At 68.5% G+C, this 112,075-nt stretch carries 106 protein-coding genes, 3 tRNA genes and 1 pseudogene (2 of these 110 only partly in view); 52 read left to right on the top strand and 58 right to left on the bottom strand.

Annotation, left to right across the window (positions count from 1 at the left end; translation table 11 throughout):
• The 4 genes from AL072_RS05610 to AL072_RS05595 form a co-directional block, all read right to left on the bottom strand.
• Positions 1-642 carry the 5' portion of a phosphoribosylanthranilate isomerase gene (locus AL072_RS05610; RefSeq protein ID WP_045581168.1) on the bottom strand. Its footprint begins 3 nt before the window's first position, so the window shows 642 of its 645 coding nt (coding positions 1-642); its start codon is at positions 640-642; its stop codon lies off the left edge, out of view.
• On the bottom strand, positions 639-1,364 hold the full coding sequence (pyrF, locus tag AL072_RS05605; RefSeq protein WP_045581169.1) for an orotidine-5'-phosphate decarboxylase: 726 nt from the start codon (positions 1,362-1,364) through the stop codon (positions 639-641). Before pyrF ends, AL072_RS05610 begins: the two co-directional genes overlap by 4 nt.
• A gap of 72 nt (positions 1,365-1,436) precedes the next feature.
• Entirely contained in the window at positions 1,437-2,057 is a 621-nt protein-coding gene (locus tag AL072_RS05600; protein ID WP_045581170.1) for a biliverdin-producing heme oxygenase, read from the bottom strand.
• A gap of 21 nt (positions 2,058-2,078) precedes the next feature.
• Positions 2,079-3,947 (bottom strand): ABCB family ABC transporter ATP-binding protein/permease, encoded by a 1,869-nt coding sequence (locus tag AL072_RS05595; protein ID WP_045581171.1) that lies wholly within the window; start codon positions 3,945-3,947, stop codon positions 2,079-2,081.
• 270 nt (positions 3,948-4,217) lie between these two features.
• Here AL072_RS05595 and AL072_RS05590 point away from each other — a divergent pair, with 270 nt between their 5' ends.
• Positions 4,218-6,734, top strand: a complete 2,517-nt coding sequence (locus tag AL072_RS05590) for a methyl-accepting chemotaxis protein (RefSeq protein WP_045582463.1) — start codon at positions 4,218-4,220, stop codon at positions 6,732-6,734.
• Positions 6,735-6,839: 105 nt separating this feature from the next.
• Positions 6,840-7,019 carry a hypothetical protein gene (locus AL072_RS05585; RefSeq protein WP_045581172.1) on the top strand — a complete coding sequence of 60 codons (180 nt, stop codon included), beginning with the start codon at positions 6,840-6,842 and terminating at the stop codon, positions 7,017-7,019.
• A gap of 26 nt (positions 7,020-7,045) precedes the next feature.
• On the opposite strand, the gene AL072_RS05580 is transcribed toward AL072_RS05585, so the two are convergent.
• Both AL072_RS05580 and AL072_RS05575 read right to left on the bottom strand, forming a co-directional pair.
• Positions 7,046-7,624, bottom strand: a complete 579-nt coding sequence (locus AL072_RS05580; RefSeq protein WP_045581173.1) for a tyrosine phosphatase family protein — start codon at positions 7,622-7,624, stop codon at positions 7,046-7,048.
• 341 nt (positions 7,625-7,965) lie between these two features.
• Positions 7,966-8,673 carry a tRNA-uridine aminocarboxypropyltransferase gene (locus AL072_RS05575; RefSeq protein WP_045581174.1) on the bottom strand — a complete coding sequence of 236 codons (708 nt, stop codon included), beginning with the start codon at positions 8,671-8,673 and terminating at the stop codon, positions 7,966-7,968.
• Positions 8,674-9,021: 348 nt separating this feature from the next.
• Between AL072_RS05575 and AL072_RS35155 the strand changes: the two genes are divergently transcribed.
• Positions 9,022-9,192 carry a hypothetical protein gene (locus AL072_RS35155; RefSeq protein ID WP_167543365.1) on the top strand — a complete coding sequence of 57 codons (171 nt, stop codon included), beginning with the start codon at positions 9,022-9,024 and terminating at the stop codon, positions 9,190-9,192.
• A 7-nt stretch (positions 9,193-9,199) separates the two neighbouring features.
• On the opposite strand, the gene AL072_RS34165 is transcribed toward AL072_RS35155, so the two are convergent.
• Together AL072_RS34165 and AL072_RS05565 are read right to left on the bottom strand one after the other, a co-directional pair.
• Entirely contained in the window at positions 9,200-10,105 is a 906-nt protein-coding gene (locus AL072_RS34165; RefSeq protein ID WP_245636774.1) for an ImuA family protein, read from the bottom strand.
• A gap of 123 nt (positions 10,106-10,228) precedes the next feature.
• Complete coding sequence (locus AL072_RS05565) at positions 10,229-10,669, bottom strand: SH3 domain-containing protein (protein WP_245636773.1); 441 nt, start codon at positions 10,667-10,669, stop codon at positions 10,229-10,231.
• Positions 10,670-11,014: 345 nt separating this feature from the next.
• Between AL072_RS05565 and AL072_RS05560 the strand changes: the two genes are divergently transcribed.
• Positions 11,015-11,851, top strand: a complete 837-nt coding sequence (locus tag AL072_RS05560) for an EF-hand domain-containing protein (protein WP_052709931.1) — start codon at positions 11,015-11,017, stop codon at positions 11,849-11,851.
• Between the two features lie 114 nt (positions 11,852-11,965).
• On the opposite strand, the gene hemN is transcribed toward AL072_RS05560, so the two are convergent.
• The 3 genes from hemN to nhaA form a co-directional block, all read right to left on the bottom strand.
• Positions 11,966-13,393, bottom strand: coding sequence for an oxygen-independent coproporphyrinogen III oxidase (gene hemN / locus AL072_RS05555; RefSeq protein ID WP_082108845.1), 1,428 nt, complete (start codon positions 13,391-13,393; stop codon positions 11,966-11,968).
• A 68-nt stretch (positions 13,394-13,461) separates the two neighbouring features.
• Positions 13,462-13,899 (bottom strand): DUF4112 domain-containing protein, encoded by a 438-nt coding sequence (locus tag AL072_RS05550; RefSeq protein WP_082108968.1) that lies wholly within the window; start codon positions 13,897-13,899, stop codon positions 13,462-13,464.
• 140 nt (positions 13,900-14,039) lie between these two features.
• A complete protein-coding gene (nhaA, locus tag AL072_RS05545) occupies positions 14,040-15,248 on the bottom strand; it encodes a Na+/H+ antiporter NhaA (RefSeq protein ID WP_045581176.1) in 1,209 nt (402 codons plus the stop codon).
• Between the two features lie 307 nt (positions 15,249-15,555).
• Between nhaA and AL072_RS33260 the strand changes: the two genes are divergently transcribed.
• Both AL072_RS33260 and AL072_RS05540 read left to right on the top strand, forming a co-directional pair.
• Entirely contained in the window at positions 15,556-15,771 is a 216-nt protein-coding gene (locus AL072_RS33260) for a hypothetical protein (RefSeq protein WP_082108846.1), read from the top strand.
• Positions 15,772-15,962: 191 nt separating this feature from the next.
• Positions 15,963-16,682 (top strand): TerC family protein, encoded by a 720-nt coding sequence (locus tag AL072_RS05540; RefSeq protein WP_045581177.1) that lies wholly within the window; start codon positions 15,963-15,965, stop codon positions 16,680-16,682.
• Positions 16,683-16,742: 60 nt separating this feature from the next.
• Here AL072_RS05540 and AL072_RS05535 read toward each other — a convergent pair whose 3' ends face one another.
• A complete protein-coding gene (locus tag AL072_RS05535; RefSeq protein WP_045581178.1) occupies positions 16,743-17,153 on the bottom strand; it encodes a CBS domain-containing protein in 411 nt (136 codons plus the stop codon).
• Positions 17,154-17,289: 136 nt separating this feature from the next.
• Positions 17,290-18,519: a YbfB/YjiJ family MFS transporter gene (locus AL072_RS05530; protein ID WP_045581179.1), complete on the bottom strand. Its 1,230-nt coding sequence runs from the start codon at positions 18,517-18,519 to the stop codon at positions 17,290-17,292.
• 180 nt (positions 18,520-18,699) lie between these two features.
• On the opposite strand from AL072_RS05530, the gene AL072_RS05525 reads away from it, so the two are divergent.
• From AL072_RS05525 to AL072_RS05505, 5 genes are all read left to right on the top strand, one after another.
• Complete coding sequence (locus tag AL072_RS05525) at positions 18,700-19,653, top strand: LysR family transcriptional regulator (RefSeq protein ID WP_045581180.1); 954 nt, start codon at positions 18,700-18,702, stop codon at positions 19,651-19,653.
• A 127-nt stretch (positions 19,654-19,780) separates the two neighbouring features.
• Entirely contained in the window at positions 19,781-20,119 is a 339-nt protein-coding gene (gene fdxA / locus AL072_RS05520; RefSeq protein ID WP_045581181.1) for a ferredoxin FdxA, read from the top strand.
• A 368-nt stretch (positions 20,120-20,487) separates the two neighbouring features.
• Entirely contained in the window at positions 20,488-20,988 is a 501-nt protein-coding gene (locus tag AL072_RS05515) for a CarD family transcriptional regulator (protein WP_014248912.1), read from the top strand.
• 187 nt (positions 20,989-21,175) lie between these two features.
• Positions 21,176-22,102, top strand: a complete 927-nt coding sequence (locus tag AL072_RS05510) for a hypothetical protein (protein WP_045581182.1) — start codon at positions 21,176-21,178, stop codon at positions 22,100-22,102.
• 299 nt (positions 22,103-22,401) lie between these two features.
• On the top strand, positions 22,402-23,298 hold the full coding sequence (locus tag AL072_RS05505; protein WP_045581183.1) for an RNA polymerase factor sigma-32: 897 nt from the start codon (positions 22,402-22,404) through the stop codon (positions 23,296-23,298).
• Positions 23,299-23,494: 196 nt separating this feature from the next.
• Here AL072_RS05505 and purH read toward each other — a convergent pair whose 3' ends face one another.
• From purH to AL072_RS05485, 4 genes are all read right to left on the bottom strand, one after another.
• On the bottom strand, positions 23,495-25,099 hold the full coding sequence (gene purH, locus AL072_RS05500) for a bifunctional phosphoribosylaminoimidazolecarboxamide formyltransferase/IMP cyclohydrolase (RefSeq protein ID WP_045581184.1): 1,605 nt from the start codon (positions 25,097-25,099) through the stop codon (positions 23,495-23,497).
• 272 nt (positions 25,100-25,371) lie between these two features.
• Positions 25,372-27,024: a heparinase II/III family protein gene (locus tag AL072_RS05495; protein ID WP_045581185.1), complete on the bottom strand. Its 1,653-nt coding sequence runs from the start codon at positions 27,022-27,024 to the stop codon at positions 25,372-25,374.
• Between the two features lie 200 nt (positions 27,025-27,224).
• Positions 27,225-28,520, bottom strand: coding sequence for a 16S rRNA (cytosine(967)-C(5))-methyltransferase RsmB (gene rsmB, locus AL072_RS05490; protein ID WP_045581186.1), 1,296 nt, complete (start codon positions 28,518-28,520; stop codon positions 27,225-27,227).
• A gap of 174 nt (positions 28,521-28,694) precedes the next feature.
• Positions 28,695-28,769 (bottom strand) — tRNA-Gly (locus AL072_RS05485).
• A gap of 187 nt (positions 28,770-28,956) precedes the next feature.
• On the opposite strand from AL072_RS05485, the gene AL072_RS05480 reads away from it, so the two are divergent.
• From AL072_RS05480 to AL072_RS05470, 3 genes are all read left to right on the top strand, one after another.
• Complete coding sequence (locus AL072_RS05480) at positions 28,957-29,760, top strand: enoyl-CoA hydratase/isomerase family protein (protein ID WP_045581187.1); 804 nt, start codon at positions 28,957-28,959, stop codon at positions 29,758-29,760.
• Positions 29,761-29,945: 185 nt separating this feature from the next.
• Entirely contained in the window at positions 29,946-31,403 is a 1,458-nt protein-coding gene (locus AL072_RS05475; protein ID WP_045581188.1) for a DHA2 family efflux MFS transporter permease subunit, read from the top strand.
• A gap of 269 nt (positions 31,404-31,672) precedes the next feature.
• A complete protein-coding gene (locus AL072_RS05470; RefSeq protein WP_045581189.1) occupies positions 31,673-32,563 on the top strand; it encodes a LysR family transcriptional regulator in 891 nt (296 codons plus the stop codon).
• A 334-nt stretch (positions 32,564-32,897) separates the two neighbouring features.
• Here the strand turns inward: AL072_RS05470 and AL072_RS05465 are convergent, their stop codons facing one another.
• A complete protein-coding gene (locus AL072_RS05465; RefSeq protein WP_045581190.1) occupies positions 32,898-33,086 on the bottom strand; it encodes a hypothetical protein in 189 nt (62 codons plus the stop codon).
• A 106-nt stretch (positions 33,087-33,192) separates the two neighbouring features.
• On the opposite strand from AL072_RS05465, the gene AL072_RS05460 reads away from it, so the two are divergent.
• The 4 genes from AL072_RS05460 to AL072_RS05445 all read left to right on the top strand — a co-directional run bounded on the left by AL072_RS05460 (position 33,193) and on the right by AL072_RS05445 (position 36,503).
• Positions 33,193-33,459 carry a ribbon-helix-helix domain-containing protein gene (locus AL072_RS05460; protein ID WP_045581191.1) on the top strand — a complete coding sequence of 89 codons (267 nt, stop codon included), beginning with the start codon at positions 33,193-33,195 and terminating at the stop codon, positions 33,457-33,459.
• A gap of 120 nt (positions 33,460-33,579) precedes the next feature.
• The gene (gene trhA, locus AL072_RS05455) at positions 33,580-34,227 is read left to right on the top strand and encodes a PAQR family membrane homeostasis protein TrhA (protein WP_045581192.1); all 648 of its coding nucleotides are present in this window, start codon (positions 33,580-33,582) and stop codon (positions 34,225-34,227) included.
• Between the two features lie 87 nt (positions 34,228-34,314).
• Positions 34,315-35,850 carry a lysozyme inhibitor LprI family protein gene (locus AL072_RS05450; protein ID WP_045581193.1) on the top strand — a complete coding sequence of 512 codons (1,536 nt, stop codon included), beginning with the start codon at positions 34,315-34,317 and terminating at the stop codon, positions 35,848-35,850.
• A 167-nt stretch (positions 35,851-36,017) separates the two neighbouring features.
• Positions 36,018-36,503 (top strand): MarR family transcriptional regulator, encoded by a 486-nt coding sequence (locus tag AL072_RS05445; protein WP_342669594.1) that lies wholly within the window; start codon positions 36,018-36,020, stop codon positions 36,501-36,503.
• 69 nt (positions 36,504-36,572) lie between these two features.
• Here AL072_RS05445 and AL072_RS05440 read toward each other — a convergent pair whose 3' ends face one another.
• Positions 36,573-37,562, bottom strand: a complete 990-nt coding sequence (locus AL072_RS05440; protein ID WP_045581194.1) for a 2-hydroxyacid dehydrogenase — start codon at positions 37,560-37,562, stop codon at positions 36,573-36,575.
• 251 nt (positions 37,563-37,813) lie between these two features.
• Here AL072_RS05440 and AL072_RS05435 point away from each other — a divergent pair, with 251 nt between their 5' ends.
• Both AL072_RS05435 and AL072_RS05430 read left to right on the top strand, forming a co-directional pair.
• Positions 37,814-38,341 carry an SH3 domain-containing protein gene (locus AL072_RS05435; RefSeq protein ID WP_045581195.1) on the top strand — a complete coding sequence of 176 codons (528 nt, stop codon included), beginning with the start codon at positions 37,814-37,816 and terminating at the stop codon, positions 38,339-38,341.
• 94 nt (positions 38,342-38,435) lie between these two features.
• Entirely contained in the window at positions 38,436-39,671 is a 1,236-nt protein-coding gene (locus tag AL072_RS05430; RefSeq protein ID WP_045581196.1) for an argininosuccinate synthase, read from the top strand.
• A gap of 81 nt (positions 39,672-39,752) precedes the next feature.
• On the opposite strand, the gene AL072_RS05425 is transcribed toward AL072_RS05430, so the two are convergent.
• Positions 39,753-40,307, bottom strand: coding sequence for an NADPH-dependent FMN reductase (locus AL072_RS05425; protein ID WP_045581197.1), 555 nt, complete (start codon positions 40,305-40,307; stop codon positions 39,753-39,755).
• Between the two features lie 298 nt (positions 40,308-40,605).
• Between AL072_RS05425 and AL072_RS05420 the strand changes: the two genes are divergently transcribed.
• Positions 40,606-40,803 carry a hypothetical protein gene (locus AL072_RS05420; protein WP_045581198.1) on the top strand — a complete coding sequence of 66 codons (198 nt, stop codon included), beginning with the start codon at positions 40,606-40,608 and terminating at the stop codon, positions 40,801-40,803.
• Between the two features lie 71 nt (positions 40,804-40,874).
• Here AL072_RS05420 and AL072_RS05415 read toward each other — a convergent pair whose 3' ends face one another.
• Positions 40,875-41,636 (bottom strand): SDR family NAD(P)-dependent oxidoreductase, encoded by a 762-nt coding sequence (locus tag AL072_RS05415; protein WP_045581199.1) that lies wholly within the window; start codon positions 41,634-41,636, stop codon positions 40,875-40,877.
• A gap of 195 nt (positions 41,637-41,831) precedes the next feature.
• On the opposite strand from AL072_RS05415, the gene AL072_RS05410 reads away from it, so the two are divergent.
• Positions 41,832-42,278 (top strand): YkvA family protein, encoded by a 447-nt coding sequence (locus AL072_RS05410; RefSeq protein ID WP_082108847.1) that lies wholly within the window; start codon positions 41,832-41,834, stop codon positions 42,276-42,278.
• On the opposite strand, the gene AL072_RS05405 is transcribed toward AL072_RS05410, so the two are convergent.
• The 7 genes from AL072_RS05405 to AL072_RS05375 form a co-directional block, all read right to left on the bottom strand.
• On the bottom strand, positions 42,275-43,228 hold the full coding sequence (locus tag AL072_RS05405; protein WP_245636772.1) for a DMT family transporter: 954 nt from the start codon (positions 43,226-43,228) through the stop codon (positions 42,275-42,277). The two genes, AL072_RS05410 and AL072_RS05405, sit on opposite strands and share 4 nt — an antisense overlap.
• A 167-nt stretch (positions 43,229-43,395) precedes the next feature.
• A complete protein-coding gene (locus tag AL072_RS05400) occupies positions 43,396-45,177 on the bottom strand; it encodes a sensor histidine kinase (RefSeq protein WP_144428152.1) in 1,782 nt (593 codons plus the stop codon).
• A gap of 170 nt (positions 45,178-45,347) precedes the next feature.
• Positions 45,348-46,307: a bifunctional Delta(1)-pyrroline-2-carboxylate/Delta(1)-piperideine-2-carboxylate reductase gene (gene lhpI / locus AL072_RS05395; protein WP_045581201.1), complete on the bottom strand. Its 960-nt coding sequence runs from the start codon at positions 46,305-46,307 to the stop codon at positions 45,348-45,350.
• A gap of 55 nt (positions 46,308-46,362) precedes the next feature.
• A complete protein-coding gene (locus AL072_RS05390; RefSeq protein ID WP_045581202.1) occupies positions 46,363-46,758 on the bottom strand; it encodes a lipopolysaccharide assembly protein LapA domain-containing protein in 396 nt (131 codons plus the stop codon).
• A gap of 70 nt (positions 46,759-46,828) precedes the next feature.
• Positions 46,829-47,110, bottom strand: a complete 282-nt coding sequence (gene ihfB, locus AL072_RS05385) for an integration host factor subunit beta (RefSeq protein ID WP_012972825.1) — start codon at positions 47,108-47,110, stop codon at positions 46,829-46,831.
• Positions 47,111-47,398: 288 nt separating this feature from the next.
• Positions 47,399-48,667 carry a pentapeptide repeat-containing protein gene (locus AL072_RS05380; RefSeq protein ID WP_045581203.1) on the bottom strand — a complete coding sequence of 423 codons (1,269 nt, stop codon included), beginning with the start codon at positions 48,665-48,667 and terminating at the stop codon, positions 47,399-47,401.
• Positions 48,634-49,635 carry a hypothetical protein gene (locus AL072_RS05375; RefSeq protein ID WP_245636771.1) on the bottom strand — a complete coding sequence of 334 codons (1,002 nt, stop codon included), beginning with the start codon at positions 49,633-49,635 and terminating at the stop codon, positions 48,634-48,636. Before AL072_RS05375 ends, AL072_RS05380 begins: the two co-directional genes overlap by 34 nt.
• Before the next feature lie 257 nt (positions 49,636-49,892).
• Here AL072_RS05375 and AL072_RS05370 point away from each other — a divergent pair, with 257 nt between their 5' ends.
• Together AL072_RS05370 and AL072_RS05365 are read left to right on the top strand one after the other, a co-directional pair.
• Positions 49,893-51,011, top strand: a complete 1,119-nt coding sequence (locus AL072_RS05370; protein ID WP_052709933.1) for a Do family serine endopeptidase — start codon at positions 49,893-49,895, stop codon at positions 51,009-51,011.
• Positions 51,012-51,072: 61 nt separating this feature from the next.
• A complete protein-coding gene (locus AL072_RS05365; protein WP_045581204.1) occupies positions 51,073-51,834 on the top strand; it encodes a hypothetical protein in 762 nt (253 codons plus the stop codon).
• A gap of 18 nt (positions 51,835-51,852) precedes the next feature.
• On the opposite strand, the gene AL072_RS05360 is transcribed toward AL072_RS05365, so the two are convergent.
• Positions 51,853-52,104, bottom strand: a complete 252-nt coding sequence (locus AL072_RS05360; RefSeq protein WP_082108848.1) for a hypothetical protein — start codon at positions 52,102-52,104, stop codon at positions 51,853-51,855.
• A 173-nt stretch (positions 52,105-52,277) separates the two neighbouring features.
• On the bottom strand, positions 52,278-52,511 hold the full coding sequence (locus tag AL072_RS05355; protein ID WP_045581205.1) for a hypothetical protein: 234 nt from the start codon (positions 52,509-52,511) through the stop codon (positions 52,278-52,280).
• A gap of 341 nt (positions 52,512-52,852) precedes the next feature.
• On the opposite strand from AL072_RS05355, the gene AL072_RS34160 reads away from it, so the two are divergent.
• Positions 52,853-53,143, top strand: coding sequence for a hypothetical protein (locus tag AL072_RS34160; RefSeq protein ID WP_144428151.1), 291 nt, complete (start codon positions 52,853-52,855; stop codon positions 53,141-53,143).
• 138 nt (positions 53,144-53,281) lie between these two features.
• On the top strand, positions 53,282-53,488 hold the full coding sequence (locus tag AL072_RS05350; protein WP_045581206.1) for a hypothetical protein: 207 nt from the start codon (positions 53,282-53,284) through the stop codon (positions 53,486-53,488).
• 16 nt (positions 53,489-53,504) lie between these two features.
• Here AL072_RS05350 and mtnA read toward each other — a convergent pair whose 3' ends face one another.
• Positions 53,505-54,596: an S-methyl-5-thioribose-1-phosphate isomerase gene (mtnA, locus tag AL072_RS05345; RefSeq protein ID WP_045581207.1), complete on the bottom strand. Its 1,092-nt coding sequence runs from the start codon at positions 54,594-54,596 to the stop codon at positions 53,505-53,507.
• Positions 54,597-54,756: 160 nt separating this feature from the next.
• Here mtnA and AL072_RS05340 point away from each other — a divergent pair, with 160 nt between their 5' ends.
• Positions 54,757-56,415: a sensor histidine kinase gene (locus AL072_RS05340; RefSeq protein WP_045581208.1), complete on the top strand. Its 1,659-nt coding sequence runs from the start codon at positions 54,757-54,759 to the stop codon at positions 56,413-56,415.
• Between the two features lie 93 nt (positions 56,416-56,508).
• Here AL072_RS05340 and AL072_RS05335 read toward each other — a convergent pair whose 3' ends face one another.
• The 3 genes from AL072_RS05335 to AL072_RS05325 all read right to left on the bottom strand — a co-directional run bounded on the left by AL072_RS05335 (position 56,509) and on the right by AL072_RS05325 (position 59,426).
• Positions 56,509-56,976, bottom strand: coding sequence for a Dps family protein (locus AL072_RS05335; RefSeq protein WP_045581209.1), 468 nt, complete (start codon positions 56,974-56,976; stop codon positions 56,509-56,511).
• A gap of 175 nt (positions 56,977-57,151) precedes the next feature.
• Positions 57,152-58,864, bottom strand: a complete 1,713-nt coding sequence (locus AL072_RS05330; RefSeq protein WP_045581210.1) for a methyl-accepting chemotaxis protein — start codon at positions 58,862-58,864, stop codon at positions 57,152-57,154.
• A gap of 79 nt (positions 58,865-58,943) precedes the next feature.
• Positions 58,944-59,426, bottom strand: a complete 483-nt coding sequence (locus tag AL072_RS05325; protein WP_045581211.1) for a cache domain-containing protein — start codon at positions 59,424-59,426, stop codon at positions 58,944-58,946.
• A gap of 654 nt (positions 59,427-60,080) precedes the next feature.
• On the opposite strand from AL072_RS05325, the gene AL072_RS05320 reads away from it, so the two are divergent.
• Both AL072_RS05320 and AL072_RS05315 read left to right on the top strand, forming a co-directional pair.
• Complete coding sequence (locus AL072_RS05320) at positions 60,081-62,120, top strand: elongation factor G (RefSeq protein ID WP_045581212.1); 2,040 nt, start codon at positions 60,081-60,083, stop codon at positions 62,118-62,120.
• A gap of 145 nt (positions 62,121-62,265) precedes the next feature.
• On the top strand, positions 62,266-62,472 hold the full coding sequence (locus AL072_RS05315) for a TOBE domain-containing protein (RefSeq protein ID WP_045581213.1): 207 nt from the start codon (positions 62,266-62,268) through the stop codon (positions 62,470-62,472).
• 86 nt (positions 62,473-62,558) lie between these two features.
• Here the strand turns inward: AL072_RS05315 and AL072_RS05310 are convergent, their stop codons facing one another.
• The gene (locus tag AL072_RS05310; protein ID WP_045581214.1) at positions 62,559-63,764 is read right to left on the bottom strand and encodes an aspartate transaminase; all 1,206 of its coding nucleotides are present in this window, start codon (positions 63,762-63,764) and stop codon (positions 62,559-62,561) included.
• Between the two features lie 389 nt (positions 63,765-64,153).
• Between AL072_RS05310 and AL072_RS05305 the strand changes: the two genes are divergently transcribed.
• The gene (locus AL072_RS05305; RefSeq protein WP_045581215.1) at positions 64,154-64,591 is read left to right on the top strand and encodes a c-type cytochrome; all 438 of its coding nucleotides are present in this window, start codon (positions 64,154-64,156) and stop codon (positions 64,589-64,591) included.
• A gap of 66 nt (positions 64,592-64,657) precedes the next feature.
• Here AL072_RS05305 and AL072_RS05300 read toward each other — a convergent pair whose 3' ends face one another.
• Together AL072_RS05300 and AL072_RS05295 are read right to left on the bottom strand one after the other, a co-directional pair.
• The gene (locus AL072_RS05300; protein WP_045581216.1) at positions 64,658-65,758 is read right to left on the bottom strand and encodes a cytochrome-c peroxidase; all 1,101 of its coding nucleotides are present in this window, start codon (positions 65,756-65,758) and stop codon (positions 64,658-64,660) included.
• 220 nt (positions 65,759-65,978) lie between these two features.
• Positions 65,979-66,689, bottom strand: a complete 711-nt coding sequence (locus AL072_RS05295) for a cytochrome b/b6 domain-containing protein (RefSeq protein WP_045581217.1) — start codon at positions 66,687-66,689, stop codon at positions 65,979-65,981.
• A gap of 237 nt (positions 66,690-66,926) precedes the next feature.
• On the opposite strand from AL072_RS05295, the gene AL072_RS05290 reads away from it, so the two are divergent.
• Positions 66,927-67,163, top strand: coding sequence for a DUF4170 domain-containing protein (locus AL072_RS05290; protein WP_045581218.1), 237 nt, complete (start codon positions 66,927-66,929; stop codon positions 67,161-67,163).
• A 154-nt stretch (positions 67,164-67,317) separates the two neighbouring features.
• Here the strand turns inward: AL072_RS05290 and AL072_RS05285 are convergent, their stop codons facing one another.
• From AL072_RS05285 to AL072_RS05255, 7 genes are all read right to left on the bottom strand, one after another.
• On the bottom strand, positions 67,318-68,340 hold the full coding sequence (locus AL072_RS05285; protein WP_158511042.1) for a glycosyltransferase family 9 protein: 1,023 nt from the start codon (positions 68,338-68,340) through the stop codon (positions 67,318-67,320).
• Positions 68,341-68,556: 216 nt separating this feature from the next.
• Entirely contained in the window at positions 68,557-70,887 is a 2,331-nt protein-coding gene (locus AL072_RS05280; RefSeq protein WP_045581219.1) for a putative bifunctional diguanylate cyclase/phosphodiesterase, read from the bottom strand.
• A 240-nt stretch (positions 70,888-71,127) separates the two neighbouring features.
• Complete coding sequence (locus tag AL072_RS05275; protein WP_045581220.1) at positions 71,128-71,922, bottom strand: capsid assembly protein; 795 nt, start codon at positions 71,920-71,922, stop codon at positions 71,128-71,130.
• A gap of 44 nt (positions 71,923-71,966) precedes the next feature.
• Positions 71,967-72,245: a Bbp19 family protein gene (locus AL072_RS05270; RefSeq protein WP_052709935.1), complete on the bottom strand. Its 279-nt coding sequence runs from the start codon at positions 72,243-72,245 to the stop codon at positions 71,967-71,969.
• Positions 72,238-73,806, bottom strand: a complete 1,569-nt coding sequence (locus tag AL072_RS05265; protein ID WP_045581221.1) for a portal protein — start codon at positions 73,804-73,806, stop codon at positions 72,238-72,240. Before AL072_RS05265 ends, AL072_RS05270 begins: the two co-directional genes overlap by 8 nt.
• 14 nt (positions 73,807-73,820) lie before the next feature.
• A complete protein-coding gene (locus AL072_RS05260) occupies positions 73,821-74,228 on the bottom strand; it encodes a hypothetical protein (protein ID WP_045581222.1) in 408 nt (135 codons plus the stop codon).
• A complete protein-coding gene (locus AL072_RS05255; protein WP_245636770.1) occupies positions 74,225-74,554 on the bottom strand; it encodes a hypothetical protein in 330 nt (109 codons plus the stop codon). The genes AL072_RS05260 and AL072_RS05255 overlap by 4 nt, the downstream gene beginning before the upstream one ends.
• A 257-nt stretch (positions 74,555-74,811) precedes the next feature.
• Here AL072_RS05255 and AL072_RS05250 point away from each other — a divergent pair, with 257 nt between their 5' ends.
• Both AL072_RS05250 and AL072_RS05245 read left to right on the top strand, forming a co-directional pair.
• Positions 74,812-75,444, top strand: a complete 633-nt coding sequence (locus AL072_RS05250; RefSeq protein ID WP_045581224.1) for a S24 family peptidase — start codon at positions 74,812-74,814, stop codon at positions 75,442-75,444.
• A 139-nt stretch (positions 75,445-75,583) separates the two neighbouring features.
• Positions 75,584-75,889, top strand: coding sequence for a hypothetical protein (locus AL072_RS05245; RefSeq protein WP_045581225.1), 306 nt, complete (start codon positions 75,584-75,586; stop codon positions 75,887-75,889).
• Here AL072_RS05245 and AL072_RS05240 read toward each other — a convergent pair.
• Positions 75,865-76,713: a branched-chain amino acid aminotransferase gene (locus AL072_RS05240; protein WP_045581226.1), complete on the bottom strand. Its 849-nt coding sequence runs from the start codon at positions 76,711-76,713 to the stop codon at positions 75,865-75,867. The genes AL072_RS05245 and AL072_RS05240 overlap by 25 nt on opposite strands.
• Before the next feature lie 213 nt (positions 76,714-76,926).
• Here AL072_RS05240 and AL072_RS05235 point away from each other — a divergent pair, with 213 nt between their 5' ends.
• A complete protein-coding gene (locus AL072_RS05235) occupies positions 76,927-77,145 on the top strand; it encodes a hypothetical protein (RefSeq protein ID WP_045581227.1) in 219 nt (72 codons plus the stop codon).
• Positions 77,146-77,273: 128 nt separating this feature from the next.
• Here the strand turns inward: AL072_RS05235 and AL072_RS05230 are convergent.
• Positions 77,274-77,350: transfer RNA gene (locus AL072_RS05230), tRNA-Arg, on the bottom strand.
• Positions 77,351-77,553: 203 nt separating this feature from the next.
• Positions 77,554-77,630: transfer RNA gene (locus tag AL072_RS05225), tRNA-Arg, on the bottom strand.
• A gap of 221 nt (positions 77,631-77,851) precedes the next feature.
• On the opposite strand from AL072_RS05225, the gene gpt reads away from it, so the two are divergent.
• Together gpt and AL072_RS05215 are read left to right on the top strand one after the other, a co-directional pair.
• A complete protein-coding gene (gpt, locus tag AL072_RS05220) occupies positions 77,852-78,346 on the top strand; it encodes a xanthine phosphoribosyltransferase (RefSeq protein ID WP_045581228.1) in 495 nt (164 codons plus the stop codon).
• A gap of 189 nt (positions 78,347-78,535) precedes the next feature.
• On the top strand, positions 78,536-80,188 hold the full coding sequence (locus tag AL072_RS05215) for a hypothetical protein (protein ID WP_045581229.1): 1,653 nt from the start codon (positions 78,536-78,538) through the stop codon (positions 80,186-80,188).
• 9 nt (positions 80,189-80,197) lie between these two features.
• On the opposite strand, the gene AL072_RS05210 is transcribed toward AL072_RS05215, so the two are convergent.
• The 4 genes from AL072_RS05210 to AL072_RS05195 all read right to left on the bottom strand — a co-directional run bounded on the left by AL072_RS05210 (position 80,198) and on the right by AL072_RS05195 (position 84,680).
• Entirely contained in the window at positions 80,198-81,025 is an 828-nt protein-coding gene (locus AL072_RS05210; protein WP_052709936.1) for an ABC transporter permease, read from the bottom strand.
• Complete coding sequence (locus AL072_RS05205; RefSeq protein WP_045581231.1) at positions 81,022-81,972, bottom strand: ABC transporter permease; 951 nt, start codon at positions 81,970-81,972, stop codon at positions 81,022-81,024. The genes AL072_RS05210 and AL072_RS05205 overlap by 4 nt, the downstream gene beginning before the upstream one ends.
• A 56-nt stretch (positions 81,973-82,028) precedes the next feature.
• Positions 82,029-83,528 carry an ABC transporter substrate-binding protein gene (locus tag AL072_RS05200; RefSeq protein WP_045581232.1) on the bottom strand — a complete coding sequence of 500 codons (1,500 nt, stop codon included), beginning with the start codon at positions 83,526-83,528 and terminating at the stop codon, positions 82,029-82,031.
• 114 nt (positions 83,529-83,642) lie between these two features.
• Entirely contained in the window at positions 83,643-84,680 is a 1,038-nt protein-coding gene (locus AL072_RS05195; protein ID WP_045581233.1) for an NAD(P)/FAD-dependent oxidoreductase, read from the bottom strand.
• 270 nt (positions 84,681-84,950) lie between these two features.
• Between AL072_RS05195 and AL072_RS05190 the strand changes: the two genes are divergently transcribed.
• The 7 genes from AL072_RS05190 (at position 84,951) to trxA (ending at position 94,917) form a co-directional block, all read left to right on the top strand.
• The gene (locus tag AL072_RS05190; RefSeq protein WP_045581234.1) at positions 84,951-85,382 is read left to right on the top strand and encodes a hypothetical protein; all 432 of its coding nucleotides are present in this window, start codon (positions 84,951-84,953) and stop codon (positions 85,380-85,382) included.
• Positions 85,383-85,437: 55 nt separating this feature from the next.
• The gene (gene tsaE, locus AL072_RS05185; RefSeq protein WP_082108849.1) at positions 85,438-85,950 is read left to right on the top strand and encodes a tRNA (adenosine(37)-N6)-threonylcarbamoyltransferase complex ATPase subunit type 1 TsaE; all 513 of its coding nucleotides are present in this window, start codon (positions 85,438-85,440) and stop codon (positions 85,948-85,950) included.
• Positions 85,950-86,978, top strand: a complete 1,029-nt coding sequence (locus AL072_RS05180; protein WP_045581235.1) for an aminoglycoside phosphotransferase family protein — start codon at positions 85,950-85,952, stop codon at positions 86,976-86,978. The genes tsaE and AL072_RS05180 overlap by 1 nt, the downstream gene beginning before the upstream one ends.
• Before the next feature lie 2 nt (positions 86,979-86,980).
• The gene (locus AL072_RS05175; RefSeq protein ID WP_045581236.1) at positions 86,981-87,736 is read left to right on the top strand and encodes a nucleotidyltransferase family protein; all 756 of its coding nucleotides are present in this window, start codon (positions 86,981-86,983) and stop codon (positions 87,734-87,736) included.
• Positions 87,737-87,928: 192 nt separating this feature from the next.
• Positions 87,929-90,892: a double-strand break repair protein AddB gene (addB, locus tag AL072_RS05170; protein WP_045581237.1), complete on the top strand. Its 2,964-nt coding sequence runs from the start codon at positions 87,929-87,931 to the stop codon at positions 90,890-90,892.
• A 2-nt stretch (positions 90,893-90,894) separates the two neighbouring features.
• A complete protein-coding gene (gene addA, locus AL072_RS05165) occupies positions 90,895-94,437 on the top strand; it encodes a double-strand break repair helicase AddA (RefSeq protein ID WP_045581238.1) in 3,543 nt (1,180 codons plus the stop codon).
• 156 nt (positions 94,438-94,593) lie between these two features.
• Positions 94,594-94,917, top strand: coding sequence for a thioredoxin TrxA (gene trxA, locus AL072_RS05160; RefSeq protein ID WP_045581239.1), 324 nt, complete (start codon positions 94,594-94,596; stop codon positions 94,915-94,917).
• Positions 94,918-95,009: 92 nt separating this feature from the next.
• Here trxA and AL072_RS05155 read toward each other — a convergent pair whose 3' ends face one another.
• On the bottom strand, positions 95,010-95,810 hold the full coding sequence (locus AL072_RS05155; protein ID WP_245636769.1) for a tetratricopeptide repeat protein: 801 nt from the start codon (positions 95,808-95,810) through the stop codon (positions 95,010-95,012).
• Positions 95,811-95,968: 158 nt separating this feature from the next.
• Between AL072_RS05155 and AL072_RS05150 the strand changes: the two genes are divergently transcribed.
• The 5 genes from AL072_RS05150 (at position 95,969) to gyrB (ending at position 103,901) form a co-directional block, all read left to right on the top strand.
• Positions 95,969-96,844 (top strand): SDR family oxidoreductase, encoded by an 876-nt coding sequence (locus tag AL072_RS05150; RefSeq protein WP_045581241.1) that lies wholly within the window; start codon positions 95,969-95,971, stop codon positions 96,842-96,844.
• A 169-nt stretch (positions 96,845-97,013) separates the two neighbouring features.
• Positions 97,014-98,753 carry a hypothetical protein gene (locus tag AL072_RS05145; protein ID WP_045581242.1) on the top strand — a complete coding sequence of 580 codons (1,740 nt, stop codon included), beginning with the start codon at positions 97,014-97,016 and terminating at the stop codon, positions 98,751-98,753.
• Positions 98,754-98,931: 178 nt separating this feature from the next.
• On the top strand, positions 98,932-100,062 hold the full coding sequence (gene dnaN, locus AL072_RS05140; RefSeq protein ID WP_045581243.1) for a DNA polymerase III subunit beta: 1,131 nt from the start codon (positions 98,932-98,934) through the stop codon (positions 100,060-100,062).
• A 139-nt stretch (positions 100,063-100,201) separates the two neighbouring features.
• Positions 100,202-101,320 carry a DNA replication/repair protein RecF gene (recF, locus tag AL072_RS05135; protein WP_245636768.1) on the top strand — a complete coding sequence of 373 codons (1,119 nt, stop codon included), beginning with the start codon at positions 100,202-100,204 and terminating at the stop codon, positions 101,318-101,320.
• A gap of 91 nt (positions 101,321-101,411) precedes the next feature.
• A complete protein-coding gene (gene gyrB / locus AL072_RS05130; RefSeq protein WP_045581245.1) occupies positions 101,412-103,901 on the top strand; it encodes a DNA topoisomerase (ATP-hydrolyzing) subunit B in 2,490 nt (829 codons plus the stop codon).
• Between the two features lie 246 nt (positions 103,902-104,147).
• Here the strand turns inward: gyrB and maiA are convergent, their stop codons facing one another.
• Positions 104,148-104,807, bottom strand: a complete 660-nt coding sequence (gene maiA, locus AL072_RS05125; RefSeq protein ID WP_045581246.1) for a maleylacetoacetate isomerase — start codon at positions 104,805-104,807, stop codon at positions 104,148-104,150.
• Positions 104,808-104,817: 10 nt separating this feature from the next.
• The gene (locus tag AL072_RS34155; protein WP_144428149.1) at positions 104,818-105,009 is read right to left on the bottom strand and encodes a hypothetical protein; all 192 of its coding nucleotides are present in this window, start codon (positions 105,007-105,009) and stop codon (positions 104,818-104,820) included.
• Between the two features lie 119 nt (positions 105,010-105,128).
• Here AL072_RS34155 and AL072_RS05120 point away from each other — a divergent pair, with 119 nt between their 5' ends.
• Positions 105,129-105,635 carry a MarR family winged helix-turn-helix transcriptional regulator gene (locus tag AL072_RS05120; RefSeq protein WP_045581247.1) on the top strand — a complete coding sequence of 169 codons (507 nt, stop codon included), beginning with the start codon at positions 105,129-105,131 and terminating at the stop codon, positions 105,633-105,635.
• A 42-nt stretch (positions 105,636-105,677) separates the two neighbouring features.
• Here AL072_RS05120 and AL072_RS05115 read toward each other — a convergent pair whose 3' ends face one another.
• Both AL072_RS05115 and AL072_RS05110 read right to left on the bottom strand, forming a co-directional pair.
• Entirely contained in the window at positions 105,678-107,447 is a 1,770-nt protein-coding gene (locus tag AL072_RS05115) for a cytochrome c biogenesis protein DipZ (protein ID WP_045581248.1), read from the bottom strand.
• Between the two features lie 62 nt (positions 107,448-107,509).
• Positions 107,510-108,280, bottom strand: a complete 771-nt coding sequence (locus AL072_RS05110; protein ID WP_052709937.1) for an alpha/beta fold hydrolase — start codon at positions 108,278-108,280, stop codon at positions 107,510-107,512.
• Between the two features lie 224 nt (positions 108,281-108,504).
• Here AL072_RS05110 and AL072_RS05105 point away from each other — a divergent pair, with 224 nt between their 5' ends.
• Entirely contained in the window at positions 108,505-109,245 is a 741-nt protein-coding gene (locus AL072_RS05105) for a response regulator (protein ID WP_045581249.1), read from the top strand.
• Positions 109,242-110,579, top strand: a complete 1,338-nt coding sequence (locus AL072_RS05100) for a sensor histidine kinase (RefSeq protein ID WP_245636767.1) — start codon at positions 109,242-109,244, stop codon at positions 110,577-110,579. Before AL072_RS05105 ends, AL072_RS05100 begins: the two co-directional genes overlap by 4 nt.
• A gap of 9 nt (positions 110,580-110,588) precedes the next feature.
• Here the strand turns inward: AL072_RS05100 and AL072_RS05095 are convergent, their stop codons facing one another.
• Positions 110,589-111,080: a TetR/AcrR family transcriptional regulator gene (locus tag AL072_RS05095; protein WP_245636766.1), complete on the bottom strand. Its 492-nt coding sequence runs from the start codon at positions 111,078-111,080 to the stop codon at positions 110,589-110,591.
• Positions 111,081-111,230 (bottom strand): annotated as a pseudogene (locus AL072_RS36220) (hypothetical protein); the annotation flags it as partial.
• Positions 111,231-111,351: 121 nt separating this feature from the next.
• Between AL072_RS36220 and AL072_RS05090 the strand changes: the two are divergent.
• A protein-coding gene (locus tag AL072_RS05090) for an ABC-F family ATP-binding cassette domain-containing protein (RefSeq protein ID WP_045581250.1) crosses the window boundary here: on the top strand, positions 111,352-112,075 show its 5' portion. Its footprint extends 875 nt past the window's final position; 724 of the gene's 1,599 nt are visible here — the first part of the coding sequence; the start codon lies at positions 111,352-111,354; the stop codon falls past the right edge of the window.

The following is a 112,075-nucleotide window of genomic DNA, read 5'->3' as shown; positions in this document are numbered from 1 at the left end:
CAGCCCGACCACCGTCGACAGGAAGGCGCGGACCAACGCCGGATCCTTGTGGCCGGGGCGGTCCTCCACCCCCGACGAGACGTCGACCTCGGTGGCGCCGGTGACGCGCACCGCCTCCGCGACATTGTCCGCCGTCAGGCCGCCCGACAGCATCCAGGGGCGCGGCCAGCTGCGGCCGGCCAGGATGGTCCAGTCGAAGGCGATGCCGTTGCCGCCGGGCAGCGCCGACACCTTGGCCGGCGGCTTGGCGTCGAACAGCAGCCGGTCGGAAACCTCCGCCGCCTCCAGCGCGGCGGTCAGGTCCTCCGGCCCGCCGACCCTGATCGCCTTCATCACCGGCAGGCCGTAACGGCCCTTGATCTCGGCGATGCGGCGCGGCGTCTCGCCGCCATGCAGCTGGATCAGGTCGAGCGGGACCTGTCCGGTCACATGCTCCAGGAACTCGTCGTCGGGATCGACGAACAGCCCGACGGAGCGCACCCCGGTCGGCAGCAGCCGCGCCAGCTCCGCCGCCATCGGCGGGGCGATGGCGCGCGGGCTGCGCGGATAGAAGACGAAGCCGACATAGCGCGCCCCGCCGGCAACGGCGGCGCGCAGGCTTTCCGGCTCGGTCAGTCCGCAGATCTTGGCGGCTACGGTCATGCGGTTCCCCCTGAATCGGCTTCGATCTCGGCGACGATGCGGCGGGCGGCGGCGGCCGGATCGGGCTCGGCGGTGATCGGGCGGCCGATGACCAGATGATCGGCACCGGCGGCCAGCGCCTCCGCCGGGGTCATGAAACGCTTCTGGTCGTTGGTGGCGGCCCAGGCCGGGCGGATGCCGGGCACCATCAGGATGAAGTCGGGACCGCAGGCCGCACGCACCAGCGCCACCTCGGCCGGCGAGCAGACGACGCCGTCCACCCCGGATTCCTTGGCGAGCCTGGCCAGCCGGACGACCTGTTCGGCCACCGGAACCGACTGCCCGACGGCGCCCAGATCGCCCTCGTCCAAGCTGGTCAGCACGGTCACGGCCAGGATCTTCGGCCGGCTTTCACCGGCGGTCGCCGCCGTCTCGGCCGCCGCGCGCATCATCGCCGGCCCGCCGGAGCTGTGGATGGTCATGAAGGCCGGCTTCAGAGGCAGCGCTGCGCGCACGCCGCCCGCCACCGTGTTGGGGATATCGTGCAGCTTGAGATCGAGGAACAGCGGCGGCCCGTCCTCCCCCACCACCGCACGGACGCCGGCCGGTCCCTGGGCGATGAAGAACTCCAGCCCCAGCTTGATGCCGCCGACGGCCCCGGCCACCTGCCCGGCGATGCGGCGGGCGGCGTCGATCTCGGTGGTGTCGACGGAGCAATAGATGCGCGAGGCTGGCGCGGTCATGGGAAGGCGGTCTCCAGAATCCGGATATGAGTGGTCCGGCACCCTATCAAGGGACGCGGCGGCACGCCAGATTCAAGCCCCGCGCTCCGACGGACGATTCTCCCCCGGTCCTATCCAGGGGTCCATTCCGGGGGTCCATTCCAGGATCCAGCGCTCCAGCGCCGCGAACAGGGCGGCCGCGGCGGCGCAGGCGGTCGCCAGGTCCGCCGGGTCGGCCAGTTCCACCTCCAGCCGGACCATCAGTGCCTTCCAGTCCGCTGCCATGTCCAGCCCGTCCGATGCGAGGAAGCGTGCGCCGCGCCGGCCGTCGAACCCGAGGGCACGGGTGATCCCCGGCAGCATCGCCCGCCCGCCATGGGCAGAGCCGTCCAGCACGTAACGCGCCGCCAGCCGGGCCGGCGGGCTGTCCAGCGTCGGCAGACCGTTCGGCCCGGTCTCCGTCATCTCCGGCAGCGCGTCCGGATCGGCGCCCAGCACGCGCAGGTCGTCGCGCAGCAGGTCCAGCCGGGCAGCGCCGTCATTGCCGAGCGCCCGTTCCGCCGGCGCGTTGAAGCCGTGGAGCACGGCCAGCGCGCGGGCGTACTGCTCCCTGGTGATGTCCGGCCGGACCAGCGGCTGCAGCACCGCCGCCTTGTCCAGCCGGTCGTGGCTCTCTTGCGTCGCGGCGCGCAGCGCCTGCCGTGCCGGTCCCATGACGTGCCCTCCCCGCCCCGGTCAGGTCGGCGCCAGCACGCCGGGCAGCGGCGTCGGCCCCTGGCTCGATTCCTGCTGCCGCGCCCACAGCGCCGCATAGGCGCCGCGGGCGACCAACAGGTCGGCATGGCGGCCGCGTTCGATCACCCGGCCGGCCTCCAGCACCAGGATCTCGTCGGCGTCGATCACGGTGGACAGCCGGTGCGCGATCACCAGCGTGGTCCGGCCGCGGCTGACCTCGCGCAGGTTGGCCTGGATTTCCCGTTCGGTGTGGGTGTCGAGCGCACTGGTCGCCTCGTCGAACAGCAGGATCGCCGGATCCTTCAGGATGGTGCGGGCGATGGCGACTCGCTGCTTCTCGCCGCCGGACAGCTTCAGCCCGCGTTCCCCCACCGTGGTCTGATAGCCGTCGGGCAGAGCCATGATGAAGTCGTGGATGTGGGCCAGCCTCGCGGCCCGCTCCACCTCCGCCGGGCTGGCACCGGTGCGGCCATAGGCGATGTTGTAGAAGACGGTGTCGTTGAACAGCACGGTGTCCTGCGGGACGATGCCGATGGAGGCGCGCAGCGACGCCTGGGTGACGTCGCGGATGTCCTGCCCGTCGATCAGCACCCGGCCGCCATTGACGTCGTAGAAACGGAACAGCAGCCGGCTGATGGTCGACTTGCCGGCGCCCGACGGGCCGACGATGGCCACGGTCCGGCCGGCCGGCACGGTGAAGCCGACGCCCTTCAGGATCGGCCGGCGCGGGTCGTAGCCAAACTCGACATCCTCGAAGCGCAGCTCCGCCCCCTCGACGGCCAGCGGCCGGGCATGGGGGGCGTCGGCCACCTCGCGGTCCACCGCCAGCAGCGTCACCATCGATTCGATGTCGATCAGCGACTGCTTGATCTCGCGGTAGACGACGCCGAAGAAGTTCAGCGGCTGGTAGAGCTGCAGCAGGTAGGTGTTCACCAGGACGAAGTCGCCCAGCGACATGGTGCCGTCGACGATGCCCTTCGCCGCCATGCCCATCACCACCGCCAGCCCCAGCGAGATGATCGCCGACTGCCCGACATTCAGCAGCGACAGGCTCTGCTGGCTGCGCACCGCCGCCTTCTCGTAACCCTGGAGCGCGCCGTCGTAACGCCGGGCCTCATGCTCCTCGTTGCCGAAATACTTGACGGTCTCGTAGTTCAGCAGGCTGTCGATCGCCTTGGTGTTCGCCTTGCTGTCGGTGTCGTTCATCTGGCGGCGGAACTGGATGCGCCATTCCGACACGAAGAAGGTGTAGAGGATGTAGCCGACCACCGTGACGAAGGTGGCGAGAGCGAACCAGACGCTGAACAGCTTCCACAGCACGGCGCAGACCAGCGCGATCTCCACCAGCGTCGGCACGATCGAGAACAGGGTGTAGCGCAGCAGGGCCTCGATGGCCCGCGTGCCGCGTTCCAGCGAACGGGTCAGGCCGCCGGTCTGGCGCTCCAGATGGAAACGCAGCGACAGCGCATGCAGGTGCCGGAACACCGACAGCGCCACCTTGCGGATGGTCCGCTGCGCCACCGCGGCGAAGACCGCGTCGCGCAGTTCGGCGAAGATCAGCGAAGTGACGCGGGCAAGGCCGTATGCGACGATTAGCCCCAGGGGGATCGCGATGGCCGCATCGGGGATGGAGCCCACTGCGGATGCGGGGGTCAACGCGTCCACCGCATGCTTGTAGAAGATCGGCACATAGACGTTGGCGATCTTCGACCCGATCAGCAGGATCATGGCGAGCACCACCCGCACCCGCGTTTCGGTCGAATCCCGCGGCCAGATATAAGGGCCGAGCGAGCGGATCGCCGCGCTCAACTCTCCGGTCGGGCGGGTGAAGGCGCGGTCATCGGGACTGGGCGGAAGGCTGCGGCGCATCGGTCTCTATCGTTCGCGGGGGGCGCGGGGTGGGCGGCTGCATCGGCGAACCGGCCCGAATTGGCGGAAGTCCGCCGGTCAGGCGACGTAACCTAGGGATCCATGCAGCGCCGTCAAAGGGGCCCGTCACGACATTGGCCCGATTTTGGCGCGGCTCTGGCAAGCCTTTGGCGCATTTCCCGACATTCTGGCAACGGACTGGAAACCATCTTCCACTACCCTCCCGGGCGTATCGCGTTCGATCCGCACCGCAGACCAAGGCATTTGACCATGCAGAACGCCAGCTTCGCCGGCCGTTTCAAGGTGGGCACCCGCATCCAGGTGGGCTTCCTGCTGATTCTCGCCCTCCTTGTCCTGGTGGCCGCGTTGGGCATCCGGTCGCTGTCGACGGTGGAAGGGGGCTTCGCCCGCTACGCGTCGATTTCCGACAATTCGCTGAGCCTCGCCGATATCGACGGCACGGTGTCGGACGTGCGCCGCAACGCGGTCAACTACTCCTTTTCCGGCAACAACGCCCTGATCGAGCCGGTCCGGGCGCAGCTGAAGACGCTGGGCGAGGGGCTGCGCACCGTTCGCGACGCCACCCAGGATCCCGGCCGCCGCAGCAACCTCGACCGCATGATCCAGCAGTTGGACGGCTATGGCGCCAATTTCGGCAAGCTGATCACGCTGCGCGAACAGCGCGACCGGCTGGTAGCGGACGAATTGGTTCCGCTGGGCCTGAAGGCGCGCGAGGGGTTGGGGCAGGTGATCGCCGCCGCCATCGCCGCCGGCGATTTCGAATCCGCCGCCCATGCCGGCCAGTCGCTGGAACTGCTGGTCCTCGCCCGTCTCAGCGCCCAGCGCTTCCTGACCGATCCGACGCCGAAAGCCATCGAGGAGGTCCGCACCCGCATCGACGGCTTCATCAAGTCGGCCGCCGCACTCGCCGCGCGCCTGGCCGACCCGGTGCAGAAGCGCTCCGCCGAGGAGTCGGTGCAGACCGCCACCCGCTATCTGGAAGGTTTCAACCGGCTGGTCACGGCGGTCGCCGATGCCCAGGCGCTGGCCTTCGTCACCATGGTCACCCAGGCGGAGGAGTTCGCCGATCTGGTGGCCAAGACCATCGCCTCGCAGGCCGACGTGCGCAATGCGACGCTGACCAACGCGCAGACCGACATGGAAAACACCTCCACCCTGCTGATCGGCATGGCGGTGGGGGCCTTCGCCATCGGCATCCTGATCGCGCTCGTCACCGCGCGCTCCATCGTCCGCCCGGTGGTCGACATGACCGGGACCATGACCGACCTGGCCGCCGGCAACCTGAGCGTCGACGTCCCGGCGCTGGAGAACCGCGACGAGATCGGCCGGATGGCCAGGGCGGTGTTGGTGTTCAAGGAGAACGCCGTCGAGAAGAAGCGGATGGACGAGGCGGAACGCGAGCGGCTGGAGGCCGAACGCCGCGCCGCCGAGGCCCAGCGCGCCCGCGAACAGGCCATCGGCGAGGAAATCGCCACGCTGATCGACGCGGTGTCGAAGGGCAATCTGGAGCGCCGCATCGATCTCGGCGGCAAGGACGGCTTCTACCGGACGATGTCGGAGGGCATCAACCGCCTGACCGACACGGTGGAGTCTGTCATCGCCGATCTGGGCGAGGTGCTGAGCGCGCTGGCCCAGGGCGACCTGAACCGCCGCGTCAGCCGCGACTACCAGGGCGCCTTCGAGCGGGTGAAGACCGACGTCAACGCCACCTCCACCCGGCTGGCCGACATCGTCGGCCAGATCACCCAGGCGGCGGAGACCATTGCCGCCGCCGCCGCGGAGGTGTCGCTGGGCTCCTCCGACCTCGCAGACCGGACCGAGCAGCAGGCCTCCTCGCTGGAGGAGACCGCGGCCAGCATGGAACAGCTGGGGGCGACGGTGCGCTCCAACGCCGACAACGCCCAGCGCGCCAACGTGATGGCGACCCAGGCCCGCAGCTCCGCCGAATCCGGCGGCGGCGTCGCCGATTCCGCCATCGAGGCGATGCGCCGCATCGAGGAATCGAGCCGCAAGATCACCGACATCATCGGCGTCATCGACGAGATCGCCTTCCAGACCAACCTGCTGGCGCTGAACGCGGCGGTCGAGGCGGCACGCGCCGGCGACGCCGGCCGCGGCTTCGCCGTGGTGGCGCAGGAGGTGCGGCAGCTCGCCCAGCGCTCCGCCCAGGCGTCGAAGGAGATCAAGGGCCTGATCCTGGACAGCGACGCCCAGGTCAAGGACGGGGTCGAGCTGGTCAGCAAGGCCGGCCAGGCGCTGGACGGCATCGTGTCGGGCGTGCAGCAGGTGGCGACCCTGATCGCCGAGATGGCGTCCGCCTCGGCCGAGCAGGCGACCGCGCTGGACGAGATCAACTCGACCGTCGCCAACATGGACGAGATGACGCAGAAGAACGCCGCCCTGGTGGAGGAAACCACCGCCGCCGCCCAGGCGATGAGCGGGCAGGCTGGTGACCTGAAGTCGCTGGTCGGCTTCTTCAAGTTCGATCAGGCGGCGGGTGCCGGCTATGCCGCCCCGCGCCCGATGATGGCTGCGGCAACCGCTTATCAACAGGCCGCCCCGGCTCGCCGCGCCCCGGCCCCGGTCCGCGGCACGGCCGCCAAGCCTGCGGCGAAGCCCGCCGCCCGCGGCGGCACCGCACATACTGCCCACACCACCGCCGCCAAGCCGGCCGGACGCCCGGACGCCGCGGCGCGCGGCGGTGCGGCGGCGGTCCCGGTGCTGAAGCACAGCGTCAGCGACGACGACGATTGGAAGGAGTTCTGAGCGGACGCCCGGCGAAGCCGGCCTTTTCGCTAAAAGCCTGAATTAACGAATCGGTGGGAATTGCGTGCTGCAATTCCCACCGATTTCGTTTCAGGAGCACGTTCCATGTCCCGCCGGTCCCCGTTGCGCCACCTTCTTCCCTGCCTTTCCCTGCTGCTGCTGGGCGGCTGCGGCGCCGTTACCGGCGTGGCCAGCGGCGTCGCCAGCCTCGCCGGCACCGCGGTGGATGTCGCCGGCACGGTTGCCGAAACCTCGGTCGACGTGGTGACCGCGCCGCTGCGCTGAGTCGAAGAAAAATCGACGGAGGATTTTCAGTCGATCAGATCCTCGACTTCGCGGATGCGGCCGTTGTCGATCATGAACTGGACCAGCTCCGGCCGCTGCTTGCCCAGCGTGAAATGGCGGCGGCGCACGGCGGCGACCAGTTCGCCGCGGCGCCCGAGGATGTCGTCGGCGAATTCGATCATGCGCAGGTTGGGCCAGGTCTTGTCGCGGATGGCGACCACGGCGGCCACCGCGTCGGCTGCCGGGCGCTCGGGCCGGGCCTGGGCCAGGATCATGGTCAGCGCGGCGGTGGAACGCGACACCCCGGCATGGCAATGGACCAGCAGGTGGCGGCAGTCCACCGGGTCGGCCAGCAGGTCGCGGCCGAAGGCCAGGATGCGTTCGACGTCGGCCCGCTCCGGCGCGATCTGACCGCGGGTCGGCTCGATCACGTCATGGAAACGCAGCTCCAGCCGCTCATGCTCGCCGTAATCGCCGAAGTCGCTCGGCTCCGCGATCTCGGGGTCGAGGATGGACAGCACATGGCTGACCTTGCCGCCGCCGAAATTGCAGAGCTCGCTGAGACCGCAGACGGTCAGGCCGAAGGGAACGAAATCGCTGGCCATCTCTACTCTCGTCCGGTTGCAGGGGGGGGAAGCGCGGGGGATCGGGCCGCATTTGGCACCCCGCGCCGCGCCCCCGTCAACCCGGCAACCGTTCGCAGACGATCATTCGCCGGCAATCATTCACCAGCAGCCGCGATCAGAAGACGTTGAACAGGTACAGCAGGATGATGATGGGGATCGGGATACCGACCAGCCACAGCAGAATGCCTCGCATGGCGCGTCTCCTTCCATGTTGCGCGGTGTTTCGGCCGGTTCGGCACCGGCCTCTCACCCACATCAACGGCGCCGCCACCGGTTGGTTGCAGCCGCGCCGCCGATCGAAGGAGGTGCGCCGAAGGGGGTCAGCCCTCGCCGCCGCCGGCCTCCTCGCCGTCCCCCTCGCCCCCGGTGGAGTCGCCCGTCGGCACCGGGCGCGGGCGGGGCTGGCGCAGCTTCTTCAGCAGCAGCGAGAAGGGCTTCAGCGCGGTGTCGAGGATCGTCTTGTCGCTCTCCAGCCGCGACAGCAGGAAGGCCCCGGCCTCCAGGGTGGAGACGCTGTCGCGCCGCGGCTCCTTGCGCGCTTGCCCATAGAGCGAGCGGAACTGCGGGTTCAGCACGATGCGGCGGCATTTCAGCAGCCACGCATTGCGCCACCACAGGGTCTTGGCCTGGCTCCAGGTGCCGTCCAGGACGATGACGCCCTCCAGGTCGTCCAGGATCTGGGCGCTGTCGCGCAGCGGCACGCCATCCCGGTCGACCGCGGCCACCTCCGGCCGCGGGCCGCCGCCCTCCTTGACCGGGCCGAGATAGAGCACGCCCCAGCGCTTGGGATCGACCTCCCGCCCCAGGATGCGCTTCAGGCCCGGCCAGCTCAGCCCGACCTTCACCATCGAATTGGCGAACTGCAGATGGGCGATCTGGGCGGTGCCCAGATTCTCCCGCTTTTCCTGCGGGTGCTGCAGGATCAGCAGGAAAACGCCGTTGTCGATGGGCTGAACTGCCTCGCAAATGCACAGGTGATCAGGTTTCAGGCAGTTCGGGCAGAGGTCGGGTGCGGGGGCACTGTGCATGGGAGGTACGTATTCCTTGAAGGGGATTGGCCGCGAATATGGGTTGGAACGGCGCGGAAGGAAACACATCTCATACTGATGGCGACGATCGCGGATCGGAATGCGGTCGCCGCCACGGCGCGTACGACAGATCCCCCCGTGTCATCCGAGTTCATGTGGGTTCAAGTGTGTTCGTATAAACCGTTTGTAGAGAGTTAGTCGTGTGTCATGGACCTCGTGTGACGCGTTTAACAGCTGGCCTGGAACTTGCGTATCCATAATCCAGGCAAACAGGACGACGGGTGGGCTCGGGAACGGCCTTGTCAGGCTGCCCCACGGTGCCATCCGGCGCTCAGAAGGAGACCTGCCATGCTGCCCGCCCACCTTGCCGACCGCCTGCTGAAGCAGCGCCGCGATGCCGACAGCGCGGAATTCGCCCGCCAGCTGCCGCTTCACGCGGACGATCCGCGCTGGATGACCGACCCGGAGGGGTCGGAACAGCCGGCCCGCCGCGAACCCGACTGGGCCGCCAGCTACTGACCTGCCCCTAGCGGCCGGCAGCCGCCGGGCGAAGATCCGACACAGGATCATGTCGCTTGTCGGACGTCGGCCAAAGGATCCGCCGGTCTTCGCCGCTCCGTACGAGGTCGTCTTCGGCCTCGTGCCAGCCCTCTCCATCCCAGGAGAGGGTCCAGCGGCCCGGCCGCCCGCCCCGGCAGCGCTCCAGCGCGACGGTCCAGCGCGGCTCCCCCAACCCCGGCAGGCCGCCTCCGGCCGGGCGCGGGAACGTAACATTCTCTTCATCCAGGCTGGGTGCGGTGTCCAGACGCCAGCGGGTGACCGCGGCGCTCAGTTCTTCCGGCCGCCGGCCATCCGCTCGGCCACCCCCCCGTCTGCCCGATAGCGCCCCTGCCTCCAAATCCAGCAGGAGGCCGGTCACGCCCGACGACTCGGCGGCGAGTTGCAGCCGACGGCTCGCGGTCAGGCTCAGCCCCGACACTTCGCCCAGCACCGCCGACAGGGCGGAGCAGCGCAGCGCCTCCTCCATCGCCCACAGCGCGTCGGCCGTCCGCACCGCCCGCACCGCCAGCAACCGGTCCGGCGTCAGCCCATAGGCCGCCAGACCGGGGGCATAGAGGTCGCGCCCACGCAGGATCCACAGGGCCGGGGCCTTCGGCGTCGCCAGCCGGGCCAGCAGAACCGCGGCGAAGCCGGTGCCCGCCCCCGGTTCCTCCGACGCCACCGCATGCAGGCAGCCCAGCGGCAGGCCGCCGTCGGGCAGATGGGCGTCGATCGGCCCGATTCCGAACGGCAGGGTCCGCCCCCCCTCCCCGCCCGCTCCCTCCATCCGCCGGATGCGCGCCCGCAGATCGGCCAGCACGCCGGCGCGGTCGCGCGGCGCAACCTCCGCGGGGATGGAAGAAGGCGGCAGGGCAGGCATGACCAGGCTCATGACCCGGCTCCTCTCGACAGGCATATGTTCCTGATATGTTCTATCACGAAGCCTTGTCGAGGGGGAGTCTGAGACTCCTGTCCCGTCGGATGCCCGGAAGCGGCCGGATCGGTTGGCGCCCGATCAATTGGCGATCGGGGTGGCGCCGATCTTGCCGCGTGGGGCGGCCTTGATGGTCGGGCCGGCATTGTCGGCCGGCTTCGCCAGGGTGGTGGAGGTGCCGCGGCTGCCGCGCGGCGTGCTGCCCTTCAAGCTCAGCAGATGCAGCCGGACATAGGCGGTGGAGCCGCCGGCCTTCACCGCGACCCAGTCGCTGTTGCGCACCCTGCCCAGCGTGCTCACCGCCTGCCCGGTCCCCAGCGTGGCGACGACAGCCGATCCGGCGGAAGGCTGTGCACGGAGCGGGGTCGGCTTGTCCACCTGCCATTCCCCATAGATCGGCTCGAGCCCGGTCCCGGTGTCGGGTGCGGTGCGCACGGCCGGCGGATTGGGGATGCGCTGATACGGCATGCAGCCGGGGACCGCCAGCACGGTCAGGGCCACCATCAGCGGAAGGGTACGCACACGCCGGATCATCGCTCACCTTGAAGGGATCGGTGCTTGGCAGAAGGCCGAAGGGGGCCGGGGAAAGGCCGTGGACCTTCGGCGCGACCATACAGGAGGCGGGGACCTCTTCGCCACCGCAGCGCAACCAGGGTCGCCATGCGCTTTTTGGGACGGACGGCCCGGGTCTGGAAATTTGTCGGAAACCCGATCTTTTCCACATCCGCCCCGCGCAGGACTCCGCCCCGGCTCCGCGTATCTTGACCATCGAGACGCCCGAGACGAGCCCCCCAGGCCTCCAGTCGCAGGACGTCCGCGCCAGACGGCAGTCCATAACGACCGCGCACCTCATGGGGACATCCGGCCATGATTTCCTCCCTCGGCAGTTCCAGCAGCGCAGCGACGCTTCAGAAATTCTTCTCCAAGGCGGATGCCAACAGCGATTCGTCGCTGTCCAAGGACGAGCTGCTGAGTTCGCTCGAGGGCACCTCGGCCTCGTCCGACAGTTCCAAGCTCTCCTCGGCGGTCGACAGTCTGGTCAGCAGCCTGGACAGCGACAAGGACGGATCGCTCAACGCGACGGAGTTCAGCTCCTTCTCCAGCCAGTTCGACTATGCCAGCGGCAGCACCCTGCTGGCGGCGCAGGAGCAGGCGAGCACCATGCAGCAGCAGTCCACCCAAAACCTCTATTCCAGCCTGGACAGTGACAGCAGCGGCGGTATCAGCGAGGATGAGTTGACCTCGGCCCTGACCTCCTCCGGGCAGACCGACACCGATGCCTCGTCGCTGTTCAGCAGCCTCGACAGCGACGAGGACGGATCGGTCTCGGAAGACGAGTTGACCAGCGCGCTGAAGGAGGCCGAGGCCAACCGTCCGCCGCCCCCGCCGCCGCCCGCCAACGACAGCAGCACCGCCGACAGTTCGGACAGCACTTCCGGCAGCACGGCCAGCACGTCGACCGCATCCTCTTCGGCCTCTTCCTCCTCTTCGTCGTCGTCGGCCTCGGGCGGCACGGCGGCTGCGGGCGGCACGACCAGCTACGACCCGCTGGACACCAACCAGGACGGCTATGTCTCGGAGGAGGAGAAGAAGGCCGCCTATGGCGGTGGCACGCAGCAGCAGACGGGCGGCGTGACCTCCAACCGCCTCAGCGGCGACATGCTGCGGACATTGATGCAGGGCATCAACGAGGTTGCCGCGTAGCCTTGTGGGTTCGGATGCGCGGCACGGGAAAAGGCGGTCGGCGGGTGGCGCCGGCCGCCTTTTCTTTTCAGGGATACCGGCGGAGAGGCCCCGCCGCCTTCAAATCAACCGGCCTCAAATCGCCCGGCTATGCCGTCCGGCGCCCTTGGACAGGTGGGTATCGAAGCGGGCGGCGACGATGCGCATCAGGGGGCGGGCGCTTTCCGGCACATGGACGCGCCGGCCCTCCACCACCGCGACGCCGTCGGCGACCAGATCGGCCATGCCGGCCAGCTCCGGCTCGAAGGCGTCCTCGCTCAGCCCATGGGCGCGGGCGACGGCGGCGGTGTCGACCGACAGGTCACACATCAGCCGCATGATCAGGTCGCGGCGCAGCCGGTCGTCGTCGGTCAGCGCGATGCCCTTGCCGGTGGGCAGGCGTCCTTCCTCGACGACGGTGGCGTACTGGTCGAAGGGGACGGCGTTCTGGACATAGCCCTGCGGCAGCGCGCCGATGGAGGATGCGCCGAAGCCCAGCAGCACCTCGGCATCGTCGGTGGTGTAGCCCTGGAAGTTGCGGCCCAGCCGCCCTTCCTCCTGCTGCACCGCCAGCTCGTCGCCGGGACGGGCGAAATGGTCGAGGCCGATGGCGCTGTAGCCGGCGGCCGACAGCGTGTCGGCGATGGCGGCGAACTGTTCCCAGCGGCCGAGCGAGTCGGCCAGCACCGACTCGTCGATCTTCTTCTGGTGGGTCTTCATCCACGGCACATGGGCATAGCCGAAGACCGACAGCCGGTCGGGCGCCATCTCCAGCGCGATTTCGGCGGAGCGGGTGACGCTCTCCACCGACTGGTGCGGCAGGCCGTACATCAGGTCGAGGTTGACGCTGGCGATGCCAGCCTCCTGCAACCAGGTCAGTGCCTGCTCGGTCACGGCGCGCGGCTGGACGCGGTTGATCGCCTCCTGAACGGTGCCGTCGAAATCCTGCACGCCCAGCGAGGCGCGGTTGACCCCGGCGCGGCCCAGCGCCGCCGCCATCTCCGCCGTCAGGGTCCGGGGGTCAATCTCCACCGCCAGCTCGGCATCGGCGGCGACGTCGAAGCGCGAGCGCAGCAGCGCGATCATCGCCTCGAAATCGTCGGGCGCCATCATGGTCGGGGTGCCGCCGCCGAAATGGATGTGGCGCACCGCCAGCCGGCCGGGAATGCGGTCGGCCACCATGGCGATCTCGCGCCGCATATGGCCGAGATACTCGGCGATCGGGGCATAGCGCGCGACAATCTTGGTGTGGCAGCCGCAGTACCAGCACATCTTCTGGCAGAAGGGGACATGCAGGTAGAGCGAGCCGGACCGCGTCGGCTCGACCGCCTCCAGCCAGCCGCCATAGACCTCGCCGGTCACCTCGGGCGTGAAGTGCGGCGCGGTCGGGTAGCTGGTGTAACGCGGCACCCGCAGCCCGTCATACTTGGCGAGCAGCGCGGCATCGACACCATGGATACGGGACGGGGCGGCGGGGGCCGGCGAAACGGCCGCGCGAGCCAGGGGGGCGGAGATGGCGTTCATGAGCGACAGAGTGCCGCAGCCTTCCCGCCCCTGCCTTGATCCACGTCAAGACCGCAGATGCCGCGGCCTTACCGCCTCGCCGCGGCGCCGGCAAGACGCTGCTCCAGATGCTCGTGCAGCAGGTCTAGGTTCATCCGGTTGGCCTTGAAGGCGACGTCGAACACCGTGCCGATCACCGGGACGGAACCGAGCGCCCAATCCACCGCGACGTTGAAGGCCATGCGGGCCAGAAGCGTCTTGGGCAGGTCGAAGCGGGCGGCTTCCAGGATGATGTAGGCGGACACCACCGCGGTCGCCGTGTCGCCCGCCACCGGCACCAGGCTGGCGATACCGTCCAGGCCGACCGGTATGCGGGTGAAGGGAATGCGCCAACGGCTGTCCATCAGGCGAGACAGGCGGCGCAGCCGCTCCAGCCGCTGGAAGTCGATGGGAACCGAGTCGCGGGCCTCGCCCGGCGGGGGAGGTTCCGTGACGCTGCGTCGGCGTGTGCGGATGGCGTCGATCATCGCATGTCCCCCGATCTGTCGGTCCCGCGCCGGCCGCGCGAATTCCCGCAAGGGGAGAACCCGCCACGGCCGCGCGGGTTCCACAGTCCCAAGCAGGTTTTCGGACTCCGCCCACAGATGGGCGGGCTGGGGAAACCTGCTCAGCGCACAGCCACCGCCACCCGCCTCGTGCCGGCGACATACAGCAGCGCGTACCCGACCACCGCCGACGCCAGCGAGCCGGTGAGCACGCCCAGCCGCACCGCGACCGCATGCTGGGGATCGGCGAAGGCGAGCGTGCCGATGAACAGGCTCATGGTGAAGCCGATGCCGGTCAGCACGGCGACCCCATAGACCTGGCTCCAACTGGCGCGGGCCGGCCGCTCGACCACCCCGACATGCACGGCGATCCAGACCGCCAGGAACACCCCCGCCTGCTTGCCCAGGAACAGGCCCAGCGCGATGCCCAACGGCACCGGCTCCAGCAGGCTGGCCGGGGTGATGCCGTCCAGCGGCACGCCGGCATTGGCCAGCGCGAAGACCGGCATGATGAGAAAGGCGACCCAGGGATGCAGCGCATGCTCCAGGCGATGAAGCGGCGCCTCCTCCTCCGCCCGCCCGGCCTCCCTCTGTTCGCCGGCGGCACCGCGGAGCGGGATGGCGAAGGCCAGCACCACGCCGGCCAGCGTGGCATGGATGCCCGATTTCAACACGCACACCCACAGCACCAGCCCCAGCACCAGATAGGGCGCCAAGGACCGCACACCCGCCCGGTTCAGCAGCCAGAGCCCCAGCGCGGAGGCCGCCGCCAGGGCGAGCGCCAGCGGCACCAGCCCGTGGCTGTAGAAGATGGCGATGATCACGATGGCGCCCAGATCGTCCATGATCGCCAGCGCCAGCAGGAAGACCCTCAGGCTGCCCGGCACCCGGTTGCCCAGCAGGGCCAGCACGCCGAGCGCGAAGGCGATGTCGGTCGCCGCCGGAATGGCCCAGCCCTGCAGGGCACCCGGCTCCGCCTGCGCGAACAGGCAATAGACCAGGGCGGGGACCGCCATACCGCCCAAGGCCGCGATGCCCGGAAGCATCGCCTTGGCCGGGCTCGACAGTTCGCCGTCCAGAACCTCCCGCTTGATCTCCAGCCCGACCAGCAGGAAGAAGATCGCCATCAGCCCGTCGTTGATCCACAGGATCAGCGGCTTGTCCAAACCGACGCCGCCGGCCGTCACCGCAACCTTCATCGCCAGGATCGCGTCATACAGCGGGGCCGCCGGCGAATTCGCCCACAACAGGGCGAGGAGCGCCGCAATCATCAGAACCACGCCGCTGGCGCTTTCGGTCTTCAGGAAGGTGGCGAGGCGTCTCAGCGTCATCGCGTCTCGTCTTTCCGGATTATGGATCAAGCGGAAGAGATAGGCCCGCGACGCCACCTTTGAAAGACGCCAGCCCCGCCGCCAGCGTCGAATTGACGCGTTTTCGTCGCTAAACGATTGCATCCGCAACGGTTTCGCGGCCACTGCAGGCCCGCTGCCCGCCAATCATGTCTTTTTACCGGTGGCGGGGGCCGGGCATGGCCGACACAATGAAACCAACAGCGACAAAGCCGCGGGGCCGGTTCCACCCCGCGGCTTGGGGGGCAAGGCCGGATCGAACGGCCGCCCTTTTGCGGAGGAAACGCCCATGACCACCCTCTATTGCGCCTGCTGCGGCCGGCCATTCATCCGCACATCCACGCGCGGCCCGGCGCCGCGCTATTGCTCACAGGATTGCCGGCTGCAGATGGCCGTGCGACGCCGGGCCTGGAGTGCGCGGGACGGCACCGGCCGGGGCGCCTTCGGCCGGACGCCCGCCACGGCAGACGGGCGGAGCGGTCGCGTCTTGCTTGATCTGAGCTGATCAGGCCTGCGACCTGACCGGCCCGGACCCGGCCGAACCGCCTATGACTTGATTTCCGGCGGCAGCGAACCTTTTCCCCTCTTGCAGCGGGGCGGCTTCGATCTCATGTGGTCGCGATCAAGCTGGTGCCCTGCGGCGCCGGCACCATTTCCCTTTGACTGCGTCCACAGACCGCCGGAGTTCCGCCCTTCATGCTCGACCTGCTTGCCGACCCAAATATTTGGGCCAGCCTCCTGACGTTGACCGCGTTGGAGATCGTGCTGGGCATCGACAACATCATCTTCATTTCGATCATGGCGTCGAAGCTGCCACCCGAACGGCAGCACAGCGCCCGCCGCATCGGCCTGGCGCTGGCCTTGCTGACCCGGCTGATGCTGCTGGCTTCCATCGCCTGGGTGGCGCAGCTGACGCAGCCGCTGTTCACCGCCTTCGGCTGGGAGGTGTCGGGCCGCGATCTGATCCTGATCCTGGGCGGCCTGTTCCTGCTGGCCAAGGGCACGCTGGAGATCCACCACACCGTGGAAGGCCATGAGGAGACGGGGACGGCGCCCAAGCACGCCACCTTCACCTCGGTCGTCGTCCAAATCATGTTTCTGGACATCGTCTTCTCGCTCGACAGCGTCATCACCGCCGTCGGCATGTCCGACCACCTGCCGGTGATGATCGCCGCCGTAGTCATCGCCATGGCGGTGATGCTGTTCGCCTCCGGCCCGGTCGGCGACTTCGTCAACCGTCACACCACGGTGAAGATGCTGGCGCTGTCCTTCCTGCTGCTGGTCGGCGTGGCACTGGTCGCGGACGGCCTGGGCTTCCACATTCCCAAGGGCTACCTGTACTTCGCCATCGCCTTCTCCGCCCTGGTCGAGGCGCTGAACCTGATGGCAAGGCGCAAGCAGACCGTCGGACACTGAGGAAGGCGGCTCCGAACAGGAGGGGGGCGCAGCGCCGACACGCGGCGCCCCCCTTTCCGCTCACGCCCCGGCGCGTTCGGTCATCATGTGTTCGTAGGCGACCTTGAACAGGTCGCGGATCGACACGATGCCGACCGCGCGCTTGCCCTGGGTGACGGGCAGGTGGCGGTAATGCTTATCATGCATCAGCTTCAGCGCGTCGACCGCGTCGGCATCGGGCGGCAGGCTGTCGGGGTTGCGGGTCATCACCGCACCGACCTCGACCGACGACGGGTCGATATCCTTCGACAGCACCTTGTTGTTCAGGTCGCGTTCGGTGACGATGCCGATCAGGGCGCCGTGGTTCACCACCAGCACCGCCCCGATGTTCTTCTCGGCCATCATCTTCGACACGGTGGCGACGGAGGTGTCCTCCGGCACCAGGATCAGTTCCTGCGACCTCACCACGTCCGGAACCAGCTTGCGTTTCATGACTCCCCCGATCTGCTTGTTGTGGCAAGACTGTAGCCAAAGCGGACGATCAGGGAAAACAGCAGTATCCGCAGCGGCGGGGCGCCGATTGTCGCAGGTATCTGCAACGTCCGGCGCGGCCAATCCCTATGAATACCTACGAAACATTTGGCGAGGCCAGCGCCGCGTCAGCCGAGGCCTGCCGTCCGGCGATCACCATGCCGAACGCCAGCAGCACCGCGCCCAGCACCACCGCGGCGGCGGCGCCCAGCAGGGCGGCGTTGAAGCTGCCGGTCTGCGTCACCACCAGCCCGGCCGGCAACGGCCCGATGATCTGGCCCAGCCCATAGGCGGCGGTCAACGCACCGACCACCCGGGCCGAGGCGCCGGCCGACAACTGCCGACCCAACGCGAAGGCCTGCGACACGATGCCGACGAAGGTCGCACCGAACAGCAGCGCCGAGGCAATGGCGACAGTCGGCGAGCCGGTCATCGGCAGCAGGATGGTGGCCGCCTGGGTCAGATGGGCCAGGATCAGCGCCCACCAGCTGTTGGTCCGCCGGGCGACCGCCGCCCAGAACACGCCGGCCCCGATCGCCCCCAGTCCCGCCACCATCCAGGCGGCCTCGCCCACCGCCGCGGTGCCGGGATCGGTCTTGAGGATCGAGACCAGGAAGGTGGCCGACACGATGTAGCCGCCCCCCTCCAGGAAATAGGCCAGCGTCAGCAGCAGCAGCGGCGCCGACAGACCGCCGCCGGCCCGCGCCGGGCCGCTTGCCGGCCTCGCAGAAGCCTCCCCGGCGGCAGATGTGGAATGCCGCGGCGGCGGATCGGTCACCCACAGGCCGGGCAACAGGCCCAGCACGGCGCAGATCGCCCCCAGCGCCAGCCAATCACCGGCCCAGCCGAGCCGGCCGCCGGCCAGCGCCACGAACAGCCCGGACGAGGCGATGCCCAGCCCGACCCCGGTATAGAGCCAGCCGGCAAGGCGTTCGCCGCCGCCGCGGGACAGCGTATCCAGCACCATGGCGATGCCCAGGATGAATATGCCCGCGCTCGACAGGCCGGAGAGGAAGCGCAGCACCAGCCAGACCGGCATCGCCTGCCCGGCATCGCCCAGATCCATCCCCATCGCCGCGGTGGTGGCGACGCTGAGCAGCAGCGACAGCCGGAAGACCGCGGTGCGCCTGGCCCCGTGCGGCACCAGGCCGGCGGCCAGCGCGCCGACGAAATAGCCCAGATAGTTCAACGACGCGAGCAGCCCCGCCCCGTCAGCCCCCAGCCCGGTCGCCGCCTGCATCGCCGGCAGGATCGGAGTGAAGGCGAAGCGCGCCACACCCATTGCGATGGCAAGCCCGATCACGCCTCCGACCAGCACCCGAACCATGATCCACGCCCTCCCGGTTTCCGCCGGCTCTTTCGACTGCTTGGCCAGCGGATTGATTGTCCTGGCGATTGCCCCGCCGTCATGATGGCCGCGCCAAACCCTCATTTCCAATGAATTGTTCTAATGATAAGCTCCACTCCTGGTGATGGGTGCCATGCGCATGGATCGGGAGGCGTCTTGATGGATCTGGCCGGTTTGCGGGTGGTGAAGGCGGTCGCCGACACCGGCAGCGTCAGCCGCGCGGCGGAGTCCCTGCATTGCGTCCAGTCCAACGTCACCGCACGGATCAAGCGGCTGGAGGAGGATTTGGGCGTCGACCTGTTCCTGCGCCTGAGCCGCGGGATGGAGCCGACGCCTGCCGGGCGCGTGCTGGCCGGCTACGCCGACCGGGTGCTGCGGCTGGTCGCCCAGGCCCGCGACGCGGTGGCGGAGGCGGCGGGCCGCGGCGGACGGCTGGCGATCGGCAGCATGGAATCGACCGCCGCGGTGCGGCTGCCACGGATCCTGGCCCGCTTCCACCGAGACCATTCCGACGTGGAACTGACCATCACCCCCGGCCCGAGCGAAACCCTGCTGGGTGAGGTGCTGGCCGGACGGCTGGACGGCGCCTTCGTCGGCGGCGAGGTGGCGCACCCCGACCTGACCGCGCAGCGCGTCTTCGACGAGGAACTGGTGCTGGTCGAACCCGCCGCCGGATTGACCACCGACTCGGCCCGCCGCACCCTGATCGCCTTCGGCCGTGCCTGCGCCTACCGCGGCCGGGCGGAGATGGCGATGCGCGAGGCCGGACGCGTGCCCTTCCGGATCATGGAGTTCGGCGCGCTCGACGCCATCCTGGGTTGCGTCGGCGCCGGCATGGGGGTGACGGTCATGCCCCGCTCGGTGGTCGAGCGCGATCCCTGGCGCGACCTGCTGGCCGCCCGGCCGCTTCCCGACGGCCTAGCCCGCATGCCGACCCGCTTCGTCCGCCGGACCGACGCCATAGAGACGGCCAGCCTGCGCGCCTTTGTCGAAGCGGTGTCCGACGATCCGGCGAAGGGCATACAAATCGATCCGGCAATGACTCCGCTTGCCCCTGCGACAGGGGCGCCCACATCACGCACGGGGTTGAACGGCTTGTCCGCGGCGTGCTAGGCAGGCCCGGGTTGGCCATCCGGCCCGGCGCAACGCGCGTGCCCGTTTCGGGATTCGGCTCCAACATGCGAGGCCGTGACAGCGACGCGCGGCTGACGCCGCCAGCCGGAACAGCGGAGAATGAATCATGCCCTACGTCGTCACCGACGGCTGCATCAAGTGCAAGTACACCGACTGCGTCGAAGTCTGCCCCGTGGATTGCTTCTACGAGGGTGAGAACATGCTGGTCATCCACCCGGACGAGTGCATCGACTGCGGCGTGTGCGAGCCGGAGTGCCCGGCCGAGGCGATCGTCCCGGACACCGACGACCGCGCGACCAAGTGGCTGGAGATGAACCGCGACTATTCCGGCCAGTGGCCGAACATCACCCGCAAGAAGGACGCGCCGGCCGACGCCGACGAGTTCAAGAACGTCGACGGCAAGTTCGAGAAATTCTTCTCTCCCAAGCCGGGCGGCGCGGGCTGATCCAGCGGATGCGGCCCGCAGGGCCCGGGACCGTTCCGCCGGCTTTTTCGAGTCGGGCCGCATCAACCGATTGCACCCGCCGATGTTGCCATGCAAAATCGACGGGTCGGCCATGGCCGGGGATGGATGTTTTCCACCCGGGGGCTTGCGCGTTCCCTTTGTAACTTGGGCGTAACATCGCTATAATGCGCGCCCGGAGCCGGCCTCCGCGCTATTGCCGGTTTCCCTTTCGTTCAAGGACTCGTGGCTTTTGTGATCGTCGTGGATGGACCCCATCCCCACGGCGCCATAACTGTCCGGGGTCCTTTTTCGTCCCTTCCACCGGGACGGCAAAATGGCGTGATCGCGAGAAGTGAGAGCCAATCCACATGTCGAACAAGCTTGACTTCGAAGCCGGTGACTTCGTCGTTTATCCGGCTCATGGCGTCGGTCGGGTCGAAGGGATCGAGACCCACAGCATTGCCGGACTCGAGGTTCAACTCTACGCGATCACGTTCGAGAAAGAGCGCATGACGCTCAAGGTCCCCGTCACCAAGGCCCGCAACGCCGGCCTGCGCCGCCTGTCGTCCAAGGACCGCATCAAGGTCGCGCTGGAGACGCTGCAGGGCCGTTCGCGCGTCCGCCGCACGATGTGGAGCCGCCGCGCCCAAGAGTATGAGGCCAAGATCAACTCCGGCGACCCGGTGTCCATCGCCGAGGTGGTGCGCGACCTGTACCGCGGTGCCGACCAGTCCGACCAGTCCTACAGCGAGCGCCAGATCTATCAGGCCGCCCTGGAGCGTCTGGCCCGCGAGTTGGCCGCCGTCGAGAAGATCGACGAGACCAAGGCGACAGAACGTCTGGAATCGGTGCTGTCCAAGGCGGCCTGATGGCTGCCCGATAGGGCTCCGACACTCCGTCCGTGTCACGACCGGGCGCGCGGCTGCTACGTCTAGCCGCGCGCCCGTTTCGTTTTTTCGCCTTTGTGTCCATGCACGACACGCCTACACTCCCCGCCGCCCTCCGGCTGCCGCCTTTGGGCCGTCGTCGTCGGATCGACGTTGAAGGAGTTCGAGTTTGGGCCTGCCGCCCCGCCTTGCTCATCCCCGCCCCGGCCAGACGCAGCACCATGCCGCGGCGACCGAGGACGACGGCCGCTTCGCGCCGCTCGGCCGGCCGCGCCGTGTCTGGGCGGTGGGAGCGATCCACGCGCAGCCCGACCGGCTCGACGTGATCCACCACGCCATCGGCCAGCGCTTCCGGCCCGGCGACCGGCTGGTCTATCTCGGCAACATGATCGGCTTCGGCGAACAGGTGGTGGAGACCATCGACCGGCTGCTGGCCTTCCGCATCGCGCTGCTGGCGATGCCCGGCATGATCGCGTCGGACATCGTCTATCTGCGCGGGCAGCAGGAGGAGATGTGGCAGAAGTTGCTGCAACTCCACTTCGCCCCCGACCCCCGCACCGTTCTGGACTGGATGCTGCACCAGGGCGTGGCACCGACATTGGCCGCCTATGGCGGCGTCACCGACGCCGGCATGGCGGCGGCGCGCGGCGGGGCGGTGATGCTGGGCCGCTGGACCCGCGAGTTGCGTCAGGCGGTGGCCCGCCGGCCAGGGCACGAGGCGCTGTTCAATGCGCTCCGCCGCGCCGCCTATACCGGCACCGGCACGACCGCCGATGGCATTCCCGACGCCGGCATGGCCGGCAGGGGCGGCGGCAGCCTGCTGATGGTCAGTGCAGGCATCGACCCCAAGCGCCCGTTGGGCGGCCAGGGCGACGCCTTCTGGTGGGGCAGCGCCGCCTTCGCCCGGCTGGAGGAGCCCTATGGCGGATTCCGCCGGCTGGTGCGCGGCTACGATCCCGCCTGGACGCCGGGCAGCCCAGGCGTCGACGCAGGACCGGTGGCGGTCACGCTGGACGGCGGCTGCGGCCGGGGCGGGCATCTCGTCTGCGCCTGTTTCGATTCTTTCGGCGAGATGCTGGACCTTTTCCAGGTCTGACCCACCCTTAACACCGGTCCCACACCCTTCCGACCGTCCGTTACAACCCCGGGCCCATACCCCCGGACATAGGGCCAGCCATCCCCACAGGCGGCTTGGAATAAGCCGCCTGCAAAATTCGTCTGACCATCGTGATCCGCCGACCCTACACCTGCGTATGATTCCGCAACAGGGCACGCCCATGCTTGTTGTGTAACCCGACGGCATCGACCGGGGACAGGCGGCAGAGCGGCGAAGACCCACGAGTACGGGGATATGCGAAGGAACACGACGCCGCCCAGACGGGAAGGAAGGGACGGATGGCATACATCGACGATCCGGAGACTCAGCGTGCTAACCTGAGCTTCATCAAGGCGTCCATGCGCGAACCACTGTTGTCGCGCGATCATGAATTCGAGCTCGCCCGCAAATGGCGCGAAGGCTCCGACGAACGGGCGCTGCATGAGTTGGTCCGTGCCTACACCCGTCTGGTGGTGGCGACCGCGTCGCGCTTCCGCAACTACGGCCTGCCGATGGGCGATCTCGTCCAGGAGGGCAATGTCGGGCTGATGCAGGCGGCCGGCCGCTTCGAGCCCGACCGCGAGGTGCGCTTCTCGACCTATGCCGCCTGGTGGATCCGTTCGGCCATGCAGGACTACATCCTGCGCAACTGGTCGATCGTGCGGACCGGCACCACCGCGGCGCAGAAATCGCTGTTCTTCAACCTGCGCCGCCTGCGTGCCAAGATCGACAGCGCCACCCAGAACGGCAGCGGCGCCCCCCTGACCCAGGAAGGCCGCGAATGGATCGCCGGCGAACTCCATGTCGAGGTGTCGGAGGTCGAGGCGATGGAGATGCGGCTATCCGGCGCCGACCAGTCGCTGAACACGCCGGTGGCCGACGGCTCAGACGACGACTGGCAGGACTTCCTGGCCGACCAGCGCCCGTCGCCCGAGGACGTGGTGATCGGCATGCGCGATGCCAACACCCGGTCGCAATGGCTGGCCGACGCGCTCGGCGAACTCAGCCCGCGCGAACGCACCATCATCCGCGAACGCCGCCTGCGCGAGGAAGGCGCCACGCTGGAACAGCTGGGCCGCGAACTGGGCGTCAGCAAGGAACGGGTGCGCCAGCTCGAGCACCGCGCCCTGCTGAAGCTGCGCCAGTCGATGCTGAAGCGGGTCGAGGATACGGACGATCTGCTGGCGGAGGCATAAGCCCTCGCACCGCTTGCCCCCTCCCCATCCCTCCCCCGCTCTCGGCCGGCCGAAGGCCGGTCCGATCGCGGGAGAGGGGGCAGGACGCTTGCAGGGGATCTCGACAACGGAGCAGGCGGCAGTCCCCTCTCCCACCGGAGGTGGGGGAGAGTTAGGGAGGGGGCAACAATCAAGCGCTCCCCACCCCATCAACACCTCAATGCCGGAAGTGCCGCATCCCGGTGAGCACCATCGCCAGACCCTTCTCGTCCGCGGCGGCGATCACCTCGTTGTCGCGGATCGAGCCGCCCGGCTGGATCACCGCCGTCACACCCGCCTCGGCCGCAGCCAGCAGGCCGTCGGCGAACGGGAAGAAGGCGTCGGACGCAACCACCGAACCCTTGGTCAGCGGCTCGGCCAGGCCGGCGGCCTTCGCGGCCTCGGCCGACTTGATGGCGGCGATGCGGGCGCTGTCGACACGGCTCATCTGGCCGGCACCGACGCCCACCGTGGCGCCGTTCTTGGCATAGACGATGGCGTTCGACTTGACGTGCTTGGCGACGCGGAAGGCGAACAGCAGGTCGGTCAGCTCCTGCTGGGTCGGCGCGCGCTTGGTCACGACCTTCAGCTCGGCCGGATCGATGCGGCCGCTGTCGCGGTTCTGCAGCAGGAAGCCGCCCGACAGCTGCTTGATCATCATGCCCGGCTCGGCCGGGTTCGGCACGTCCCTGGTCAGCAGCACGCGCAGGTTCTTCTTGGTGGCGAGCAGGGCGCGGGCGGCCTCGTCGGCGTCCGGCGCAATCACCACCTCGGCGAACAGCTTGGAGATCTCCTCGGCAGTCTCGGCGTCCAGCGACCGGTTGACGGCGATGATGCCGCCGAAGGCGCTGACCGGATCGCACAGCAGGGCCGAGCGGTAGGCCTCCAGCAGGTTCGACCCTTGCGCCACGCCGCAGGGGTTGGCGTGCTTGATGATGGCGACGGCCGGCTGCTCGAACTCGGCGACCAGCTCGAAGGCGGCGTCGGTGTCGTTCAGGTTGTTGTAGGACAGCTCCTTGCCCTGCAGCTGCACGGCGGTCGCCACGCCCGGACGCTTCTCGCCGGTGACGTAGAAGGCCGCCTGCTGGTGCGGGTTCTCGCCATAGCGCAGGGTCTGGACCAGCGAGCCCGACAGGGTCGCGCGCGGCGGGAAGGTCTCGCCCAGCTGCCCGGCCAGCCAGGTGGAAATGGCAGCGTCATAGGCCGCGGTGCGGGCATAGGCGCGCTGGGCCAGCTTGCGGCGCAGCGCCAGCGTGACGCAGCCGTCATGGGTCGCCAGCTCGTCCAGCACCGCCGCATAGTCGGACGGCTCGGTGACGATGGCGACGAAATCATGGTTCTTGGCGGCGGCACGGATCATCGCCGGCCCGCCGATGTCGATGTTCTCGACGCAGTCGTCATAGCCGGCGCCCCCGGCCACCGTCGCCTCGAACGGGTAGAGGTTCACCACCACCAGATCGATGCCAGGAATGTCGTGCCGGGCCATCGCGTCGGCATGGATGTCGCGGCGGGCCAGAATGCCGCCATGGACGCGCGGGTGCAGCGTCTTGACGCGGCCGTCCATGATCTCGGGGAAGCCGGTGTGGTCGGAGACCTCCTTGACCGGCACGCCGGCCTCAGCCAGACGCTGGGCCGAACCGCCGGTCGACAGGATCTCGACGCCGCGGTCGGCGAGCGCCTTGCCCAACTCCACCAGACCGGCCTTGTCGGACACGGAAATCAGGGCGCGGGTAATGCGGACCTTGTCGGGGGCGGGGGCGTGGTTGGCTTTGGGCGGGCTCATGAGGGGGCTTCCTGATCGCTGGCGTTGTCGATGCCGCAAGCGGTCAGGGAAAACGGCGGACAAGCACGGGAAGAAGAAAAGCACGGACGGCCACGGAAATGCCGTTCAACCATGCTTATCCCTGCCCGCCGGGCGGCATGGCGCCGTCGCGGGCATGGATAAGCACGGCATGAAGAGTCCCGTGGTCGTCCGTGCTCGAAAATCCCGTGTTCATCCATGTTTCCACACCCCTTCCACAAGGAAAGGGCCCGGCCACCGCGGATGGGCGGGATTTACGCCGCCTTGCGTTCGCGGCGCAAGGCCCATTTCACCGTGATGCCCTCGGGGCCGCATTGTCCCTGCATCATGATCTGGCGGGTGCGGCGCGGCTCGTCCCCGCTGCCGAGATAGACGCTCTCCGCCACCTCCAGCGCGGCGCCGGTGACCCGCATGCGCCAGGAATTGCCGCTGGGCAGGCGGAGAAGCACCTGCTCGCTCCCCTGGATCGGCACCACCTCGACCTGCGGGTGCAGGTGGAAACGGATGGCATAGGGCTGCGGCTGCGGCGTGGCGCCGATCACCGGTTCCAGCGTGTCCTCGCCGCGCAGGTCCTCGCCATTGTCGGCCAGATAGACGCGGCGGCGGTGCAGCAGGCCGAAGCCCTTGCTGTAGCCGTTGTGGGTGGCGACGACCAGCACGGCGCCGTCGGATTCCTGCCGCTCGCACCCGACATGGGACGGCCGGCGCCCCAGCCCGCCCTTGTCCAACACCTCCGACGAGTTGGTGTCGGCGACGACCATGGTCGAATGGGCCGACGTCCCGGCCAGGGCCGCGCGCCAGGGACCGCGCTGGGACGGATGGCTGCCGCAATTGACGATCAGCCGCTCCTTGTTGACGGAGACCTCCATCGACAGGGTGCCGGCATGGGCGGCGCGGTCCAGCCCGGCCGGCGGCGGCGCGCCGGTGTCGAGCAGCACCAGGGTGCGGCCGGCGATCAACCGCTCGAAGCCGGTGTGCGGCGCGCTCTTCAGCGGACGGCCGCGGGCGTCGGCCTGGGCCAGCACCGTATCGATCAGCGCCTGATCCTCCTCCTGCCCGCCGTTGAACAGGGCGAGCCCGCCATCGACATGGCGGAAGAAGCGAAGCGCCGGAGTCATGCGGTCGATGGCATGCTGGAGGCTTTCCGGCACCTCCTCCCTGGCGACGCGCAGCACGGCGCGCATGTCGATCAGGTCGCGCAACACCCGCATCTGGATCGACGGGTTGCGCTCCACATGGCCGCCGTCGGGCAGGATCTGGCGCGGCAGCTCGCGGTCGAGCAGACGCAGCGCCTCCCGCGCCGCCTTGTCCTGGTCGGGCAAGCAATAGCCGCCATAGAGCAGCCCCTTGACGGCGCCGATCAGCCGCTCGCCGTCGAGCTTGGCCGGCGCCACCCGCAGCAGATGGCGCAGCTGGCGGGCCATGCTCTCGAACACGCGGGCGCGGAACTCGTCGTCGGCGGAGGCGCAATAGAAGTCATGCAGGCCGATCCAGCTGGCCAGTCGCACCCCCAGCACGTCCGGCGCCCAGCTCTGCGCATGCCAGCCGCCATTCTGGTCGAGCCACGACCACACCAGCACCCGCGCCCGGCGCCGTGCCATGTCGCCGCCGACCGCGCGCAGGTCGCGCAGCCATTCGAAGCCATGGGCGGTGCGCAGCCAGCCGGACGTCGCCCCCTGCGGCCGCCAGTTCGGCGCACCGGCGGGATCGACGGCGATCTCCTGACCGGCGAACCGCATCCGGCCGGCCAGAATGGCGTTACCGCTGTCGGTGTCGCCCGGCCAGGGGTCGGGAGGAACCACTGCCAGCGCCCCCGGCGCCTTGCCCCCCAGCATCAGGGCGTAGAGGGGGTTCCCATAGGCAAGGCGTGCCATGCCGCTGCGAAACCGTCCATTCCCGTCGCCCATCAGCGCCGACTCCTTCAGGACCGCGAGCGGCGTCGGCAGCCGGCGGAGGGTGATGATGCGGTGCGGGAGAACGCGGACGAAAGCATGGACCGTGTGGTATCAATTCGCCGTCCGCATCGCAAGACGGGCCTGGGTCTTATCCCCGGGTCCGAACCGGCCATTCGGCCCGGCCTTTCGTATACGAAGTCCGGAAACCCCGCTTAGGCCAAGCGTCTGCGCAGCCGGGCCACGAAGAAGCCGTCGATGCCGCCCAGATCGGCCAGCATGCCCGGCAGGGAGCGGACCTCCCCCACCTCGTTGACCGCTTCGGACAGCCCGCCCAATTCGTCGGCGGTGACCGGCCAGCGCTCCATCCGCTGGTCCTGCCGCAGCAGGCGGGCGATCTGCACCTCTCCCTCCTCCGGCTGGATGGAGCAGGTGCAGTAGACCAGCGTGCCGCCGGGCTTCAGCAGCTCGACCGAGCGGGCAAGCAGCCGCGACTGGGCACGGGCCAGCTTGGCGATGTCGTCGGGCGTCTTGACGCGCAGGATGTCGGGATGGCGGCGGATCGCCCCGGTGGCCGAACAGGGAGCGTCGAGCAGCACGGCATCCGCCGGCGCCTCCGGTTCCCAGGTGGCGGCGTCGGTGGCCAGCACCTCGGCCTCGAGAGTCAGGCGCTTCAGGTTCTCCGTCACCCGCTCCAGCCGGCGGGCGGAACGGTCGATGGCGGTGACCTGCGCACCCTGGACCACCAGCTGCGCCGTCTTGCCGCCGGGGGCGGCGCAGAGGTCGAACACCCGCTTGCCGGCCAGATCGCCGAACAGCTTGGCCGGCAGCGAGGCGGCGAGGTCCTGGACCCACCATTCCCCCTCCTCGAAGCCGGGAAGCTCGGTCACCGAACCGCCGGCCGGCCGGCGCAGGGAGCCGGTCGGCAGCACGATGGCGCCCAGACGCTCCGCCCAACCCTCCGGGTCCGACTTCACGGTGATGTCCAGCGGGGCCTCGTGCAGATGCGCCTCGACGATGCCGCGGGTGCGGGCGGTGCCGTAGGCCGAGCGCCAGGACAGCCACAGCCAGTCCGGCGTGTTCAACCGACCGGCGTCCTGCTTCTCCGCCATCGCCGCCCCTTCGCGCCCGATGCGGCGCAGAACGGCGTTGATCAGCCCCTTGTAGGGGGCGGCGTTGCGTGCCGCTGCCAGCTCCACCGCGGTGTCGACCGCGGCATGGGCGGGGGTGTTCAGAAACACCAGCTGCGCCGTGCCCAGCCGCAGCATGTCGTGGATCGCCGCCTTGGGCAGGCCCGGCTTGGCAAGACTGGACTGGATCAGTTCGTCGATCTGGCCCAGCCGGCGCAGGACGGTGGCGACCAGCATGCGGACGAAGCCGCGGTCGCGCGGCTGAAGCGACGCGAGTTCGGGATGCGCATCGAACGCATCGTCGAAGGGAACGGACTTGCGCAGCACGTCGCGCAGCAAGTCGAGCGCGACGCCGCGGGCGGCGAGGGAAGTGTCGGTCATGGATTAAGGATCTAGCGCGCCGGACGGCCAGTGTCGATACGGGATGCCCGGCCTTCCGTGGAATAGGAATGTTTCGAGGAAAGAGGGGGCGGGGAGCCGCAAGGCCCGCCCCGGAAAAAGCGAAGGGCCGGTGCGTCGCCGCCCGGCCCTTTGATCTTCGCTATACCGGAGAACTGGAGCGGGCGAAGGGATTCGAACCCTCGACCCCAACCTTGGCAAGGTTGTGCTCTACCCCTGAGCTACGCCCGCGCTCCCGTCGTCCGGGAGCCGCTTTCTACGGAAACACGGCCTCCGCCGCAAGAGAAAAATTCACCCCGCCGCCACTTTTCCAACGTCCCATTCCGCCCCCCTGCCGCAACACCGCACCGGATGCCTTGCGTCCCGTCATCGGAGGGCTATGGTGTCCGGCCATACGGCAACGGATGGAGATTGCGGCATGGCCGGCACCATCACTCTCGGGCGCGACGACAGCAGCGATGGCGTCGTCGCCACGCTGACCCTGTCCAACCCGGACAAGCTGAACGCCTTCGACAAGCCGATGTGGCTTGCCCTGATCGGCCATCTGAAAACGCTGGAGGCCGACGACGAGGTCCGCGTCGTGGTGATGCGCGGCAGCCCCGGGTCGACTGGTGCGCGCAGCTTCTCCCCCGGCGCCGACATCTCGGAGTTCGAGAGCGAGCGCAACAGCCCCGAACAGGGGGCCGCCTATGGCGACCTGATGGACGAGGGGCTGGATGGCCTGCGGTCCTTGCGCCATCCGGTGCTGGCCGCCATCGACGGGCCGTGCTGCGGCATCGGCCTGGCGGTCGCCCTGGCCTGCGACCTCAGGGTCTGTTCGGAAAGCAGCCGCTTCGGCGTGCCGGTCAGCCGGCTCGGCATCTCGATGGGACCCACCGAGTTGAAGCTGGTCGCCGACGTGGCCGGTGGCCCGGCGGCCCTGGAAATCCTGCTGGAAGGCCGCGTCTTCGGCGCGTCGGAGGCCAAGGACAAGAAACTGGTCCACCGCGTCGTCCCCGACGAAGGCTTCGAGGCGGAGATCGCCGCCACGACCCGGCGCATCGCCGCCGGCGCGCCGCTGGCCGCGACGCTGCACAAGCGATACGTCCACCGCCTTTCCGACCCGGCTCCATTGAGCGAGGCGGAGATCGCCGAGTGCTACCGCTGCTTCGGCACCCGGGACTTCCGCGAGGGCTACCGCGCGTTTCTGGATAAGCGCAAACCGATGTTCACCGGGCGGTGATCCTGGGAGGCCGTGCCAGGATAGCTTGCAGGAGTTGCACGGACATCACGGCCCCCCCCCGAACCTCCCGGGAACCGACCGGCGTACGTCCCGCTTACGCATGGCAGGGCTTTCGCATGTGCGATGGTCATGGCGGTGGAAGGCCTCACATTCGTAGGGTTCCGATTCCTGCCTGACGGTTCGTCATGTCGCGCGTCACCCCGCTGATCATCGCCTGCGCCCTGTTCATGGAGAATCTCGACTCGACGGTCATCGCGACCGCCCTGCCGGGGATCGCGCACTCGATGGGCGAGGATCCGTTGCGGCTCAGCCTGGCCATGACCTCCTACATGCTGGCGCTGGCGGTGTTCCTGCCAGTCAGCGGCTGGGCAGCCGACCGCTTCGGAGCGCGCACCGTCTTCGCCAGCGCCATCGGCGTCTTCACGCTGGGGTCCATCGCCTGCGGCCTGTCCAACGGTCTGGCGGAACTGGTGGCCGCCCGCATCGTCCAGGGGATCGGCGGGGCGATGATGGTGCCGGTCGGACGGCTGATCCTGCTGCGCACGGTGCCGAAGGACCAGTTGGTGACCGCGATGGCGCGGATGACCCTGCCGGCGCTGATCGGGCCGGCGCTGGGGCCGCTGGTGGGCGGCGCCATCACCACCTATGCCTCCTGGCGCTGGATTTTCTTCATCAACGTCCCCATCGGCCTGATCGGCATCGGGCTGGTGCTGGCGCTCATCCCCAATCTGAAGGAGGAGCAGCGCGACCCCTTCGACGCCCGCGGTTTCCTGTGGAGTTCGCTGGCACTCGCCGCTTTCATGTTCGGCTTCGAGAATATCGGGCGCGACCTGCTGCCGCCCTATGCGGTGGCCATCCTGCTGGCGGTGGCGCTGCTGGCGACGATCGCCTATCTGCGCCATGCCCGCCGGGTGGTGCGGCCGGTGCTCGACCCGGCGCTGTTCCGGCTGCAGACCTTTCGTGCCTCGGTCCTGGGCGGCACGCTGTTCCGCATCGGCATTGGCGCCGTGCCCTTTTTGATGCCGGTAATGCTACAGATCGGCTTCGGCCTGACCGCCTTCGAGTCGGGCGCCCTGACCTTCGCCGGGGCGGCGGGAGCGCTGACGATGAAGGCGCTGGCCGGCCCGATCCTGCGCCGGTTCGGCTTCCGCCTCGTCCTGGCGGTGAATTCGCTGGTCAGCGGCGTGATCCTGGGCAGCTACGGCGCCTTCCGCCCCGACACGCCGCATCTGGTGATCCTGGGCGCCCTGCTGCTGGGCGGCTTCTTCCGCTCGCTTCAGTTCACCGGCATGAACACGCTGAGCTATGCCGAGGTGCCGCAGCCGATGACCAGCCGCGCCAACACGCTGGCCAGCGTGATGCAGCAGTTGTCGCTGAGCCTGGGCGTCGCCGTCGGCGCAACAGCCCTGCACCTGACCGTGCAGTGGAGCGGCACGCTGACCCCGGGCTCCTTCGTGCCGGCCTTCCTGACGGTCGGTCTGATGGCCTGCGCCTCCAGCGTCTTCTTCTGGCGCCTGCCCGCCGGAGCCGGAGACGAGATCAGCGGACACGTCACCGGCCCTGCCGGCGACCGGATGCACAAACCGGCGACCGCCCTGCCGGACGATGAGCGCAGGGCCGCCCTGCCCGATGCCGCGGATTAGCAAAGCGGATTAGCAAAGTCTGGGCGAACCCGGGGACTCATCGATGGGCGAGCACTGGAAACATCCATAACCTGTCTGTGGATATCCGAAAACCGCTGCATCTTCGGATGAGAATAATTCCGGCGATCATGATTAATTTTCGTGCGAGTCAGGGTTGGTAGCGCGTGCGTTCCGTGCGCGTTCCCGCTATAAACATGCATGGCGGCCATGCGCCGTCCTCAAGAAAACGGGAGGCTCCGGGCGGTTACGCACTGGGGCGGGACAGCATGATGGATTGGGACAAGCTTCGGGTTTTCCATGCGGTGGCCGAAGCCGGCAGCTTCACGCATGCCGGCGAGACGTTGAACCTCAGCCAGTCGGCGGTCAGCCGCCAGATCAGCGCGCTTGAGGAAAGCCTGGGCGTTCCATTGTTTCACCGGCACGCCCGCGGGCTGATCCTGACCGAGCAGGGCGAGTTGCTGCACCGCACCGCCCGCGACGTCTTCGCCAAGCTGTCGATGACGGAAGCGATGCTGACCGAAAGCCGGGAGCATCCCAAGGGCCCGCTGCGGGTGACGACGACAGTCGCCTTCGGCTCGACCTGGCTGACGCCGCGCATCAACGAGTTCATGTCGATCTATCCCGACATCCAGCTGACGCTTCTGATCGACGACGACGAGCTGGATTTGGCGATGCGCGAGGCGGACATCGCCATCCGCATGAACACGCCGCGCCAGCCGGACCTGATCCAGCGGCACCTGATGTCGATCCGCTTCCACCTCTACGCCAGCCAGAGCTACCTGAAGAAGCGGGGCACGCCCAAGACGCTGGCCGAGCTGGACAGCCACGACCTGATCACCTACCCGCCCGACGTGCGGGCGCCGATCCCCAACGTCAACTGGATCATGGAAATGGGCGACCCGTCGCCCGCGCGCAAACCGATCCTGCAGGTCAACAGCGTCTATGCCATCTACCGGGCGGTGGAGAGCGGGCTCGGCATCGGCGCGCTGCCCGATTTCCTGGTCGACAGCTTCTCCAAGGACGTCACCCGCATCCTGCCGGACGTCGACGGGCCGAAGGTCGACGCCTACTTCGTTTATGCCGAAGAATTGCGCCATTCCAAGCGCATCGCGGTCTTCCGCGACTTCCTGGTCAAAAAAGTGGCAGAAACCCCGTTCTGATCCGGGACAGTTTTCAGCGATTTGTAACAGCATTGCCGAAATCGACCGCGCTGCACCATATTTCCGGAGCAGCCCGGCCGATTTCGGCATTTTTATTAGCCTTCCAATGGTCATCTCTAGCCATGCGTGGCTTGCATGGTAGATTTATTCATTTATGCCTGGAAAGTTGGCACCGGAATGGTCAAATTTTGATCGTTGGATGCTGCGACGCAGCACCCGATGTTTCGTCCCGGAGGTCTCCCCTCCGGGGTTGGGTCCTCGGACCCAGCGTCTCCCAGACGTGAAGCCTCCCTGTTCAACTCGCCGCTAATCCAATGGGTTAGCGGCGGTTTTTTTATGGGCGGGATCTGGGGTGCAATAGCGGAGCAGCGTCCGGGCGCTGTTCTTCAAGCGCTGCCCGCGCAATCGCCAGGATGTTGTCCAGACGGATGACCAGTTCATTCTCGCACAAGGCGGAGCGCGCAGCCGCCGCCTCCTCAATGATCGCGCGCAGGGCATCACCATGACCGTCGCCATCCGTCATCCTCTCCTCCGATCCGTTTGGGCCGACGATATCCCATGTGAAGAACTTCACAGCATGTCCCGTGTCACTTCGCATACCTGTTTATGCGACAGGAATGGAGGCTCCCATGCTCATGCGTAACGTCAGGGTGAACGGCAAGCGGACCAGCATGAAGCTGATGCCGGTGGAATGGGAGTCCCTCGAGGAAATCTGTGCCCGCGAGCGAATGACGATGAGCGAACTGGTGACGTTGATCGACGCCGAGCGCTACGACAGCGACAACCTCACAGGCTGCGTCCGCGTCTACGCCCTGTGCTATTTCCGGCGGGCAGCCGCCATGACCGAACCGATGCCGCGGCACCGGGCGCAGTCCCTTTCCGTCGCCGCCGAGTAACCGGCCCGGCTCCACCATCGGACATCACCCGTGGCGCGACTGCGGCTGGCACCCCATGTTCGCACTTGAACGAACAGCGGCGGCTTGCCCGCAGTCCTTCTTCACGCGGCGGGTGCGCCAATGCCGGATGCCCAGGATTTTCCCGTCTACAGCGCCGGCGAGCGGCGGGCCGATGCGGTCGTCCATGCCGTCGGGGTCGCTGCAGGGATCGCCGGCTTCATATGGCTGCTGGCCCGCGCCGTGTTTTCCGACGCGGTCCCGGTGCGGACCGCCCTCGCCCTGTCGATCTATGGGCTGGGGCTGGTCGGCATGCTGTCGGCGTCGGCGGCCTACAACCTCGCTCCCCCCGGTTTCGCCAAGGCGCTGCTGCGCCGGGTCGATCATGCCATGATCTTCGTGATGATCGCCGGAACCTACACGCCCTTCACGTTGGGGCTCGGCCAGGGCGCCGGGCTGGGGGGCGCGGTGTGGAGCGGGGCCGCGGTCGGCGCTGCGCTGAAGCTGCGCTTTCCGGGACGGTTCGAAAGGCTCGGGCTGGTGCTCTATCTCGGGCTGGGCTGGGCGATCGTCACCGCGCTCGAACCGCTGGGCTCGGCGCTGCCGCCATTGGCGCTGTGGCTGCTCGTCGCCGGCGGCCTGCTCTACACGGTGGGGGTCGTCTTCCACCTGATGGAGCGGATGCCCTACAACAACGCGATCTGGCACCTGCTGGTGCTGGCCGCCGCCGCCTGCCATTTCACGGCCGTCTCGGCGGCCTTCCTGCCGTAAGCCCCTTTCCTGCGGCACGCCGCATGTCGGGCGGGGACAAGTGGTCGCGAATTCCGTATCTTCCGCGGGTCACAACCCCGGGGAGACATGATGGGATCGTCGATCCGCCTGCCGGTACCGCCGCAAGGGCGGGCGGCGCTTGCCCGTGCTGCACTGATCTGCCTGCCGCTGATGCTTGCCGCCGGCACCGTCCGGGCGGCGCCGTCCTTTGACTGCAAGGCGGCCTCCACCCCGGTCGAGAAGGCGATCTGCGCCGATCCCAAGCTGGCCGACGCCGACCAGGAACTCGCCGACAGCTACAAGGCCCTGCAATCCCTGTCCGGCAGCGCCGACCGGGAACGCCTGCGGACGGAGCAGAAGGCGTGGCTGGGCCAGCGCAACCAATGCGCTGCGTCGGGGTCCGTTACCTCCTGCCTGGGCCCGGTTCTCGATGCCCGGCGTACCGCCTTGGCCGAGTCGCTGCCGAAGGCGGCGGCCGCCGTCGCCACCATCGTCGACGGCATCGCCGCGGACCCGGCCGGCGCCGCGAAACGGCTGGCGGACATCCGCGGAGGGCTGGGCAAGGGATGGACGGCCTATCTGCTGCGCTTCGGCCCCTCCCCCGACCGCAAGAAGGCCGAGGCGCTGCTGCGCGAGGCCGTCGAAGGCATCGGCGATTCCTTCGCCCGCGAAACCGCCGCCGGCGCCGATCCCGCCACCGACGAGGGGTTCCTGACCGCCCTGCGCGTGGTCAGCGATGATGTCGAGATGGCATGGCCCTGTTCGGTGATGGAACAGCGCGGCACGCCGGCCTGGAAGGCAATGGAGCCGCTCTATGGCAGCAGCCGCGACAGTTTCGGCGCCCCGCCCGCCTGCCCGGACGACGGTGCCCTCCTCGCCTCGCCCGCCTGGAAGACGGTGGAAGACCTGCTAGCCCCGATGCTGGAGGCCGCGTCCAACCGCACCGGGACCATCCGCTTCGCCAGCTACCGCCAGATGGGTATCGACCGGCTGAAATCGGCGGTCGATCCGCGCCTGTTCCTGGGCGAGGCGCCGGAACTGGCTCCGCTGGTCAAGGACACCGCAGGCTGGACCAACCCGCGCTGGGTCGCGCCCGGCTGGGGCGAACGTCTCGACAAGGCGGTCGATGCGGCGGTGACGTCCTGGACTCCCCAACTCGCCAGCCGCTACGGCATGCCCCCCGCCGAAGCCCGCCGCCTGGCCCAGGCGGTGGCCGCCCAGGGGCTGGGCAGCGGCATCGGCCTGATCACCGACAATCTGGACCTCCAAAATGACACCCGCATCCCCGACTGGCTGCGCGGATCCTGGAGCTGGAGCGGCGGTGCGGCCGAGGGCACGCCCTTCGCCACCCCTGCCGGCAAGGCGCGCATCGACGCCACGACGATCTGCGTCGGCAGCGAATGCGACGGCTACGACGTGACAGGACAAGGCGAGGATGCGCCCTTCGACCCCAAGGAGGTCAAGGCGGCGGGCGCCGCGCCGGCACCAGATGCCGCCACGCGGGCGATCAGCCTCGCTGCGGTCGCGGCCGGCGGCAGCGTCACCCTGGTCCCGCTCGCCGGCGACGGCGTGCTGGCCACCGGCTACGGCAAACCGACGGTGCTGAAACGGGAAGCCCGGTAACGGAAGGCAGGGCGCCCGTCCGGCTGGAAGGGCCGGCGGTGCGCCCTTGTCCGTCGGCGGCCTTAAGTCGGCGACCTTGAAAGGCTTGCCTGCATCGTTCGGGTAAGCGACACTTCGGCGACGCCTGTTCCGGTTGCGGGAGCGGACGCGGCTTTCCGGGGGGAGGCATGGCACGGAACCTCAAGGCGCTTGGGTTGTGGCGCACGGCACTGGTCGCCAGCGTGCGTCAGGATGGCCCCGACCTGTCGGCGCGCCAGCTGGCGATCCTCCTCCAGGTCTATCTGACCGACCCGCCACACACCGTTCGCGGTCTGGCATCCCTGCTGAACATCTCCAAGCCCGCGGTGACCCGCGCGCTCGACCGGCTGTCGGTGCTTGGCTTCGTCAAGCGCAAGCGCGATGCGGAAGACAAGCGCAACGTGCTGGTCCAGCGCACTGTGAAGGGCAGCGTCCATCTCTCCGACTTCGCCGAGCTGGTGATCGCCGCCGGTGCCGTCACGGACGAGGACATGGCGCAGATCCGTACGGACGAGGCGGTGGCCGCGGCCGCCAAGGCCCGGCTGGAGGCTGAATTGCAGGTTGCTTCCCCGCCGGCGGGGACCGCCCTGGAGGCTCCCGGCCTGTCTCCAGCCCTGGCGGCTTCCCCCTCCTGACGAAGTCTCCTGTGTCCCTTTGCCCCCCTCCTCCGGTGGGCCGGAAGAGGGGGAACGGGAACCGGTTCCCTAAAGCAGCGCCTCCAGCACGCGGTCGGGCGGCGTGTGGCCGTCGATGAAGGTCTTGATGTTGATCACCACCTTCTCGCCCATGTCGATGCGGCCCTCGATGGTGGCAGAGCCCATGTGCGGCAGCAGGACGACATTGTCCAGCCGCAGCAGCTTCGGGTTGACCGCCGGCTCATGCTCGAACACGTCCAGCCCGGCGCCGGCGATCTCGCCCTTGGACAGCATGCGGGTCAACGCCACCTCGTCGATCACTTCGCCGCGCGAGGTGTTGACGATGTAGCAGTGCGGGCGCAGCAGCTTCAGCCGGCGTTCCGACAGCAGGTGGTAGGTGGCCGGCGTGTGCGGGCAGTTGATGGAGATGATGTCCATCCGCGCCAGCATCTGGTCCAGGCTGGCCCAATAGGTCGCCTCCAACTCCTGCTCCAGCTCCGGATGGACGCGGCGGCGGTTGTGGTAGTGGATCGACATGCCGAAGGCGCGCGCGCGCCGCGCCAGCGCCGAGCCGATGCGGCCCATGCCCAGGATGCCGAGCCGCTTGCCGCTGATGCGGTGCCCCAGCATGGTGGTCGGGCCCCAGCCGGTCCATTGGCCGGACCGGACCAGCCGCTCGCCCTCCGCCACGCGGCGCGCGGTGGCCAGCAGCAGCGCCATGGTCATGTCGGCGGTGTCCTCGGTCAGGACGCCGGGGGTGTTGGTGACGACGATGCCGCGCTCGCGCGCCGCCTTCAGGTCGATGTGGTCGACGCCGGTGCCGAAGGAGGCGATCATCCGAAGTTGCGGCCCCGCCGCCTCGATCAGCGCCCGGTCGATGCGGTCGGTCACGGTGGGCACCAGGACCTCGGCGAGGGCCATGGCATCCTGCATCTGGGCGGGCGTCAGCGGAACGTCGTCCGGATTGAGCCGGGTGTCGAACAGCTCCATCATCCGCGTCTCGATGACGTCCGGCAGCTTGCGGGTGACGACAACGAGCGGCTTCTTCTTGTCGGTCATCGGTGCTGGTCCTCCCCTGCCCCGCCCGTTTGCGAGGCTCATCCGGTCCATGGTTGCCATACCAAGCGGTCGTGGGGCTGTCCAGTTGTCCGTCGCGAAAGCCCGCCCTGCGGCAGGGATATCGGCGGATATCGGCACGCCCGCCGGGTCAATCGGGAGTGGCGGCGGGGGCGGCGGCGCTTGCCCTATCGAACGGGTGGTCTCTATAGTGCGGCCCGATTTCCGCTCCCTTTGCCAACTCCGGTGCCGCCATGCTCGTCCGCCGCTCCGTCCTCGCCGCGCTGGCCCTGCTCGCCGGGCTTGGCGCGGTCTCCGGCAGCGCGGCGCAGGGACGCAGCGAAAGCCGGAAGGATCCGACTCATGCCTCGGGCCTGCCGATCCCCCGCTTCGTCACGGTGCGCGTCGGCGAACTGAACCTGCGCTCCGGCCCCAACGGCAACTACCCGATCGAATGGGTCTTCCGGCGCAAGGACATGCCGGTGGAGATCGTCCAGGAGTTCGACACCTGGCGCCGCATCCGCGATTGGGAAGGGGCCGAGGGCTGGGTGCACCAGAGCGCCTTGTCGGGCCGGCGCGGCGCCCTGATCGTCGGCCAGACACGCACGGTCCACGAGGCGCCGCGTGCAGACAGCGCCGTCGTGGCGCGGGCCGAGCCGGGGGTCGTCGGCTCGCTGAAGAAGTGCCGCGACGACTGGTGCGAGGTGGAGTTGAAAGGCTATCGCGGCTGGATGAAGCGCGCCGATTTCTGGGGCACCTATCCCGGCGAGAAGATCGAGTAGGCACGGGGCGCTTCGCCAGGAACCGGGGCTTGAAGGCGGACGGGAAAGGCCGTACGGTCGCGGCCTTACCTTTCTCTTCTGCAAGAGCAGTCCAATGAGCGGCGCGTCCGGCAAACAGATCAAGAAAGTGGTGCTCGCCTATTCGGGCGGCCTCGACACCTCGGTCATCCTGAAATGGCTGCAGGAAACCTATTCCTGCGAGGTGGTGACCTTCACCGCCGACCTCGGCCAGGGCGAGGAGCTGGAGCCCGCCCGCAAGAAGGCCGAGCTTCTGGGCATCAAGCCGGAAAACATCTTCATCGACGATCTGCGCGAAGAGTTCGTGCGCGATTTCGTCTTCCCGATGTTCCGCGCCAACACGCTGTACGAGGGCACCTACCTGCTCGGCACCTCGATCGCCCGGCCGCTGATCGCCAAGCGCCAGATCGAGATCGCCAACCTCGTCGGCGCCGATGCCGTCGCCCATGGCGCCACCGGCAAGGGCAACGACCAGGTCCGCTTCGAGCTGGGCTACTACGCGCTGAAGCCCGACATCACCGTCATCGCCCCGTGGCGCGAGTGGAGCCTGAACAGCCGCACCACGCTGCTGGACTACGCCGAGAAGAACCAGATTCCGATCGCGAAGGACAAGCGCGGCGAGGCGCCCTATTCGACCGACGCCAACCTGCTGCACATCTCCTACGAAGGCAAGGCGCTGGAAGACCCGTGGGTCGAGCCGGACGAGGACATGTTCACCCGTTCCGTCGCCCCGGAAAAGGCGCCGGAAACCCCGACCTACATCGAGGTCGAGTTCAAGAACGGCGACGCGGTCGCCATCGACGGCAAGGCCCTGTCGCCGGCGGCATTGCTGACCGAGCTGAACCGGCTGGGCGGCGAGAACGGCATCGGCCGCCTCGACCTGGTCGAGAACCGCTATGTCGGCATGAAGTCGCGCGGCGTCTACGAGACCCCGGGCGGCTCCATCCTGCTGGTCGCCCACCGCGCCATGGAGAGCATCACGCTCGACCGCGGCGCCGGGCACCTCAAGGACGAGCTGATGCCGCGCTACGCCGAGCTGATCTATTGCGGCTATTGGTGGAGCCCGGAGCGTCTGGCCATCCAGGCGCTGATCGACCAGACCCAGTCGCTGGTCAACGGCACGGTCCGTCTGAAGCTGTACAAGGGCAATGTCACGGTCGTCGGCCGCCAGTCGCCCAACTCGCTCTACCGCATGGACTATGTGACCTTCGAGCAGGACAGCGTCTACAATCAGAAGGACGCGGAAGGCTTCATCAAGCTGAATGCGCTCCGCCTGCGCCTGGGCGCGATGGCCAAGCAGAAGATCGGCTGAAGGCAGGCTTCCTCGAAGCGGCCGGCTTGAAAGGAAGGGGACGCCACCGCCGTGGCGTCCCCTTCTTGCATTGCCGGGCTTCTACTTGCCGGCCGCCGCGATCAGCTTGTCAACCATGCCGAGCGTGAATTTCAGCACGGCTTCGTCGACCAGCTTGCCATCCTTGATCTTCTCGCCGACCGTGCCGATGACAACCTGCGGGCCGCTCACCAGATCGGCGGACACCGCCAGCAGCGTGTCGTTCACCTGCTGGTGCGCACGCACGCCGCCGGTGAAGGCGGGAGAATTGCTGACGACCAAGACCGGCTTGCCGATCAGCGCCGATTTGCCGTAAGGGCGCGAGGCCCAGTCCAGCGCATTCTTCAGCACGCCCGGCATGCCGTAATTGTATTCCGGCGTGACGATGACGACGCCGTCGGCCTCCGCGATGGCCTGACGGAAGGCATGGACCTCCGCCGGGGCGTCGGGGCCGTCGATGTCCTGATCGTAGAGCGGCAGGCGGAGATCGCGGATGTCCATCCCGACATCGGCCGGCAGGGCGCCCTGAAGCCCGCGCAGCACGGCGAGCGAGTTGGAGTTGCTGCGCAGGCTGCCGGGCAGCCCAAGCAATTTGGCACGCACCGTTGCGTCGGTCATCAGGCGGTAGTCCTTTCTTTCACGGGTGACGGGTCTGCTTGCGCGCGGGTTCGCGACGATATCCGGCCGCCATCGACATGGTCGGGCGGAGTGGCGCCGGCAATGGCGCCGGCAATGGCTACGGTCGATGGCCCCCTCCCCGATCATCGCTGTGACCATCTTGGGCCCTGACTTTTGGTGGAGGGGACTGCTACCCAATTGGAGGGTACACGAAGATTGGCACAGAGTGGGCCAGGGAACAAAACAGCCCGGATTTGATTTGCCCTCTGGATCGATCGGAAAGGGAAGGAGAAGCGACATGGCGACGCGACGCCTCGACCGGGAAGACCATGTTCGGAAACATCTGGCGCTGATGCTGCGGGATTGGCAGGAACAGACCGGCCGCGATATGGCGACGGCGACCGCCGACCTGCGGCTTCAACACTGCACCACGCTGCTGATCGACCTGCTGGGCGAGGCGGAGCGGGCGGACGAAGCCGCCATGGCGGAAGGCTGAGGGCGGAAGGCTGAGAGCGGAGGATTGGCGGAACGGCCCCGGCACGGAGCCGCTCCGTCACGCGAACGCGCTTACTGCGGGGCCATGCGGATGGCACCGTCAAGGCGGATGACGTCGCCGTTCAGCATCTCGTTCTCCAGGATGTGTTGGACGAGGCGGGCATATTCCTCCGGCATGCCGAAGCGCTTGGGGAAGGGCACGGTGGCGGCGAGGCTGTCCTGCACCTCCTGCGGCATGTTCAGCAGCATCGGCGTCCCGATCAGGCCGGGAGCCACGGTCATCACGCGAATAGCGTTGCGGGCAAGGTCGCGCGCCGCACAGATGGTCAGGGCGACGATGCCGCCCTTCGACGCGGCATAGGCGGCCTGCCCGATCTGCCCCTCATAGGCGGCGACGGAAGCGGTGTTGACGATCACGCCGCGCTCACCGCTCGGCAGAGGCTCCAGCTTCGCCATGTCGGCCGCCGCCAGCCGCAGGATGTTGAAGCTGCCGATCAGGTTGACCTCGATCACCGCGCGGAAGCTCTCCAGCGGCATCGGACCGTCGCGGCCGACGATGCGTTGGGCGGGCGCGATGCCGGCGCAGTTCACCGCGATGCGGGCCGGGCCATGGACGGACCGCGCCTGATCGAAGGCCCGCTCGGCCGAGGCGCCGTCGGTGACGTCGCAGACCAGGCCCAGCCCGCCGATCTCGTGCGCAGTCTTCAGCACCGCGTCCTCGTTGACGTCCAGCACGGTCACCCTGGCACCGAGCCCGGCCAGATGGCGCGCCGTCGCCGCCCCCATGCCCGAAGCGCCGCCGGTGACGATGGCGGACAGACCCTGGATGTTCATGGCATCTCCTCCTTAATTGCAGCCGATCGGCCCATGGCGCCGGCCTTGTGTCCAACAGGAAACGATCGCACTTGTTGTTTGCCAGATGGCCGCCGCACCATACCACACCGTATGGTGAGGAGACATCGACGTGACGACATGCGTTGCACCGGCACCGGCCGCGCCATCTGCATATTTGAGGGAATCCGAGCCTCCATGACCGCATCGCCTGCCACTCCCCAATCCGCCGCCGGCCTTCCGTCCCCCGGCACTGCGCTGGCGATTCCCGATCCGGTGCGGGTCGAGCGCGACGAACGGCTGGTCCGCCACCGCTTCTGGCAGAAGCTGCGCGCCAACCTGCATCGCGTCCCCTTCCTGGAGGAATTGCTGGCCGCCTATTTCTGCGCGACCGATCCCGCCACGCCCTACCGGGCGAAGGCGATCCTGCTGGGGGCTTTGGCCTATTTCGTGCTGCCGGTGGACGCCGTGCCCGACTGGCTGCTGATCGCCGGCTTCACCGACGACGCCGCGGTGCTGGCCGCCGCCATCCACACGGTGCGCACGAACCTGACCCCGGCACACTGGGGCCGGGCGAAACAGGCCCTATGGACGGAAGCCGCGCGCAGCGAAGCAGGCGCCGAGACGGGAGACGATCGCCTCTAATCGGCCTGCGCCGATCCCAGCGCCGCCGCCTTGCGCTCGTCCGCCACGTCACGGTGCATGGTATAGAGCGCCGACGCGGCGATCACCGCAGCCCCCACCCAGCCCCACAGATCCATGGTCTGGTCAAAGGCAAGCCAGGCGACAAACGCGGTGAAGGGCAGACGGGCATAGTCGTAAGGCATCATCGCCGAGGATTCGGCCAACGCCAGCGCGCGGGTCATCGCCAGTTGCCCCAGCGTCAGCAGCCCGCCCAGCAGGGCCAGCGCACCCAACACGCTCCAACTCGGCCAAGTCCAGACGAACAGCGCCGGCACCAGCGCCATCGGCGTGACCAGCAGGCCCAGGAAGGTGACGACCACCAGCGCGCCGTCCCTGCGGCTCAGCGCCCGCATCTGCAGAACGGTGGTGGCGGCGGCGACGCAATGGACGAACAGCGCCGTGAATGCCAGATCGACCGGCGTTCCGCCCGGCCGCAGGACGATCAGCACGCCGGCGAAACCGGCGCACACCGCAGCCCAGCGCCGCAGCCGCACCCGCTCGCCCAGAACCAGCGCGGCCCCGGCCGTGACGAACAGCGGGATGGCGAAGCTGACCGCCGTCGCGGTCGGCAACGGCAGATGGGCAATGGCGTAGAACCAGGCCGCCATCGCGCAGAGGCTGGTCACCGCCCGCGTCAGATAAGGGAGCAGCCGCCGTTCCGCCAGAACCGCACGGCAGGCGGGCGCCCCCGCCGTCAATGCCCAGGGCAGCATCCACAGGAGGCTGAACAGGTTGCGGAAGAACACGACCTCCAGAGGGTCCATGACGGTGGATGCCCACCGCACCGCCGCATTGCCGATCCCAAACAGCAATGCCGAAAGCAGCATGAAACCGGCACCCAACAGCAGCCGGTTCGTCGGCACCTGCAGGCGCGGGCTGGTGCCCATGGGCGGCGAGGCGAAAACGGTCACGGTCGGTCGTCCCTCAGCAAGGCGATCGGGGGTGGTTCTGTCGGGTCCGCTGTCCGTGGCGTTAGCGCGAACATCGGGCCGCGCCACCCGGCCGTTCCTGGGGCCGCAGCGACGATCCTCCAGAGAAAATCGGACCTGTGCAAGGAAAATACAACCTTGATAAGCAGTCATACTCCCGTATGACGTGTATCCACCCCGTCCCCTGCGGTCCGATATGGCAGGCGGATGGAGAAGCAAACGCCGGGGTCGGTATTCTCCACCGTCAGGGTGGCACCCAACTGCTTCGACAAGGTGTGGATCATCCGCATGCCCAGGCTGCGGCTGCGGCGCCAGTCGAAATCGGCCGGCAACCCGATGCCGCGGTCGCACACGCTCATCCGCAAGATACCGCCGTCGGCATGCAAGGCGACGGCAATCATATTGTCCCCGCCGGATTCCTTCTCCTGAGGACCTGCTGCGGAGCCGAGCGTGGCGGGGGTCGGTCGATAGGCATGCTTGATGGCATTCATCACCAGTTCGTTGGCAAGCAGCCCCAACGGCACGGCATGGTCGGTCGGCACATCGACCGGCTCCACCTCCAGTTCCAGCCGCCACCCCCCGCCCTCGGACTGGGCGGAATGCTCCAGTTCCCGGCACAATTCGGTCAGATAATCGTGGAAGGGGATGAAGTGGATGTCGTCGACCCGGTAGAGCAGCCGATGGATGTCGGCGATGGCCTGGACGCGCCGCCCGGCCTCCAGCAGATGACCGCTCAGCCGCGGATCGCCGACCGCCTGCCCCTGCAGGCCCAGCAGGCTCGACACCACCTGCAGGCTGTTCTTGATGCGATGGTTGACCTCGCGCATCAGCAGGTCCTTCTGGGCCAGCGCCGCGTCTCGCTCGCCGATGGTCCGCTCCAGCGAGGCCGTGCGTTCTCGAACCCGCCATTCCAGGTCGCGCTGCACCCGGCGGGCGGCTCGTGCCTGCCGGAAGCCGAAGATCGACAGGGCCGCCAATGCCAGCGCGGCGGCGGCGGCCAGTCCGGCATAGGGGGCGATCAGCCGGCGCCAGGAGGCCAGCACCGGGGCCAGCTCCAGTTGCACCACCACATGGACCGGCCAGCTGTCGACCTGCCGATGCGCGACGATGACCGCGTCGTCGCGCGCAACACCGCCTGCCGGCGCCGCCATGATCGCCCGTCGGACCGGATCGTCCGGCGGTATCGGGCCGGCCATCTTGCCGGCGGCCTCGCCTGGTTCGCGGACCAGCACGTCGAGGTCGCTGGCCCGGAGCAGGATCGTCACCGGCTCGTGCGGGACGTCCAGCTCCTTGTAGAAGCCCGATAGATAGGACGGATCGATGGTCACAGACGCCATGCCGCGGAAGCGGCCGTCCGGCCCCGACAGCCGGCGGCTGAGCAGGAAGGTCGCCCTGTTTGTCACCCGGCCGATGATGCGCTGTCCGATATGGGGCCGGTCCACACCGCTGCCGGGCGTCGGCTCGTGGCGATGGAACAGGAAGGCCTCGCGGTCCGATGCGTCGGAATGGGGGGCCGGGAAAGCCACCGTCGTCAACCGCAGCACCCCCGATCCATCGTTCAGCCAGACGGCGTCCAGAAAGGGCAGCCGGGCGCGCTGCGCATTCAGCTTGTCCCACAACCCGTGCGACCGGGCGATCTCATCCCATGACCGGCCCGCCGATTCCTGGGCTGCATATTCGACCAGCAGGTCGGCGGCATCGAACAGGCGCGCCGCATGTTCCGCCAGGACACGGACCGCCGACTGGGCGCGGTCCTGCGCCCCGCTCACCGCCCGTTCGCGCGACTGCACACCGACGATCACGGTGACGGCAGCCAGGAACAGGAAGCCGCATGCGGCCAGCCAGCCGATGGCGGCCTCCAGTCGCGGAGTGCGGAAGGACTGGGTGCCGTCCATCATGGGATCGTCAGGACGCTGGGCGGGTAGGAGCATGCAAGTCGCTGTTCCTTTCCCATCGGCGCGCTCCGCCGCGCCGGACGACTGGTGCGGCAAGGATGATCGCGCAACAGTAGCTCAGGACGACGCTTGCCGTAACACCGTCTTTTGGCGATGCGGGATTGCGACTCCGACCTATCGAACCGGGGTGCCACCAAATCCTGTCGCTATCTGATCGAATCGTTGTGCAGGACCATCTCGACCACCAGTTGAGCGGCACAGAGATCAGCCAGCGCGGTGCCGACCGACTTGAACAGGGTGATCTGGTCGTAGAAGCGGCGCCCGGCGCGTTCGCCGCGGCTCAGGTCGAACAGGTCGCCGGCGATATCGTCCGGGCTCAATTGACCGGATGAAACCGGCTCCGCAATATCGCCGGCTTCGGCCGGCGTCCGGTCGCGGGCATCGACGAAGACACGCGCGCGGCGGACGCAGCCGTCATCCGCCTCGCGCATCTCCGGCGTCACGCCTCCCAGCAAATCCAGATGCTGGCCGGGCTGCAGCCAGTCGCCACGGATGACCGGTTCGCGGGCCGCGGTGGCGCAGGCGACGATATCGGCGCCACGCACCGCGCCCTCCAGGTCGGTGGTCGCCTCGATCCGGAATTTGGGACGGTGGAAACGGGAGGCGAGGCGCTTGGCCTTCTGCGGATCGCGGCCCCAGACCAGCACATGGCGGATCGGCCGGACCGCGGTATAGGCCTCCACCAGTTCCAGCGCCAGCGGGCCGGTGCCGACCACCAGCATCCGATCCGCATCCGGCCGAGCCAGATAGGAGGCGGCAAGCGCCGAAGCCGCAGCCCCGCTGCGCCGGCCGAGAGCCGCGGAGGACTCCAACACTGCCTGCGGCACGCCGGTCTTGCCGTCGGCCAGCAGATAGACGCCCTGGGTCTGCGGCAGGTCGCTGCCGGCATTGCCGGGAAAGACCGTGTCGATCCTGACCCCGATCGACTGGTTGACCTGCCAGGCCGGCGCCAGCAGCAGGGCGCCGTCGCTGGCCCCATAGGTCTCGACCCGATGGCGGTGGGCCGGAGGAGCCGCCACGCCGGCGCGGAAGCTCTGCCGCAGCCGCTCGATCAGCATGCGGTGGTGCAGGACGGATCGAAGCTCGGCGCCGCTGACGGTGCGCATGGGACCTCCCGCCCGGTCGCCCCCCTCTCCCCGGCCGGAGAAGGAAGCGGATCGATCAATGAACCGTCGGCGCCGGGTTTTCGGCCGCCGGCACCGGCAGGCCGCCGGAGGAGCCCGGCAGCGGGCCGGACACCGGGCGGGTGCTCTCGGCCAGACGCTTTTCGGCGGCGGCGGCGCGGGCCTGCGCCTCCTTCAGTTCACGCTCCAGGAACAGCACACGGTTGCCTTCGCGCCGGGCACGACGGCGATGGCGGCGCTGGCTGTTCCAGACGATGAAGCCGCCGGCCAGGAAGCCCAGCACCAGCGCCAGCAGCGCGGCCAGATAGACCGGCGTGTCGAGCGTGAAGGGCAATGGCCACAGCGACAGGGTCACGATGCCGCGGTTGGAAATCGCGAACAGGATCGCGACGAGGGCCACGGGAAGGGTGACGATCCAGGAAAGATGGCGCAAGGCGAAGGTTCCTCAGAAATCCGACGGGAAGAGACGACGGAGCGAAGGTCGGCGATGGCCGGCCCGGCGTTCAGTCCGTGTTCAGGCGCTCCCGAAGCTGCTTGCCTGTCTTGAAGAAAGGGATGCATTTCTCGCCGACGTCAACCGATTCCCCGGTCCGGGGGTTGCGACCCGTACGCGCGTCCCGCTTCTTGATGGAGAAGGCGCCGAACCCCCGCAGTTCCACCCGGTCGCCGCGCGCCAACGCTTCAGTGATCTCGTCGAAGATGGTGCCGACGATCTTCTCGATGTCGCGCTGGTACAGGTGCGGATTGCGTTCCGCCAACCGTTGGATCAGTTCCGACTTGGTCATGACCGTCGACGTTCCCCCAATTCGATGCGGGCGCCTTGGTTCGCGATGCGCCGCGCTTGGTTAGCAGCGTGCCACCGGGCATGGGAGGCGTCAAGCCCCGCCCGCGGTGCTAAGCCGTTACGGTGCAACCCTTTTTCCGCACTATGGCCGGAATGCCGAAAGGGCTCCGTTCCTACGGCAGCCGAAGCGGCCATGGCCTGCACGGCAATCTCCGGCACGGATCATGACAAAAATTTGAAAGCAATCAACGGCTTCGCGCAAGACAGCAGGGATCGGGGCGCCAGGAGGTCAGGCCCCGCCCAGCCGCGTCCCCTCCAGGATGGCGCCCTCCAGCACCGCCGACGACCGGTCGCAGCCCGTCAGGTCGGCCAGCGTCAGGTCGCTGCCCTTCAGGTTGGTCTGGCTCAGCGAGGCACCGGCCAGACGCGCCCGCACCAGCGACGCGCGCATCACCTTCGCACCGGAACTGACCAGCAGCATGCCCAGGTTGGCGCCGTCCAGCCGGCTGTCGATCAGAATGGCGCGGTCCAGCTTCACCCCGCGCAGGTCGGCGCGGCTGAGATCGGCCGAGCGCAGGTCGGCACCGTCGAACTGGGCCGCCTGCAACTGCGCGCCGTTCAGCCGGGCGTGACGCAGCCGGGCGCCGGTGCCCTTGGCCAGCGTCAGGACCTTGCCCGTCAGGTCGGCCCCCTCCAGGTTCAGCCCGGTCAGGTCGAGCTGGCGGCCCTGCTTACCGCTGGTGCCCAGCCAGATCATGTGCTGTCGCAGCATGCTGTCGAGCTGTTCGCCCGGCAGGGCCGGCAGTTCGGCCGCCACCGTCTCCTCCGCCTCCTGCTCCTGCTCGGCCGCCGAGGCCTGCGAGGCGGCGCGCGCCTGCTCGTCGGTGCGGATCGCCTGCTCCAGCCCACCGTCATCCAGGCTGGCCCCGTCCAGGATGGCGCCGCGCAGGTCGGAACCGTTCAGGTCGGCCCCGCGCAGGTCGGCGCCGGAGAAGTTGGCGTCGCGCAGGTCGGTGCGGTCAAGCCGGGCGCCGGCCAGCCGCGTGTTGGTGAAATCGGCCGCCCGGGCGAAGCTACCGGACAGCTTGGCCCGGGCCATGTCGGCGTTGGTCAGCCGCGCGGACGCCATGTCGGCCGGGCCGGGGTCGAAGCCGACCACCTTCAGTTCGCCGACACTGTTGCGGTTGACCATGCTGCCGTCGCGCAGGTCCACCTCGACCATGACGGCACCGTCCAACCGGGCGCCGCGCACGTTGGCGCCGCGCATGTCGGTCCGGAACAGCCGCGCTTCCGACAGGTCGGCCCCACGCAGATCGGCGCCATAGAGGTCGGCATGGTCCAGCACCGCGCCACGCAGGTCGGCGTCGCGCAGGATGGCGCCGGCCAAGTGGGCTCCCGTCAGGTTGCGGCCGGCCAGCGACAGGCCCGACAGGTCGAAGAAGGGAAGATTGGCACGGGCGCCGTTCGGCCGTCCCTCGGCGAATCGGACATGGCGCTCGCACACTCGGTCGAGTTGGTCCTGGGTCAGGCGGATGCGGGATTTGCCGTCTTGCGCCATTGCCGGTCACGCGAACAAGGCGTCGATGTCGGCCTGGGAGATCGAACCGCCGCCACCGCCATCGCCCGTCTCCTTGGGCGGCGGGGGTGGGGGCGGCGAGGCCGGCTTCGCGACGGGAGGAGGGGGGGTGGTGGGGGGGGTGGTGGAGGCGGCGGTGCCACGGCGGCCGGCAGCGGCTCCGCCCGTTCGGCCACGTCGGGAATGCTGTCGAACAGCGCGTCGATGGCGTCCTGGCTGACCTCCGGCCCGCCCAGTTGCGGACCGTTCAGGAGATGGGCGTCGGGGCGGGTGTCCCCCATCTTGCGGTGCGAGGCGACATCGCCCGACGCGTGGTGGTCGGCGGCAACGGACAGCCTGTCGACACCCCAGATCTCGATCATCGTGTTAACGCGCTCTTCGATGTAGCGCAGCGTGTTGACGACCTTGGTGGTGCGCTGGCCGGTGATGTCCTGGAAGGAACAGGAGGTCATGATCTCGATGCACCACGCCTCGATCGCATCGATCCGTTCGGCCAGATCGGCGTCGTCCCGCGGCATCGACATGGTGATTTCCTGGATCTTCTCCGTCGCGTTCAGGATATCGGTGGTCGCGCGCTCGGTGGCCGCAACGATCTCGTCCAGTTCGCCGGTCGCCGCTTCGATCCGGTTCGATCCGGTGTCGGTCGCCTTCAGCGCGGCGATGTCGCTGCGGGCCTCGCGCACCACCTGGGTGATGGCTGTCAGTTCCTGCTGGATGCGGGGATCCTCGCCCGGACCGAAGGCGGTGAATGCGCCGGGAGATGCCCCGCCCAGGCGGTTCACCTGGGTTTCCAGCTGGCCGACCAGCCGGTGGAAATCGTCGGAGGCGACGACACGACAGCGCCGGTCGCGCATGCGCAGGAAGGCGCGCCCCCGCGCGGTCTGCGACAGGGCTTCCTCCATCTGCAGATACTCTTGCTCGGTCAGTTCGAGCAGTGACCCGCCGCTCATAGCGCCCAACCCGTTTCAATCGACCGCGCGTCCCCGGCATGCCCGAAGCCCGTCCCGGTCCTGTCCTATAGCACTGAATTTCTTTACCGGGAGTTTCCGCCACCATCAGGCTATCATATCGCGACCTGGGTTCACGGGCTGAGGGCTTCGGAATGGGGGAACGCCGGGCAGGCTTGAACCGCCTCCGCTTTTGTCCCAAATCAGCCCGGTCGACGAAGCGACTCGAAGAAACTCCCCCCTCAAGAAAGGAAGACTCCATGAAGTCGGTGGTGCGCCCGGTGATGTTTGCGGCGGTTGTCGGGCTGGCGGCGCTGACCGGCGGCGCGCTGCTGCCGTCCGCCCCGCTGCCGGGCCTGGGCGCGTCGCCGGCGGCGGCGGCGCTGCCGCTGGGTGCGGTGAGCGGCGGCACCATCGCCCCGATGCTGGAGCAGGTGACCCCGGCGGTGGTGAACATCTCGGTGCTGAGCCAGGCGCCGCAGGCCGAGAACCCGCTGCTGCGCGACCCCTTCTTCCGCCGCTTCTTCAACCTGCCGGATCAGATGCCGCAGGGCCGCCCGCAGGTCAGCGCCGGGTCGGGCGTGATCGTCGACGCCCGCAACGGCTATGTCGTCACCAACAGCCATGTGGTGGAGAATGCGCAGGAGATCGCGGTCACGCTGAAGGACCGCCGCCGCCTGCGCGCCAAGCTGATCGGCCGCGACGCCGCCACCGACATCGCGCTGCTGCAGATCAAGGCCGACGGGCTGACCGCCCTGCAGCTCGGCGACTCGGACCGCTCGCAGGTCGGCGACTTTGTCGTCGCCATCGGCAATCCCTTCGGCCTGGGGCAGACGGTGACCTCGGGCATCGTCTCGGCGCTCGGCCGCAGCGGGCTGAAGATCGAGGGGTATGAGGACTTCATCCAGACCGATGCCTCGATCAACCCCGGTAACTCCGGCGGCGCGCTGGTCAATTTCCAGGGCGAGCTGATCGGCATCAACACCGCCATCATCGGCCCGGCCGGCGGGTCGGTCGGCATCGGTTTCGCCGTGCCGGTCACCATCGTCCGCTCGGTGATGGAGCAATTGCGCGAGTTCGGCGAGGTTCGGCGCGGCCGGTTGGGCGTCGCCATCCAGGATCTGACGCCCGACCTGGCCGAAAGCATGAGCCTGAAGGGCGACGAGGGCGCCCTGATCGCCAAGATCGAGCGCGGGTCGCCCGCCGACAACGGCGGCCTGCGCAGCGGCGACGTGGTGGTCGCGGTCGACGGCCGGCCCATCCGCAGCGCCACGGACTTCCGCAACCGCATCGGCCTTCTGCGCGTCGGCACGCCGGTGCAGTTGACGGTGGTGCGCAGCGGCGGGCAAAAGTCGGTCACCGTCCGCACCGAGCGCTGAGGCGCGAGTTGCTGTATCAAGCGCTGAGGCGCGACCCGTTGAGGAGCCACCCCGTACCGGCATGATGCGTTCCAATCCACCCCGCCGCCCGGCCGCCCCGCCGGCGCCCTCGCCCGGCCGCAGCGCGGCCCAGCGCCAGCGCGAGATCGCGACGCTGCTGATGCGGCTCGACGCCATGCTGAAGCAGTCGGCGGAGCTGGCCCAGGCGGCGCGCGAACGGGTATCGGTCGGCGGGCTGGCCCGCTACCGCCGCTTCAGCCGGCGGGTGCGCGACTTCTTCGCGCTCGCCGCCCTGGCGCAGGAGCGGCTGGACGCCGCGCCGGAGGAGTTGGAGGACCTGATCGGCCCGATGACCACCGCGTTGGAGCGTCTGCATGCCCGCATGGTGGTCCAGTTCGTGGAGGGCAGCGCCGCCTTCTTCGCCAGCTTCGCGCGGGTGAAGGCCCTGCCCATCGGGACCAATGAGATGTGCGGGGTGGAGTTGCGCGGCGTGCTGGAAATCCGCAAGTTTCTCGACGATCCGCTCTATGAAGGGGAGCGCGGGCAGGCGTTGCGCGCCGAGGCCGACCGCATCACCGGATTGATCCGCCGGGTGATGGACCGCATCCCACCCCTGCCCGACTTCGGCGACGAACCCAGCATCGGCCCGCGCGGCACGGTCAACAGCCCCCTCAAGGGTCCCAACGCCCATCTGCCGCCCGGCCGCGCCGCCGGCCGCCCATCCCCGTCCGCGGCTCCGCGCCCGGCCACACCCGCGCCCTCCCCCAGTACGGAAGTCCGTTCCCTCAGTCTCGACCAGTTCGAGGACGACGAGGAGGAGTGATCATCCCGTCACCTCCCCTCACCTGCGATGCCTTCCCTCATCCGCCGTCAGGGCGCCGACGGCCGCACCAGCCGCACCGCCGAGCAGGCCGCCATAGATCGCACTGCCGCCGGTGACCGCACCGATGGCGGCTCCGCCGGCCGCACCGATCGCACCGCCTGTGAGGGCGCGGTTCTCGCGATGGTTCATGTTCGAACAGCCGCCGAGCAGCGTCGCACCGATCAGCAGTGCCATCGCCCCGGCCGTGTGTATCCGCATGGTGGTCTTCATCGGTCTCTTCCTTCAAACATAGGCGTGGCCGCCGGAGGCTCCGTCCAAAGGATGCCTCCGGCGGCCACGCCTATGTTTGGGGATCGGTGCGGAATGCTGCAGTGACAATTTCGGGGTATCGCCCCCTCGGATGCCCACAACCGCCTCCCTTCGCGCCTGCACGAACGACGGGCTCAGCGCTTCAGTTGCGGATCCTCGCCCTTGGCGTGGCTCTTGCCGGCTTCTTCGGCCTTGCGCAGCTCTTCGCCTTCCGGCCCGTCGACCGCTTCACGGGCACGGGCGGCGTCACCCTGGACGTCGTGATTCTTGACGTGGTCGGCCACGCCGCGGCGGTATTGCGCGTCGGCTGTCCGATTGCCCTCTCCCTCGTTCTTCGGTTTGTCGGCCTTCGGTTTGTCGGTGTCCATCGGGTTCCTCCATCGTCGTGATCGGCATTGCGGCAGCCGATGCCTTTGTCGGCTCTCGGCCTAGACGCAGAGAACAACAGCACCGACTTGCCAAGGTTTCCCCGGATGAAGCCAAACCCCATATCCACATTTCATTTATGGTTACAAAATCATTGGGAAGACCAGGCCAATTGTATCCGGCGAATAACAAATAATTGCAAATTTCTGAATGAAATTCAGCGGCGGCTTGGTTAGTACGTTTCCTCGCCTCCCAAAGCGTCGATGCCAGGGAAAAAATATCGGCTACTGCCGCGGGCACGCTGCCATTCAGCAGTCAAATCCCGATCCGAGGAAAGACAGAGATGACGGTATCGGAAAAGCCCCTTTCCTTCGCCACTCTTTCCGGATCAGAATCGGGAGACCGTGATCCGGAAGGGAACCGTCCACCCTCATCCGGCTTGCCCATGGGGCGGATCGTTGAAATGGCGTTCAGCCGCATTTGGGTCATCAAGCGTCAGGGCGCATTGACCGAGGTCGAGGGCCGACTGTACTGGCCGGACCGCTGTTCGCTGGAGCGCGCGGCAGCCCGGGCCGGCATTCCCCTGTCAGACGTCGTGATCCGCACCGGCCGTCTCGACATCAAACATCGATAGAGATGAGTCCCCTCCCCTTCCGGGGGATGGAATCCCGACGAAGGAACAGTTGCGCAGGCGGCATGGGTCTTCCAATATCCGGAACGCAGGCCAACATATGGTATATGTCGGTCCACAATCTCCGCTTCATTGGGGCCTATGGAAGACATCGACCGCCAAAGAACGCTGGCTTATTTCGAACGGCTGGGGAAAAAGCGCGTGCGGCTTTATACCGCCATCGACTGTGACCGCTTCCTCGGCGACTGGCAGGTCCGCGAATTGGCCGACCAATGGTTGGACGCGAAGAATGCCGAAGGAACGCCGCAGCCGCTGTGGCGGCGGCTCATGTCCGACCGCCGCCGCTGAACAGGGGGCCCTACCGTCAGGCCCGCTCCGGAAACAGCCCCAGCAGTCCTTCCCGTGTCGCCGCGCAAACCCCGCGTTCAGTGATCAGGCCGGTCACCAGCCGGGCCGGCGTGACGTCGAAGGCGTAATTGGCGACCGGACTGCCGTCGGGAGTGACGCGCACCGTCTCGATCCGGCCGTCGGCGGTGCGGCCGGTCAACTCGCTGACCTCGCGGCCGTCGCGCTCCTCGATCGGGATGTTGCGCAAGCCATCGGCGATGGTCCAGTCGATGGTCGGCGACGGCAACCCGACATAGAAGGGCACGCCGTTGTCATGCGCCGCCAGCGCCTTCAGATAGGTGCCGATCTTGTTGCAGACATCGCCGGCCGCGGTGGTGCGGTCGGTGCCGACGATGCACAGGTCGACCTTGCCGTGCTGCATCAGATGACCACCGACATTGTCGGCGATGACGGTATGGGGAACGCCATGCTGTTTCAGCTCCCAGGCGGTCAGGCTGGCGCCCTGATTGCGTGGCCGCGTCTCGTCCACCCAGACATGCAGCGGAATGCCCTGCTCGAAGGCGGCGTAGACCGGCGCCAGCGCAGTCCCCCAATCGACTGTGGCGAGCCAGCCGGCATTGCAGTGGGTCAGCACATTGACCGGCCCGCCCGGCGCCTTCCGCCCGGCCGCGGCATGGATCAGGGCGGCGCCATGGCCACCGATGGCACGGTTGATCGCCACATCCTCGTCGGCTATGGATGCCGCCTCCGCATCGGCTGCGGCGAGGCGCTGCGACTCGGGGAGCGGCGCCAGACGGGCGCGCATCCGCTCCAGCGCCCAGCGCAGGTTGACCGCGGTCGGCCGGGTCTCCAGCAGCGTGATGCAGGCGCGCTCCAGCCCGGCATCGCTTGCATCGGCGCGCAGCGCCAGCGCCACGCCATAGGCCGCCGTTGCGCCGATCAACGGCGCGCCGCGCACCAGCATGGCCCGGATGGCGTGGGCGGCCTCATTCAGGTTCGTCAGCCGGACCAGGGCGAACTCATGCGGCAGACGGGTCTGGTCGATGACGGTGAGGATGCCGTCCGCCTCCGGCCAGATGGTGCGATAAGCCGTTCCGTCGATCCGCATAAGACCATCCTCCAAAGCCGGCAAATGCCCGATGCCGTTGTCGGCACTCCACAATAGACGGTGGCCGCTGGCCCTTCAACGCGGGTAGCGTTCGGCGGAACCGTCACCCGCCGGACGGTGTTACCGTTTCCGGCCAAGAATGAACTGGCCGTAATCCCACATGGCTCCCGATACGATGCCGTTGCACGCACTGCGTTCCCAATCCTCCCCGCTCTACCGGCTCCCCGGTTCGGCGCTGGTCCTGATCGCCTGCACGGCCGCGGTTCTGCTGACCATCGGGTTGTCAGCCATCTTCGCCTGGCGCGACCGGGACGAGGCGATGCGGCAGGCCGCCGGCGTCGCCGGCAACATCGGCCTGCTGGCGGCCGAGCATGCCGCCCGGCTGATCGAGTCGGGCGACCTGCTGCTGACACAGACCGCCTCGCTGGCCGGTGCGGCCGGATCGCCGCTGCCCGACGATGGGACGACACGCGAGCGGATGGCCCTGCTGGCCGCCAGCGCCCCTCATGCGGTGGGGCTGGAGATTCGCGACCCCGCTGGCGAGTTGATCCTGTCGAGCCTGCCGGATGCGCCCGCCGGCGCCCCGCCCGCCCTGAAGCCGGCCCTGAAACCGGAAGGCCGGGCGATCGGCGACGGCCGGATGGCCGGCCGGGCGGTGATCACCCTGGCCCAGCCCCTCCCCGGCGGACCCGGACGCGGCTGGGCGGTGGCCGGGCTGGATGCGCGGGCCTTCCGCGACGTCTACCGCGCACTCGAGGTCGGTTACGGCCACAGCATCTCGATCCTGAAGCCCGACGGCACGCCGCTGCTGCGCGAGCCGGAGGGCCGGGGCACGATGGGCGGGAGGGGCGGCGACGATGATGCGGCGAGCCATGCCGACGACATCACCGTCTCCCGCCCGGTCGGCGACAGCGGACTGTCGGCCACGGTGACGATCACCACCGGCAGCGTGCTGCAGCGCTGGAGCGAGCGGCTGTGGATCTACGCCGCCTTCGCCGCCGCCGCCTGCGCCACGGTGGCGGTGATCGGCGCGCTCGCTATCCAGCGCGCCCGGCGCGAGCGCGAGGCGGAGGACGCGCTTCAGCATGCCTACGACACGCTGGAGGAGCATGTCCACCAGCGCACCGCCCAGCTGGAGCGGGCCAATGCCCAGTTGGAAGCCGCGGTGACCGACAAGGAGGTGCTGCTGAAGGAGGTGCAGCATCGGGTGAAGAACAACCTTCAGGTCATCTGCAGCCTGCTGCGCCTGCAGGCGGCCCGTATCGACGAAAGGGCCCGCCGCGGCTTCGACGAAAGCCTGCGCCGCATCCAGACCATGAGCCTGTTGCACGAACTGCTGCACCGGTCGCAGGAGCCGGCACACCTCAATTTTGCTGACGCGCTGCGCCAGATGTGCGACGGGCTGGTCCGCTCCGACAACCCGACCGCCGCCCGCCTGGAGTTGGAGGCCGAGGACTGGATCGTCGACGCCGACCGCGCCACGCCACTGGCCATCGCCACCAGCGAACTAGTGTCGAACGCGCTGCTGCACGCCTTCCCGCATGGTCACCCCGGCACCGTCCGGGTGGTCCTGGAGCGGGAGGAGAACGGTATGCGGCTGATCGTCCGCGACGACGGCGTCGGGCTGCCGGCCGGCATGCCCAGTCAGCACAAGCGCCCCGTCCGCGGCGGGGCCAGCAGCGGGCTGGGCCTGAACCTGGTGCAGGCGCTGTCGCATCAGGCCGGCGCCTCGCTCAAGATCGAGCGCGACGGCGGCAGCATCTTCACCCTGTCGATTCCCAACCAGCCGGTCCGCCAGCACGCCAAGAGCGCGGCATGAGGATGGCGGCGGCACAAAACGAGGCCGGGGACGAGGCCGTGAAGGCCGCCCGCTTCCGCCGGGAAGTTCGGCGAAGGCGGGCAGCCGTAACGGCTACTCCAGCATGCTGCGCAGCATCCAGGCGGTCTTGTCGTGGATCTGCAGGCGCTGGGTCAGCAGGTCGGCGGTCGGCTCGTCGCTGCCCTGCTCGGCCAGCGGGAAGACGCTGCGGATGGTACGGGCGGCAGCCTCGTGCCCCTCGACCAGCTGCCGGATCATGTCGTTCGCCTTCGGAACGCCAACCTCTTCCTTGATCGAGGCCAGTTCGGCGAACTGAGAGAAGCTGCCCGGCGCCGGATAGCCCAGCGCACGGATGCGTTCCGCGATCTCGTCGAGCGCGGTCCACAGCTCGGTGTACTGGGTCATGAACATGGTGTGGAGCGTGTTGAACATCGGCCCGGTGACGTTCCAATGGAACGAATGGGTCTTGATATAGAGCGCGAAGGTGTCGGCCAGAACCTTGTTCAATCCTTCGGCGATGGATTTGCGGTCTGCGTCCGAGATCCCGATGTCGATCTTCATGGTTCGATCCTTCTTGTCTGGGTCCTGCATCATACCCCAACGCAGGCGCAGCCGTCACCGGCAGCACCCCGCGGTCCGGGACATGAGCTTGGGCGCAGGCAAATGGTTTCAAGGCTGATGCGACCAAACTTCGCAGAACGCATGACAATCCGGCGCTCCGGACGGGGACCGGCACTCATCCCTGCCGCAGCCGCCCGATGAAGTGCTTGACCTCCTGGTTCAGCGTCACCGCCTGGCCATCCAACAATTCGGCGGCGCGCAGCACCTCGCCGGCGGCGGTTCCGGTCTCTTCGGCGCTGGTGGAAACGGTGGCGATGGTGCGGGAGACCTCCTGGGTGCCGGCCGCCGCCTCCTGGACATTGCGCGTGATCTCGTGGGTAGCGGCGGCCTGCTGTTCCATGGCACCGGCGATGGAGCCGACGATCTCGTCGATCCCCACCACCGTCTCCCCCACCCCCTTGATGGCGGTCACGGCGGCACCGGTCACCTGCTGCATGGCGGCGATCTGGGTGCCGATGTCCTCGGTCGCCTTGGCCGTCTGGGTGGCGAGGTTCTTGACCTCCGACGCCACGACGGCGAAGCCCTTGCCGGCCTCCCCCGCCCGCGCCGCCTCGATGGTGGCGTTCAGCGCCAGCAGGTTGGTCTGCGCCGCGATCGAGTTGATCAGCCCGACGATCTCACCGATGCGCTGGGCGGCGTCGGACAGGCCGACGACATGGCTGTTGGTCTCCTCCACCGCGCGCACGGCTCCCCGCACCATGTCGAACGAGCGGCGGACCTGCCCGCCGATCTCGGAAATCGAGGCCTGCATCTGCTCCGTGGCGGCGGCGGCGGTCTGAACGCCGGTGCCCGCCTGGGCGCTGGCGGCGGCGACGGTGGCGGCCTGCCGGTTGGCGCTGGTGGCGCGCTCCAGCATGCCGGCGGCATTGCTGCGCACCTGATGGGCGCCGGCCCCGACCTGCTGCACCACCTCGGCCACGCGGGCCTCGAACAGGTCGGCCAATCCGTCGATGGCCCGGCGCTTCTCCGCTTCCGCTTCGGCCTTCTGGCGCTGCTGGTCAGCGGTCAGGCGCACCACCTCGCGGGCGTTGGTCTGGAACACTTCCAGCGCCCGAGCCATGGCACCGATCTCGTTGCGCATCCACCCGCCCTCGACCACGGCGTCGAGTCGGCCTGCCGCAAGCTCTGTGGTGTTCCGCGACAATTGTTGGAGCGGCCGGGTGATGGAGCGTGCGAACAGGAGGCCCGCCGCCATCATCGCCGCCAGCAGCCCGGCCATCACCAGCGCGAAGTCGCGCCGTGCGGCGGCGGCCACGTCGCGGGTGGCCTGGATGGCGGCGGCGGTGGACCGGCCGATGGCGGTCTGCGCCTCGACCACCTTGCCGGTCAGGGCGGCGAACTGGGCATCGGTGTGGGCCATCATCGGAATGCCGATCAGGCGATCGATCGCCGCCATCTGGTTCATCTCGTCGACCGCCTTGGCATAGGCGCCGAGCCGGGCCGACACCTCGTCCAGCATCGCCCGCTCCGCCTCGTCCAGCTGCATGACGCGCAGGTCGGCGACAGCCGTCCGCGCATTGCCCAGGTTGGCGGCGATGGCGTCGCGCATGGCCTGCAGCCTGGCCTCCTCGATGCCGGAGCCAGACAGGGCGAGATGGCGGGACACGTCGCTGTGGATAACGTAGACGACGGCGACCAGCCGGTCGATCCGGCCCAGCCGCCCGGCGGCTTCGCGATGGATGCCGTCCACCGCGCTAAGCGCCCGTTCCGACTCCCGGTCGGCCAACGCCAGCGCCGCCACCGTCAGGACGATCCCCATCAGGGGCGCCGCGAACAGCCGGCCCGCCACCGACAGGCCCGACAGACGCGCAAAGACACCATTGCCCATCCTCACCCCCTTCCCGCCGTCCCCACCGTCCTTGCCGCCTTCGCCTCCATCCCGAGGGCGCCGCGTCACGCGGAGGCCGTCACTTGTAGATGCCGACATAGGCGACCAGTTCCTGGCCGGGCACGCGCTTCACATAGGTGATCTTCGGCTCGATCCTGTTGCTGGCAGGATTCAGCCAGCGATATTCGACCCAGCCCTCGCCCTTGTCCTTGGCCACTGCCAGCACGTCCTGGACGACGTAGCGGCCGTCCGGGTCCTTGACGTTTATGACGCTTTGGCCGGCGCCGGCCGGGCGCGGCGGGTAGACCTTCCAGACGCCGGCGAAGTCGATGACGTTGACGTAGATCTCGCCATGCTTGAACGGGCCTTCCGCATTGAAGGCCTTGGCCGCCTCGTCCAGCCCCTGCGCGGCGATCAGGTCGACGGCCTTGATGGTGATGGACCTGGCGTCCTCCTGCGTCGGCTTGGCCTCTTCGGCGGCGGCTGGGGTCGACAGCGGGACAGGGGCGGCAGTCCCGACGGAGATCAGGCCGGCAACCAGCAAACGGAACCACAGGCGCATGTGCTCTTCCCCAAGGGTTTCAGGGCCTGCTGGCAACCGCCAGCCGGCCCCGTCGATTGTTGTCCGGCCGTCGTCGCCTTCAGCGTGCGGCCATTTTCAAGCCACCCTACTAGCAGAAGGTTTCATCCGTTTGTCCGTACCATTTCTTTGCGATCATATTGCGTTGCACCACGTCAATTTCCGTAACGATTGAGCGGCATACAATTCTCGCAAGACACATTCTTCTATTCCAACGTCTTATCAAGGTTGTTCCGGTGTGCGCGGCCAGGGGTGCCGGCCAATTACCCAGCCCTGCGACCGATCGCCGCGTCGTCCGTCCTTCGGCATCGGTCGCCGCAAGCTGCGCTTCCAGCCGCCCGCGTGACGGTTTGCCGCCCCTTTTTTCCATCGACAGCCACGGCGTTCGGGTGGAGCATCGAAAGTCCGATGCGGGCGACTTTCGCCGGTGCCGGATCACGCGCCTTCCGACGCCCGTCCGCCGCCCACCGCCTGCAGCGGTCCCGTCGCCCCCCAGCGGCCGGGCAAAGTGCGAGGTCACGTTTCGAAGCCATATGCGAACGGGCCGCTCCGGCGGTCGGCGCCCCCTGTCCGGCCCCGGCAGCCCAGCCCCCACAATTCGGCCAGAACGGCCCGAAACTTCCACGGGAGGTGTGAATGCCGCATACGCAAATCCGGACGGCGCGCTGCGCGGCGCTGGTCGGCCCCTATCTCGCCGGCAAGACGACGCTGCTGGAAAGCCTGCTGTCCGCCGCCGGGGCCATCACCCGCAAGGGCAGCGTGCGCGACGGCAACGCCGTGGGCGACACGTCACCGGAGGCAAAGGCCCGGTCGATGAGCACCGAGTTGAACGTCGCCTCCTTCGACTATCTGGGCGAACGCTGGTCGCTCCTGGACTGCCCGGGTTCGGTCGAGTTGACCGGCGAGGCGCAGGCGGCCCTGATGGCCGCCGACATCGCCGTCGTGGTGGCGGAGGCGGCGCCCGAGAAGGCGGTGCTGCTGGCGCCTCTGTTCAAGATCCTGGACGACCACCGCATCCCGCATCTGCTGTTCATCAACAAGATCGACACGCTGGGCGACCTGCGCGTGCGCGACGTGGTCGCCGCCTATCAGGAGGTCTCGGCCCGCAAGCTGGTCCTGCGCGAGGTGCCGCTGCGCGAGAACGGCCAGATCACCGGGCTGGTCGATCTGGTCAGCGAACGCGCCTGGCGCTTCAACCCGCACAAGCCGTCCGAGCCGGTTGCCCTGCCCGACGGCGAGCGCGACCGCGAGGCGGAGGCGCGGCAGGCGATGCTGGAGTCGGCAGCCGACTTCGACGACGCGCTGTTGGAGAGGCTGCTGGAGGACATGGCCCCCGACAGCACCCAGCTGTACGAGACGCTGGCGCAAGAACTGGCCGACGACCTGATCGTCCCCGTCTTCTTCGGATCGGCGGAAAACGACAACGGCATCCGCCGCCTGCTGAAGGCCCTGCGCCACGAGGGACCGGAGGTTTCCGTCACCGCTTCCCGCAGCGATATCCGGCGGGATACGACGGTGGCGGCCCAGATCGTGAAGACGATGATGGGATCCCATGCCGGGAAACTCAGTCTGGCCCGCATCTGGCACGGCACCGTCACCGATGGCATGGCGCTGGGGGGCGAGCGGGTGTCGGGCATCTTCCAGCTGTTCGGCCGCGACCAGACCAAGGTGCCGCAGGCGGTCGCCGGCGATCTGGTGGCGCTCGGCCGGCTGGAGAAGGCGGCGACCGGCGACCGGCTGACCGACAAGGCCAACCTGGGGGCCCCCGCAGACTGGCCGGCCGCAGCCCCGCCGGTCCATGGGCTGGCTTTGCGTGCCGAGAATCGCAACGACGAGGTGAAGCTGTCCGCCGCCCTCCAAAAGCTGCGGGACGAAGATCCGTCCCTGACGCTCGACCAGTCGGCCGAAACCGGGGAACTGGTGCTGTGGGGCCAGGGCGACGTCCATCTGAGGCTGGCGATGGACCGGCTGCGCAGCCGCTTCAACGTCGCTGTGAAGGGCCAGCCGCCGCAGGTGCCCTATAAGGAGACGATCCGGAAGGGCACCAGCCACCATGCCCGCTTCAAGCGCCAGACCGGCGGCCATGGCCAGTTCGCCGACATCCATGTCGAGGTCCGGCCGCTGCCCCGTGGCTCGGGCATCCAGTTCGAGGATGCGGTGGTCGGCGGCGCCGTGCCACGCCAGTACATCCCGGCGGTGGAAGCCGGCGTGCGCGAGGCGGCGGTGCGCGGCCCGCTGGGCTTCCCGGTGGTAGATTTCGCCGTGGCCCTGACCGGCGGCCAGTTCCACGCCGTCGACAGTTCGGACATGGCGTTCAAGACGGTGGCGCGGCAGGCAATGGCAGAGGCACTGCCGGCCTGCGAGCCGGTGCTGCTGGAGCCGATCCTGACTGTCACCATCGCGGTGCCCAGCGCCTTCACGCCCAAGGTGCAGCGGCTGGTCAGCGGCCGGCGCGGCCAGCTGCTGGGGTTCGACGCGCGTCCTGGCTGGTCTGGCTGGGATGAGGTGAAGGCGTGCATGCCCCAGGCCGACATGCAGGATCTGATCGTCGAGCTGCGGTCGCTGACCTTCGGCGTCGGCAGCTACAGCGCCGAATTCGAGCGATTGCAGGAGGTGGTGGGCAAGGCCGCCGACCGCGCCGTGGAAATCCGGCGCGACATGCTGGCCGCGCAATAGCCGGTCAGTGTCCCCCACTGCTCGCGCCGCGAGCAGTGGGTTATGGCAAGCGTTGTTTCCACTTGGATATTTCGTTCGCTGCGCTACTCTTCTCCGGCTGCACCGTCGCGGTGCACAGTCTCCTCCGGCTGCAAGGATCATCCCCATGAAGCTCAGCGCGCGCAATCAACTGAAGGGCACCGTCATCGCCGTCGACAAGGGTACGGTCTCGGCCAAGGTGAAGATCGACGTCGGCGGCGGCATCATCGTCACCTCCACCGTCACCACCGAAACGGTCGACGAGCTGGGGCTTGCCGTCGGCGACGACGTCACCGCGATCATCAAGGCGTCGGACGTGCTGATCGGCAAGTAAGCAGCCGCAACCTGATCCGCCCCAGCGAAAAGGGCCGGCACCCTGCGGTGCCGGCCCTTTTCCTACTCAACGCCGCAGCCGTGCGATCAGTCGCGCAGGTTGCCGCAAGCGCGCTGGATGCGCCGGCAGGCCTCCTCCAGCGCTTCCGTCGAGGTCGCGTAGGAGATGCGGAAATGCGGGGCGAGGCCGAAGGCCGATCCCTGGACGACGGCGACGCCTTCCGACTCAAGCAGATAGGTGACGAAATCCTCGTCGGTGCCGATCACCTTGCCGTCCGGCGTCGTCTTGCCGATGGTGCCGGCACAGGACGGGTAGACGTAGAAGGCGCCTTCCGGCTTCGGGCAGTGCAGGCCCTTGGCCTGGTTCAGCATCGACACCACCAGATCGCGGCGCTGGCGGAACACCTCCGCACGCTCCTTGATGAAGTCCTGCGGACCGTTCAGCGCCTCGACGGCGGCGGCCTGGGCGATGGAGGTCGGGTTGGAGGTCGACTGGCTCTGGATCACGCCGATGGCCTTGATCAGATCCTTCGGACCGCCGGCATAGCCGATGCGCCAGCCGGTCATCGCATAGGACTTCGACACGCCGTTGACGGTCAGGGTCCGGTCGTACAGCGACGGCTCGACCTGGGCCGGGGTGACGAACTCCAGGCCGTCATACAGCAGGTGTTCGTACATGTCGTCGGTCATGACCCAGACATGCGGGTGGCGAACCAGCACGTCGGTCAGCGCCTTCATCTCGTCGCGGGTGTAGGCGGCGCCCGACGGGTTCGACGGCGAGTTCAGGATCAGCCACTTGGTCTTCGGCGTGATCGCCTTCTCCAGGTCGGCGGGCTGCAGCTTGAAGCCCTGCTCGGCCGGGCAGGAGACGGCCACCGGCGTGCCTTCCGCCAGTTCCACCATGTCCGGATAGCTGACCCAGTAGGGGGCCGGGATGATGACCTCGTCGCCCGGGTTCAGCGTCGCCATCAGCGCGTTGTACAGCACCTGCTTGCCACCGACGCCGACCGTGATCTGGTCCGGCGTGTATGTCAGGCCGTTCTCACGCTCGAACTTGGCGCAGATCGCCTTCTTCAGCGCAGGCGTGCCATCCACCGCGGTGTATTTGGTGTCGCCGGACTCGATCGCCTTGATCGCGGCGGCCTTGATGTTGTCGGGGGTGTCGAAGTCCGGCTCGCCAGCGCCGAGGCCGATGACGTCGCGACCGGCCGCTTTCAGTTCGCGGGCTTTGTTGGTCACGGCGATGGTCGGCGACGGCTTGATGCGCGAGAGACGGGACGCGATAATCGACATGGCGGCGGGCCCCCTCAGGGCTGTGATGACGGTGTGGCGGAGACGTCGTTCGACGCCTGCCCCTCCGGGTGGAAGGCGCGAGGCCGGACCTTACTTCCGCTACACCCCGCTTGCAAGGCCGGTCGGCCCGTCGAAACCGCCCGGCTCCGCGGATTTTCCGCCCTGTGGCGGCATGGTGCGGCAGGACGTCCGGCGGCCTTCCACGGGCAGTTCAGACTGTTTGTGGGGCTAGCTTTCGGCGCCGGCAATACCGAAATGGAGCGCCTCAGCATTATTTATTACTCTACAAATGAATGCCGTACCGGAATCGCTCCGTTTCACCCGCTTCACTTGACAGTTTTGGCTCGACAGTGTGTAAGCGTTGTCCGGGGGATAAAATTCAGGAAGGGATGAGAACCGTGTTTTCCCGTATCGTGCTTGCGGCGTCGGCCGCACTGATGCTGACCGGCGGCGCCGCCTTGGCCCAGGACGTCATTCAGACCCGCAAGGCCGGGTTCGAGGACTACAAGAAGGCGATGGGCGAGATCAAGGATGCGGTCGGCAAGGGCGATCTGGCCGCCGTCGGTCCGGTCGCCGACCGTGTCGACGCCTTCGCCACCAAGATCCCCGGCCTGTTCCCTCCCGGCTCCGACAAGGGCAGGACGGCGGCCAAGGAAGTGATCTGGGCGAATTTCCCGGATTTCACCGCCAAGGCGCAGGGGCTCCAGGCCTCCGCCCAGGCCCTGAAGGTCGCGGCCTCCACCGGCGACAAGGCTGCGACGGCCAAGGCGTTCGGCGCCATGGCCGACAGCTGCAAGGCCTGCCACCAGCGCTACCGCTCCGAATAAGCGCAGGCCTCACGAACAAGGCCCTTCCCCACCGCGGTGGGGAAGGGCCTTTTCCTTGATCGGAGCCTACTTGAAGACCGGCTGCGGCGTGGCCGGCGTGCTGGCCGGCATCAGCGGATATTCGACGCGCGGCTGCTGGCCGGTCAACGCCGTCAGGAAGGCGGTGATCTTGTCGATCTCCTGGTCGGTCAGGGTGGCGCCGAGCTGGCTCGACCCCATCACCGCCACAGCCTGGCGCAGATCCCACACCTTGCCGGAATGGAAGTAGGGGGCGGTCAGCGTCACGTTGCGCAGGGTGGGGGCACGGAAGACATATTCGTCGTCGGCGGTCTTGGTGACGGCGAAGCGGCCCTTGTCGCCCGGCGGCAGGATTTCCGCCCCCGGCTTGGTGACGACGCCGAAGGGGAAATAATCGTGGCCGCCGACATTGACGCCGTTGTGGCAGCCGGCGCAGCCCTTGTCGATGAACAGTTCCAACCCCGCCTTCTGCGTGTCGGTCAGCGCGTCGGCCTTGCCCTCCAGATACTGGTCGAAGGGGGCGGCCGGCGTGGTCAGCGTCGCCTCGAATGCCTCGATCGCCATGGCGACGTTGTCGAAGGTGACCGGGTTCTTCTCGTTCGGGAAGGCCGCGGCGAACTTGACCTTGTAGGCGGGGATGCTGTTCAGCACCTCCATCACGCGGTCGGGCGTGCTGTTCATCTCGACCCCGGCCTGGATCGGACCCTTGGCCTGGGCCTTCAGATCCTCCGCCCGGCCGTCCCAGAACTGGGCAACGTTCAGCACGGCGTTCAGCACGGTCGGCGCATTGCGCGGCCCCTTCTGCCAGCCGTGACCGACCGAGGTCTCCAACCCATCCACACCGCCGAGCCCCAGATTGTGGCAGCTGTTGCACGAGAAGATGCCGCTGGCCGATAGGCGCGGATCGAAGAACAGCATCTTGCCGAGGTCGATCTTCTCATGGGTGACCGCGTTGTTGCGGACCACGGGCAGAGTTGCCGGCAGCGGCTTGAACATCTCCCGCGCGCGGCCCATCAGGGCGTCCCCGGCCGGCGGATCGGCGGCGGCCGCGGTGCCGGCGGTTGCGGCAAGGACGCCGAGGACGGCGACGGTACCGACCAGCAGGCCTTTCAGCGCGGCGGTCGGACGGTATTTGGAGTGCGCGTGCATGGATGGCTGTCCCCCGGCGCGGCCGATGTCATCCACGACCGGTCATTGCGACCAGGCATGGCCGATCGATCCCGGAAATCGGGCCGCTCGTTGGTTCTGGCTTGGATCAATCTGGAGTCATTCTAGACAAGCCAATCTCCAGGCACAGACGACGCGTTGTCGCACACAACCAATGGCATATTCCGTCATGCAGGCAGGGCCCGCGGCCCGCAGCCGCAGGTCACCCGGCGGCGCGCAGGACCAACAGGACCAGCCCGGCCGATGCGGCGAGAACGGCCAGCGCCAGCGCCAGCGGGGCGCGGCGCGGTTCTACCCAATGGTTTCCAGCGGCGACCCGGCGGGGCAGTGTCTTCCGGCCGGTGACCATCGGGCGGATCAGGTTGTCCTTCTTGACCAGCAGATAGAAGACCACCGCCAGCACATGCAGCCCGACCAGCACGAAGATGCCGTTGGCCAACAACCGGTGCAGCGAGCTCAGCGCCGCGACCGTGGCGCCGGAGGCCAACGGAACCAACGGGCCGTCGTTCACAACATCGTCGCTGGCGAACAGGCCGCTGGTCGCCTGGACCAGCAGCACCAGCAGCAGCACCACCACCATCAGGCCACCCAGCGGGTTATGGCCCAGGGAAAAGGCGGCCTCCCCGCCGACACGCGCCTTTCTCAGATAATCCAGGACAGCGCGCGGCCCCTTCACGAACTGGACAAAGCGCGCGGTCTGGCTGCCCACCACGCCCCAGACAAGACGGAAAAGCACGAGGACCAGGACTGTTTCCCCGGCCAACATATGCAGGGAAAGCACACCCAGCTCGGCCGACAGAATCGCGACCGCCACCGTGACGACCAATGTCCAATGAAACAGGCGGGTCGGCAGGTCCCAGACCCGGACCTCGCGCCCATGTTTCTCCCGAGTCGCGGTATGACCACTTGCCATCGCTCGATCCTCGCAGTGTTTTGCCGTGTTTTGGATGTCCGTCATCTGCGGCAATGAGACGGATTCTTTGCGCTGGTCCTGAAGATGCCTTACTCCCGTGGTGGCAAAGGTCGAATGCCGAGTCAACAGGCTTGATGCGCTGCCCGGCCGCCGGATATGAGAATGCGAAGCATCGGCCGGACAACCGGCGCAACGACAGCCTGACCTCCCCCTTCCCCCGGCGACAAGGACCTTGCCATGCCCGACAAACAGCTCCTCCACCTCGTGTTCGGCGGCGAACTCGTGCGTCCGGACTCGGACCAGTTCGTCGACCCGTCGAAGCTGCACATCGTCGGCATCTTCCCGAGCTATGAGGACGCCTACAAGGCATGGCGCGGTGCCACCGGCCAGACCATCGACGACGCCCACATCCGTTACTACATCGTGCACCTGCACCGCTTCCTCGATCCGGCAGCGGGCGACCACAAGCACTGATCCCGACTGCCGGCACGGCTGTGGGGCAATCCCTCCGCAGCCGTGCCGGCGGACTCGCCCGGAAAAGGCAAGGGCTTCCCGTCAAAGTCCGTCCGACCGGAAAATCCCGAATGGATCAGGGGTGTCGGCGCCGTGGAAAAATGCGCCGCCGATGTCATTCCGACTCGTGAAGGACGAGGTGCCGCAACCGTCCGGAGATGGCGGAAAGGACGGAGGTCCACGCTTCCTCCCCAACTCGTCCGGCAGCATCCTGGCGGAACAGCGTGGCAGTCGGATACCAGTCGCTCCCGGTGCCGTCATTGCCCCAGCGCCAGTCGCAGGCATGTGAGAGGCACATCCAGGTTTCCACGCCCAGCGCACCGGCAAGATGGGCAAGCCCGCAGTCGGGCGCGATGATCAGTCGCATGGCCTTCATGATGGCGGCCGTATTCTGCAAGTCATGCACCCCCAGATCAGTGAAATTATCGGGGAGCATCTGTTCATGGATCTGGCTTTTGTCCTTGTCGCTTTGCAGGCAAAAGAAGCGGATCCCGGATATGTCCATCAAACCGCGCAGTGCGGAAAACGGCAGAGAACGTGGGCTTCCGGCTCCACGGTCAGCCCACATCAGACCAACCGGAATGCCGCCGTGAGCGGCAACGACCTCGCGCCAAGGCCGGGTGCGGTTGGCCGGCGGGCGAAGGCAGGGGACCGGCATCGCGACCTCCTCCGGCCCCAGCCCCATCGCGAAGGGCAGGCAGACCAGTTCGCAATATCCTTGGACAGTACCTCGAACCCCGCCTGCACTCCGCCTGTCGATCAGGGTGACGCCATCCCACATCAACGGATGCGCCGGTTGGAACGCCCGTTGCCAGACAGTCCGATCCCAGGCCTCCCTATAGGCCCGGCGGGCGAGCAGCAGGTAGGAGCGGTGAAGACCGATCAAATGGCTTTCCGGAAGAAGACGGGCAGCCTCGGTGGAGCAGGTCAACGCAGCATCGTGATTCCCGGCCGCATGGCATGTGAAGGAGAGATTATGGAGCATGTTCGCGATGTCTTCCCTGAATCGGGAAGATGGATGATCCCCATCAGGCGCAAATGCCGAAGCCAACCTCAGCAACCCGTCGGCATCCTGCGCTTCATAGCGCCTGTGGGCCTGGGCCATCAGGTCGAAAACGCTGTGATCGGAAGACTGCATGGTCATACGGTCCGGAAACGGAGTGAGTCCATATAAGGCCGTCGCATGGTCCGCAAAGCGGGCACTGGCATGGTCCGCAAAGCGGACGGCAAATGGTCCGCATGCATGAGACCGGATCCGGTCCCACATATGAAATGCCCGTTATCCGCCGGTCGCGCACTGGGAAAAAGAACCGGACAAAGCTGTCATGCGGCCCGATTCATGCCGTTCCAAAATTCACGCGATCTCCCGCAACCGCTCCATCAACAGGCTGCAGGCGGCGTCCGCCGGCACCGGGCGGCCGGTCAGCCAGCCCTGGACCTGGGTGCAATTGTGATGGCGCAGGAAATTGGCCTGCTCGGTCTTCTCCACCCCTTCGGCCACCACATGCAGGCCCAGCATGTCGGCCATCGCGATGATGGTGGAAACGATGCCGGCATCCTCCCGCTCCTGCGGGACGCCGCTGATGAAGGAGCGGTCTATCTTCAGCGTGGTGATCGGCAACCGCTTCAGATAGCTCAGGGAGGAATGGCCGGTGCCGAAATCGTCCACCGCCACCCGGATGCCCATCGCCTTCAACGCTGCCAGCACGGCAAGCGCATGGTCGAGATCCTGCATCACGGCGCCTTCGGTGATCTCCAGCTCGACGAGGTCGGGGGGCAGGCCGTGGCGGTCGATGATCCGGCGGAAATCCTCGGCGCTGCGGTTGCGAAGATGCTTCGGCGAGATGTTGACCGCGACCGGAACCGGTTCCATCCCGGCATCCAGCCATTCGCGCATCTGCCGGCAGGCCTCGTCCAGCACCCAGTCGCCGAGCGGCACGATGAAGCCAGTCTCCTCCGCCACCGGGATGAACTCACCGGGCGGGATCATGCCATGCCCCGGCTTTTCCCAGCGCAGCAGCGCCTCGAACCCCTCCAGCGAGAAATCGATCAGCGACACCTTGGGCTGGTAATGCAGGCGGAACTGCTTCAATGCCAGCGCCGCACGCAGGTCGCCGTCCAGCGCCAGCTGGCGCCGGGCCTGCTCGGCCAGTTCGGGGCGGAAGAAGGCATGGCGGCGCCCGCCCATCCGCTTGGCGGCATAGAGCGCGGTCTCGGCGGCGCGCAGCAACGCCTGCGGATCCTCCGCCTCGCCCGCCACGTCGTCCGGATAGACGGCGATGCCGACCGCCGGGCGGACGTAATGCTCGCAGCCGGGCAGCGTGACCGGCGCGTCAAAGGAGTCAAGGATACGGCCGGCGATGGCCGCCGCCTCGTCGGCGTCGCGGATCTCCTCCAGGATGACGGCGAAGTCGTCGCTGCCTATGCGGCCGACCAGATCGGCGGCGCGAACGCTGGCGACCACCCGCCGCGCCACCTCCTGCAGCAGCGCATCGCCGGCCTGATGGCCCAGCGTGTCGGTGATCAGCTTGAAGCGCGACAGGTCCAGGCACAGCACGGCGAAATTGCGGTCATGGCGGCGGCTGCGCTCCACCGCCCGCTCCAGCACCGATTCGATCATCGCCCGGTTGGGCAGCCCGGTCAGCCGGTCGCGGGTCGCCAGTCGCATCAGCTCGCGCTCGTGCCGCAGCCGGTCGGTCACGTCGGCCAGCGCGCAGACGAAGCCGCGCCGCCCCTGCACCACCAGCGGCGACACGCTGAGCGAGGCGTCGATGCGCTCGCCGCCATCCCGACGCTCGATCCCCAGGGCCTCGGCACGCACCGGCGCCGCCATATCCTCCCGCAGGTCCATATCGGCCAGCAGTTCGTCCACCCGCCCGCAGTCTGGAGCGGCGAACAGGCTCGACAGCGTACGCCCGCGCAGGGCGGCGGCGGGAACGCCGAACAGCGCGACGGCGGCGGGGTTGTGCTCCTCGATCCGGCCGCTGGAATCGACCAGGAGAATCGCCTCGCTGACATTGTTCATGATGCCGGCCAGTCGCTCGTCCCGCTCGATCAGGGCGATGGCGGCCCGGCGGAAGAACTCCATGGCGCGGGCCATCGCGCCGAACTCGTCGCGGCGGTCGCAACCGGGGATGTCGATGTCGGTTCGGCCCTGGGTCAGGAGATGCATGCGGACCGACAGGGCTTCCAGCGGACCGACCACATGCTGGGACAGGAACAGCGATCCCGGCCAGCTCAGCACCAGAAGGGCGCCCAGGAACAACAGGAAGCCGGATGCCTCCACCAGGAAATCGCGGTCGAGGTCGCCGATGTCGCCAGCGGCGCCGATCGCCCAGCCCCAGGGCTCGAACCGGCCGTTCGCCGTCACGGCGCGATCGAGGGCCGGCCAGCCCGGAGGGAGGACGCCGTCCGTGAAGATCGTGACATGGAAGGGCTTGGCCGACAGCGCCCGAAGCGCCTGCCGCGCCCGCTCGCGCGCCTCGTCGGCGGAGATCGCCCCGGATGCCGCCGACCGGTCCAGATCGCCGAGCAGCCCCTCGGCAGACGAGACCAGGGCGGCCGCCACCTGTCCCCGTTCGGCGATCATGCCCTGGCGAAGCAGGAAGAGCGCGGGGATCGCCGCCATCAGGCAGCCGATCAGGCCGATCCAGGTCAGCCAGCGTATCTTGCGGCGCAGCGTCATCGGTGCCCGGCGTCGCTCTCTCGTCCGTTCGACAAACGGATTGTCAGTTGCATGAAGGGAAAGGTGGCGTCTTCATTTCAAACGCGCAATCGAATTTTTTCTTCGCACACGCAGCAGATAATTGTCCAACTGATACGAGGGGTGCGTGCTGCGACGGTTTGTCCCGTCCGGACCGGCGCACCGCCAGCTTGACAGGGTGGACCGCCGGTCCGGGGCGCGGTCAGGCGCCCCGGCGACGGATCAGCCCTGACCGGGATAGAGCCGCTGGAAGCCTTCGGTGACGCGGGCGATCACCGTCGGGTCGCGCTCCCGCCAATAGCGCGGGTCGCGCATCAGGGTGCGCAGCTCGGTCTCGCCATCGCCGCCCCCGGAGCGGGTTCCCGCCATCGCCAGGGCCGACGGTTCGCTGCCGGTCATCATCGAATAGAGCGCCATGACTCCCTCGAAGGTGGTCGACAGCCCCTCCACCGCCGCCGCGGGCAGGGTCTTTCCGGCCCAGGCCAGGAGTTGACGCGACACCTCGCGCCAGCGCTCCTCGCCGCCGAAGCGGGCGACCAGCCGCTCGACCTCGCGCTCCGCCTGGAACTCGGCGGCGAGATGCTGGATCAGCGGCACCATCCGCTCGGCGGCGAGGTCGTAGAGAAGCTGGGCCTGGTCCGGGGTATAGCCGGCGTCGAACAGGCGGCCGTTGATTTCCGGGTCGGGCTGGAACATGCCGTGGTCGCAGGCGATCCGGTAGCCGTCCGCCGAGTCCGGCGCTCCCAGCAGCCGGCGAAGCTGCGCCGGATCGAGCGCGGCCGGATCGAAAGGCGGCGGTTCGGAGGAGGCGAGGTCGGAAACCGGCTGGGGGGCCGGCGGCGCCTGCGTCGACAGGCGGCGTTCCAGTTCCAGATAGGATTTCAGCAACGCCTCGACACGCAGCGCGCCGGTCTTGGGATCGCGGAACTTCTCCGGGATCGCCGGCGGCTGGGCCGGATCGGACACGGGCGGCACGGCGGCGGGGGTGACAGGTGCGGTCAGCAGATTGTCGGCCATGATCGACTCCAGCAGAGAAGGAAAAAGGAAAAGGACATCGTCGGTCAGCCCGACCGTCCCCGCGCGACCAGGGCGAGGATGGCGGCCACCAGCTGGCGTTGGCCTTCGAGGTGACGCAGCGCCGCCTCCGGCGCATCGGGACCGAGCGCGCGGTCGAGCGTCATCGCCCGCAGCACCGTCAACACCCGCAACCCGTCGGCCCCGGCGAAGCAGCGGGCGAAGCTGGGGGCCGGATCGGTGGGAACCTCGGCGGGAACCTCGGCTATATCCGGACCGTCGGAGGGCAGCGCCTCCAGCCAGTCCCAGCCGGCGCGCTCAGCCATTGGGTACCTCCACGGGCAACTCCACGGGCGATGCCGCAGGAGCCGGTGCGGAAACGGGTGCGGGTGCGGCGGCCTCCGCCCGCATCAGCTTGGCGGGAACGCCGAAGGCCTCGCCCAGCCAACGGGCGGTCGCGGCGGCGTCCATCGCGGCCTCCGCCTGCGGCCCCAGCGCCTTGACGCTGTCGAGCCAGCGCAGGGTCGCCTGCACGTCGCGCTGCGCCTGGGCCTGGGCCAGCGGCGAACGGTGCTGCAACTCGACCAGCCGGCCATCGACGGTGATGTCCGGGATCTCGCCGCGGCGGCGCAGGATGGACACCGCGCGCAGCAGCAGCGGGGTCATCAGTTCCGCCTGCAGGCGGCCATAGGTGGCGCCCAGCAGCCGCGCCATTTCGACGGACCGTTCCAGCACCTCGGTCGCGGTCATGCGCGCCGACTCCACCGGCCCCAGCCGGTCGATCAGCAGCGCATGGCGGATGCGCCCACGCAGATCGTCCAGCACCAGCTGCGACACATCGAAACGGCCGGGATTGGCCAGCGGCGTCAGCCCGGCCGATCCCATCGCCTTTGGAATGATGGTGCCCGGCACCAGCCGGATGGTCGCCGGGTTCAGCACCCCGTCATCCTCCGCCTGCCAGATGCCGGTGACGGCGATGGAGGCGTTCTTCAACACCAGTTCCACCACCTTGTTGGCGGTCTTGATGTCGGGCAGCGTCTTCATCACCGGGGAGCGGCCGTAGGTCTCGCCCGGCGCCTTCAGCCAGCGGAAATTGAGGAAAGGCGACTGGGCGAAGCGCCCCTGGGCCAGCCAGGACGGCTCGGCCAGCCCGCTGTCCAGAACCACGGCCCAGCGATAGGCGGTGCCGTCGGGCAGCACCGCCTCGACCAGGGCAAAGCGGGTGTCGGGCTCGTCGGCGGCCCGCTTGCGCAGCTCATCGGGCAGGTCGGCACCGGGAAAGCGCTGGAGGATCTGGGCAATCGTCGCCTCGCTGCGGCGGAAGGTGGCGTCGAGCCGGCCGTCCGGCCCCTCCTCCAGCACCGCTTCGGCCAGCGGTACGGCGGTGAAGCGCAGGCTGGACGGGGCACCGGGGGCAGCTTCCTCCATCAGCAGGCTGGCGGTGCCGACGGTGACGAGGTCGAGGAAGGCCTGGTGGATCTCCACCGCGAAGTTGGAGCGGTCGAAATGGGCCTGGACGATGCCGGCCGTGCGGTCGAGCAGCGGAGCGACGCGGTCGCGCTCCGCCCCGGTCAGCGCCGGCCCGGGCTGGAAGCCGAACCAGCGCGACCAGGGGGGCGTCAGTTCCGACAGCAGGCTGGCGGCGAGCTGTTCCACCGCGTCGGGGGCGGTGCCGTCGAACAGCCGGTCGACGCGGCGCTCGCCGGGGGTGCCGTCGCCGCGGAAGGGCCGGCCATTGGGCAGCGCATGATCGTAGCACTCCTGCCAGTGGCGCTCCCACACGGCGCGGCGTTCGCGCGCGGCCCGGTAGCGCTCCAGCAAGGCTTCGGGCTCCGACAGCTCCTTCGCCTTCCGGGACGCCGTTTTGATGGCTGGGGATTGGGTCATCGGCGGTCTCCGGATCAGGGTCGAACGGTGGCATGCCGCGGGGAGGAGCGGTTCAGGTGGCGATGCAGCTGCCAGGGGGTCAGCACCCGGCGGGCACGCAGGCCGATCAGGCGCTTGACCGCCTCGACGCAGGTGAAGGGCCCCCAGGGGGCGGCACCCGATGGGCGGCGCAGCGCAGCGGCATCGACCGTCAGCCCCTGCGCGCGATACCAGCCCGGCAGGTCGAAATCGGCGGGCAGGTCGAGCACCGCCACGTCGGTGAAGCCAGCCAGCGGATCGACCGCCACCCAGCGCCGCCCATCGTTCAGCAGGGCCAGGCAGTGGCGGAACCCCGGCTTCAACACGCGCAGCCACCACAGCGGCGCCTCCCCCCGGTAGACCACCCAGGCGGTCGCCGGCGCGCCTGCATTGGGTGTGCTCATCGTGCGATGCCCTTCTCGCGCAGGGCGGGACCGATGAGATCGAAGGCCTCGGACCACAGGGCGTGGGCGCGTTGTTCACGGAAGCGATCCGGTTCCGGCGCGCCCTGGCGGCGACCGTAATGGACCAGGACATGCAAGTGGTCGCGCAGCAGCTTTCGCGTCCGGTACAACCGGTCGACCACCCGCAGCACGTCCTGAGGTTCGCAGGGCCGCTCGATCAGCCCCCGTCCGGCGGCGACCCGTGCACCAGCCGCCTTGGCGTCCTGCGCCTGCACCGCCCAGAACCACGCCTCCTCCGCCCCGGCGAAGGGCTGGCCCTCGGCCATGAAGGGCTCGGCCCGGAGCGGAACGGCTCGGGTCGGCTGCCGGACAGGCGGAGAGGCAGACAAAGGGGTGGCGGCCGGACTCAGCATGCTGGTCTCCTTGCGGCTTCGGAATTTGAACGGGGGAAGTGCGGGAACCGCTGGAACCGGCCGGCGGTGGCGCCTTATGTTTGCGTTATGTTCCGGCTGCCACGCCCGGTCAATGGTTTTATGAAAAAGTTCCTAGGGACCGGATCGCATATCTATGAGACTATCGTCCCATGCTGAAACACACGGATATCTGGCGGGCCATCGACCGCCTCGCGGCGCAGCACGGGTTTTCCGCTTCCGGACTGGCGCGGCGCGCCGGACTGGATCCGACGACCTTCAACAAGAGCAAGCGCACGACCAGCGACGGCAAGCTGCGCTGGCCGTCGACTGAAAGCATCTCCAAGGTGCTGGACGCCACCGGCGCTTCGCTGTCGGAATTCGTCACTCTGGTCGGCGACGGCACCGGCACCAATCCGCTGCAGCGGGTTCCGGTGATCGGCTACGCACAGGCCGGGTCCGCCGGCTATTTCGACGATGCCGGTTTCCCCGCCGGCAGCGGCTGGGACGAGCTGCTTTTCCCCAGCCTGGGCGACCCCCATGCTTATGCGCTTGAGATTTCCGGCGACAGCATGGAACCGGTCTACCGCGACGGCGACACCATCATCGTCTCCCCTGCCGCACAAATCCGCCGCAACGACCGCGTCGTCGTCCGCACCAGGGGCGGCGAGGTGATGGCCAAGCAGTTGATCCGCGAAACCGCGACGAAGATCGAACTGCTGTCGATCAACCACGCCCATCCCGACCGCAGCATCCCGCTGTCGGACGTCGCCTGGATGGCAAGGATCATCTGGGCCAGCCAGTAAGGCAGACCACGGTCCGGCCGCCCCTCTCCCAGTCTTTTGCAAGATGGTATCCTGGGGGGGAAATACCTTTTCCCGCGGCCACCTATCCTAGGAAAATTAGCCTTTACAGCCAGATCCGGCAAGCGCTATCGTCCACTCCATGGACCGCGCCTCCCGCCTCGACGCCCTGCTCCGTACCCATGACGGCCGACCGCCGCAGAGCGACCTGCGGGTGGTCCTCCTCGGCGGAGAAACCCGCGCCAACGCCCTGCGCCGCGCTGCCGCCCTCCATCTGCATGAGTCGCTGGCGGCCGAGGCACGCCTCGCGGTCGCGGGCCGACGCCGGACGCAAAGCGCCGCAACCGCGCGGGCCGACGCGTGGCTGGCCCGGCTGGCCGCCACGCTGGCCCATCACCGCCGGGCGGCGGTCGCGCTCCGCGATCAGCGGAAGGCATATTCCCAGTAGAGCGCCCGCGCCCGCTCGAAACACGGCCCGGCGGCGAAGCTCCGGTCTTCCACCTTCGTCACCGGAACGCATTTGGCATGGTTGCCGGTGGAGAAGACCTCGTCGGCCTCCAGCACGTCATGCGGGGTGAGGGTGCATTCCTCCACGGTGAAGCCGTCAGCACGCAGCAGGGCGATGATGCGCTGGCGGGTGATGCCGTTCAGGAAGCAGCCGTTGGGCACCGGCGTGCGGACCACACCGTTTTTGGCGATGAAGATGTTGGAGGTCGCGAATTCCGCCACGTTCCCGATGGCGTCCAGCATGATGGCGTTCTGGAAGCCGCGCTTGCGCGCCTCGACCAGCGCCAGCCCGGCATTGGGGTACAGGCAGGCGGCCTTGGCCTCGGTCGGGGCCATGCTCGGGATCGGCCGGCGGCGGGTGGAGATGCAGGCGGCGAAGCCGGTCGGCTTCGGCAGCGGATCCTCGTAGATCGACAGGACAAAGCGCGTGCTCTCCGGGGCCGGCGAAACGAAACCGTCCTCGGCGTAGAACATCGGACGGACGTAGAGCTCCGCCTCCTTGGGGAAACGCCGGATGCCGTCCCAGCACAGCTCCTCGATCTCACCCGCGGTCACCATCGGTTCCAGCCCCATGACCTGGGCCGAGCGGATGGCGCGGGCGCAGTGGAGATCGAGGTCGGGAGCGACACCCTGGAAGGCGCGCGCACCGTCGAAGACCGTCGAAGAGAGCCACAGCGTGTGGGACAGCGGTCCGACGATCGGGGGGTTGCCCTCCACCCATTCGCCCTGGATCCAGCTCCACGCCTGCCCTGCCATGCCGCCCATGATTGCGTCCTTCCCTCGGATGATCTGTGCCTATGGTTTGGGCGCCGCCGGTTCGCGCCGCCCATTCGTGGTTCGTCGTCGATGGTGATCTCCGAAGAGCATACCCCCTCGTCGTCATCGGTCAACCGGTCCGCATGAGGGAGCGGATTGCGGAATCCGCTGTTGAAACGGGGAACTGCCTGACCGAAGCGACCAACCGACAGGAAACGAGCCATGCAAACCGCAGAGACCGGCGCCGGGACCGGCGTCCCTGGCATCCTTGCCGCCGCGCCCCGCCCTCAACCGCGTCCGAACGAGGATGTTCCGGTCGTCGATGTGCCGATCACCGACAACCCGGACCTGCCCGACCCGGGCGGCCCCGGCAGCACCGATGTACCGGTTCCCGGCAGCGATCTGCCGCCCTCGCGGCCGACCGACCCGGATTTCATCTGATCGATACCCGTTCTGCGCCCCGCAGAGCACCATCCGACCCACGGAAGGGTTACGGTGGGAAGCCCAAAACGACGAAAGGCGGCCAGAAGGCCGCCCACTCGTAAGTACCTGATCTTTTTTAGGAAGGATGGCGCGCCCGAAGAGATTCGAACTCCTGACCCTCAGATTCGTAGTCTGATGCTCTATCCAGCTGAGCTACGGGCGCCTTGTATATCCTAACACTTAACCTACCGTCTGCCGCGGCGTCGGAGTGTTCCCCCGGCGTCGAGGCGCGCAACCTACTCAAATCCTTCATCCTGCGCAAGCGCTTTTCGCGAAGAAAAGACACATGTCGAAAAGATGGATTCCGGTGGCCCCCAGACGACAAAAGCCACCCGAAGGTGGCCTTGCTTGTCATGCTGCGGAGGATGGCGCGCCCGAAGAGATTCGAACTCCTGACCCTCAGATTCGTAGTCTGATGCTCTATCCAGCTGAGCTACGGGCGCCTTGTATATCCTGACATCCACCGTCTGTCCCCGGCGTCGGCGGCAGGCCGTCGGCGTCGAGGCGCGCAACATACTCAAACACCCCCTGCCCCGCAAGCGCTTTTTTCGACGATTTTCGCCAAGCCTTCGGGGAGCGGCCCGATCACGCAAAGCACCCCGGATTGCCGGGCGGCGGCGGCTGGGTTATACAGTCCGCTTGCTGTTTCTGGAGAGTCAGTCCCGTGGCCGAAGCCCCCTTCAACAAGCATTTCCCGGTGTCCTGGGAAGAGCTCCACCGCAATGCCAAGGCGCTGGCCTGGCGCCTGATCGACCGCGGCCCGTGGAAGGGCATCATCGCGATCACGCGCGGCGGCATGGTTCCCGCGGCGATCATCGCGCGCGAGCTCGAGATCCGGATGATCGACACCGTCTGCGTCTCCAGCTACGACCATCAGAACCAGCGCGAGGCGATGGTGCTGAAGGGGGTCGAGGGCGCCAATGCCGGCGACGGCGAGGGCTGGCTGATCATCGACGACCTGGTCGATACCGGCAAGACCGCGGTGGTCGTGCGCAAGATGCTGCCCAAGGCGCATTTCGCAACCGTCTACGCCAAGCCGGCTGGCCGGCCGCTGGTCGACACCTTCATCACCGAAGTCAGCCAGGACACCTGGATCCATTTCCCCTGGGACATCGAACTGCAATTCTCGCAGCCGATCGCCAAGCAGCGGAACGGCTGACGCCAAACGGTTGATGCGGCACCTCAGCCGCGGTCTCCGCCGGTTTCGCGGTGGCCGCGGCATACGGGCCGGCCATATCGAAGAGCATCACAAAAAATTTACCGTTCCCGGACTACAACCGGGCTCACGGAACGTCCGCGCCCGCCTGCCTCACATCATCGCTTCACAACACCGCGTCCCAACTCGCGCATGACCGACGACCCATCTGGCGACACCCGCCCGGACGAGCCTCACCAGGACGAGTTGCGGCGGAAGATCGACGCGCTGGTCACCCGGCTGCCGGCCAGCCTCGTCTACAGCCTCCTCAGCGAGATCGAGGGCATGGACAGCGAGCCGGCCGACCGCGTCCAGCTCGTCCGCCAATATGTCATCGAGTATCTGAACCGCCAGCGCACCAACCGGGCCCGGCGCCTGTTCACCAACCTGTTCGAAGCCTTCCTGATCGACGACGACGTGCTGTACCATGCCGGCGTCGTCATCCCCGGCATGCTGCAGCGGGTCGATGTCGGCGCCTTGTGGGAGGCGATGAGCCGCGACGCCTTTCCGCTGCTGGCGGTCGAGGCGCAGGAGATGTTGGACGAGATGGCACGCGGCGACGTGATCGACCGCGTGCTGCGCTCCCCCGTCGCCATGGTGATGAAGGAGCGGATGCGCGTCGCAGCGGTCAGGCATCTGGACACCGTCCTGACCAACAAGAAGGCGGTGGACGAGTTGCTGGCCGGACTGTCGCGCAACCGGCCGCGCCGTACCCGGCTGATGTCGGGCTTCCTGGAAAAGACGCCGGCCATCGACATCGGCACGCTGCGGCTGATGCATCTGATCCTGGCCAATGCCGAAGGCGCGGTGAAGCCGGTCGCCGACCGGCTGGAGGATTTCCCGGCATCCTGCGCCGACGAGGCGGAGGCGAACCGGATGGCCGACCGCCTGCTGGACGCGACGGACCAACTGCGCGACCGCTGCGGCGACGATCTGGCGAACCTGCTGCCGTTGTCGGTGGTGACGACGAAGCGCAACTACGCCGTCGCCGCGCTCTACATCCGTCAGAGCGGTGTCGATCCCGGCCGCGGCGACGCCGTGACCGCGGCGCTGACCGGCCATTTCATCGGGGTCACCCGGGCGCTGACCGCGGCGCTGAGCGTCGTGCTCAAGCTGAACGACCGCGTTCCCGGCTCCGCCATCCGCCCCAGCGCCAAGGAGAAGGCGCGGCTGGAGGCCCTGGTACAGCGGCTGGACCAGCTGGTCCACGCCGCGACATCCTCCGGCCTGATGGAGGACCGGCGCAGCGAACCCGCCTTCCGCAACGCCTGGACCCAGGCGGCGAAGATCATCGGTTCGCGCGTCACCACCGTGGCGCTGGAACGCTCCGCCCAGGCCGCCGCCGCCCGGCGCCAGCCCGTCATCGACCATGCCGACATCGTCTGGCTGAACCGCTTGCTGTGGCGCTGGCAGGCGATGTCGCGCGAGTTCGGATTCGAGACCTACGACCTGGTGAAGTGGCGCGAGACCCTGCTGGAAGAGATGCGCGCCAACGTCGAGAAGGCGATGAAGTTCGAGGAGACCGACCCGCTCGACGAACGGATGGAGCATCTGCTGCGCGTCAATGCGCTGGCCGGCGTGTTCGGCCAGCGGGTCAGCGGCTGGATCCCGACCTTCAGCCAGAACATGACCCGCCTGCTGTCGCACCGGCTGGAACGCGGCGGCACGCTTGGCACCGACGAACAGGCCATCATCGACGACCTCGTCGCCACCGCCCGCACCGAGGTCGGCAAGTCGCGCTACTGGAAGAGCAACGAGCTGATGGACCTGATCGAGCTGTCGGAGCGGACGCGGCAGGTGGGCTGACCACCCCCTCTACAACAGTCCGGACGACCGGTGCCGCGGGTCGAGCCAGTCGCGCAAGCCATCCCCCAGCATCGTCAGCCCCATCACGCCGAGCGCGATCGCCACGCCGGGGAAGACCGCCTGCAGGGGGGCGGTGAACAGGTGGGTCTGCGCATCGCCCAGCATCTTGCCCCAGCTCGGGCTCGGCGGCTGGATGCCGAGCCCGAGATAGCTCAGCGCCGCCTCGTTGACGATGGCGACGGCGAACAGGACGGTGGCCTGCACCACGACGATGCCGGCGATGTTGGGCAGCACATGCACCAGCGTCACCGACAGCGGCCCGCGACCCAGCGCCAGCGCGGCGCCGACGAAGGGCCGCCGCCACACCGCCAGCGCCGCTCCGCGGGTGACACGCGCCAACACCGCGGCGTTGAACAGCGCCAAGGCCAGCACGACGTTGACCGCCCCGGCGCCGAGCACCGCGGTCAGCAGGATCGCCGACAGCACGGCGGGAAAGGCGAAGACCAGATCGCCAAGCCGCGCCACCACCTCGTCCCCCCAGCGCCCCAGCGCGGCGGCCAGCAGCCCGAGCGGCACCCCGCCGAGCAGCCCGAGCCCTACCGCAGCCGCTCCCACCGCCAGCGAATTGCGGGCTCCGACCATGATCATCGACAGCACGTCCCGCCCAAAATGGTCGGTTCCGAGCCAGTGCGCGGCGCTCGGCGGCTTCAGCCGGGCGAGCACGCGGATCTGTTCGGCCGGATAGGGGGTCCACAGCAGCGACAGCAGCGCCAGCGCCACCAGCAGCGCGGTCAGCACGGCGCCAAGGCGCAGGGAGAGGGGAAGCCGCGCCCTCACGACGCCCCTCCCTTCGGCCGCGGATCGGCAAGCGCGCAGGCGATGTCCACCAGGGCGTTCACCACCACCACGAACAGCGCCAGCAGCACGACCACCCCCTGCACGACGATCAGGTCGCGCTGGCCGATGGCCTGGTAGAGCAGGCGTCCCAGCCCCGGCAGGGTGAAGACATTCTCCACCACCACCGCACCGGCGACCAGGAAGGAGATCTGCAACCCCAGCACCGTCGCCACCGGGATCAGGGCGTTGGGCAGGGCGTGGCGCAGGAGCACGGCGACCCGGCCCACCCCCTTGGCGCGGGCGGTGCGGACATGGTCCTCGCCCAGCGTGTCGAGCACGGCGGTACGGGTGACGCGGGCGAGGATGGCGGCCTCCGGCACGGCCAGCGCCAGCGCGGGCAGGACCAGCGCATGCAGCGCCGGACCGATGCCGCCATCCCAGCCGGGAAAGCCTCCGGCCGGAAACCAGTGCAGCGTCAGGGAGAACAGCAGGATCAGCAGGATCGCGATCCAGAAGCTGGGCATCGACACGCCGAACTGCGCGAAGCCCAGCACCGCCCAGTCGCCGCCCCTGCCCCGCCGCGCCGCGGCCAGCAGGCCGAGCGGCAGGGCGGCCAGCGTGCTGAGCGCCAGCGCCAGCAGGGCCAGCGGCAGGGTGACCGCCAGCCGCTCCGCCACCAGCTCGGCGACCGGGCGTGCATAGGTCAGGCTAACGCCGAGGTCGCCGCGGGCCAGCCCGCCGACCCAGTGCAGGTAGCGGACCGGAACCGGCTGGTCGAGCCCCATCTGGGAACGCAGCGCCGCCAGCGTGTCCGGCTGCGCGTTGACGCCCAGCATCAGCAATGCCGGGTCGCCCGGCACCAGTTGCAGCACCGCGAAGACCGCGACGGTGGCGAGCCAGACGGTGACGATCAGGCTGAACAGCCGTCGCAGCAGGAAGGCGAGCACCGGGGCGATCCTTACTTGCCCGACATCATCATTGATCCAGCCTCACCGGCCCGCCCTCACTTCCAGGCGGCGGCGGTGACGTCGTTGGCCTGGACCGGGCGGTTCACCCAAAGGCCGGTCAGCGACGCCTTCTGCACCGTCACCGACGGCAGCATGAAGAGGAAGCCGTTGACCGCATCCTCCGCCAGGATCCTCTGCTCCTCGCCATACAGCGCATTGCGCTTCGCGGCATCCTGGGTGCGGTTCAGCTCGTCGTTCAGGGCGTTGAAGCGGTCGCTCCGGTAATTGAAGTAGTAGTCGGGGCGGGCATAGATGTCGATGTCCAGCGGTTCGGTGTGGGCGATCATCGACAGGTCGTAATCCTTGCCCTTGAACACCTTCTCCAGCCAGGAGGCCCATTCCATCGGCTCGATCTTCGCGCGGATGCCGACTTCGGCCAGCATGGCGGCGACCAGTTCGCCGCCTCGCCGGGCATAGGGCGGCGGCGGCAGGCGCAGCGTCGTGTCGAAACCGTCGGGATAGCCGGCCTCGACCAGCAGCGCCTTCGCCTTTGCCGGATCGTAGGGATAGAGCCCGGTCAGGTCGACATAGCCTTCGCGGTGCGGCGGGAAATGGCTGCCGATGGCGGCGCCGTTGCCGTACAGCACGCCCTCGATCAGTGTCTTGCGGTCGATGGCATGGGCCATGGCCCGGCGGACGCGGACATCGTCGAAGGGCTTGCGGGCGTTGTTGGTGGACAGCACCGTCTCGCCCTCGGTCGAGCCGACCATGACGGTGAATTTCGGGTCGCTGCGGAACTCGGCCAGCGCCTCGTAGGTGCTGAACAGGGTGAAGGCATCGACGTCGCCGGCCTTCAGGGCTGCGACCTGGGCGGCGGGATCGCTGATGAAGCGGAAGGACACCCGGTCCAGCTTCGGCTTCACGCCGTCATAGTCCGGGTTGCGGACCAGCACCACCCGGTCGCCGGCAACCCAACGCTCGAACTTGAAGGGGCCGGTGCCAACCGGCTTCTGCTTGTTGGTCGCCGCCGTCTCCGGGGCGACGATGGCGGCGTCGCCGCTGGCCATATGGAACAGGAAGAGGCCGTCGGGCCGCGACAGCGTGACCACCGCCGTCTTGGGGTCGGGGGTCTCCACGGAGGCGATCGGGGTGAAATAGGCCTTCTGGGCGTTGACCGACGACGCCGCGCGGGCCCGGTCCAGCGTGAACTTCACGTCGGCCGAATCGGCGGCGCTGCCGTCATGGAACTTCGCGCCGGGCCGCAGGCTGAAGCGGTAGGTCAGCCCGTCTTCCGACACGGACCAGCGTTCCGCCAGGCCGGGAACCAGCCTGCCGTCGGCATCGACCCGCAGCAAAGGCTCGAACAGGTTGGCGTAGGTGACTTCCTTGATGGCGCCGGCCGCCCCGGCAGTGGGGTCCAGATGCGGCGGCTCCAGCGCCATGCCGACCACGAGGTCGGTGCGCGGCTGGGCCGTGGCCGGACCGGCGGCCAATTCGGCGGCCAATGCCAATGCTGCGAAAGCCGCCAGGGTGAAGCCCTGCTTGGCGATGGACATGATGGCAAAACTCCCCCGTCTCGTCGTTGCCGACGGTCTCTTTGCCGCGATGATGCGGTGCGGCGCGGGAGAGCGCAAGCACGGCCCACTGGCATTCCGATGGGCCGCAGCGGATCAGGCGGCGCCCGGCACGCCCTTCGAGGTGGAATATTCGAAATGCAGCGCCTCGCCCGGATAGACCAGCGAGCGGATGGCGTGGGCGGCCTGGGCCGCCTCGGCGAAGCCGCAGAGGATCAGCTTCAGCTTACCCGGATATGTGGCGATGTCGCCGATGGCGAAGATCCCCGGCACGTTGGTGGCGCAGCCGGGCTGGGCCACGGCGATGTGGCTGCGCTCCAGATCGAGGCCCCAGTCGGCGATGGGTCCGAGATTCATCGACAGGCCGAAGAAGGCCAGCATCGCGTCGGCCGGCAGCGCCTTCTCCTCGCCGTCGAGCGTGGCGACGCGGACCGCGGTCAGCTGCCCGTTCTCGCCGTCCAGGCCGGACAGCTGGTAGGGCACCACCATGTCGATCCTGCCGTCACGGACCAGCGCGTCCATGCGGGCGACGCTTTCCGGCGCGGCACGGAACTTCGGACGGCGGTGGACGACATAGACCCGCTCGGCCACGTCGGCCAGCGACAGCGCCCAATCGACCGCGCTGTCGCCGCCGCCGGCGATCACCACTTTCTTGCCGGCGAAGTCCTGGCGGCGGCGCACCATGTAGAAGACCGACTTGCCCTCATACGCCTCCAGCCCGTCGAGCGGCGGACGGTTGGGGCCGAAGGCGCCGCTGCCGGCGGCGATGATCACCGCCTGGGCGTCGATCTTCGTGCCGATGCTGGTTTCCACCAGCCAGCGTCCATCATCCTGGCGGGTCAGCTTTTCCACCTGCTGGCCCAGATGATAGGTCGGCGCGAAGGGAGCCGCCTGTTCGGCCAGCCGGTCGATCAGGTCGGCAGCCTCGATGGAGGGATGGGCTGGGATGTCGTAGATCGGCTTTTCCGGGTAGAGCGCCGTGCATTGGCCGCCGACCATGTCCAGCGCGTCCACCACATGGCAGCGCATCTTCAGCATGCCGCATTCGAACACGGCGAACAGTCCGACAGGACCGGCGCCGACGATGACGACGTCGGTGGTGAGGACATCGGTGCTGGAAGCGGTCTGCGACATGAAAGCCTGTTCCTTGGGGACGGGTGGGCAGTTGAGACTCGAAGGCGGATGGATGGACCTTCCATTGTCCGCATTTCCCGGCCGGGTCAACCCCCAGCAAGGGGAAAGCGGCCCCGTGTCGCGCGTCCCGCATGTCTCGGCATGAGAGGGCGGCGGGCATTCGTAGGATTTTGGGCAAATTCGCTTAAATTTGTTGATTGCAGCCCGCCCCGGCAAGGCGGACAGTGACAGGGTTCCCCAGCCTGGGAGCCGGTCGGGTGGAGGTCCGGAATGAAGGAATTGCGGTGTCTGGTCTTCACCGACCAGGAAGTCATCCGGGCCGTGCTGGACCGCCGCCGCCGGGTGAAGGATCCCTTGCCGGTCGGCACCGTGTCCGGTGTCCTCTACCACAAGCCCGAAGGGCGCGAGCAGGAGGGCATCGAGACCCGTCTGACCGTCACCGGCGACGACGGCACCGTGACCGAACTGGCGCTGTCCGACACCGAGGTGACGGCCGCGCTGGTCGGCTATTGCATGGGCCGGCGCATTCCCCTGCCGGTGGCGTCCGACAAGATGCTGCACCTGATCAACGGCGCGTTGACGCTCATGATCACCATGAACTTCAACAAGGCGCCCCGGCTGGTAATGGCCGCGGGGTCGGCTGAGGGACCGGCCGGACCCGCAGCCGACCGGCTGTCGCCCAAACGGCGGATCGGCCGGTAACCCATCCTTCTTTCCGGCTTGCAGGCGGGCGGCGGCTTCGCACAGTATCCGCGCCATGCCGGACACGTCCCCCCATGGCCCCCATGCCCCCCACGTCGTCGTCATCCCGCTTTCCGACGAGGCCGCCACCGCGGCGCTGGCCCGCCGGCTGGCCGCCATCCTGCGCCCCCGCGACCTCGTGGCCCTGCGTGGCGACCTCGGCGCCGGCAAGACCGCGCTGTCGCGGGCGCTGATCTGCGGCGTCACCCATGAGGATGCCGAGGTGCCGTCGCCCACCTTCACGCTGGTGCAGACCTACGACACTGCCATCGGCCCGGTCTGGCATTTCGACCTCTACCGCCTGTCCGGTCCGGACGAGGTCCATGAACTGGGCTGGGACGATGCGCGGGCCGAAGCCGTCGCGCTGGTGGAGTGGCCGGACCGGCTGGGGCCGCTGCTGCCGCCCGACCGGGTCGAGGTGATGCTGGAGCATGCCGGCCCCGATATCGGCCCGGATGCCCGACGCGCCACGCTGACCGGCCATGGCGCGCTTGCCGCGCGGATCGCCGCCGCCGACTGGACGCCGTGATGCCTGTGGCCCTGTCAAAGCGGGAGGCGGAAATCGCCGCCTTCCTTGCCGCCCACGGCCTGTCCGCCGCGATGCGGGAGCCGCTGGCCGGCGATGCGTCGGCCCGCCGCTACGAGCGCATCCACAAGCCGGACGGCGGCACGCTGATCCTGGTCGACACGCCGGTTCCCGCCGAGGATCTCGTCCCCTTCATCGCCATCGGCAGCGAGTTGGCCGCCATCGGTCTGTCGGTTCCCACCATCCTCGCATCGGATGTGGAACGAGGATTGGCAATCCAGGATGATTTCGGAAGCGAAACCTTTACCCGCCTGCTGGCGGACGGTGCCGACCCGTGGCCGCTCTACGAACTGGCGACCGATGCGCTGATCGCGATCCATCGCGACTGGCCCGTCGACGTCGCGGAACGGCTCGCCCTGCCGGTCTATGACCCCGCCCTGTTCCTGGCGCAGACCGGGCTGTTCATCGATGCGTATGTCCCGGTTGCGCTCGGCCGCCCCGCAAGCGACAAGGAACGTTCCGAATTCGAAACAGCTTGGCGCGCGGTTCTGGAGCCGGCCTGCGCCGGGACGCCGTCGCTGCTGCTGCGCGACTACCATGTCGACAATGTGATGCGGCTGCCTCGGCCTGGGGTGAGTGCTGCCGGGTTGATCGATTTCCAAAGCGCCGGTTGGGGGCCGCAGGCCTACGACCTCGTCTCCCTGCTCGAGGATGCGCGGCGCGACGTGGCGCCCGATCTGGCGGAGGCGATGGTCGCACGCTATCTCGACGCCTTTCCTGCCACCGATGCCGCCGCCTTCCGCCGCGCCATGGCTGTGCTGGGCGCGGCGCGCCATACCCGGATCGTCGCCATCTTCGTCCGTCTGGCGGTAAGCCAGGGCCGCCGCTCCTATCTTGTCCATCTGCCACGGGTGTGGCGCCTGCTGGAAACGCAGCTGGCGAAGCCGGAGCTTGGCCCGGTCGCCGCCTGGTTCGACCGCCACCTGCCATCCGATTCCCGTGCCGCCCTGGCCGTTCCGGAGACGCCGTGAACATGACCTTGACCGTTCCCGATACCGCGATGGTGCTTGCCGCCGGCAAGGGCCTGCGCATGCGGCCGCTGACCGACCACCGGCCGAAACCGCTGATCCCGGTGCTCGGCCGGCCGATGCTGGACCATGCGCTCGACCGGCTGGCCGCGGCCGGCGTGGCCAAGGCGGTGGTCAACAGCCACTATCTCGGCGCTATGATCGGCGATCACCTGAAAAGCCGGGCGGCGGAGAATCCAAGCTGGCCGGCCATCGCCCTCTCGCCGGAAGAGACGCTGCTGGAGACCGGCGGCGGGGTGAAGAAGGCGCTGCCCCTGCTGGGCGCCGCGCCGGTCTATACCGTCAACGCGGACATCTTCTGGCTCGACGGACCGATCCCGGCATTGCGCCGCCTCGCCGCCTATTGGAACCCGGCGGAGATGGACGCGCTGCTGCTGATGATGGCGACGACCAAGTCGGTCGGCTATGACGGGCCCGGCGACTATCACATGGACCCGCTGGGCCGGCTGACCCGCCGCGGCGAACTCGAACTGGCCCCCTTCGTCTATGCCGGCGTCCAGATCGTGAAGCCGGAGCTGTTCGCAGCGGACACCCCCGACGGCGCCTTCTCCACCAACCGCATCTGGGACCGGGCGCAGCAGGCAGGCAGGCTCTTCGGCCTCGCCCATGACGGGCTGTGGTTCCATGTCGGCACCCCCGGTGGGCTGCGGGAGGCCGAGGATCTGCTGGCCATCGGCGGCGTGCGCGCGGTTGCCCATTGAGGGCGGCGTTCAGGTATCATCCAGTCCATCGGGTGCGTTGCCGATGATTGCCCCCTCCCCGACCCTCCCCCGCTGTGCGGGAGAGGGTGCCTTCTGCGAAGTGGCGGCAGTTCCCTCCACCGCCAAAAGCGGGGGAGGGTTAAGGAGGGGGCAATCGGCGCCCGCACCAACAAGCACCAATCCGGACAGTCCATGACCCACCCCAAAGTCTACAGCATCCCCTCCGGTGCGCCCTTCGTCGACATGCTGGCGGCGGGGATCATGGAGCGGGTCGGCGGCGACCCGATGGCGCTGGCCGGGGTGACGGTGCTGCTGCCGACCCGGCGCGCCTGCCGGTCGCTGCAACAGGCCTTCCTGCGCCGCTCCGGCGGACAGCCGACGCTGCTGCCGCGGATGGCACCGCTGGGCGAGTTGGACGCCGGCGACCTAAGCCTGACCGAGGAGGAACTGCCGGACCTCCCGCTCGACCTGCCCGAAGCAATCTCCCCGCTAAGCCGGCAGATGACGCTGGCGCGGCTGGTCTTGGCCAGCACGTTATCGGCAACGACAGCTCAGGCGGTACGCCTTGGAGCCGACTTGGGTCGGTTGATCGATGCCGTGTGGACGGAACGTGTTGGTTTCGAGCGGCTCCACACCCTTGTTCCCGATGATTACGCGGAGCACTGGAAGAAAACCCTGGAGTTTCTCAACATTGTCACCGAGGTCTGGCCCGCCATACTCGAGTCGAGCGGCGAGACCGACCCGGCCCAACGCCGAAACCTGGCGCTGGAGACGCAGGCCGCACTCTGGCAGGCCGCCCCGCCGCCGGGGATGGTGATCGCCGCCGGCTCCACCGGTTCCATCGTCGCGGCGTCGGACCTGCTGTCGGTCATCGCCCGGCTGCCGCAGGGGGCGATGGTGCTGCCCGGCCTCGACCAGGACGCCGACGACACCATCTGGCAGGCGATCGAACAGGACGAATCCCACCCGCAGCACGGCCTGTCGCAGTTGATCCGGCATCTCGGCGTCGAGCGGGACGAGGTGCGGGCCTGGACCGACGTGGCGGAGCCGCGCGGCGCCCGTGCCCGCCTGATCGCCGAAGCGATGCGGCCCGCGGCGACGACCGAGGGCTGGCGCGAGCTGTCGGGGCTGGACGCGTCGGCGCTGACCGGCCTGACCCGCATCGACGCCGCCACGTCGGAGGAAGAGGCGCAGGTCATCGCCCTGCTGATGCGCCATGCGCTGGAAACCCCGACCCGCACCGCGGCCCTGATCACCCCCGACCGCAACCTCGGCCGCCGGGTCGCCATGGCGCTGGCACGCTGGGGGATCCTGGTCAACGACTCGGGCGGCCAGCCGCTCGCCCACACCGCGGTCGGCACCTATCTCCGGCTGACGGCGGAGCTGGCGGCGAGCCGCGTCCATCCGCTGGCCCTGCTGGCTCTCGCCAAGCATCCGATGGCCGCTGGAGGCCGCGACTCGGGGGATTTCCGCGCCGCCGTCCGCGCGCTGGAACGGGTGGTGCTGCGCGGCCCCCGCCCGGCGGAGGGCTTCGATGGCGTGCTGGCCGCGCTGGAGCAGGCCGACCGCTTCGACCATGAGGACCAGCAGGGCTTCCTGCGGGAGTGGCTGATCGACATCGGCCGGCGCGCCGCCCCCTTCCTGGAGGCGTTGAATGGCGAGACTCCGCTGGCCGACCTGCTGCGCGCCCATGTCGCCTTCTGCGAGGCGCTGGCCGCCGACCATGAGCAGGAGGGCAAGGACCGCCTCTGGCGCCAGGACGACGGCGAGGAGGCGGCGCGCTTCCTGGCGGATCTGCTGGAGGCGGCCGAGGGCTTCCCGGCGATCCCGGCCAAGGATTACCCGGCGCTGCTGGACGCGCTGATGAGCGCACGGGCGGTGCGTCCCCGCTATGGCCTGCACCCGCGCCTGTTCATCCTGGGGCCGATGGAAGCGCGGCTCCAGCATCTCGACCTGACCATCCTGGGCGGGCTGAACGAGGGGACATGGCCGCCGGCAGCATCCGCCGATCCCTGGATGTCGCGGCCGATGCGGCGCGATTTCGGCCTGCCCAGCCCGGAACGGCTGGTCGGCATGTCGGCCCACGACTTCGCCCATGCCTGCGGCGCACCGGAGGTGGTGCTGACCCGCGCCGCACGGGTGGAGGGCACGCCGACCGTGCCGTCGCGCTGGCTGCTGCGGCTGGAAACCGTGCTGAAGGCGCTGGACATGGACGGCGTGGTGGAGGAGCGCGGGGCCGGCTGGCTCGCCTGGGCGCGCGGGCTGGACGAGCCGGACCGGGTGCAGCCGGTCGGCGCCCCCGAACCGCGCCCGCCGCTGTCCGCCCGCCCGCGCAAGCTGTCGGTGACGGAGATCGAGACCTGGATGCGCGACCCCTACGCCATCTATGCCCGCCACGCCCTGCGGCTGCGCGCGCTTGACCCGATCGCCGCCGATCCCGGCGCGTCCGACCGCGGCCAGATCATCCACGACACGCTCGACGCCTTCGTCCGCGAGCATCCGGGCCCGCTGCCCCATGATGCGCTGGACCGGCTGATCGCGCTGGGACGGGACCGTTTCGGCCCGCTGCTGCGCAGCCATCCCGACGTCTGGGCCTTCTGGTGGCCGCGCTTCGAGCGGGTCGCCGCCTGGTTCGTCGATCTGGAGCGCGAGCGCCGTCCCCGCCTCCGCCCGCTGGCGACCGAGGTGCCGGGCCGGCTGGAGTTGTCCGGCCCCGGCGGCCCCTTCACCCTGACCGCCAAGGCCGACCGCATCGACCGCGGCCCCGACGGGCTGGTCGTCATCGACTACAAGACCGGCACCCCGCCCGGCACGCGCGAGATCGAGCTCGGCTTCGCCCCGCAGTTGCCACTGGAGGCCGCCATCGCCACCGCCGGCCGTTTCAGCGGCATCGATGCCGCTCCGGTGGCCGAGCTGACCTTCTGGCGCCTGTCCGGCGGCGACCCGGCCGGCGAGGAAAAGCCGGTCAAGGGCGATCCCGCCGCGCTGGCCGAGGAGGCGAAGGCCGGGCTGGAGGCGCTGATCGCCCGCTTCGACGACCCCGACACCCCCTACCGCTCCCGCCCGCGCCCGGCGATGGCGCCGCGCTACACCGACTACGCCCATCTCGCCCGCGTCCAGGAATGGTCGGCCGGCGGTGGGGAGGGAGAAGGCTGAGCATGACCGACACTCTCGGCAATAGCGCGACCGACCTGCTCGCCCGCACCCTGCCGCCCGACCCCAACGTGGCACAGCGGCAGGCGTCCGATCCGACCGCCTCGGTGTGGGTGGGGGCGTCGGCCGGCTCGGGCAAGACCAAGGTGCTGACCGACCGGGTGCTGCGGCTGATGCTGGCCGGGACGCCGCCGGCGCGCATCCTGTGCCTGACCTTCACCAAGGCGGCCGCCGCGGAGATGGCGATCCGCATCAACCGCACGCTGGGCCTGTGGGCGACCCTGCCCGACGACGGGCTGGAGGACAGGCTGGCCGACCTGTGCGGCGAACGGCCGTCGGTCGAGGCGCGGCTGAATGCAAGGCGGCTGTTCGCCCAGGTGGTCGACTGCCCCGGCGGCATGAAGATCCAGACCATCCACGCCTTCTGCCAGTCGCTGCTGCGCCGCTTCCCGCTGGAAGCCGAACTGGCGCCGCATTTCGACGTGATGGACGACCGCACCGCCGACGGGCTGCTGACCGAGGCGCGCGACGCCGTGCTCCACGCCGGCCGGACCGAGCCGGACCGCCCGCTCGGCCGCGCCATGGCTCGGCTGACCGCCGACCTGAACGCCGAGGATTTCGCCGGCCTGCTGGCCGAACTGGCCGGCCAGCGCGGGCAGATCGAGAAGCTGCTCGAGTCCCATGGCGGCCTGGACGGGCTGGTCGACGCCATCCACGACACCCTCAACGTGCCGCCCGGCGTCACCGAGGAGTCGATCCTCGCCCATGCCTGCCACGACGACCGCTGCGACCCGCCGGCCCTGCGCGAGGCCTGCCGGGCGCTGTCCGGCGGCAGCGCCGGCGACCAGGAGCGCGGCATCGCCATCCAGCAGTGGCTGGACGCCGCCGACCGCCGGGTTCGCGCCTTCGAGGCCTACAAGCGCCTGTTCCTGACCGCCGAGGGCAGCCCGCGCAAGACGCTGATCACCAAGAAGCCGGCAACCGCCTGTCCCCAGGCGCTGGCCGCCCTGCAGAAGGAGGCGGAGCGGCTGGTCGAGATAGCGGAGCGGGTGAAGGCCGCCGGGGTCGCCGCCTCCACCACCGCGCTGCTGACGCTGGCGCAGGCGATGCTGGAGGCCTACCGCGAGCGCAAGGCGGCGCGCGCGCTGCTGGATTACGACGACCTGATCCTGGCGGCCAACCGGCTGCTGGGCGGCAAGGACGGCACGGCGGCGCGGGTGCCCTGGGTGCTCTACAAGCTGGACGGCGGCCTGGACCATATCCTGATCGACGAGGCGCAGGACACCAACCCCGACCAGTGGGCCATCGTCGCCGCGCTCGCCGGTGAGTTCTTCGCCGAGCTGGAGGCGGCGGCCCCCGACGGCAAGATCCGCACCGTCTTCGCGGTGGGCGACGAGAAACAGTCGATCTTCAGCTTCCAGCGCGCCGATCCGGCGGAATTCGCTCGCATGCGTTGCCATTTCCAGGACAAGGCTGAAACGGCGGAACGGCTGTGGTCGGGGGTGGATCTCGACATCTCCTTCCGCTCGACATCCGCGGTTCTGGAGACGGTGGACGCCGTGTTCGCCATCGACCGCGCCCGCGACGGCGTGGCGTCCGACGCCAGCCCGGTCATCCGCCACCGCGCCTTCCGCCGCGGACAGGCCGGCCTGGTCGAGCTGTGGCCGCCGGTGAAGCCGGCGGAGGTGGTGGAGACGACGGCCTGGGCGCCTCCGGTGGCCCGCGAAGCCACCGATTCGCCGTCGGCCCGCCTCGCCTCGGTCATCGCGGCGACGGTGCATCGCTGGATCGACAGCGGGGAAAGGCTGGAGGCCAAGGGCCGGCCGGTTCAGCCCGGCGACGTCATGGTGCTGGTCCGCCGCCGCACCGCCTTCGTCACCGAACTGGTCCGCGCGCTGAAGGACCGCGGCGTGCCGGTGGCCGGAGTCGACCGCATGGTGCTGACCGAACAGCTCGCCGTCATGGATCTGGTGGCGCTGGCCGACTTCCTGCTGCTGCCAGACGACGACCTGACATTGGCCACCGTGCTGAAGGGACCGCTGATCGGCTTGACCGAGGAGGAGCTGTTCCGCGTCGCCCATGGCCGGCGCGGCACGCTGTGGCGCGCGTTGGTGGCGCTGGCGGAGACCGAGCCGGATTTCCGCCCGGCCCGGCGCTATCTGGGCGACCTGCTGGCACGCACCGACTTCTCGGCACCCTATGAGCTGTTCGCCGGCCTGCTGAACCGGCCCTGCCCGGCCGACACCCGCTCGGGACGCCGGGCGATCCTGAAGCGGCTCGGCCCCGACGCGCAGGATCCGCTGGAGGAATTCCTGGCCGTCTGCCTCGCCTTCGAGAAGACGGAACCGCCGTCGCTGCAGAATTTCCTCGCCTGGCTGGCGGCCAGCGACGCGGAGATCAAGCGCGAGCTGGAACAGGGCGGCGGCACCGTGCGGATCATGACCGTCCACGGGTCCAAGGGGTTGCAGGCGCCGATCGTCTTCCTGCCCGACACGCTGGGCAGCCCGACCCAGAGCCCGCCGATCCTGTGGCCGGACGAGTCCTGCCCGGTGCCGCTGTTCGCCGCACGGCGCAGCCAGGAGGACGCGCTGAGCGCCGAGGCGCGGGCACGGGCCAACCGGCGGCGCGACCAGGAATACCGCCGGCTGCTCTATGTCGCACTGACGCGGGCCGAGGACCGGCTCTACATCTGCGGCCACCAGGGCAAGCGCGAGCCGTCCGACGACTGCTGGTACCGGCTGGTCGAGGAGGCGATGCGCGGGAACGGCGTGCCGCATCCCTTCGACTTCACCGGCTTGTGCCCCGACGGCTGGGCCGGCGAGGGCTGGCGGCTGGTCGGCGCCCAGACCGCCGCGGTGCCGCGCCATGTCGAGAGCGAGGACAGCATCACCGCGGCCCCGCCACCGCCCTGGATCGCCGAGCCGGCGCCGGTCGAGCCGGAACCGTCGCGCCCCCTCACCCCGTCGCGCCCCGATGGCGAGGAGCCGGCGGCGCGCTCCCCGCTCGGTGCCGACGACGGCCAGCGCTTCCGCCGCGGTCTGCTGGTTCACCGGCTGCTGCAGACCCTGCCCACTCTGGCCGAGGCGGCGCGGGAGGCCGCCTGCCGCCGCTTCCTCGCCCGGCCGGCGCACCAGTTGACCGCCGAACAGCAGGACGCCATCGCGCGCGAGACGCTGGCGGTGCTGAGCCATGCGGAGTTCGCGCATCTGTTCGGCCCGGACTCGCGGGCGGAGGTGCCGCTGGTCGGCGTGGTGGCGCTGGGCGACGGCAGCCGGGCGCTGGCCGGGCGCATCGACCGGCTGGCGCTGGCCGGGGACACGGTGTGGATCGCCGACTACAAGACCAACCGGCCGCCTCCTCGGGATCTGGAAGACGTTCCAATGGTTTACCGCCGTCAGATGGCGGCCTACCGCGAGGCGCTGCGCGCCGTTTACCCCGGCCGCCGGGTGCGTTGCGTGCTGCTGTGGACCGACGGTCCCTTCACCATGGAACTGCCGCCTTCCCTGCTCGACGCGGCGGCGGCCGGGCTGGCGCCGCGGGCGGGATGACGGACGGGCGGCGGGCGGGACGTGACCCGAAAGATGGGGTGACTTGACCGGCCGTGTACCTCCGCCCTACATTTTGCTCAATTCCACTGACGGGGCGATGCCCGCCGGCCCTCCACAACCGGTCCGCGGCGCTTCCTAATCCAGGCAAGAGGTCACATGAGCACCACCATCAAGGTTACCGACGACAGCTTCGAGCAGGACGTCCTGAAGGCCAGCGGCCCGGTCCTGGTCGATTTCTGGGCGGAATGGTGCGGCCCCTGCAAGATGATCGCCCCGGCGCTCGACGAGCTGGCCGGCGAGTATGAGGGTAAGGTCACCGTCGCCAAGCTGAACATCGACGAGAACCCGGACACCCCCGGCAAGTACGGCGTGCGCGGCATCCCGACCCTGATGCTGTTCAAGGACGGCAGCGTCGCCGCCACCAAGATCGGCGCCCTGCCGAAGGGTGCGCTGTTCCAGTGGGTCGACTCGGCGCTGTAAGCCGCCACCCTCACCGGTCCAGGTAAGGAAAAGCCCTGCCACGCTCACCGCGGCGGGGCTTTTTCGTTGGGGTCCAACGCCGGCGCCCCCCCTCACTGCACCTTCTTCGCCTTCTCCTTCACCGCATCCTTACCTGCACCGGCTGCGATCTCCGCGGTGCGGGCGAGGTTGTCGGCGGCGGCACGGCCCCATTCGCTGTCGGGAGCGACGCGGCGGGCCAGCGCCCAGTCGTCGCGCGCGGCTGGCAGGTTGCCGCCCAGCGCCTTGACGTTGCCGCGCAGCAGGATCGCCTCCGGATCGCCGGGCTTCAGCTCCAGCGCCCGGTCGATGTCGGCCAGCGCCTGCCGGTGGTTCGACAATGCCTTGTTGGCCGATGCCCGGTAGAGATAGGCGTCGGCCCGCCGCGGGTCGCGGGCGAGCGCCGCATCGAGATCGGCGATGGCGTCCCAGAACCGTTCGCCTTCGGCACGGGCGAAGGCGCGGTCAATCAGCAGGTCGGTGTCGCCCGGCGTCTTGTTCAGCGCCGCGCTGTACAACCGTTCCGCCCGCCCCTGGTCGCCGGCCCGCAGCCATGCCCAGCCGGCCCGGCCGAGCAGGGAGGCCGCCGCCTTGGGATCGTCCTTGCCGAGCGTCGGCACCAGCGCCTCGATCTGAGTACCGGCCGCCTTGAAATCGCCGGCATGGAACAGCGCCAGCCCCTGGCAGAGTTTCGCGAAATCGCCACCGCCCTGCTCCTGCCAGCGCTTGGCGTCGGCCATGGCGCCGTCGGGATTCGCCTCCGCCTTGGCGACGCAGGCCTGAAGCTCGCGGTTGCGGTCCAGCCCGGACGGCGGGCCGGCGGCGGCCACAGACGGAAGCGCCAGCGCAAAGGCCAGGGCCAGAGGCAGGGCCACGAAAAACCCCAAAGCCGGGGCACCGGAAAGGTAGGGATTGCGTCGGGTCATGGTGCCTTTACACTCCGCCATCGCCGGGCGGCGCGCAAGCTCCGGAACAGGACCCGCACCAACTCCCGGCCTCACCGAGACCACCGCACCAACCGGAACCGCCCGCGATGACCGATCCCCGCCTGTTCGTGTTCGGCCTCGGCTACAGCGCCGGCGTCTTCGCCGATACGCTGCGTGCCGACGGCTGGCGCGTCGCCGCCACCTGCCGCAGCGAGGCCAAGAAGGCGGAGCTGGAGGCCCGGGGAATCGAGGCCTTCCTGTTCGACCGCGGCCGGCCGCTGGCCGACGCGGGGGCGGCGCTCGCCGGCACCACCCACCTGCTGGTCAGCGTGCCGCCGGATGCGAAGGGCGACCCGGTGCTGGACCAGCATGCCGGTGACCTCGCCGATCTGCGCACGCTGGACTGGGCCGGCTATCTGTCCACCACCGGGGTCTATGGCGACACCAAGGGCGAATGGGTCGGCGAGGCGGCATGGCTGAGACCGACCGGCGAGCGCCAGAAGCGCCGGGTGGAGGCCGAACGCGGCTGGCTGAACCTCTACCGCCACTATGGCGTGCCGATGCACCTGTTCCGGCTGGCCGGAATCTATGGTCCCGGCCGCAGCGCCATCGATTCCGTCCGCGACGGCACCGCCAAGCGGGTCGACAAGCCGGGTCAGGTCTTCTGCCGCATCCATGTGGCCGACATCGCCGCGACGCTGCGCGCCTCCATGGCCCGGCCGACGCTGGGCGCGGTCTACAATGTCGCCGACGATCTGCCCGGCCCGTCGCACGAAGTGGTGGAGTATGCCTGCCGCCTGCTGGGGCTGGAGCCGCCTCCGCTGGTCCCCTTCGATCAGGCGGACCTGTCGCCGATGGCCGCCAGCTTCTACGCCGACTCCCGCCGGGTAAAGAACGACCGCATCAAGCGGCAGCTTGGCGTCACCCTGGCCTATCCCGACTTCCGTGCCGGGCTGGAGGCGCAACTGGCGGCGGGGCTATAGGCAAACGGTCCGGCAAATGGTCAACCTAAGCTTACAAAGCAAATAACAGACATATGCCGGTAATCATAAAACCGTAACCAAGATGCGCATGGAAATAGCAAAGGTTATTTAATAATCTCCCGGGATCATGGACGTCCAGGCGAGGACAATCCCGCGAGGTGTTGGGCGCATGAGCAGCACGCCGACGGACACGACCGCCATTCTGTCCACCGGCCCGTCGACCGGCGGTCCGGTCGGGGATGGCCTGAATCAGGCTGCCTTCCGCCGCCAGATGGATGAGGTCGTCTCACGCATCCCCATGCACGCCATCCGCTCGGTCCTCAACGCGGTGGAGGGAGCGGCGAGCCCGAATGCCGAGCGGGCGCGGCACCTGCGCGACGCGCTGGTCGATCATTTCAACCGCCTGCGCCCGATGAAGGCGCGGCGCCTGTTCACCAGCCTGTTCGAGCCCTTCCTGGTCGACGACCCCATCCTCTACCGCTCGCCGGAAGCGGTGCCGGCGCTGATCCAGCGGGTGGACATGGGCGGCATCTGGGCGGCGCTGGCCCGCTACGCCTTCCCCGGCCTGGCGGCGGAGGTGCAGGGCCGGCTGGACGCCATGGCGCGCGAGGCGATGCTGGACGCGGTGTTGACTAGCCCCGATGCCCTGGTGATGCGCGACCTGATGCGGCGGGAAGCGTTGGATTTCCTCTATGCCCTGGCCGGCGACCGCAAGCTGACTGACCGCTTCCTGGCCTTGGCGAACGAGGAGGCGCACCAGGACGCCGGGCTGCGCACCCAGTATCTCGGCCGCAAGGCGCCGATCGACGGCGACCTGTTGGGCTTCGTCCGCGCCCTGCTGGAACACAATGCCGTTCTGGTGCCGCTGACCGAGCGCATGCGCCGCGACATCGAGGAGATCAGGGGGGAGGAGGGGATGCAGGCCGCTTCCGGCCCACGCTCCGCCGAGGTCGATTGCCAGTCTGCGCTGATGGTGGGCTTCGTCCGCCGGGTGCGCGACCTGGGCCTGCCCTTCCGCGACCAGTCGCAGGTCCTGGCCTGGTTCGCCCCGCTCTACGGGCTGAACGTCAAACGCCGCTATGACGTGTTCCTGCGCCATGTGCGCGAGCATGGCGGCCCGGCCGTGCGCGAGTCGCATCCGCTGCTGCGTGCGCTGCTGTGCCATTTCCACGCCGCCTGCATCACCATCCGCGAGGTGGTGGACGGCATGTTCGGCGACATGGAGATCCAGGACGGCGGCGTGCTGTCCGCTCCCGCCCCGACACGCGTCTTGCTGGGCGAGGCGGTCGAGCGGTTCGACCGGGCGCTGACCGCGCTGAGCGGCACCGGCTTCCTCGCCAGCCGCTCGACCGGGCCGGCGCTCCGGGCGGAGTTGAACGCGGTCAGCCGCGACCTGACCGGCACGGTGATGCCGGCCCTGGCGGCCCGGCTCCAGGCGGCGATGAACGCCCGGCATGCCCCGGTGCCCGACCATGAGGACATCGTCTGGCTGTTGGACCTGGTCTGGCGCTGGGGCCGCCATCTCGGCAATGCCGGCTATGCCAATCCGGAGTTGAAGTCCCTGCGCCTCTATGCAGTGGAGACCGGCCGCCTCGCCTTTCTCCAGGCGATGAAGGCGGAACCGGAGGAGAAGCCCGCCCACCGCATGGCCCATCTGCTGCGCATCCGCCGGCTGATGGCGGCGGTGGGCGAGACGGTGGACGACTGGATCAGTCCGGTCAGCCAGGGCCTGCACCGGGTCGTCCACAGCTATCTCGACGCCGAGGCATCGATCGATGCCGACGAATGGGCGGTGATCGATGCCTTCGTCACCGCGGTCCGCGGCGAGCTGGCCCGTTCCCGCAACTGGCAGCGCGCCGACTTCGTCGACATCCTGCGCCTGCACGAGGCGCGGCGAAGGGGGGCCTGAGGGGGCACCGGGCGAGAACTCCTCGGATCCCCCCTGGCCGAAGGCCCTGACCGCAACAATTTGGTTCGACCCACCCGCCGATGTGGTATGATGCGCGCCCGCTCGGGGCTGGGCGGCCGGTTTCCGGCAATCACCCCGGCGAGCTTCGCAATCTCAGCCCGGCCGAGACCACGCCAGCATGAACATCACCATCGAACGCGCCGCCCTTCTCCGTTCCCTGGGTCACGTGCAGAGTGTGGTCGAGCGGCGGAACACCATTCCGATCCTCTCCAACGTCCTGCTGCGTGCCGGCAACGGCGAGCTGTCGCTGGCCGCCACCGACATGGACCTGGAAATCGTCGAGACGGTTCCGGCCTCGGTCGGGCGTCCCGGCGGCACCACTGCGCCGGCCCACACGCTGTTCGATATCGTCCGCAAGCTGCCCGACGGCAGCCAGGTGGAGTTGGACATCGCCGGTGAGGGCACGATCCTGACGCTGCGCTCCGGCCGGTCGCAGTTCAAGCTGTCCTGCCTGCCGGTGGAGGATTTCCCCCAGCTGTCCAGCGGCGAGCTGAAGCATAATTTCTCGGTCGCCGCCGCCGACCTGCGCGCGCTGATCGACCGCACCCGCTTCGCGATCTCCACCGAGGAGACGCGCTATTATCTGAACGGCATCTACCTGCACGCCGCCAAGAGCAAGATGGGCAGCCTGGAGACGCCGGTCCTGCGCGCGGTCGCCACCGACGGCCACCGCCTAGCCCGGGTCGAGATGCCGCTGCCGGACGGTGCCGACGGCATCCCCGGCGTGATCATCCCGCGCAAGACCGTCACCGAAATCCGCAAGCTGGTGGACGAGGCCGCCGACCGCATCGAGCTGTCGATGTCCGACAACAAGATCCGCTTCGGCTTCGACAGCGTCGTCGTCACCTCCAAGCTGATCGACGGCACCTTCCCCGACTATGAGCGGGTGATTCCGGTCGGCAACGACAAGGTGATGGAGGTCGACGCCAAGCTGTTCGCCGCCGCCGTCGACCGCGTCGCCACCATCTCAACCGAGAAGAGCCGGGCGGTGAAACTGTCGCTCGTCCGCGGCGCCCTGACCCTGTCCGCCACCAGCCCCGAATCCGGCAGCGCCACCGAGGAGCTGGAGGTCAATTACGCCGAGACCCCGCTGGAAATCGGCTTCAACTCCCGCTATCTGCTGGACATCACGCAGCAGATCGAGGGCGAGGGTGCCCAGTTCACGCTGGCCGACGCCGCGTCGCCGACCATCATCCGCGACATTGCCGACTCCACGGCGCTCTACGTCCTGATGCCGATGCGTGTCTGATCGGGACGTGTTTGAAGGGGAGCCGGGGATCGTCCCTGCTCCGGGCGGAACGGATTCCTTGCAGCATACAGCAGCTTCAATGACCGGCAGCGCCCCGGGTCCGGTACCGGCGCCGGCTCCCGCGCTGGCGGTGCGGCGGATGACGTTGACCCGCTTCCGCGGCTATGACTCCGCCCGGCTGGAACCCGACCGCCGCCCCATCGCCCTGATCGGCCCGAACGGCGCCGGCAAGACCAACCTTCTCGAAGCCGTCAGCTTCCTCGCCCCCGGCCGCGGCCTGCGCGGCGCCCGTCTGGCCGAAGTGGAGCGGCTGGGCTCGCCCCCCGGTTCCGGCTGGGCGGTGGCGGCGACGCTCGACACCCCGATGGGATCGGTGGAGATCGGCACCGGCCGCGAGCCCCATGGCAAGGAGCGCACGTCCGACCGCGACCGCCGGCTGGTCCGCATCGACGGCCATCCGGCCAAGGGTCAGACCGCGCTGGCCGATCATGTCGCCATGGTCTGGCTGACCCCGCAGATGGACCGCCTGTTCATCGAGGGGGCGAGCGGACGGCGCCGTTTCCTCGACCGGCTGGTCTTCGGATTCGACCCGGCCCATGCCGGCCGGCTGTCGCGCTACGAGCATGCACTGCGCGAGCGCGCCCGGCTGCTGCGCGACGGCCGTTTCGACGAAGGCTGGCTGGGAGCGCTGGAGGATCAGATGGCGACCACCGGCATCGCCGTCGCCGCCGCAAGGCGCGAGGTCGTGCAGCGGTTGCGCGCCGCCTGCGCCCGCTCGGTCGGCCCCTTCCCCGGCGCCGGCCTCGCCGTCGACGGCACGGTAGAGCGCTGGCTCGACGAAGGCCCGGCGCTGGCAGCCGAGGATGCGCTGCGCCAATCGCTGCGGACCGGCCGCCGCGCCGATGCCGACGCCGGCGGCGCCACGGTGGGACCGCACAAGAGCGACCTCGCCGTCAGCCATGTGCCCAAGGACATGCCGGCCGCCTTCTGCTCCACCGGCGAACAGAAAGCGCTGCTGATCGCCATCGTCCTGGCCAACGCCCGCCTGCTGGCGGCCGAACGCGGCGCCGCACCGATCCTGCTGCTGGACGAGGTTGCGGCCCATCTGGACCCCGAGCGGCGCGCGGCGCTGTTCGGCGAAATCCTGGCTTTGGGCGCCCAGGCCTGGATGACCGGCACCGATGACGGCGTTTTCGACCCCCTTGGCGACGATGCCCGGCGCTTCCGTATCGAGGATGCCCGTATCCGCCCCGGCTAGAGACAAAAAGATGGCCTCCAGCCCCGAAAAAATGCGTGCTGCCGCACGCTAAACCGCCGTATCCGCAACCGAATCTGTTATAGTCGACGCCATGGCACAGGAAGCACTGAAGAACGACCTCCCGCAGTCGGAGCCCCAACAGGCGGACTACGGGGCGGAGTCGATCACCGTTCTGCGCGGGCTCGACGCCGTGCGCAAACGCCCCGGCATGTATATCGGCGACACCGACGACGGGTCCGGTCTGCACCACATGGTGTATGAGGTGGTCGACAACGCCATCGACGAGGCGCTGGCCGGCTATTGCGACAAGGTCGAGGTTCTGCTGAATGCCGACGGATCGGTCACGGTGCGCGACAACGGCCGCGGCATCCCGACCGACATCCATTCCGAAGAAGGCGTCTCGGCGGCCGAGGTCGTGATGACCCAGCTGCATGCCGGCGGCAAGTTCAACCAGAACAGCTACAAGGTCTCCGGCGGCCTGCATGGCGTCGGCGTGTCGGTGGTGAACGCCCTGTCCGAAACGCTGGATCTGCGCATCTGGCGTGCCGGCCGCACCTGGACCATGCGTTTCCGCCACGGCGTCGCCGAGGCGCCGCTGGCCGATGTCGGCCCGGCCCCGATGGTGCCGGAAAAGGGCAAGGAGCTGTCGGGCACCGAAGTCACCTTCATGCCCTCGACGGAGACCTTCACCAACATCGAGTTCGACTACGCCACGCTGGAACACCGGCTGCGCGAGCTGGCCTTCCTCAACTCCGGCGTCCGCCTGGTGCTGACCGATGCGCGCGGGGTGGAGCCGAAGGTGCAGGACCTGCATTACGAAGGCGGCCTGGAAGCCTTCGTATCGTGGCTCGACCGTTCCAAGGTGCCGCTGCACAAGCCGTCGATCACCCTGAAGAACGAGCGTCCGACCGAACATGGCGGCGTGGTGACGGTGGAATGCGCGCTACAGTGGAACGACAGCTACCACGAGACGACGCTCTGCTTCACCAACAACATCCCGCAGAAGGACGGCGGCACCCACCTCGCCGGCTTCCGCGCCGCGCTGACCCGCGCGATCAACAACTATGCCACCGAATCCGGCATCGCCAAGAAGGAGAAGGTCAACCTGTCGGGCGACGATGCCCGTGAAGGACTGACCTGCGTCCTGTCGGTAAAGGTTCCGGATCCGAAATTCTCCAGCCAGACCAAGGACAAGCTTGTATCGAGCGAAGTCCGCCCCGTCGTCGAGGCGGTGGTGGGCGAGGCGCTGGCCCAGTATTTCGAGGAGCATCCGGCAGACGCGCGGCGCGTCGTCCAAAAGGTGGTCGAGGCCGCCGCTGCCCGCGAGGCCGCCCGAAAGGCGCGCGAGCTGACCCGACGCAAGGGCGCGCTCGACATGGCGTCGCTGCCCGGTAAGCTGGCCGACTGCCAGGAACGCGATCCGGCGGCGTCGGAGCTCTTCATCGTCGAGGGCGACTCGGCCGGCGGCTCGGCCAAGCAGGGCCGCTCGCGCCAATTCCAGGCCATCCTGCCGCTCCGCGGCAAGATCCTGAACGTAGAGCGTGCGCGTTTCGACAAGATGCTCGGCTCGGCGGAGATCGGCACGCTGATCGCGGCGCTGGGCACCGGCATCGGCCGCGACGAGTTCAATGCCGACAAGACGCGCTACCACAAGATCATCATCATGACCGACGCGGACGTGGACGGCAGCCACATCCGCACCCTGCTGCTGACCTTCTTCTTCCGGCAGATGCCCGACCTGATCGAGCGCGGCTATCTCTACATCGCCCAGCCGCCGCTTTACCGCATCAAGCGCGGCAACGCCAGGGAACGGTATCTGAAGGACGACAAGGCGCTGGAGGAGTATCTGGTGGAGGCCGCGCTCGGCGATCTGTCGGTCCAGTTGTCCGACGGTACGCTGCTGATCGGTGACCAGCTGTCCGGTCTGGTCGAGCAGGCCCGAACCGCACGGCCGGCGATCGACACGCTGTCGCGCAAGGTCGGCCACGCCCTGGTGGTGGAACAGGCGGCGGTCGCCGGCGCACTTGCCGCCACGCTTGCCGACGACAAGGCCGCCGCGCAGAGCGCCGCGCAGGCGGTCGCCGAACGGATGAACCTGATGGATGCCGACGGTGGTTGGCGCGGCGAGGCCCTGCCGCAGGGCGGTTATGCCGTCATCCGCGCCCGGCGTGGCGTCACCCACCGTCACCTGTTCGACGTCGACCTGCTGAAGAGTGGCGAGGCCCGCCGGCTGGACGGGCTGGCCGCCGACCTGAAGCGGGTGTTCGGTACCGCAGGCAAGGCCTTCGAGAAGCAGAAGGAAACCCGCGCATTGACCGGTCCAGTCGTGTTGTTCGACACGGTGATGGAACTGGGGCGCCGCGGCGTCACCATCCAGCGCTACAAGGGTCTGGGCGAGATGAACCCCGACCAGCTGTGGGAGACCACGCTGGACCCGACCAAGCGTTCGCTGCTGCAAGTCCGGGTCAACCACGCCGATCAGGCGGAGGAGGTGTTCTCCACCCTGATGGGCGACATCGTCGAACCGCGGCGCGAGTTCATCCAGGACAACGCGCTGAAGGTGTCGAACCTGGACGTTTGATCCATCTGGTCAGTTAAGCAAAAGATGAGAAACCGAATCCTATGTTTGAGACACTTTTAACCGTTGTCTCACGGGAGACGGCAGGGTCCCTCTCCGGACCCTGAGAGCAAGCAAAGAGGGCGGGGCCAAGATGGCTCCGCCCTCTTTGCTTGCGCTGCCGGTTCATCACCACCCCATGCGAAAAGCGGCGTATCCGGATGTTCAGCGGCCGGGGGCAGGAAGCTGAGGTCGCAGGCCCAGGCCCGCTCACCGCCGCGGTCCGCGATGATCTGCCGACCGAGGCACCGGCGCGTTGGCTGCAAATGCGGGAATGGTGCGCAAGGACGAGATTACGGCAGCGATGCGCGGCCACCGCTCAAGGGAAATTCCCGCCCGCTCTGCGTTGATGGCTTGCGGAAAAAGTACGATATCGGCGACCGACGGAGCGTTCCCAACGGCGAACAGTCTCTCCGGCTGCCGGGACAACAGAGCTTCGATCGCAGTCAATCCTTCCTGTATCCAGTGACGGTTCCATTCCATAGCGGTCATGGAATCGGCGCCCGGAATGGTGCCCAGCCGCTTCGCCACGCGGGGCGGCAAAAGGGGGTGGATGTCCGATGCGATGGAAAGGGCTACTGACCGGGCGAGCGCGCGCTCGGCCGGATCGGCCGGCAAAAGCGCCGGTTCGGGAAACCACTCGTCGAGATACTCGACGATTGCCAGCGATTGCGTGATCAACACGCCGTCATCGGTCAGAAGCGCCGGCACGAGGCCCTGCGGATTGACCGCAAGGTAATCGGCGCTCCGGCTGCGCGGTTCCGCACCGAGAATGGAAGTCGGTACGCTTTCGACCTCCACTGCCTTCAGGGCCAGCGCGATCCGCACACGGGCGACGGCGGAGGAGATCCGGTCTTCGAACAGCTTCATGTCTTCGTCCTCACTGACGGGGGGTGCTCACCCCTGCCGATGCGTCGGCAAGCCGGTGCGGAACGGGTGCGGCAGACGAAGGAAGGGGCTGCGGCAGCGAGAGCGGAACCAGGATGGAGGGGGCCTCGCGGGAATCGTCGTCCCAGGCGCAAGGGACGGCAGCGAGCCCGATGGCTGCCACCACCGCAAGAAGGACACGCATCGTGCTGTCTCCTACAGTGGATGTATGATAATCATTATGATCGTAATCACATCGACGCCCCGCCAAGACCAGCGGGTACGGCGACGATGATCAGGACAACCGAACTTTCCGGTGACGACATGAGCCGCAAGACCACCGGCACACCCGCCGCCTCCACCTCCGACACGCCATCTGCTGCGCCGGCCGGCAGGTCGCAAACCGCCAGGCTGGCGGATTTCATGTGCTTCACGATCTATTCGGCCAACCTCGCCTATTCGCGGGTCTACAAGCCGGTGCTGGAGCGGCTTGGCGTCACCTATCCCCAGTACCTCACCATCATCACCCTGTGGGAGGAGGATCGACAGACCGTCAAGAGCCTTAGCGAGAAGCTTTTCCTGGAGCCCAGCACCATGACGCCCATGCTGCAACGGCTTGAGGCGATGGGCTATGTCACGCGGATGCGCGACGACGAGGACGAACGGAGCGTCCGTGTCTCTCTGACCGAGGCGGGCCGCCAGCTTCGCGAGAAGGGCTTGGGCTTCGGCGAATTGACGGTGAAGGCTTCCGGACTTCCGCCCGACGAGTTCCGCACCCTCCAGAGAGCGGTCGCCCAATTGCGCGACAACCTCCGGCAGGCCAGCAAATGAAAGAGATTGGATGCGGAGGTTCAAGGCCATTCGGGCTTCTCCTCAGCCGAAGGTGAAGGCATAGGCGTCGACTCCGGGATCGAGAAAGCGGACCTCGAAGGTCCGTTCCCGCACCGCGCCGGCCTGCCGCACCAGCTGATAGAGCTTGGTTTCCGAAACGGTGCCGTAGCCCTCGGCGTCCGTGTCCGTTCCGTGATCCGGTCCTGGTGCCATGCCGTCGACTGTGACCTGGAAGTGGACCGGCTTGCCGTCCTGGGCGGGGCCGAGGATGAGGTGCAGGTCACGCGCCCGGAAGCGGTAGACGATCGCCCCGCCCGCCCGGTTCAGCCGGGCCTGCTCGGCCCCGACCGTCCAGTTGCCGGAAAGCCCCCAGCGGTTGAGCCGCAGCGTACCGACGGTATAGTCCTGCGATCGGTCGATGCCATCCCGTTCCGGCGACGCGAAGTTCGCAGCCTGCCGGTAGCCGACATAGGTTTCGCCGGAACGAATGTCGTCGAGGTCGGCGGGCGCCTGGACGCCCTGCCCCTCCGGACTGACCAGCCGGCCCTCGCCGACTAGACCCTCGCTGCCTTGGCCCCCAGCGGCCTCTGCCAGCAAGTCCTGGATGACCCGTTCGGTTTGCTCATACCCGCCCTCGCCGAACTGGTGATGACGGATCCGGCCGGTGGCATCGGCGATATAGAAGGCTGGCCAATAGCTGTTGCCGAACGCCCGCCAGATGCGAAAGTCATTGTCGATCGCCACCGGGTAGGGAATGGCAAAATCCCGCAGCGCCTTCTGCACGTTCCCGATCTGCTTTTCGAAGGCGAACTCCGGGGCATGGACACCGACCACCACCAGCCCCTGGTCTCTGTACTTCTCCGCCCATGCCCGCAGGTACGGCAGTGTCCGGATGCAGTTGATGCAGGAGTAGGTCCAGAAATCGATCAGGACGACCTTTCCACGCAGTTCCTCCGTGGTGAGCGGCTTTGAGTTCAGCCAGTCCGTTGCACCGTCCAAGGAAGGGAGAAGGCCCTCGACTGGCAAGCTGCTGCGGTAGACCTGCCGGGCATCGGCAAGCACCAGGCCCGTCCCGGACTTCTCCGGCGCACCCGACGCTCCGGCAGCGGCAGGAGCGAACCGGTCGATCAGCGACTGTTCGACGCCTGACGTGCCGGCATAGGACAGGCGGGCCAGCACCCCCGTGTCGAACCCCAGGGCGATGACGCCGACACTCGCGAGGACAGCGATGCCGAGCCCCTGGCGGAGACGCTCCCCGACGGCGAGCGACCGCTTCATCGCCGCCAGCACCCGGCCGCCGGCAAGAAGGGCGAGCGTCAGGGATGTCGCCGCTCCGGCCGCATAGGCCATCAGCAGCAAGGTGGTTTGCAGGCTGGCGCCGTGTAGCGCAGCACCAGTCAGGACCAGCCCGAGGATCGGCCCGGCGCAGGGTGTCCAGAGCAGACCGGTGGCAACGCCCAGCAGGAGCGACCCGGCTACACCGGCCCGACCGGACAGCCGGTTGCCGGCGGCGACCAGCGGACGGCTGAGCACCGCCGCGGCGCGGGGCGACAGGAGCGTCCACCCGAACACGGCCATCAGCGCGATGGCGGCGGCCCGCCCGGCTCCGTTCGCTTCCACCGCCCAGCCTCCGCCCACGGCGGACAGCGCGGCGACCCCGGCGAAGCTGGCCACCATGCCGAACAGCATCGGCAGGACGCTGCGGAACAGCGGCTGCCCCACCCGTGAAAAGACGAAGGGCACGACCGGCAGGATGCAGGGGCTGACGATGGTCAGGGCGCCCGCCAGGAAGGAGACGAGAAAGAGGATCATGGCTGAACCCTTTCGAAAGGCCGGGCACTGGATCGCGCCCGACCCGGCAAATCATTGAGAGATCATTGGGAAACGGCCTCGGCCGCCTCGACGATCAGGGCAGCGACGGCGTCGGGCTTAGCGGCGTAGACGGCGTGGCTGGCCTCGACCGACCGGACATGGCTGCCGGCCCGGCGGGCCATCTCCAGTTCCAACTCCGGATTGATCGAGCGGTCGGCGGTCGCCACCAGCGCCCAGCTCGGCTTTGATTTCCATGCCGGCTCCCCGGCCGGCGTCGTGAAGGCGTCCTTCGCCGCGAACACCTGGGAGTGGGCGAGGAAGGCCGCGTCGGCCGGCGGAAGGTCGGCGGCGAAGGCGCCGGCAAAGGCCGGCGGGTCGAGATAGAGGTAGCCGTCGGCGGTCGCCTTGACGACACCCGGCTCGGCACCCGGCACCGGCTTGCTCTCGGCCAGTTTGGCGAGGCTTTCGCCCTTGTCGGGCTCGAAGGCGGCGACATAGACCAGGGCCGCGACATTCCTGTCGTTCCCGGCATCGCTGATCACCATCCCGCCATAGCTGTGGCCGACCAGGACGGTCCGGCCCGTCTGAAGGGAGAGGACACGGCGGGTGGCCGCGACATCGTCGCCGAGCGAGGTCAGCGGCTGCTGGACGATCGACACGGAATAGCCCTTGGCGGTCAGGATGTCGGAAACCTTGCGCCAGCCCGAGCCGTCGGCGAAGGCGCCATGCACGATGACCACGGACTTTACCGGGGCGGCGGCAGCCGGCGACCAGGGAGCCGCCAGCGAGAGGGCCAGACCGAACAGGACAGTCGGAAATTTGCACGGGAGCATGGAGTATCCTCTCAGGTGATTTGTATCATAATGATTATTTTGATAACTATATCGGTGGAAAGCGGGCTGTCCAGACGGAACGATGCGAATGCCGGCGTGCGCCAGGGGTATTTTGTAGCGGCATGTATCAGCCGACGGTGCGGATACAGGCCGACACAAACCGCCGGACGCGGGCAGGACGCCACCCGTCGTGTGCCCGTCGAACAGCAGCGGGGTTCGACCGAATGGATCGCATCGACCACGTCCTAATCGTCGATGACGACCGGGACATCAGGGAACTGGTATCCGGCTATCTGAAGAGGAACGGCCTGCGCGTGACCCTCGCCGCCGGCGGCCGGCAGATGCGATCGTTCCTGGAGCGCGACCGGGTGGATCTCATCGTGCTCGACATCATGATGCCGGGAGATGACGGGCTGGTTCTGTGCCGGGAGCTTCGCGCCGGTCCGCATGCCACGATACCGGTCCTGATGCTGACCGCGCGCAACGACGAGATGGACCGGATTCTCGGCCTGGAGATGGGGGCCGACGACTATCTGGCGAAGCCGTTCGCCGCACGCGAGTTGCTGGCCCGCATCAAGGCGATCCTGCGCCGGGCGCGCATGCTGCCGCCCAATCTCCAGATCAGTGAGGCCGGACAGTTTCTGTGCTTCGGCAACTGGCGGCTCGACACTGTCGCCCGCCATCTGCTCGACCAGGACGGCACCGCTGTTGCGCTGAGCGGTGCGGAATACCGGCTGCTGCGTGTCTTCCTCGACCACCCACAGCGAGTTCTGTCGCGCGACCAGCTTCTCAACCTGACGCAGGGACGCGAGGCGGAACTGTTCGAACGGTCCATCGACCTGCTGGTCAGCCGGCTCCGGCAGCGGCTTCGCGATGATGCGCGTGGGCCCAGCCACATAAAGACCGTCCGCAATGAAGGCTATGTGCTGGCAATGCCGGTGGAGATCACGAGGGCACGACCATGAAACACACGGTCATGAGCGGCGCGGTCCGCCGGTTCCGTCGCCTCCTGCATCCGCCGCGCACCTTGCGCTGGCGGCTGTTCCTCATCCTCCTGACCGGACTTGTCCTGGCGCACGGACTGTCCTTCGGGGCGCTGTTCCTGGAGCGCACCAGTGCCGCCAAGGCGATGATGCTCGGCACGCTGGAGCGGGATGTGGCGACCTCGGTCGCACTGCTCGACCGCCTTCCGCCGGAGGAGCGTGGCCGTTGGCTGGCGGTGCTGGAGCGGCGCACCTACCGTTACGAGCTTGGCCCCGGCCTGCCGGGCGTGCCGGATCTGGGCAGTCGCGGCGCGGAGATCGCCCGCGCCATCAACGGCGGTGCCGGCCCCGGCTTCCCGGTGGTGGTCGAGACCATTCAGGGCAACCGCCCGCATCTCCAGGCCCATGTCACGCTCCGCGACGGCTCACCGGTGACGATCGACGTGACGCCGGCGCTCATGCCACTCGCCGCTTGGCTCCCACTCCTGCTGGCCGCCCAACTTCTACTGCTGGCCCTCTGCACTTGGCTTGCCGTGCGTCAGGCGATCCGCCCCTTGACGCGCTTCGCCAATGCGGCCGAGACGCTTGATCCCGGCGGCAAGGCTGCACGGCTGGAGGAGGACGGCCCGAGCGAGGTCGCCCATGCCGCAACTGCCTTCAATGCCATGCGGGACAGGATCGCCCATTACCTGGAGGAGCGCGTGCGGATCCTCGCCGCCATCTCCCACGACCTCCAGACGCCGATCACCCGCATGACGCTGCGGGTCGAAATGGCGGAGGACAGCCCGGAGAAGGAGCGGTTGCTCCGGGATCTGTCGCAGATCGAACGGCTGGTGCGTGAAGGGGTAGCCTATGCGCGCAGCGCCCATGGCGATGTCGAGACACCGGCGCGCATCGACGTCGGCTCCTTCGTCGAAAGCCTTGCCTTCGACTATCAGGACATGGGCAAGCCGGTGACCATCCGCGGGCTCTCCGGCGCGGTCCTGATCACCCGGCCGCACGCACTGCGCCGTATCCTGACCAACCTGATCGACAATGCGCTGAAATTCGCCGGAGAGGCCGAGATAACGGTGACCCGGGACAATGGTGGCCGGATCGGCATCGTTGTCCGCGACACCGGCCCCGGCATTCCGGAGCATCAGCTCACCGCGGTCCTCCAGCCCTTCTACCGACTCGAACAGTCCCGCAACCGCGACTCCGGAGGAACCGGCTTGGGGCTGGCCATCGCTCACCAGCTGGCGCTGGCGATCGGCGGGTCGCTGACGCTGCGGAACCGGCGCACCGGCGGCCTCTGTGCAGAGGTGACGCTCGGCTGACCTTGGGGGTTAGCTGCCTCCGAAGGCAGCGGTGAAGACGGTCCAGCGTTCATCGAACAGCCGCAAGGGGGACGGCGCGTCCGCCGCTGCGTCGTCGGCAAGCCGGAGGCGGTTGTTGACGCCCTCCAACAGGTCGATCAGGATCCCACAGACCGAAATCGGATCGCCCGCCCGCAGTTCGCCCGACCCTTGTGCAGTGGCGACGAACCCGACAAGCGGTTCCAGCGCATCGCGCGACCAGGATGCCAACCGCTCCCGGAGAGCAGCCGAAACCGCGGCCTCGGCGCTGACGGAGAGATAGAAGGCGGCGTAGTCGCGCGACGACCCGATCTCGACATAGCGGAATGCGGCGCGGCGCAGCGCGCCGAGCGCTCCCTCTTCCTCCTCGCCAACGGCGGCGGTCAGCAGGGCTTCGCGGAACCGCCCGACATCGCGCCCGACCACGGCTTCGAGAAGGGCGGCTTTGTTGGGATAACGGCGGTAAAGCGTGTGCTTGGACACACCGAGCTCGGCCGCAATCTCTTCCAAACCGCTATTGACGACCCCCTTGCGGCAGAAGACGGCCCTGGCGCCATCCAGGATACGCGCATCGATGGCCGCGGCCTGCTCCCTGGTCGGTCTCCCCCCTGGCTTGCGTCCACCTATGTCCACGCTCACGTCCCCTCAATTCTCCATCCGACGCCAAAACAGCACAGGAGCGTTGCGTTTTCCACCGTCGCCTGATATCAGCACGTATGCGTGCTGATATCCTGAACCCAACAAGGGGCGACGCATGGCATCCATTTCCCTCTCCCGGATCAGTTGGGCGGCGCCCGATGGCCACAGCGTCCTGACCAGTGTCGACCTGAATTTCGGGCAAGAGCGCACCGGCCTCGTCGGACGAAACGGAGTTGGCAAATCGACCGTGCTGAAACTCATCGCGGGAGACCTTCAGCCACTCGCCGGCAGCGTCCGGGTCAACGGCACGCTCGGTCTCCTGAAGCAGACGGTCCGACCCGGCGAGCGGGAAACGGTGGCGGACCTGTTCGGCGTGGCCGGGGCGCTCGCCCTCCTGCGCCGTGCCGAGGCCGGGGCAGCTGGGGCGGAGGAACTGGCGGACGCCGATTGGACACTGGCGGACCGCATCACCGCCGCCCTTGCGCGCGTCGGGCTCCATATTGGTCCCGATACCCGGCTGGCGGAGCTTTCGGGCGGCCAGCGGACTCGCGCCAGCCTTGCCGCAGCGGTCTTCGCCGCACCGGATTTCCTGCTGCTCGACGAGCCGACCAACAACCTCGACCGCTCCGGCCGGGAGTTGGTGATTGCCCTCCTCGCCGGCTGGCGGTCCGGAGCGATCGTGGTCAGCCATGACCGCGAACTCCTCGACCGGATGGATGCCATCGTCGAGCTGACCTCGCTGGGTGCCGCTCGCCATGGCGGCAACTGGACGTGCTATCACGAGCGCAAAGCGACGGAACTGGACGCCGCACAGCAGGGTTTGGCCCACGCGGAAAAGC

Origin of the sequence: Azospirillum thiophilum, assembly GCF_001305595.1 — a bacterium.
Classification (GTDB): Bacteria; Pseudomonadota; Alphaproteobacteria; order Azospirillales; family Azospirillaceae; genus Azospirillum; species Azospirillum thiophilum.
This window is presented reverse-complemented; position numbering and strand designations above follow the sequence as displayed.

Excerpts from the sequence above, each read along its gene's own strand:
- AL072_RS05415 (WP_045581199.1), bottom strand. The coding sequence starts at position 41,636 with ATGAACATCCAGGGTCTGTCCGCCATCGTCACCGGCGGCGCTTCGGGC.
- AL072_RS05250 (WP_045581224.1), top strand. The coding sequence starts at position 74,812 with ATGCTGAAACACACGGATATCTGGCGGGCCATCGACCGCCTCGCGGCG.
- AL072_RS05285 (WP_158511042.1), bottom strand. The coding sequence starts at position 68,340 with ATGCAGTCTTCCGATCACAGCGTTTTCGACCTGATGGCCCAGGCCCAC.
- purH (WP_045581184.1), bottom strand. The coding sequence starts at position 25,099 with ATGAGCCCGCCCAAAGCCAACCACGCCCCCGCCCCCGACAAGGTCCGC.
- AL072_RS05325 (WP_045581211.1), bottom strand. The coding sequence starts at position 59,426 with ATGCGCCTGTGGTTCCGTTTGCTGGTTGCCGGCCTGATCTCCGTCGGG.
- tsaE (WP_082108849.1), top strand. The coding sequence starts at position 85,438 with ATGCCGGACACGTCCCCCCATGGCCCCCATGCCCCCCACGTCGTCGTC.
- AL072_RS05580 (WP_045581173.1), bottom strand. The coding sequence starts at position 7,624 with ATGGCCAGCGATTTCGTTCCCTTCGGCCTGACCGTCTGCGGTCTCAGC.
- AL072_RS05350 (WP_045581206.1), top strand. The coding sequence starts at position 53,282 with ATGGAAGACATCGACCGCCAAAGAACGCTGGCTTATTTCGAACGGCTG.
- AL072_RS05450 (WP_045581193.1), top strand. The coding sequence starts at position 34,315 with ATGATGGGATCGTCGATCCGCCTGCCGGTACCGCCGCAAGGGCGGGCG.
- AL072_RS05400 (WP_144428152.1), bottom strand. The coding sequence starts at position 45,177 with ATGCTCCTACCCGCCCAGCGTCCTGACGATCCCATGATGGACGGCACC.
- fdxA (WP_045581181.1), top strand. The coding sequence starts at position 19,781 with ATGCCCTACGTCGTCACCGACGGCTGCATCAAGTGCAAGTACACCGAC.
- pyrF (WP_045581169.1), bottom strand. The coding sequence starts at position 1,364 with ATGACCGCGCCAGCCTCGCGCATCTATTGCTCCGTCGACACCACCGAG.
- AL072_RS05270 (WP_052709935.1), bottom strand. The coding sequence starts at position 72,245 with ATGGCTGAGCGCGCCGGCTGGGACTGGCTGGAGGCGCTGCCCTCCGAC.
- rsmB (WP_045581186.1), bottom strand. The coding sequence starts at position 28,520 with ATGACCGACACTTCCCTCGCCGCCCGCGGCGTCGCGCTCGACTTGCTG.
- AL072_RS05590 (WP_045582463.1), top strand. The coding sequence starts at position 4,218 with ATGCAGAACGCCAGCTTCGCCGGCCGTTTCAAGGTGGGCACCCGCATC.
- AL072_RS05290 (WP_045581218.1), top strand. The coding sequence starts at position 66,927 with ATGCCCGACAAACAGCTCCTCCACCTCGTGTTCGGCGGCGAACTCGTG.
- AL072_RS05145 (WP_045581242.1), top strand. The coding sequence starts at position 97,014 with ATGAGCAGCACGCCGACGGACACGACCGCCATTCTGTCCACCGGCCCG.
- AL072_RS05460 (WP_045581191.1), top strand. The coding sequence starts at position 33,193 with ATGCTCATGCGTAACGTCAGGGTGAACGGCAAGCGGACCAGCATGAAG.
- AL072_RS05340 (WP_045581208.1), top strand. The coding sequence starts at position 54,757 with ATGGCTCCCGATACGATGCCGTTGCACGCACTGCGTTCCCAATCCTCC.
- maiA (WP_045581246.1), bottom strand. The coding sequence starts at position 104,807 with ATGAAGCTGTTCGAAGACCGGATCTCCTCCGCCGTCGCCCGTGTGCGG.
- AL072_RS05495 (WP_045581185.1), bottom strand. The coding sequence starts at position 27,024 with ATGGGCGACGGGAATGGACGGTTTCGCAGCGGCATGGCACGCCTTGCC.
- AL072_RS05355 (WP_045581205.1), bottom strand. The coding sequence starts at position 52,511 with ATGGACACCGACAAACCGAAGGCCGACAAACCGAAGAACGAGGGAGAG.
- AL072_RS35155 (WP_167543365.1), top strand. The coding sequence starts at position 9,022 with ATGCTGCCCGCCCACCTTGCCGACCGCCTGCTGAAGCAGCGCCGCGAT.
- AL072_RS05360 (WP_082108848.1), bottom strand. The coding sequence starts at position 52,104 with ATGAAGACCACCATGCGGATACACACGGCCGGGGCGATGGCACTGCTG.
- lhpI (WP_045581201.1), bottom strand. The coding sequence starts at position 46,307 with ATGCGCACCGTCAGCGGCGCCGAGCTTCGATCCGTCCTGCACCACCGC.
- AL072_RS05430 (WP_045581196.1), top strand. The coding sequence starts at position 38,436 with ATGAGCGGCGCGTCCGGCAAACAGATCAAGAAAGTGGTGCTCGCCTAT.
- AL072_RS05260 (WP_045581222.1), bottom strand. The coding sequence starts at position 74,228 with ATGAGCACACCCAATGCAGGCGCGCCGGCGACCGCCTGGGTGGTCTAC.
- AL072_RS05235 (WP_045581227.1), top strand. The coding sequence starts at position 76,927 with ATGCAAACCGCAGAGACCGGCGCCGGGACCGGCGTCCCTGGCATCCTT.
- AL072_RS05180 (WP_045581235.1), top strand. The coding sequence starts at position 85,950 with ATGCCTGTGGCCCTGTCAAAGCGGGAGGCGGAAATCGCCGCCTTCCTT.
- AL072_RS05240 (WP_045581226.1), bottom strand. The coding sequence starts at position 76,713 with ATGGGCGGCATGGCAGGGCAGGCGTGGAGCTGGATCCAGGGCGAATGG.
- AL072_RS05190 (WP_045581234.1), top strand. The coding sequence starts at position 84,951 with ATGAAGGAATTGCGGTGTCTGGTCTTCACCGACCAGGAAGTCATCCGG.
- AL072_RS05440 (WP_045581194.1), bottom strand. The coding sequence starts at position 37,562 with ATGACCGACAAGAAGAAGCCGCTCGTTGTCGTCACCCGCAAGCTGCCG.
- AL072_RS05540 (WP_045581177.1), top strand. The coding sequence starts at position 15,963 with ATGCTCGACCTGCTTGCCGACCCAAATATTTGGGCCAGCCTCCTGACG.
- AL072_RS05150 (WP_045581241.1), top strand. The coding sequence starts at position 95,969 with ATGACCGATCCCCGCCTGTTCGTGTTCGGCCTCGGCTACAGCGCCGGC.
- AL072_RS05335 (WP_045581209.1), bottom strand. The coding sequence starts at position 56,976 with ATGAAGATCGACATCGGGATCTCGGACGCAGACCGCAAATCCATCGCC.
- AL072_RS05535 (WP_045581178.1), bottom strand. The coding sequence starts at position 17,153 with ATGAAACGCAAGCTGGTTCCGGACGTGGTGAGGTCGCAGGAACTGATC.
- AL072_RS05445 (WP_342669594.1), top strand. The coding sequence starts at position 36,018 with ATGGCACGGAACCTCAAGGCGCTTGGGTTGTGGCGCACGGCACTGGTC.
- ihfB (WP_012972825.1), bottom strand. The coding sequence starts at position 47,110 with ATGACCAAGTCGGAACTGATCCAACGGTTGGCGGAACGCAATCCGCAC.
- AL072_RS05530 (WP_045581179.1), bottom strand. The coding sequence starts at position 18,519 with ATGGTTCGGGTGCTGGTCGGAGGCGTGATCGGGCTTGCCATCGCAATG.
- AL072_RS34165 (WP_245636774.1), bottom strand. The coding sequence starts at position 10,105 with ATGAGCCTGGTCATGCCTGCCCTGCCGCCTTCTTCCATCCCCGCGGAG.
- AL072_RS05375 (WP_245636771.1), bottom strand. The coding sequence starts at position 49,635 with ATGAGCGGCGGGTCACTGCTCGAACTGACCGAGCAAGAGTATCTGCAG.
- AL072_RS05200 (WP_045581232.1), bottom strand. The coding sequence starts at position 83,528 with ATGTCCATCGCCAAGCAGGGCTTCACCCTGGCGGCTTTCGCAGCATTG.
- AL072_RS05575 (WP_045581174.1), bottom strand. The coding sequence starts at position 8,673 with ATGCACAGTGCCCCCGCACCCGACCTCTGCCCGAACTGCCTGAAACCT.
- AL072_RS05120 (WP_045581247.1), top strand. The coding sequence starts at position 105,129 with ATGAGCCGCAAGACCACCGGCACACCCGCCGCCTCCACCTCCGACACG.
- AL072_RS05410 (WP_082108847.1), top strand. The coding sequence starts at position 41,832 with ATGACCGCATCGCCTGCCACTCCCCAATCCGCCGCCGGCCTTCCGTCC.
- AL072_RS05435 (WP_045581195.1), top strand. The coding sequence starts at position 37,814 with ATGCTCGTCCGCCGCTCCGTCCTCGCCGCGCTGGCCCTGCTCGCCGGG.
- AL072_RS05560 (WP_052709931.1), top strand. The coding sequence starts at position 11,015 with ATGATTTCCTCCCTCGGCAGTTCCAGCAGCGCAGCGACGCTTCAGAAA.
- AL072_RS05100 (WP_245636767.1), top strand. The coding sequence starts at position 109,242 with ATGAAACACACGGTCATGAGCGGCGCGGTCCGCCGGTTCCGTCGCCTC.
- AL072_RS34155 (WP_144428149.1), bottom strand. The coding sequence starts at position 105,009 with ATGCGTGTCCTTCTTGCGGTGGTGGCAGCCATCGGGCTCGCTGCCGTC.
- AL072_RS05585 (WP_045581172.1), top strand. The coding sequence starts at position 6,840 with ATGTCCCGCCGGTCCCCGTTGCGCCACCTTCTTCCCTGCCTTTCCCTG.
- AL072_RS05480 (WP_045581187.1), top strand. The coding sequence starts at position 28,957 with ATGGCCGGCACCATCACTCTCGGGCGCGACGACAGCAGCGATGGCGTC.
- AL072_RS05320 (WP_045581212.1), top strand. The coding sequence starts at position 60,081 with ATGCCGCATACGCAAATCCGGACGGCGCGCTGCGCGGCGCTGGTCGGC.
- AL072_RS05105 (WP_045581249.1), top strand. The coding sequence starts at position 108,505 with ATGGATCGCATCGACCACGTCCTAATCGTCGATGACGACCGGGACATC.
- AL072_RS05525 (WP_045581180.1), top strand. The coding sequence starts at position 18,700 with ATGGATCTGGCCGGTTTGCGGGTGGTGAAGGCGGTCGCCGACACCGGC.
- recF (WP_245636768.1), top strand. The coding sequence starts at position 100,202 with ATGACGTTGACCCGCTTCCGCGGCTATGACTCCGCCCGGCTGGAACCC.
- addB (WP_045581237.1), top strand. The coding sequence starts at position 87,929 with ATGACCCACCCCAAAGTCTACAGCATCCCCTCCGGTGCGCCCTTCGTC.
- AL072_RS05110 (WP_052709937.1), bottom strand. The coding sequence starts at position 108,280 with ATGCTCCCGTGCAAATTTCCGACTGTCCTGTTCGGTCTGGCCCTCTCG.
- AL072_RS05380 (WP_045581203.1), bottom strand. The coding sequence starts at position 48,667 with ATGGCGCAAGACGGCAAATCCCGCATCCGCCTGACCCAGGACCAACTC.
- AL072_RS05300 (WP_045581216.1), bottom strand. The coding sequence starts at position 65,758 with ATGCACGCGCACTCCAAATACCGTCCGACCGCCGCGCTGAAAGGCCTG.
- AL072_RS05515 (WP_014248912.1), top strand. The coding sequence starts at position 20,488 with ATGTCGAACAAGCTTGACTTCGAAGCCGGTGACTTCGTCGTTTATCCG.
- AL072_RS05310 (WP_045581214.1), bottom strand. The coding sequence starts at position 63,764 with ATGTCGATTATCGCGTCCCGTCTCTCGCGCATCAAGCCGTCGCCGACC.
- hemN (WP_082108845.1), bottom strand. The coding sequence starts at position 13,393 with ATGAACGCCATCTCCGCCCCCCTGGCTCGCGCGGCCGTTTCGCCGGCC.
- AL072_RS05425 (WP_045581197.1), bottom strand. The coding sequence starts at position 40,307 with ATGACCGACGCAACGGTGCGTGCCAAATTGCTTGGGCTGCCCGGCAGC.
- AL072_RS05195 (WP_045581233.1), bottom strand. The coding sequence starts at position 84,680 with ATGTCGCAGACCGCTTCCAGCACCGATGTCCTCACCACCGACGTCGTC.
- mtnA (WP_045581207.1), bottom strand. The coding sequence starts at position 54,596 with ATGCGGATCGACGGAACGGCTTATCGCACCATCTGGCCGGAGGCGGAC.
- AL072_RS05330 (WP_045581210.1), bottom strand. The coding sequence starts at position 58,864 with ATGGGCAATGGTGTCTTTGCGCGTCTGTCGGGCCTGTCGGTGGCGGGC.
- AL072_RS05600 (WP_045581170.1), bottom strand. The coding sequence starts at position 2,057 with ATGGGACCGGCACGGCAGGCGCTGCGCGCCGCGACGCAAGAGAGCCAC.
- AL072_RS05315 (WP_045581213.1), top strand. The coding sequence starts at position 62,266 with ATGAAGCTCAGCGCGCGCAATCAACTGAAGGGCACCGTCATCGCCGTC.
- AL072_RS05550 (WP_082108968.1), bottom strand. The coding sequence starts at position 13,899 with ATGATCGACGCCATCCGCACACGCCGACGCAGCGTCACGGAACCTCCC.
- AL072_RS05245 (WP_045581225.1), top strand. The coding sequence starts at position 75,584 with ATGGACCGCGCCTCCCGCCTCGACGCCCTGCTCCGTACCCATGACGGC.
- trxA (WP_045581239.1), top strand. The coding sequence starts at position 94,594 with ATGAGCACCACCATCAAGGTTACCGACGACAGCTTCGAGCAGGACGTC.
- AL072_RS05215 (WP_045581229.1), top strand. The coding sequence starts at position 78,536 with ATGACCGACGACCCATCTGGCGACACCCGCCCGGACGAGCCTCACCAG.
- AL072_RS05115 (WP_045581248.1), bottom strand. The coding sequence starts at position 107,447 with ATGATCCTCTTTCTCGTCTCCTTCCTGGCGGGCGCCCTGACCATCGTC.
- AL072_RS05255 (WP_245636770.1), bottom strand. The coding sequence starts at position 74,554 with ATGGCCGAGGGCCAGCCCTTCGCCGGGGCGGAGGAGGCGTGGTTCTGG.
- AL072_RS05595 (WP_045581171.1), bottom strand. The coding sequence starts at position 3,947 with ATGCGCCGCAGCCTTCCGCCCAGTCCCGATGACCGCGCCTTCACCCGC.
- AL072_RS05475 (WP_045581188.1), top strand. The coding sequence starts at position 29,946 with ATGTCGCGCGTCACCCCGCTGATCATCGCCTGCGCCCTGTTCATGGAG.
- AL072_RS05365 (WP_045581204.1), top strand. The coding sequence starts at position 51,073 with ATGATGCGTTCCAATCCACCCCGCCGCCCGGCCGCCCCGCCGGCGCCC.
- AL072_RS05465 (WP_045581190.1), bottom strand. The coding sequence starts at position 33,086 with ATGACGGATGGCGACGGTCATGGTGATGCCCTGCGCGCGATCATTGAG.
- AL072_RS05295 (WP_045581217.1), bottom strand. The coding sequence starts at position 66,689 with ATGGCAAGTGGTCATACCGCGACTCGGGAGAAACATGGGCGCGAGGTC.
- AL072_RS05305 (WP_045581215.1), top strand. The coding sequence starts at position 64,154 with ATGAGAACCGTGTTTTCCCGTATCGTGCTTGCGGCGTCGGCCGCACTG.
- AL072_RS05280 (WP_045581219.1), bottom strand. The coding sequence starts at position 70,887 with ATGACGCTGCGCCGCAAGATACGCTGGCTGACCTGGATCGGCCTGATC.
- dnaN (WP_045581243.1), top strand. The coding sequence starts at position 98,932 with ATGAACATCACCATCGAACGCGCCGCCCTTCTCCGTTCCCTGGGTCAC.
- nhaA (WP_045581176.1), bottom strand. The coding sequence starts at position 15,248 with ATGACGCTGAGACGCCTCGCCACCTTCCTGAAGACCGAAAGCGCCAGC.
- addA (WP_045581238.1), top strand. The coding sequence starts at position 90,895 with ATGACCGACACTCTCGGCAATAGCGCGACCGACCTGCTCGCCCGCACC.
- AL072_RS05370 (WP_052709933.1), top strand. The coding sequence starts at position 49,893 with ATGAAGTCGGTGGTGCGCCCGGTGATGTTTGCGGCGGTTGTCGGGCTG.
- AL072_RS05175 (WP_045581236.1), top strand. The coding sequence starts at position 86,981 with ATGACCTTGACCGTTCCCGATACCGCGATGGTGCTTGCCGCCGGCAAG.
- AL072_RS05275 (WP_045581220.1), bottom strand. The coding sequence starts at position 71,922 with ATGGCCGACAATCTGCTGACCGCACCTGTCACCCCCGCCGCCGTGCCG.
- gyrB (WP_045581245.1), top strand. The coding sequence starts at position 101,412 with ATGGCACAGGAAGCACTGAAGAACGACCTCCCGCAGTCGGAGCCCCAA.
- AL072_RS05505 (WP_045581183.1), top strand. The coding sequence starts at position 22,402 with ATGGCATACATCGACGATCCGGAGACTCAGCGTGCTAACCTGAGCTTC.
- AL072_RS05265 (WP_045581221.1), bottom strand. The coding sequence starts at position 73,806 with ATGACCCAATCCCCAGCCATCAAAACGGCGTCCCGGAAGGCGAAGGAG.
- AL072_RS33260 (WP_082108846.1), top strand. The coding sequence starts at position 15,556 with ATGACCACCCTCTATTGCGCCTGCTGCGGCCGGCCATTCATCCGCACA.
- trhA (WP_045581192.1), top strand. The coding sequence starts at position 33,580 with ATGCCGGATGCCCAGGATTTTCCCGTCTACAGCGCCGGCGAGCGGCGG.
- AL072_RS05420 (WP_045581198.1), top strand. The coding sequence starts at position 40,606 with ATGGCGACGCGACGCCTCGACCGGGAAGACCATGTTCGGAAACATCTG.
- AL072_RS05470 (WP_045581189.1), top strand. The coding sequence starts at position 31,673 with ATGGATTGGGACAAGCTTCGGGTTTTCCATGCGGTGGCCGAAGCCGGC.
- AL072_RS34160 (WP_144428151.1), top strand. The coding sequence starts at position 52,853 with ATGACGGTATCGGAAAAGCCCCTTTCCTTCGCCACTCTTTCCGGATCA.